The sequence below is a fragment of the Streptomyces sp. NPDC020731 genome (assembly GCF_044334705.1).
Taxonomy (GTDB): domain Bacteria; phylum Actinomycetota; class Actinomycetes; order Streptomycetales; family Streptomycetaceae; genus Streptomyces.
In genome coordinates this window covers 112693-225515 of sequence record NZ_JBIRTN010000002.1, presented here as the reverse complement: position 1 = coordinate 225515, position 112823 = coordinate 112693, and the positions used below count along the sequence as shown (strand labels likewise).

The window sequence follows — 112823 nt, the reverse complement described above, 5'->3', positions numbered from 1 at the left end:
ACGGTCGCCATCGTCCTGTGGGTGGTGTGGAACGTGTCCGCACCGAAGGAGCTGCGCTTCGACGAGTACCCGTTCATCTTCCTGACGCTGATGCTGTCCCTGCAGGCCTCCTACGCGGCTCCGCTGATCCTGCTCGCGCAGAACAGGCAGGACGACCGGGACCGGGTCAATCTGGAGCAGGACCGCAAGCAGAACGAGCGGTCCATCGCGGACACCGAGTATCTGACCCGGGAGATCGCCGCCCTGCGGATCGGGCTCGGGGAGGTGGCCACGCGGGACTGGATCCGTTCGGAGCTCCAGGACATGGCCAAGGAGCTGGAGGGACGACAGAACGGACACAAGGACCATCAGGGATCATTCCCGATGATGCGGGCGGAACACCCGCCGGGACGTGACGCAGACGACCGCTGACGTACTTACCGCCGGGTGCACCCGGCGCCGTACCATCGTGCCTATGGCTACGGAAGACGCGGTGCGCGAGGCACTGGCGACAGTGAACGACCCCGAGATCAACCGGCCCATCACCGAGCTCGGCATGGTCAAATCGGTGGAGATCGGGGCGGACGGGGCGGTCGCGGTCACCGTGTACCTGACGGTTTCCGGCTGTCCCATGCGGGACACGATCACGCAGCGCGTGACGGACGCGGTCTCCCGGATCGAGGGCGTCACCCGGGTCGACGTGACGCTGGACGTCATGAGCGACGAGCAGCGCAAGGAGCTGGCGACCGCCCTGCGCGGCGGCCAGACCGAGCGCGAGGTGCCCTTCGCCAAGCCGGGCAGCCTGACCCGGGTCTACGCGGTCGCGTCCGGCAAGGGCGGCGTCGGCAAGTCCTCGGTGACGGTGAACCTGGCGGCGGCGATGGCGGCCGACGGGCTGAAGGTCGGCGTCGTGGACGCCGACATCTACGGCCACTCGGTGCCGCGCATGCTGGGCGCGGACGGGCGTCCCACCCAGGTCGAGAACATGATCATGCCGCCGTCGGCGAACGGCGTGAAGGTCATCTCCATCGGCATGTTCACCCCGGGCAACGCCCCGGTGGTGTGGCGCGGCCCGATGCTGCACCGCGCGCTGCAGCAGTTCCTGGCGGACGTGTACTGGGGCGACCTGGACGTGCTGCTGCTCGACCTGCCGCCCGGCACGGGCGACATCGCGATCTCCGTCGCCCAGCTGGTGCCGAACGCCGAGATCCTCGTCGTCACCACGCCCCAGCAGGCGGCGGCCGAGGTGGCCGAGCGCGCCGGGTCGATCGCCGTGCAGACGCACCAGAAGATCGTCGGTGTGGTCGAGAACATGTCCGGCCTGCCCTGCCCGCACTGCGGCGAGATGGTCGACGTGTTCGGCACGGGCGGCGGCCAGTCGGTCGCCGACGGCCTGACCCGCACGACCGGTACGAACGTGCCGGTGCTCGGCTCCATCCCGATCGACGTCCGGCTGCGCGAGGGCGGCGACGAGGGCAAGCCCGTGGTGCTGTCCGACCCCGACTCCCCGGCGGGCTCGGCGCTCCGCTCGATCGCCGGCAAGCTGGGCGGCCGGCAGCGGGGCCTGTCGGGCATGTCCCTGGGAATCACCCCGCGCAACAAGTTCTGAGGGTCCGTACGCGGAAGGGCGCCGTCCGGTGTGGACGGCGCCCTTCCGCGTGCCCGCTCGGGCGCCTTCGCGTACCCGCTCAGGCGTCGTACGCGGTGATGTCCTTCACCACGGCGAAACCGAGGCCGTACGCGCTCATGCCCCTGCCGTACGCGCCCACGTGCACGCCCGCCTGCGTGGAGCCCGCGAGCACCCAGCCGAACTCGGACTCCCGGTAGTGGAACGGCGTCGGCACCCCGTCCACGGGCAGGGACAGCGTCGACCAGTCCGGTCCCTCCAGATCGTCCGCGAGGACCCAGGCGGTCTCCGTCTGCTGGTCCAGCCAGTCGTCGCGCAGGGAGTGGTCCATCTGGCCGGGCCAGGTGAAGGACAGCAGCCCCACCCCGGCGAGCCAGGCGGCGGAGGAGACCGAGGTGGCCTCCAGCAGACCGGTGCCGTCGGCGCTGCGGCGCACCGGGTTGGCGGCCACGGTCACCACGACCGCGAACCTCTCCTTGGTCTCCTGGTCGGTCCCGGCCGTGTACTCGCTGCGCACCGAGGGCTCGTCGCCGTGCCCGACCGATCCGTGCTCGACGGCCCCCTCGGCCGCCAGTCCGACCTGCATCAGCCAACGCGGTCCCGTGAAGGCCTCGTCGAGGCCGTACCAGGGGAAGGGCGCACGCAGGTAGCCGTCGACCGTACGCCGGGCGGAGCGGACGTGTCGTCCTTCCTCCGCGGCCGGCGCCTGCGCGACTGCCCGACTCGTCGTCTCCATGCCCGGACGCCTCCTCAGCTCTCGTCGGACCGGGCGGCCCGCCCCCCTTCGGGCGTACTCGTCCGTTCCGCACAACAACTCGGCAGCATAGCCACCTTGCCGCCACGGGCCGGGAAACCGCCCGGCGCGTGGGCCGCGCGGACGCCCTGATCAGGCCGTGCGCAGACCGGGTGGAGTATGAAACGCGTCACGTACGCGAGGGCGTGCGCTCCGGCACGTCCGGCTCAGGTGGCGTCCGCGTCGAAGGGCGGGCGGCCGTCGGCCGCCGGCGCCTCGGGCTTCTTGGTCATGTCCACGCGGCCACCGGTGGAGCCGGAGGAGGAGGACGAGGAGTCGGCGTCGCGGCCGTGGACGGCGTCCGTGACCTCGGCCATCTCCTTCTTCAGGTCGAAGCCGTTACGGATCTCCTTGAGCCCCAGGTCGTCGTTGTCCAGCTGCTTGCGGATGAACGCCTTGGGGTTGAGGTCCTCGAACTCGAAGTCCTTGAACTCCGGGCCGAGCTCCTGCCGGATGTCCTGCTTGGCGCTCTCCGAGAAGTCCCGGATCTTCCGGATCGTGCGCGTCACGTCCTGGATGACCTTGGGGAGCTTGTCCGGACCGAAGACGAGCACGGCGAGGACGATGAGCGTCACCAGCTCGAGCGGTCCTATGTCATTGAACACCTGAAGCTCCTCGCGATGCCTTCGGTCCTCGGTCCTCGGGGCGGCCTGCGGTCTTCCGTGGTCCGGGCCGGGTCCACGGTACCCGGCCACCCCGTGCGACCGGTACCGCCCCGAGGGCCCATCTGCCTCAATCGCCCTCCGAGGAACCGAGCGTCAGGATGACCGTCCGCTCGTCGCCGTCCCGCTCCAGGGTGAGTTCGAGGTGGTCGCCGGGGCGGTGGGCGCGGGTCTTGACGATGAGTTCCTGACCGGAGTGGACACGCCGGCCGTCGACCTCCGTGATGACGTCACCGGCCTTGATCCCGGCCCGGGCGCCGGGGCCGCCGGTGCTGACCGAGGGCCCGCCGTCACCGCCCTTGGCTGCGACACGGGCACCGTCGCCGCCGTACTCCATGTCGAGGGTGATGCCGATCACCGGGTGGGCGGCCTTCCCGGTGTTGATCAGCTCCTCGGCGACGCGCTTGCCCTGGTTGATGGGGATGGCGAAGCCGAGTCCTATGGAACCGGCCCGACCGGCGTCCGGGTCGGCGCCGCTGTCGGCGGAGCGAATGGCCGAGTTGATGCCGATCACGCGGGCCTTGGCGTCGAGCAGGGGGCCACCGGAGTTGCCGGGGTTGATCGGCGCATCGGTCTGCAGGGCGTCGACGTACGACACGTCGCTGCCGTCGCCCTTCTCGCCGCCGGCGGTGATGGGCCGCTCCCTGGCGCTGATGATGCCGGAGGTGACGGTGCCGGCCAGGTCGAAGGGGGCACCGATGGCGACGACGGGGTCACCGACCCGCACGTTGTCGGAGTTGCCGAGCGGCAGGGGGGTGAGTCCGCTGACGCCCTTCACCTTCACGACGGCGAGGTCGTAGCCGCTGTCCCGGCCCACGACGGTGGCTTCGGCGGTGTCGCCGCTGTTGAAGGTGACGGTGATCTCGCCGTCGTCCCCGGCGGGTTCGACGACGTGGTTGTTGGTGAGGATGTGGCCACGCCCGTCGAGCACGAAGCCGGTGCCGGTGCCGGCCTCGCCGGCGCCGCTGACGTGCAGCGTGACGACGCTGGGCAGTGCCTGTGCGGCGATTCCGGCGACGCTGCCGGGGTCGCGTCCCGACGCCTCCTTGCCGGCCTGCGGCAGCTCCACGGTGCCCATGCCGCCGTTGCGCTCCAGATACGTGCCGACGATTCCGCCGATACCACCGGACACGAGCGCGAGCACCAGCGCGGCCCCGACGAGCGCCCGGCCGCGCCGCCGCTTCCCGTCGACCACGACATGCCCGGCCTGCTGCAACGGCGCGGCCGCGGCAGCCGCCGCCCAGGGGTCGTAACGCCCCCAGGGATCGGCGGCCGGGGTGTCCTGGGCGTCCGGGCGCGACTGCGCGGGGACGGCGGGCGCCATGGGAGCCCCGTGCAACCCCACGTCCGCCACGGTGGGCGCACCTGACACGGACGTGCCGTGCGGTACGGGCGTGGTCTGCGCCGCTGTGCCCGGGCCCGAGGGAGGCGCCGGGGGTGTGTACTGCGGCGCGGGCGCCGCGTCCGGGGCCGAGGGAGACGCCGGGGGCGCACCATGCGGTACGGGCGTGCCGTGCGGCACCGTGTCCAGGCCCGAGGGAGGCGCCGGGGGTGTGTACTGCGGCGCGGGTGCGGAGTGGGGCGCCGCGTCCGGGGCCGTGGGAGGGGCCGGGAGCGTCATGCCGTGCGCGGGTGTCGTCGCCGGGTGCTGTACGGGCGGGGCGGGTGCCCAGGGGCCCGGTTCGCCGTACGGCGGGGTGCTGTAGGGGTCGGGGTCGTGCAGGGGTCTCCGCTGCTCGGGGGCGGGGGGCTCGAAAGCCACCTGCGACGGGACCGGGACGGCCGGGGACGCGGACCCGACGGAGGCGTCGGCAGGGGCACCGGATGCCACGGGCTCCGGGGCTCCGGGGGCGGGCTCGAGGGGCTGGTCCTCGGGGCCCTCGGGCCGCAGGGGGCGGTCCAGTTCGTAGTCGCCCCGGTGGTCGTCGGCGGCGGCGGCCGGCTCGCGGTCCGGACGGGCCAGTTCGAAGTCGCCGTCATGTCCCTCGGGACGCGTGGTCGGCTCCTCCCCCGGTGGGCCCGGCTTCCCCTCGTTCATGCTCTCCCCACGGCTGGACACGGCACCGCGTGACGGCGGTGGCCGCGAAACTACTGGCTCGGCACCCGGCTGGGCCTGGGCGCGCCCCCTGGATTCAATCAGGTTCGCGCGCCCCTGCGCACTGGACGGTTCAGCGGGATGTCGGCGTGGGGACCGGCGTCGTGCCGGCGGTGACGAGGCCGGGGTCCTTGAGCCCGGCGGAGACGGCCCACGTGGTCAGGGTGAGCGGCGGGGTCGAGGTGAGCGGTCGTATCAGCGGGGACATGGCCGTCGCACCGCCCGTCACCGGCGTGCCCGGTGTGGGGTGGCGCTCCGTCGGCGCCGGGATCCCGGGCAGCAGCGGCGCGGAGACCGCGGTCGGGGCGACCGGGGTGTCCGCGGGCGCGCTCCGGCCGGTCGCCTCGCCCAGCGGCGGTCCCACGCCGCGGCGCCGCTGGGACTCGGGCATCACCGCGCCCGCGCCCGTGCCCTGCGTACGCGTCGGCGTGACATTGCTGCCCTTGCCCGCACCACGCGCCTCCGTGTCGGCGGGCATGCCCGTGGTGACCCCGCCGAGCGCGATCGCGGCCAGCGACACCGCCCCGGCGGCGACGAACGCGAACCGCAGCCCGCGGGAGGACGGCCGGTCGGTCTCATGGCGGCCGACGTCATGGATGGCGAAGCCCCGGCCGACCGCCGCGGCCGCCGGCAGCGCGGGCTCGTGCCGCCGGACGGGCTCGTACGCGAACTCGAAGCGCTCACTCCGCCTGGCCCCGAAGACCCCGGATCCCCCGCCGAACCGCCCCGACGTACCACCGGACAGCCCTCCGCCACCCAGCGGCGGGCCGCCGTCGCCGAGGTCGCCCCCGGCCGGCAGCCCCTGGAGGCGGGCCAGGAAGCTCTCGGAGGGCGGCGGCGGAGCCGCCGCCGCGAAGACGTTCTTCAGACGGCGCTGCGCGTCCACCTCCACCTTGCACTTCGCGCAGGTGGCGACATGCGCCAGTACGCGCTCACGCGCGTCATGACCGAGCTCCCCGTCCACCAGGGCGGAGAGTCGGTCTCCCAGGTGCTGCTCTGCGAGGTGTCCCTCGGAGGACTTCGGCTGTGAACCGCTCACGCGCTCGCGCCCCCTCCTCCCAGTGCGGGAACACGCGGCACGAAGGAGCGGCGCTCCGCGCGCGCCTTGGGCGAGCGGTGCGCGAGGGCCTTGCGCAGCTGGGAACGGCCGCGGTGGATCCGGGACCGGACGGTGCCGAGCTTGACGCCCAGGGTCGCCGCGATCTCCTCGTACGACAGCCCCTCGATGTCGCACAGGACGACGGCGGCGCGGAACTCGGGGGCGAGGGTGTCGAGGGCCTGCTGGACGTCCGCGTCGAAGTGGGCGTCGTTGAAGACCTGCTGGGGCGTGGGCTCCTTGCTGGGCAGCCGCTCGGCCGCGTCGTCGCCGAGCGCGTCGAAACGGATCCGCTGCTTGCGGCGGACCATGTCCAGGAAGAGGTTGGTGGTGATGCGGTGCAGCCAGCCCTCGAAGGTGCCCGGCGTGTACGTCGACAGGGAGCGGAAGACGCGGACGAAGACCTCCTGGGTGAGGTCCTCGGCGTCGTGCTGGTTGCCGGTGAGGCGGTAGGCGAGCCGGTAGACCCGGCCGCTGTGCATGCTGACGATCTCCTCCCAGGTGGGCGGAGTCCACGCCTGCCCGTCCGCGTCGGTCGAGAAAGTCGCGGTCTGGGCCGGGTCGCCGGCGTGGTCGTGGTCAGCAGCGGTGTTGTTCACGGATTTCGGCCTGCCCGCCGATCCGAGGAAACGCCGCAGCACTCCTACGCGATCCACAGGCGCAGCCGCACCTCCCCTATCAGCTCTGGTGGTGTCCAGTGGAGCCCCTACCATAGCCACCTCGCCCGTTAACTCCGGATAAGCGGTTTTACGAGAATTTGATCTGGGCTGCCACGGCTCGTACGGCTGCGTCAGCACTTGCTCGGCGCCCTCGTCCACTACCTGTCCCCCGTCACGGCACACGCCACTTGCACATCCCTTTAAACGACCGGTCCCATCTGCGGGTTCCCGACGCCAACGGATACAGTCACGCCGAGGCTTCCACGGGGACAGGAGAGGGTCATTACCGCCAACCGGCAGACGAGCTGGGCGTTCTCCGACGCCTATGTCGCCGAGGACGAAGCGCTGCACCGGGCCCGTGACCGGGCCCGTGACGCAGGGCTGCGCTCGGTGTCGCCCGGCACGGGCGCGGCGCTGCGGTTGCTCGCCGCCAGCGTGGACGCCAAGGCGGTCGCGGAGATCGGCACCGGCTGCGGGGTCTCCGGGATCCACCTGCTGCACGGGATGCGGCCGGACGGGGTGCTGACCACGGTCGATCAGGAGCCGGAGCACCAGCAGTCCGCCCGCCAGGCCTTCCGCGACGCCGGTTTCGCCGGGAACCGGGCCCGCTTCATCCCGGGCCGCGCGCTGGACGTCCTGCCCCGTCTCGCGGACGCCGGCTACGACCTGGTCTTCTGTGACGGCGACCGGCAGGAGTACCAGGACTATCTCGCCGAATCGTTGCGTCTGCTGCGCCCGGGAGGTCTGGTCGCCTTCGAAGGGGTCTTCGCGAACGGACGCACGGTGGACTCCGGACCGCAGCCCACGGAGGTGCTGCGGCTGCGGGAGCTGGTGCGCGCCGTGCGCGAGAGCACGGAACTGGTGTCGTCGCTGCTGCCGGTGGGAGACGGGCTTCTCTGCGTCGTCAAGCGGTGACCGACGGACCCGGTCCACGCCCCCTGCCGGTACGCGAAACAGCCGCCCCGGCACCGCGTGCGGCGCCGGGGCGGCTGAAAGGGTATGGTCGCTTGCGCGTCAGCCGACGACCTTCTTGAGGGCGTCGCCGAGCGCGCCGGCCTCATCCGGGGTCAGCTCGACGACGAGCCGACCGCCGCCTTCGAGCGGAACTCGCATGACGATGCCCCGCCCCTCCTTGGTCACCTCGAGCGGGCCATCACCCGTCCGCGGCTTCATGGCCGCCATGCTCGTTCCCCTTCCTGAAACCCAGCTAAACCGTCTGAGCCGACGGCCCACTGAAGGGCACCTGCGGTCCTTGAAGCAGGACACACGCCACCGGCATCGAACACATTGCTTCCAGGCCATTATCCCGCATGGCAGGACCCGATGACCAACATCAGTCGGCATCGCTTGGGCAACGCGCGCGAGCAAAACCACTCAATTCGGCGATGTGACTGCGATACTGCGCCGCCTCGCACACTCCCGGCGACCGGAAACGGCCAGGAATCGTTTGACGCAGGTCACACGTCGGCCGTCCGCCACGATCGGTGATCTCCGTCATGCTGTCTGGCAGACGGGACGTACCGGCCGGTAGGTCCCGAGCCGTCACACGGAGGGATACGCCATGGCCGACACCGTGCTCTACGAGGTGAGCGACGGACTCGCGACGATCACGCTCAACCGCCCGGAGGCGATGAACGCGCTGAACGTCGCGGCGAAGGCCGCCCTCCGGGACGCGGTCCGGTCCGCCGCGGACGACGACGCCGTACGGGCCGTGCTGCTGACCGCGGCCGGGGACAGGGCGTTCTGCGTCGGACAGGACCTCAAGGAGCACATCGGGCTGCTGATCGAGGACCGGGAGACCGGTTCGGGGCAGACGATGAGCACGGTGCGCGAGCACTACAACCCGATCGTGAAGGCGCTCGCCGGGGCCGCGAAGCCGGTGGTCGCGGCGGTGAACGGGGTCGCGGCGGGCGCCGGCTTCGGCTTCGCGCTGGCCGCGGACTACCGGATCGTCGCGGACACGGCGGCGTTCAACACCTCGTTCGCCGGGGTCGCGCTGACCGCGGACTCCGGGATCTCCTGGACGCTGCCGCGCGTGATCGGCCCCGGGCGCGCCACCGACCTGCTGCTCTTCCCGCGCAGCATCTCCGCGCAGGAGGCGTACGAACTGGGCATCGCCAACCGGCTGGTCCCGGCGGCGGAGCTGCGCGCGGAGGCGGAGAAGGTGGCGCGGGCGCTGGCCGAGGGGCCGACGGTGGCGTACGCGGCGCTGAAGGAGTCCGTGGCGTACGGGCTGAGCCACTCGCTGGAGGAGGCCCTGGAGAAGGAGGACGAGCTCCAGACCCGGGCGGGCTCCTCGGAGGACCACGCGATCGCGGTGCGGGCGTTCGTGAACAAGGAGAAGCCGAAGTATTCGGGTCGTTGACCCCTCGTACCCGGTGCCGGGGCGGGCCGGTCCAGGGGCTCCGCCCCCCCGGACCCCCGTATCGGATGCTGTGGGCGGATCCCGTCACCGTTCGGTGAGGGGAGCGGTTCTCCCGGAGTGACGCCGTCCACGCGGTGTTCCGCTGGGAGAAACGCTCCCATCGTGTTGCGGGGGCGGGTGCCCGGCGGCCGTCCGACGAATCCGCCGACGGCACCCCCCGTATCGGCCCGGGGGCCCCGTCCTCAAACGCCGGGCAGGCCGTTTCGTGCCACGCACACTTCCAGGTGATCGTTCACCAGTCCGCAGGCCTGCATCAGGGCGTACGCCGTGGTCGGGCCGACGAAGCGCAGGCCGCGCTTCTTCAGGGCCTTGGACAGGGCCGTGGACTCCGACGTCACCGCGGGGACGTCGGCGAGGGTCTTCGGCGCCGGCCGGCCGGCCGGGTCGGGGGCGTGGGACCAGATCAGGGCGTCCAGGTCGCCGGGCGCCCACCCGGCCAGCTCGCGCGCGTTGGCGAGGGTCGCGTCGATCTTGGCGCGGTTGCGGATGATGCCCGCGTCGGCCAGCAGGCGCTCACGGTCGGTGTCGGTGAACTCCGCGACCGCGGCGATCTTGAAATCGGCGAAGGCGGTGCGGAAGCCGGGGCGGCGCCGCAGGATGGTGATCCAGGACAGACCCGACTGGAACGCCTCCAGGCTGAGGCGCTCGAAGAGGGCGTCGTCGCCGTGGACCGGGCGGCCCCACTCCTCGTCGTGGTACGTCACATAGTCCGCGGTGGACAGCGCCCAGGGGCAGCGCGGGAGGCCGTCCGGGCCGGTGGGGACGGCTGCTTCCCCGCTCACGGCTGCTCGTCCTCGCGGTGCGGGGCGGGCTTGTCCATGGAGAGGTGGGCCGCGACGGCGCGGGCGCCGGCCAGCGCGGACTCCAGGTCGGCGATCCGGGCGTCGCGCTCGGAGAGCTCCGCGCCGAGGCGGCCGAGGGCGTCGTCCACGTCGGCCATGCGGTAGCCGCGGGCGGCGAGCGGGAAGCGCAGGCCGTCCACGTCCGCGCGGTTGACCGGCCGGTCGGGCGGCAGGGCGTCCCGCAGGCGCTCGGGGGCCGCCTCGGGCAGCGGGCCGTTGTCTCCGCCGCCCACCACGGCGAGGGTCACCGCGGCGACCACGACGGCGAGCGCGACGACCAGGAACAGGAACATAACCATCGCCGGGGCCCCCACGGTCGGATGAGTCGGATGAGTCGAAGTCGGATGTGTGGCTCCGATCGTGTCATGCGAGTCTGACAGTCGGGGCCGCCGGGCGTTCGCAAGGCGGCCCAGGACGGGATCGTACGAGGAAGAGGTCACAGGGGATGCTCAGGCTGGGCAGGCGGGAATTCGCACCGCACGAGCGGGTGATCATGGCGATCGTGAACCGGACCCCGGACTCCTTCTACGACCGGGGCGCCACGTTCCGCGACGAGCCGGCGCTGATGCGGGTGGAGCAGGCGGTGGCGGAGGGCGCCGCGATCATCGACATCGGCGGGGTGAAGGCCGGGCCGGGCGAGGAGGTCACGGCCGAGGAGGAGGCGCGGCGGACGGTCGGCTTCGTCGCCGAGGTGCGGCGGCGCTTCCCGGACGTCGTGATCAGCGTGGACACCTGGCGGCACGAGGTCGGCGAGGCCGTGTGCGAGGCGGGCGCGGACGTGCTGAACGACGCGTGGGGCGGGGTCGACCCGCGGCTCGCGGAGGTCGCCGCGCGGTACGGCGCGGGGCTGGTGTGCACCCACGCGGGCGGTGCCCGGCCGCGGACGCGGCCGCACCGGGTGACGTACGACGACGTCATGGCGGACATTCTCGATGTGACCGTGGGACTGGCGGAGCGGGCGGTGGCGCTGGGGGTGCCCCGGGAGTCGGTGATGATCGATCCCGGGCACGACTTCGGGAAGAACACGCGGCACGGTCTCGAGGCGACCCGTCGGTTGGGGGAGATGGTCTCCACCGGGTGGCCGGTGCTTGTTTCCTTGTCCAACAAGGACTTCGTGGGGGAGACGCTGGACCGGCCGGTGAAGGAGCGGGTGGTGGGGACGCTGGCGACGACGGCGGTGTCGGCGTGGTTGGGGGCGCAGGTGTACCGGGTGCACGAGGTCGCCGAGACCCGGCAGGTGTTGGACATGGTGTCCGCCATTGCGGGGGAGCGGGAGCCTGCTGTTGCTCGGAGGGGGCTGGCGTAGGGGGTTCTCGCCCCCGCCGCCCCTTCCCGTCCCGTCCCCGGGGGGCTCCGCCCCCCGGACCCACCTGCCTTTGCCCACCCACCGCCCGACTCGGGAGTTGGGAAGGCGCCCTCGAAGCCCCCTCGTAGCGCCCTTCCGCAGGCCTCTAGCGGCCCGCCTCCTTCGACACCAGGGCCACCGCCTCGTCCACGTCGTCCGTGACGTGGAACAACAGCAGGTCCTTCTCCGCCGCCTTGCCCTGGGCGATGACCGTGTGGCGGAGCCAGTCGACCAGGCCGCCCCAGTAGTCCGTGCCGAACAGGACGATGGGGAAGCGGGTGACCTTCTGGGTCTGGACGAGGGTCAGGGCCTCGAAGAGTTCGTCCAGGGTGCCCAGGCCGCCGGGCAGGACCACGAAGCCCTGGGCGTACTTCACGAACATCATCTTGCGGACGAAGAAGTACCGGAAGTTCAGGCCGATGTCGACGTAGGGGTTCAGCCCCTGCTCGAAGGGCAGTTCGATGCCCAGGCCGACCGAGACGCCCTGCGCGTCGCACGCTCCCTTGTTGGCCGCCTCCATGGCCCCCGGACCGCCACCGGTGATCACCGCGAAGCCCGCGTCGACCAGGCCCCGGCCCAGCCGGACACCCGCCTCGTACTCCGCCGAGTCCACCGGTGTGCGTGCCGAGCCGAAGACGCTGATCGCGGGCGGGAGTTCGGCGAGCGTGCCGAAGCCCTCGATGAACTCGGACTGGATGCGCAGCACCCGCCAGGGGTCGGTGTGGACCCAGTCCGTGGGCGCGCGCTCGTCCAGCAGCCGCTGGTCGGTGGTGCTCGCCTGCACCTGGCCCCGCCGGCGGAGGACCGGCCCCAGACGCTTCTCCTCCGGCGGCTGCTGCTTCCCCTCGGGGTTGCCGGTAGCCATGTGCGCTCCCTCCGTTTGCTGGTCGTACCACCTCAGCGTAGATCCACCCGGGTTACGTACGAGGGACCTCAGCATGTCCGGAACACAGCGGCGCAAACCCGCTTCACGTCACGCCGTCAGCCAGGACCGCAGCCGCTCCTCCCCGGCGAGGATCTTCGCGGTGTCCACGCGCTCGTCCCGCTTGTGCGCCAAGTGGGGGTTGCCGGGACCGTAGTTGACCGCCGGGATGCCCAGCGACGAGAAGCGGGAGACGTCCGTCCAGCCGTACTTGGGCTGCGGGGTGCCGCCCACCGCCTCGATGAAGGCCGCCGCGGCCGGGTGGGACAGGCCGGGCAGCGCCGCGCCGCTGTGGTCGTCGACGACGAACTCGCTCACCCCGCAGTCCGCGAAGACCTCGCGGACATGGGCGAGGGCCTCCTCCTCGCTGCGGTCGGGGGCGTAGCGGAAGTTCACACTCACGACGCATTCGTCGGGGATGACGTTGCCGGCCACTCCCCCGGAGATGCCGACGGCGTTCAGGCCCTCGCGGTACTCCAGTCCGTCGATCACCGGGTAGCGCGGTTCGTAGCCGGCCAGGCGGGCGAGGATCGGGGCGGCGGCGTGGATCGCGTTGGAGCCCATCCAGCCGCGCGCGGAGTGGGCGCGCTCGCCCGCGGTCTTCAGCAGGACCCGCAGCGTGCCCTGGCAGCCGCCCTCCACCTGCCCGTCGGAGGGTTCGAGGAGCACCGCGAAGTCGCCCTCCAGCCACTCGGGGTGCGCCTCGGCCACGTGCTTCAGGCCGTTGAGGTCGGCGTCGACCTCCTCGTTGTCGTAGAAGACGAAGGTCAGGTCGCGGTTGGGCGCGGGGACCGTGGCCGCGAGGCGCAGCTGGACGGCCACACCGGACTTCATGTCGCAGGTGCCGCAGCCCCAGAGCACGCCGTCGGCGTCGAGCCGGGAGGGGACGTTGTCCGCGATCGGGACCGTGTCGATGTGGCCGGCGAGGATCACCCGCTCCGGGCGCCCCAGCCGCGTACGGGCCACGACGTTGTTGCCGTACCGGTCGACCGTGAGGTGGGGCAAAGCGCGCAGCGCGCCTTCGATCGCGTCCGCGAGCGGCTTCTCGGTACCGCTCTCGGAGGGGAAGTCGACGAGCTGCGCGGTCAGGCGCGCGGCGTCCAGCGTGAGGTCAAGCGGGGTGTCGGCCATGCCGTCGACCCTAACCCGCGGGGCCGCGGCCCAGTGTTCGCACTCGACTCACATGGAACCGTACTCTCCAGTACCTTGTACGCGTGTCAGAGCCGTCCCTTCCTTCCAAGCGCACGCGTCGCGGCCGTCTCGCCCGCTGGAGTGCGGCCCTCGTGGTGCTGTCCGCGGTCGCCGGATATGTCGTGGTGCAGTACGACACCGGGGGCACGGGCGGTCCGGGCTGTGAGGTCGTGTCGGGCAAGGGCGACGGGGCGACGTACGAGTTCACACCCGAGCAGGCGGTGAACGCGGCGACGATCACCGCCGTGGGCACCGCTCGCGAGCTGCCCGAGCGGGCGGTGACGATCGCGCTGGCGACCGCGCTGCAGGAGTCGGCGCTGCGCAACATCGGGCACGGCGACCGTGATTCGCTGGGCCTGTTCCAGCAGCGTCCCTCGCAGGGCTGGGGCACGCCGAAGGAGATCATGGACCCGACGTACGCGGCGGGGAAGTTCTACGAGCACCTGGAGGAGGTGCCGGGCTACACCCGGCTGCCGCTCACCGTCGCCGCGCAGCGGGTGCAGCGCAGCGGCTTCCCGCAGGCGTACGCCAAGCACGAGCCGGACGCCGCGCTGCTGGCCGCCGCGCTCACGGGACGCTCGGCGGCGACGCTGACCTGCGAGGGCCGTCCGGCGGCGACGCGGGCGGCGGGTGCGGACGCGGTGCGTACCGCGCTGGCCCGGGACTTCGGGCGGGACGCGCTGGAGCCGGCCGGTGCGGAGGTGGGGGCGACGCCCTCGCCCCCGGTGGACGCTTCGGCGGCCCCCGGCGACTCCGACGGGGGGACCGTGCGGCTTCCGGTCACCGCCGGGGAGGACGCCGGGGCACGCGGCTGGCAGCTGGCCCACTGGGCCGTGGCCAACGCCTCCGAGCTGCACATAAGGCGGGTGTCCTACGCGGGGCGGGAGTGGACGGCCGGGAACACCGACAGCCAGTGGCGGCCGACGGACGGCAAGAACGCGGCGGGCTCGGGTGACGGCACGGGGGTCGTGACCATCACGACCACGCCGTAGCCCGACCGCGCAGGCGTGCGGATGGTCACCCGCAGGCGTCGTGTACGGCCGATAATGCGACGCATTACCAACTCTTTGCGTTGCCCCGCCGCAACCTTCCCGGCGGTCGAGCGGTAGTCACGGCGTCACCGTTCTCTCCCGTCGAAGGAGCACCATGTCCCTCCCCCTGACCCGTCGGATCGCCCGTGCCGCGCTGCTCGTCGCTGCGGGAGCGGCCGCCGGGGTCGGCGCGGCCGGTTCCGCCAGTGCGGCTCCGGAGCTGCCGGCCGCCCCGGACCTCGGCGGGCTGACCGCTGTGGACGGGGCCGCCGGCGACACCGTGGACAACGTGACGAAGGACGTCACCAGGACCGCGGGTGATGCCGACAAGGTGGCGCCGACTGCCGGTAAGACCGTGAAGAAGGCTGCCGGGTCCCTCACCAAGGGTGCGCCCGTGAAGGGGCTGCCGGTCGGCTGAGGGCCGGCCTGCGGCCGGCCTTTGTTACGGCGACGGGGTCCGGGGTGCTCCCCGGGCCCCGTCGTCCTGCGTGTGCCTCGCCTCGGTGAACCGGGCGTTCGTGGGCCGGTCGCCCGGCGTTGGTGGCTGTGCCCACCCTCCCCCATGGCCCGAAGGGCATGGGAGGTGCCCCCGTCGCCCCGCGGAACGACTGCCCGCAGCCGGGTACCGGAGCGACTGCCCGCAGCCGGACCGGGTCAGGGGGCCAGTCTGGCTACTGCCGCCTGTACGCGTTCGTCCGTCGCGGTCAGCGCCACGCGGACGAAGTTCTCGCCCGCCGGGCCGTAGAAGTCGCCGGGGGCGACCAGGACGCCTCGGTCGGCGAGGTGGGCGACCGTGGTCCAGCAGGACTCGTCCCTGGTGGCCCACAGGTAGAGGCTGGCCTCGCTGTGTTCGATGCGGAAGCCGTGGGCGAGCAGGGCCTCGCGCAGGGCGGTGCGGCGGGCCGCGTAGCGCTCCCGCTGGACGTGGACGTGCTCGTCGTCGCCCAGGGCCGCGACCACGGCCGCCTGGGTCGGCGCGGAGGTCATCATCCCGCCGTGCTTGCGGATCTGCAGCAGCGGACCGAGGACCGCCGGGTCACCGGCGAGGAACGCGGCGCGGTAACCGGCGAGGTTGGACCGCTTGGACAGGGAGTGGACCGAGACGATGCCGTCGTACGACCCGCCGTTGACGTCGGGGTGCAGCACCGAGACCGGGTCGGCCTCCCAGCCCAGCTCGATGTAGCACTCGTCGGAGAAGACGAGGACGCCGTGCTCGCGGGCCCAGGCGACGGTCCGGGTCAGCTCCTCCTTGGACAGCACCCGGCCCGTCGGGTTGGACGGGGAGTTCAGCCAGAGCAGCTTCAGACCCGTCGGGTCCAGCTCGGTCGGATCGTCGTAGGAGACGTGGTCGGCGCGGGCGAGGCGGGCGCCGACCTCGTACGTCGGGTAGGCCAGGCGCGGGAAGGCGACCTTGTCGCCGGGGCCGAGTCCGAGCTGGGTGGGGAGCCAGGCGACCAGTTCCTTGGAGCCGACGATCGGCAGGACGTGGTGGTGGGTGATCCCGCGGGCGCCCAGTCGGCGCTCCACCCAGCGGGTGAGCGCGTCGCGCAGTTCCGGAGTGCCCCAGACCGTGGGATAGCCCGGGGAGTCCGCCGCGGCGATCAGGGCCTTCTGGATCGGCTCGGGCACCGGGTCGACGGGCGTGCCGACCGAGAGGTCGACGATGCCGTCGGGGTGCGCGGCGGCCGTCTTCTTGTAGGGCTCCAGCTTGTCCCAGGGGAAGGTGGGCAACCGGTCGGAGACTGCGGACACGGGTACGGGCTCACTTTCTGGTCCGGCAAACACCTCGGTCCCGTACGGCGATCGGGAGGATCGGGCCGTACGGGACCAGGGCGGCACGTCGGTGCGGGGCCGCCTGCGGGACGGCTACGCCTGCGGCGGCAGCGCGGCGATGAACGGGTGGTCCCGCTCGATCAGACCCAGCTTGCTGGCGCCGCCGGGCGAGCCGAGCTCGTCGAAGAACTCGACGTTCGCCTTGTAGTAGTCCTTCCACTCCTCGGGAGTGTCGTCCTCGTAGAAGATCGCCTCGACCGGGCAGACCGGCTCACAGGCACCACAGTCGACGCATTCGTCCGGGTGGATGTACAAGGACCGCTGGCCCTCGTAGATGCAGTCGACCGGGCACTCCTCGATGCACGCCTTGTCCTTCACGTCGACACAAGGCTGCGCGATGACGTAGGTCACGCTGTCGTTCCTCCTCGATAGGGCGCTGGCGGGCCTCCTCAGGCTCCGCCGCCTGGCGCGCGGGAGCGCGGCGTCGTCGATGCCCGCCCCTAGTATCTCCGTTCCTGGGCATGATCCGAACAGGAGGGGTGAACTGACCTGTGGAAATCTCTGCCGCCGGGCGCCTCGAGGTCCGCATCACCACTGCTGACGTGGGAAAACGGGTCTCGGTACGGAGCTTGATCGAACATGGCCCCTCGGGTGAGAAGTTCACCGACACGGTCGGTGTTCTCACATCATGGGACAACGGTGTGCTGCGGATCACAAGGAAGAGCGGCGAAAGCGTCCGCATCGCGGAGTCCGCGCTGGTAGCGGGCAAGGTGGTGCCGTCCGCCCCGGCGCGTCGGCGCGGTCCGGCGGCCTCGTACGAGGAGCTGGCGCGGGTCTCCGCGCGGGCGTGGCGGCCGGTGGAGAGCGAGCGGCTCGGTGAGTGGGAGCTGCGGGCAGCGGACGGGTTCACGCGGCGGGCCAATTCGGTGCTGCCGCTCGGTGACCCGGGCGTGCCGCTCGACGACGCGCTGACGGCCGTACGCCGCTGGTACGCCGCGCGGGGGCTGCCCGCGTACGTGCAGACCGCGACCGGCGCCGAGGGGGCGCAGGAGCTGCTGTGCGCGGAGCTGGAGCGGCGAGGCTGGGTGCGGGAGGTGACCGCCGAGCTGTGGGTGGGTCCGCTGGCACCGCTCGCCGATGTGGGGGATGAGCCGTCGAGGGTCGCGCTGTCGCGGCGGGCGGACGCGGCGTGGCTGGCCCGGTATCAGCGCAAGGGGGTGAGCGAGGTGGCTCTGCGGGTGCTGGGAGGAGGGCCGTCGGTGTGGTTCGCCACGGTGCCGGGCGACACGGACGCGCCGGCCGCCATCGGGCGGTGTGTCGTGGACGGGCGGTGGGCCGGCTTCGCGGCGGTCGAGGTGGACCCGGCGCAGCGGCGGCGGGGGCTGGCGACCGTCGTGATGGCCGCGCTGGCCCGGCGGGCGCTGGACGAGGGCGCCTCGGCGGCCTGGCTCCAGGTCGAGGAGGACAACGCGGGGGCGCGGGCGCTGTACGACCGTATGGGCTTCGCCGCGCACCACGCGTACCACCACTACCGCGCGCCGCAGTCGTCGGCTCCGGCAGGTGACGGAGCGCCGTGAGCGGGCACGAACCGGGTATGCGCTCTCCGCACCCCCCATCGCCCGGGCGCTCCGCGGAACTGCGTCGGCGGTTCGCCGAGGAGGCCCGTTGCGAGCGGCCGGATCTGTCCACGCTGTGCCTGCTGGTCGGCGCGGAGGCGGACGGCGCGCTGGACGAGGCGGGCATGGACGCCGTGGAGGTGGAGCTGGACCGGCTGGCCGGTGAGCTGCCCTACCGGCCCGGTTCGCCGCGTGCGTGGGCGTCGGCGCTGCGGGAGCTGCTGGGCGAGCGGTACGGCTTCCACGGCGTTCCGGACGACTACCGGCGGCTGGAGTCGTCGCTGCTGCACGAGGTGCTGCGGCGGCGGCGCGGGCTGCCGATCCTGTTGTCGGTGGTGTGGATGGAGGTGGCCCGGCGGGCGGGGGCGCCGGTGTACGGCGTCGCGCTGCCGGGGCACTTCGTGGTCGGGTTCGGGGAGCCGGGCACGGGGGCGGGGCAGGTGCTGGCCGATCCGTTCGACGGGGGGCGGGTGCTGAGCGGGGCCGACGCGGAGCTGTTGGTGGCGGGGGCGACGGGGGCGGCGCTGGATGCGTCGATGCTGACGCCGGCCGGAACGCTGGACGTCCTCCTGCGGGTGCTCAACAACGTGCGGGCGTGGGCGGCGGCGCGCCCCGAGCACTCCGGCGTGGGGCTGTGGGCGGTGGACCTGTCCCTGCTCCTCCCCTCGCACCCGGCGCGGCTGCGCTACGAGCGGGCGCAGCTGCTGGTGCAGCGCGGTGACTTCCGGGACGGCGCGCGGGAGCTGGAGGCGTACGCGGAGGTGGTGGCGCCGGTGGACGAACCGGCGGCGGAACGGATCCGGGGCCAGGCGCAGGCGGCGCGGGCGCTGCTCAACTAGGAAGGGGCGCCCGGTGATCCACCGGGCGCCCCTTTCCGTACGTCGCGTCAGCTGGGGTCCGTCTCGATGACCGCGACCCGGTCGGTCTTGCTCACCAGCGCCAGGCGGAGGGCGCCGTAGACGTCCTGGGGGGTGACGGCCGTCTTCTTGCCGTTGCCCCGGGCGATGAGGACACCGTCGAACGTCTGGCCGTACAGCTCCTCCAGGGCCTTCAGGTCGGGCTTCTCGGCCAGCTTGCCGTTGACGGCCTGGACCCCGAGGAACTTCCAGAGCGATTTCTCGGGGCTCATCTCGATCGTGTGCGCCGCGTCGGTCCGCACGGTCACGTTGGCCGACATCGCCGGCTCGGCGAACTCCTTCATCATCCGGTCGACCTCGGCCTTGGTGACCTTCGGCTGCTGGGCGGTCGTCGGGACGTTCACCGCGGCGGCCTTGCCGGTCTCCACCTGGGTGCGGTACGCCTCCGTCACCGCGTCGGTCGCCTTGGCGACGTCGATGCCCTGGCCGCCCTTGGGGTACACCGGGACGGCCTTGCCGGACTCGAACGTGATCGAGCCCTCGGTCACCGAGCCGGAGCCGCCGGCGGCGTCCTCCAGGGCGGCCTGCAGCTTCTCCTCGTCGACGGGCATGACCGGCTCGACGACGCGCTGGTTGCCGATGAGGGAGCCGATGACGTTGACCGGGTTGTAGTCGCTGCCGGTGGCCTCGCCGACGGTGGCGTCGGTGTCGAACTGCAGGCCCGCGTTGTCCGGCTCCAGTTCGACGGTCTTGCCGTCGACCGACAGCTTCAGCGGCTGGTCCAGCCGGTCGTCGAGGGCGGCGTCGAGCTTCTTGACGGCCTCGTCGCGGGTGCCGCCGCCGATGTCGACGCCGAGCACGGTGGTGCCCTTCGGGACGTCGGAGCGGTTCATCAGCAGTCCGGCGCCGTAGGCGACACCGGCGAGGAAGACCACGCAGCCGCAGAGCAGGACGAGCTTGTTGCGCCCCTTCTTCTTCGCCGGTTTCGAGGAGCTCGCCGGGGGCGGGGAGACCGGGTCGGGCAGCTTCGGGGGCGTGTGCGTCCGCGGGCCGTCGGCGGGGCCACCGCCCGCGGTGAAGTCCGCGCCCGGCGGGATGACCGGGATGCCGCTGGTGACGGTGTGCCCGGAGACGTTGTCGTGGCGGGGGCCGCCGTAGCCCGGGGTGCCGGGCTGGGCGGACCACTGCGGGGTGAGGATCGCGGTGTCGTCGCTCAGACCGCCGCCGGGGGCGCCGGGGGCGCCCGGGCCGCTGTCCTGGTCGGCGAAGCCGGCGGGGGCACCCTGCGCCGCCTGGACGCCGGGACGCGCGGGGGCACCCTGCGCCGCCTGGCCGCCGGGACGCGTGGGAGCACCCTGCGCCGCCTGGCCGCCGGGACGGACCGGGAGGGCGGGCACACCCGGGCCACCGGGACCACCGGGGGCACCGGGGCCACCAGGACCACCGAGAGCACCAGGACCACCAGAACCACCGGGGCCACCAGGACCACCGAGAGCACCAGGACCACCGGGGCCACCGGGGCGCCGGCCCGCCGGACCGGCGATCGGGCTCGAGCCGGTCGCCGGTCCGGTGGTCGGACCTGCGGGAGCCTGCGGGCCGCGCTGACCGGGCTGGGGGGCCTGACCCGGCCGTCCGTCGCGGCCGCCCGGAGCCTCGTCCGTGAAGAACGGCAGGTCGTCGCGGCGCGGCTCGTCACCGTGCCCCGCGCCCGGGCGGGTGCCGGCGCCCGCCGGCCCGGCGGCCAGCGCCTCGGTCACGTCGAAGGAGCCGGTGCCACCACCGTGCCCGGGGGCCACGGGCCCGCCGGTCGCGCCGGTGGGTCCGGAACCCTGCGTGCCGCCGGGACGGGAAGCGCCCGGCCCGCTCATGGAACCGACGACGCCACCGGGACGTCCGGCGCCCGGCCGCGCGCCACCGGACGCACCGGCGGGAGCGGACGGTGTCTGCGGGGCGCCGCCCTCGGCGGGACCCGAACCGTTCGGCGCACCCGCCCCGTTGGCGGAACCGGCACCCGGACCGCCCTTGCCCGCGCCCGACTTGCGCGGCGCGAACCAGTCGCTGGCCGGCTTCCCCTCGGCCGCCGGCCGGTCGGGCCGGGCGGAGGGCTCGACCGCGTCGTCGGCGGACGGGGCCAGGGACGGCGCCGACGCCTTGGCGTCGGTGGTGCCCTTGCTCTCCGCGTCCGTGACGGGCTTGCGCACGACGACCGGCGGAATGGGCCGCGATCCGGGGATGTTGATGCGGATCCGCGTCGTCAGCGTGGTCTCGGTCTTGCGTTCCTCCGGCCGCACGGCCGAACGGCCCGCGTCCGTACCCTCGTCCGGAATCGCCGGGATCCCGTAGGGCGGCGTGCCCGACGGGTAGGCGGCTCCGCCGTGCCCGTTGGGCCCGGAGGACGGAGTGTCAGTTTCACGACTCAAGGCAGGTTCTCCCGGTTGGCTCCGCCGCCCGTCACGACCTCACGGTGGGAGTCCTCCCAGCTCGGGCGAAGCCGAGGGTTCGAGGGAGGCTCGGCGGCGCGCACCACCTTACTGGCCATGTCCGACCCGTATCCCAGTACCGTCGGGGAAACCCACACCGGACCCGCACGCCCGTGACACGGCGAAGTGGTACGTCACTTGCCAAGTCGGGCGGGACGGCCGTCCGGTTGCCGCCCGGGGGCAAGGGTGGCGCAGATCACAGCCAAAGCGATGCCGCCGAGGAGGAAGAGATAGGAGCCGCCGCCCGCGGCGAACAGGAAGTCGCCTTCCGGGCGGCTGGTGGTGAGCAGGACGACGACGAGCATCCAGCCACCGGCGGCCCAGGCGCCCCCGGCCCGGCTGCGGAGCGCTCGGGTGGCCCCCAGGACCAGCCCGGCCTCACCGGCGAGGGCGAGCAGCAGACCGCCGGGGAACCACGCGGGCTGCACCAGCGCCCCGGCCGCGCCGACCACGGCGCCGAGCAGGAACAGTCCCAGACAGGCGGCGGCCCGTCCGGCGGAGGGCGGCCGCAGCGGCTGGGCGAGCGCGGAGGGCGACCGGTCGCTCACGGCGTCTCCCCGATCCCGGCGAACAGGTCGCTCTCCTGCTTTTCCGGACGTTCTCCGCGTACCAACTCGTAGTACTCGGTGGTGAGGAGCGGCTGGGCGAGCTCGTTGGAGAGCACGAAGTACGGTTCGGCCACCGTGATCTGGGTGGCGTGGGCGCGCATCGCGGCGGCCTTGGCGGCGGTGTACGCGGTGCCGTCGATCGCGGTGGTGACCTGCCCGTCGTCGACGACACCCGGTACGTCACCGATGACGGCCGCCTTCTCGAAGGGCAGGCCGGGCAGGTCGCGGTCGAGGCGGGCGAAGGACTCCTCGGCGACGGACCGGGGCACGCGGTTCCAGTAGACCTTGGGAATGTCCCAGCCCTGTCCGGCGGCGAGCTCGACGGCGCGCGTGGCGACGCGGTGGGCCTGGATGTGGTCGGGGTGGCCGTAGCCGCCGTCGTCGTCGTAGGTGACGAGGACCTGGGGGCGGATCTCGAGGATCACCTCGGCGAGCAGCCCGGCGGCCTGGTCGACGTCGGCCTGCCAGAAGCAGCCGGGGTCGTCGTTGTCGGGCAGCCCCATCATCCCGGAGTCGCAGTACCGCCCGGCCCCGCCGAGCAGCCGGAAGTCCGTGACCCCGAGCGCGCGCATCGCCTCCTTCAGCTCTCCGAGCCGGTGCCCGCCGAGAGCGGCCCCGCTCAGGTGCCCCAGCTCGGGCGGGATGACCTCGCCCCGCTCACCGAGCGTGCAGGTGACCAGCGTCACATGGGCACCCTCGGCGGCATACCGGGCCATGGTCGCGCCGTTGTTGATCGACTCGTCGTCCGGGTGGGCGTGCACCAGCAGCAGGCGCCGAGCGGAGCGAGAGAGGGGTCCCCCCGGCCGAAGGCTGGGGGAGGGGAGTTCCGTCATGGGGCCACTTTATGAGGTCCCCGACCGCCGCTCACCGCACACCGGACCGCCACCCCTCGCCGTCGAGCACACGGGCAGGAGCGAGGACGATCCACTTGATCCGGCGTTCGGCAGGACGCACACCTTGACCGCGCCCCGGAATCAACGCGCCCGGAACAGCCGCACACTATTTGACTCGATAACACAATCACGGTGTCATCACTCCATGATGTACGCGACTCCCCGCCTGGACGCCGACGACCAGCGGGCTCTCGACGAGATCGAGGCCATGCGCCGCGCCCTGCGCCACATGCTCCGGGCCACTCCTCGCTGGACCCGCCAGTTGCGCCGCAACCTGACCGCTCGCGCGATCGCCGGATCGAACACCATCGAGGGATACGCCGCGACAGTCGATGACGTGGAAGCCCTGATGTCCGGCGAGGAACCCCTGGAGACCGGGCAGAAGACACGTGCCGAGCTGGAGGGCTACCAGCGCGGCATGACCTACATCCAGGCCCTCGCCGACGCCGGTGACGACTTCCGTTACGACGCCGGTCTGCTCAACGGCCTGCATTTCATGCTGCAGGGCCACCACCTCGACAAGCGCCCCGGCCGCTGGCGCGACGGGCCCGTGTACGTCACCAGCCCCGACGATCCCCTGATTCCCGCCTACACCGCACCGGACCAGGCGGAGGTCCCCGCTCTGATGTCGGAGTTCATCGACTGGCTCAACGAGGGCGACCTCGACGCCCCCGTCCACGTCCGCGCCTCCATGGCCCACCTCAACCTTGTCAAGATCCACCCGTGGAAGGACGGCAACGGACGCATGTCCCGTGCCCTGTCCACTCTCGTGTTCTCCCGCGAGGCCCTGATGCCACCCGAGTTCTCGTCCATCGAGGAGTGGCTCGGCCGGGGGCAGAACACCTACGCCTACTACCAGATCCTGGAGGACGTGGGCGGCCCGCGTTGGAGCCCGGAGCGGGACACCCGGCCCTGGATCCGATTCTGCCTGACCGCCCACCACCGCCAGGCCCAGCAGGCCCAGCGACGCTTCGACGTGATGTCCCGGGCCTGGACCCGCCTGGTCGAAAGCGCCGAGGCGGCCGGCCTGGACGAGCGGGTCGTCTACGCCCTGCTGCCCGCCTTCTCGGACGCGAAGGTCCGCCGCACCGTCTACCAGCAGGACGCCGACCTCAGCGACCAGCAGGCCATCCGCGACATCCGGGAGCTCGTCGCCCGCGGCTGGCTCGTCCCCCACGGCAAGGCCAGAGCCCGCTACTACGCCCCCGGCCCCCTCATGGCCCCGATCCGGGAAGAGGTCCGCCAGTCCATGGAGCCGTACACGGATCCCTACCGGCGCCGGCACTGACCTGCCCGCCATGGCCGACATCCTCGCCGAGCCCACCCTCCTGTTCTCCGACGGCGAGAAGCAGGAGGACGTTTCCCCGGCGGTCCGAAGCCACTGATCAAGGAAGTGGACAGACCTCGCTCACGGACCCTCGTCGTCGAGCACGTGGGCGATGGTCATGGCGCTCGCTCCTCGTCGTCTGTGCCCAGGGGCAAGGATCGTCACGTTCATGCTAGGCGGCCTCCTTGAGGTCGGAGCGGCGGTCGCGGCAGTCGCGGCAGAGGCCGGGGGCGGGGGCGTGGAAGCCGCGGTCGCAGCCGTCGCAGTTCTGCATGGGATTCCGTGGCCGTGCGGGCGGTGGAGTGGCGGCCGGCTCGCGGTACGGGGCCGGGGGCGGGAGCTGGGCGGCGAGGCGGTGCGCCAGGAAGGCGGCGGGGCGTCGTACGCCCTCGGGCGGCAGGTCGGCGGTCAGGGCACGGCGTACGGCCGCGGGGGTGACGTCACGCTCCAGCCAGGCGGCGACACCGGGGGTCAGGTGGGCCGTGTCGGAGGCGGAGAGGAGCATCTGGGAGTTGTGGCGGCGGAGGTCCGCGAGGAGGTCGGCGGCGGCCCGGAACAGCGCGGGGACGTGGCACTCGGGGCGCGGTACGGCGGGGAGGGGTTTGCGGGCGGCCGGTTGCTCGCAGGTGCCCTGGGGCGCGGGCTCGTCGCGGGGCTCGTGGGGGCGCGGTCGGGGCCGGGGTTCCGGACGGTCGGCGGGCCGGGAAGGGGGCTCGGGGTGGGTGCGGGCCGCCGCCGGCTGGTTGCAGGAGACCGTGCGGCTGACGATGCGGCCGGTGGGCGTGCGGTGGCGTTCGCGGCGAAGGTAGCCGTGGCACTCCAGCTCGCGCAGGGCGGCGGCGATACGGGTCGCCCCCTCGGGGAACCGGGCGGTGAGGCTCTTGATGTCGGCCGGGGCGCCCTTGGGCAGCGACTGGAGGTGCGTGCCGAGCCCGATGGCGAGCAGCGAGAGCTGCTGGTGCTGGGCGAGGTGGTTGCCGATCACCGTGAAGCGGGTGGTGTGGCGGGAGTTGTCGTGCTGGAGCCCGCCGGTGGTGCGGTGGGCTCGTTTCGGGTGGCTGTTGCCCGCATCGCGGGCCTGGGCGCGCGGGGGCGCGCTAGGGTTCTGGGTACCCATCTGGAAGCTTTTACCTTCCTCGGTGGTCAGGCCCTCGCCTTGGGATTGCGCTCCCGGCGGGGGCCGTCTCATGTCTGCTGTCGTGTGGTGGTGCGTTGCGCTGAGCGTCGGGCCCCGGAGGTCCGGAAATCCAGCCGAACCGGAGATGTTCACCCGCCCGAGTGAGTACGGCCACGGGCGGGAGGGTCGGGTTTGGTGGGGGTGTTTTCCCCCGGAGTTCTTTGTCTTTCAGTCGTCGACGGCACCGGAGCGCGAGGGTGCGGGTTCCGGTGGTGAAAAGCCCAGTTCGGCCCAGACGGTCTTGCGCGGGAACCGCTCCTCGGTCACCCCCCAGCGGTCGGCCAGCGTCTCGACGAGCAGCAGGCCCCGGCCCGACTCGGCGGTTGTGTCCGGCACTTGCGGTACGGGCATCCGGTCACCGCGCGTGTCGCTGACCTCGATGCGGAGCGTGGCGCCGACCACGTAGAGCGTGAGCCGGAAGCTGCGGCCGGGGAGACGGCCGTGGGTGGCGGCGTTGGCGGCCAGTTCCGCGATGACGTGGCTCGCCCGCTCGTGCGGAAGCCCCCAGCTCCGGAGCGTGTCCACCGCGAGCAGGCGGGCGAGCCGGGCACCGCGCGGGGTGGACGACAGCAGCATGCTGAAGTTTCGGATGCCGGTGTCGAGTTCGGGTCCTGACCCGTGCTCGGCGATTCCCTGAGTTTGCTGATTCACATCACCGAGCGTGGTCGACCGGACATACTGAGATGTGTAACTGAGCTGTTACGTAGAGCTACCGTCCAGGATTCAACGGCCGCCCGGTCTCGGACATCCGGCAGCTCCGCATCGCCGAACTACGATATGGCACCATCCGCGCACAGGCTCTCCCACCTCGGGAGTCGCTGGCATTCATCGAGGAACTGCTGGGGGAAACATGATCCGCAAGGTCTCCGACCACCACACCTCGGGCCTCGCGTGGTTCAAGAGCAGCTACAGCGACGGCAATGAAGGCGACTCGTGCGTCGAAGTGGCAGGAGCCTGGTTCAAGAGCAGCTACAGCAGCGGTAGCGAGGGCGACTCCTGCGTCGAGATCGCCACCACCCCCGCCACCGTGCACATCCGCGACTCGAAGAACCTCGACGGCCCCCGGCTCGCCTTCGCCCCCGCCGCGTGGGCAGGTTTCCTGCCGTACGCGGTCGAGGGCTGACCCGAACAGACCCCCGTCAGGCGTCCCAAAGCCGCCGGAACGGCCGGTCCGCCTCCAGCTCGAACGCCAGTTCCAGGAGCGTGCGTTCCGCGCCCGGGCGGCCGGAGAACATGACGCCGATCGGCAGCCCGTCCGCCGTCGCGCTCGCGGCCGGGACGGAGATCGACGGGGTGCCCACGACGTTGTTGACCGGGGTGAACGCCACGTAGGCGAGGAGCCGTTCGATCAGCGTGACGTACGGGACGGTCGGGCTGAGGTGGCCGAGCCTCGGCGTGGTGTGGGCCAGGACCGGGGAGAGGATCACGTCGAGGCCCCGGAAGCCCGCCGCGTACGCCTCTCGCGTGCGCTTCAGCCTGCGCAGCACGCCCGGCGTTTGCGTCCAGTTCCGCACGTACGTCTCGCGCAGGCCCCGGCTCAGCCCGTCCATGCGGCTCCGGTCGAAGTCCGTGCCCAGCGTCCTGCCGGTGACGCCGATCAGGAAGGACAGCAGGCCCCAGTAGGTGAGGAAGTCGTCCGTGAAGTGCGGGTCGATGGAGAGTTCCACCGGTTCCACGGTGTGGCCGAGCCGCTCCAGGCGCTGCGCCGTCTCCGTCACCGCCGCGCGGGTGTCGGCGTCGGAGGCGACGCCGTTCGGGGAGTCCACCAGGAGGCCGATGCGCAGCCGCCGCTCCGAGGGGCCCTCGACGAGGCCGACGGGCGGCAGCTTCGGGTTGCGCCAGTGCCGCTCCGCCGCCGCGAGGAACGCCGCGCTGTCGCGCACCGAGCGGCTCACGACGCCGTCGGTGACGAGGTCGATGGGGAGTTGGCGGCCCTGCGCGTTGGCCACCATCCGGCCGCGGGTCGGCTTGAGGCCGACGAGTCCGCAGCAGGCGGCGGGGATGCGGATCGAACCGCCGCCGTCGTTGGCGTGCGCGATCGGCACCGCGCCGGCGGCGACCAGGGCCGCGCTGCCGCCGGACGAGCCGCCCGCCGAGTGGTCCGTGTGCCACGGGTTGCGGACGGGCTCGGCCCCCTCGTACTCCGTGGTGGGGCTGAACCCGAACTCGGGCAGCCGGGTCTTGCCGAGGACCGTGACGCCGGTGCTCAGGAACTGGCGGGTGAACGGGGCGTGCCGCCGGGCCGCGCGGGGCGCGAAGGCGGCGCTGCCGTGGCCGGTGGGCAGGCCCTGGTAGTCGGTGTTGTCCTTGACGAAGGTCGGCACCCCGGCGAAGGCGCCGGCGGGCGCGGAGCCGTGGGCCGGAAGGTCGAGGTGCGCCTGGACCGCGTTGAGCCGTGACTCGACGGCCCTGACCCGGGCCGCCGCGTCGCGGGCGGCCTCGGCGGCGCCGACCTCGCCCCGGCGGATCGCCCGGGCGAGACCGACCGCGTCGTGGTCGCCGAGGGCGTCGTCCCGGAAGACGTGCACCCTGGTCTGTTCCTCGGAAGTCGTCACCGTCGGCTCCGCCCCTGAACGCGTGGATGATCGCCCGCCATCATTCCCTACCGGCGGGTAACACGCGAGGGGGCGGCGCTCAGAAGTTGATGCTGCCGATCATCCCCGCGATGTTGGTCGTCAGCTCGCTGATCGTGGGCGCCATCGTCGACGAGGCGAGGTAGAAGCCGAGCAGCATGCACACCACGGCGTGCCCTGCTTTCAGACCTGACTTCTTGACCAGCAGGAAGACGATGATCGCCAGCAGCACCACCGCCGAAATCGAGAGTGCCACGGCGGTTCACCTCCAAAGGTCCCAGGGCGCGGGGGTAGGGGACGTAGGAACATGGGGGCAGGTAAAGCGACACAGCAGCCAGCAGGTTCATACCCACTATGCGCTAACGATCATAACTATCCGTACGTGCGCATCGATCGGCGCACGGCCGCACAAGGGGGCGCATGGCCAATATGGTCAGGGCATGACGACCGAGACCGACTCATTCCCCCGACGGCACGCCCATACCCTGCGCTTCACGCTCGGCGCGCCGCGTTCGTTCAGCGTGGCTCCCGACGGCTCGCGTGTCGTGTTCCTGCGCTCCGGTTCCGGTACGGACCGGGCCAATTCGCTGTGGGTCCTCGATACGGAAGGGGGCGGGGAGCGCGTGGCGGCCGACCCGCGCGCCCTCCTGGGCGGGGCCTCGGAGAACCTCTCCGCCGAGGAGCGGGCGCGGCGCGAACGGAGCCGCGAGGGCGGCGCCGGCATCGTCGGCTATGCCACCGACGCGGCCGTGGAGCTGGCGTCTTTCGCCTTGTCAGGGCGGCTTTTCGCGGCCGAACTGCGGGCCGGGACGGCACGTGAACTGCCCGTGCGGGGGCCGGTGATCGACCCGCGCCCGTCGCCGGACGGGCGGTACGTCGCCTACGTCTCCCGGGGTGCGCTGCGCGTCGTGGGAGCCGAGGGAACGGACGAACGGGCACTGGCGACCCCGGAGTCGGAGGGCGTCACCTACGGTCTGGCCGAGTTCGTCGCGGCCGAGGAGATGGGCCGCTCGCGGGGCTTCTGGTGGGCTCCGGAGTCGGACCGGCTGCTGGTGGCGCGCGCGGACGACACGCCGGTACGGCGCTGGTGGATCTCCGATCCGGCGCATCCGGAGCGGGAGCCGCAGCGGGTGGCGTACCCGGCGGCGGGAACCCCGAACGCGGACGTCCGGCTGTTCGTGGTCGGCCTCGACGGAACGCGCACCGAGGTCTCCTGGGACCGTGCGCGCTACCCGTATCTGGCACGTGTGCACTGGTCAGCGGCGGGTGCCCCACTGCTGCTCGTACAGGCGCGCGACCAGCGCGGCCAGCTGATCCTGGCCGTGGACCCGGACTCCGGGGCGACCCGGATGGTGCACGCCGACGAAGATCCGATTTGGCTGGAACTTTTCCCCGGGGTGCCGTGCTGGAGCCCCTCCGGGCAGCTGGTGCGGATCGCGGACGAGGGGGGTGCGCGACGACTCGCCGTCGGTGAACGACCGCTCACCGGAGCGCAGTTGCACATCCGCGCCGTACTGGACGTCTCCGCCGACGACGTGCTGGTCTCGGCGTCGGCGGGCGCGGAGGCGGCCGGTCCGGAGATCGGCGAGGTGCACGTCTACCGGGTGAACGAACTCGGCGTGGAGCGCGTCTCGCAGGAGCCCGGTGTGCACTCGGCGGTACGCGCCGGGGGCGTGACCGTACTCGTCTCCGTGACCCCGGATCGGCCAGGTTCACGGGTCCAGGTCCTGCGTGACGGGAAACCGACGGCGACTGTCCCCTCGTACGCCGAAGACCCCGGTATGTCCCCCCGCGTGACCCTGACCCAGGGGGGCGCACGTCGAATTCCGTGCGCCGTGCTTATGCCCCGGGACTACGCCGGGGACACCCCGCTGCCGGTGCTCATGGACCCCTACGGCGGTCCGCACGGGCAGCGGGTGCTCGCCGCCCACAACCCGCATCTGACCTCGCAGTGGTTCGCCGACCAGGGGTTCGCGGTGATCGTCGCGGACGGGCGCGGCACGCCGGGCCGCTCGCCCGCCTGGGAGAAGTCCGTCCGGGACGACATCGCCGACATCGTCGTCCAGGACCAGGTGGACGCGCTCCAGGCGCTCGCCGCCGACTTCCCGCTCGACCTGGACCGGGTCGCCGTCCGGGGCTGGTCCTTCGGCGGTTACCTGGCGGCCCTCGCGGTGCTGCGCCGCCCCGACGTCTTCCACGCGGCCGTGGTGGGCGCCCCGGTCACCGACCTGCGCCTGTACGACACCCACTACCAGGAGCGCTACGTCGGCCACCCGGACGAGCAGCCGGAGGTCTACCGCCGCAACTCGGTGATCGACGACGCGGGCCTGGTCGACGCCGCCGAACCGCACCGCCCGATGATGATCATCCACGGCCTCGCGGACGACAACGTGGTGGTCGCCCACTCACTGCGGCTCTCCTCCGCGCTGCTGGCGGCCGGCCGGCCGCACGAGGTGCTGCCCCTGTCCGGCGTCACCCACATGACGCCGCAGGAGGAGGTCGCCGAGAACCTGCTCCGACTCCAGCTCGGCTTCCTCAAGCGGTCGCTGGGACTCACAAACGGGGACGAACCGCGTTAACACGCAGGCAACTTCACGGAAGCGGTACCGATATACGGACACGGCACGCTGATCGGCGTACGGCCGTGCGGGTGCCGTAAGCGGGCCGGGGTGCCATGTCATCCCGGCCCGTTGCCGTGCTTCTCCGGCGGCACCACCTGCTTCTCGGCCGCGAAGTGACAGGCCGAGTCGTGGGCCGCCGGGCCCCCTTCCGCTTCGAACCAGGCGGGCACCGCGAGCGCCGGAACCTCCAGCGCGCAGCGCTCCCGCGCCTTCCAGCAGCGGGTGCGGAAGCGGCAGCCGGACGGGATGTTCGTCGGCGACGGGACGTCACCGCTGAGGATGATCCGCTCGCGGCGCTCCCGGGCCTTTGGATCCGGTACGGGCACGGCGGAGAGCAGGGCCTGGGTGTACGGGTGCGTGGGGTGCTCGTAGATCTCGGTGTCCGTGCCGGTCTCCACGATCCGCCCCAGATACATCACCCCGACCCGGTCGGAGATGTGCCGGACGATCGACAGGTCGTGCGCGATGAAGATGTAGGCGAGGTCGAACTCGCTCTGCAGCCGGTCCATCAGGTTGATGACCTGGGCCTGCACCGACACGTCCAGCGCGGAGACCGGTTCGTCGGCGACGATCACCTCGGGGCGCAGCGCCAGGCCCCGTGCGATGCCGATGCGCTGGCGCTGGCCGCCGGAGAACTGGTGCGGATAGCGGTTGATGTACTCCGGGTTCAGGCCGACCACGTCCAGCAGGTCCCGCACCTTCCGGCGCCGGTCGCCCTTGGGCGCCACCTCGGGATGGATGTCGTACGGCTCCCCGATGATGTCGCCCACCGTCATGCGGGGGTTGAGGGAGGTGTACGGGTCCTGGAACACCATCTGGATGTTGCGGCGTACGGCCTTGAGCGCCCGGCCCGACAGCCCGGTGATGTCCTCGCCCTTGTAGCGGATCGAACCGGCCGTCGGACGTTCGAGGTTGACCAGCATCTTCGCGACCGTGGACTTGCCGCAGCCGGACTCGCCGACGATGCCCAGCGTCTCGCCCCGGCCGAGCGCGAAGTCCACGCCGTCGACGGCCCGTACGGCGCCGATCTGCTTGCGGAAGAGGATGCCCTGGGTCAGCGGGTAGTGCTTGACGAGGTCACGGACCTCCAGGATCGGCTCAGTCATCCAGGCACTCCCTCCAGAAGTGGCAGGCGCTCCCCCGCGTCGCCGAGACCTCGTACAGCGGCGGCTCGTCGGTGCGGCAGACGTCGCGGGCCAGCGGGCAGCGGGGGTGGAAGGCGCAGCCGGGCGGGATGTGCGTGAGGCTGGGCGGCAGGCCCCTGATGGCGTAGAGCTCCCGGCCCTTGAGGTCCAGGCGCGGGATCGACTCCAGCAGGCCGCGGGTGTACGGGTGAGCGGGGCTCTTGTAGATGTCGTGCACGGGGGCGGACTCGACGATCCGGCCCGCGTACATCACGGCGATGCGGTCGGCGACGTCGGCGACCACGCCCAGGTCGTGGGTGATGAGGATCAGGCCCATGTCCAGCTCGCGCCGGAGTTCCGCGAGCAGCTCCATGACCTGGGCCTGGACGGTGACGTCGAGGGCGGTGGTCGGTTCGTCGGCGATGATCAGGGCGGGCTCCAGGGCCAGCGCCATGGCGATCATGATGCGCTGGCGCATGCCGCCGGAGAACTGGTGCGGGTACTGTCCGACCCGCTCCCGGGCGGCGGGGATGCGCACCCGGTCCATCAGCTCGATCGCCTTGGCCCGGGCGTCCTTGCGGGACATGCCCCGGTGCACGGTGAACATCTCGGCGAGCTGGTCGCCGACGGAGAGCACGGGGTTCAGCGACGACAGCGCGTCCTGGAAGACCATCGCCATCTCGGCGCCCCGGACCTTGCGGCGTTCGTCCTCCCTGAGCTTCAGCAGGTCCCGCCCCTGGAAGACGACCTCACCGCCGGTGATCCGGCCGGGCGGCATGTCGAGGATGCCCATGACCGCCTGCGCGGTCACGGACTTGCCGGAGCCGGACTCGCCGAGCACGGCCAGGGTCTCGCCCGCGTCCACGCCGTAGCTGACCCCGTTGACGGCCTTCGCGACCCCGTCCCGGGTGTGGAACTCCACGTGCAGGTCCCGCACTTCGAGCAGCACGACGGCTCACCTCAGCTTCGGGTCGAGGGCGTCGCGCACCGCGTCGCCGAGCATGATGAACGCCAGGACGGTGATCGCGAGGGCCCCGGAGGGCCACAGCAGCGCGTGCGGGGCGTTGCGGATGTACGGGGAGGCGGCGGAGATGTCGATGCCCCAGGAGACGCTGGGCGGCTTCAGACCGACACCGAGGTAGGACAGGGTGGCCTCCAGCGCGATGTACGTGCCGAGCGCGATGGTCGCGACGACGATGACCGGGGCGACGGCGTTCGGCGCGATGTGCCTCAGCACCAGGCGGGAGTTGGACGCGCCGAGCGCCCGCGCGGCCTGGACGTAGTCGTTCTGCTTGGCGGTGATGACGGAGCCGCGGGCGATGCGGGAGATCTGCGGCCAGCCGAGCAGCACGATGAAGCCGATGACCGGCCAGACGGTGTTGCTGGTGATGACGGAGAGCAGCACCAGCCCGCCGAGGACGACCGGGATGGCGAAGAAGACGTCGGTGATCCGGGACAGGACCGAGTCCCAGACGCCCCCGAAGAAGCCTGCCAGGGCGCCCAGGACGCTGCCGAGGACCGCCACGCCGAGGGTGGCGAGGACGCCGACCGCCACGGACGTACGGGCGCCGTAGACGGTACGGGTGTAGACGTCGCAGCCCTGCCCGTCGAAGCCGAAGGGGTGGCCGGCCCGGGAGCCCTCCTGGGCCTTGGACAGGTCGCACTTGAGAGGGCTGCCGGAGGCGATCGCCGAGGGCCACAGGGAGATGAAGAGCAGGAAGAGGATGACCAGGGCGGAGACGATGAAGACGGGGTTGCGGCGCAGGTCGCGCCAGGCGTCGGACCACAGGGAGCGCGGCCTGCCCCCGGGTCCGGAGCCGTCCGGGCCCTCCGGGCGCTTCTCCAGGGTCTCGGCCTCGTCGACGCCCAGGTCCATGGTGCCGCCCATCCCGGTCCCCGCGATGGCCTGCTCGTGTTCGTGACGCCCGTCAGGCATAGCGGATCCTCGGGTCGAGTACGGCGTAGAGGAGGTCGACGACGAGGTTGGCGACCAGGAAGACCAGCACGAGCACGGTGACGAAGCCGACGACGGTCTGGGTGTTCTGCCGCAGGATGCCCTGGTAGAGCTGGTAGCCGACGCCGTGGATGTTGAAGATCCGCTCGGTGACGATCGCGCCGCCCATGAGGAAGCCGATGTCGGCGCCGATGAAGGTGACCACGGGGATGAGCGAGTTGCGCAGCAGGTGCCGGACGACCACCCGGCGGTGGGGCAGGCCCTTGGCGATGGCGGTGCGGACGTAGTCGGAGCGCCGGTTCTCGGCGATGGAGGTGCGGGTCAGCCGGGTGACGTAGGCGAGGGAGACGGAGGCCAGGACGAGTCCGGGCAGGATCAGTTCACCGAAGGGTGCCTCGGAGGAGACCGAGGGCCGGATCCACCCCCATTCCACGCCGAGCAGCAGCTGGAGCAGCAGGCCGGTGACGAAGGTGGGCACGGAGATGACGACGAGGGTGAGCAGCAGGACGCCGGTGTCGACGGGTCGGCCCCGGCGCAGTCCGGTGACCACGCCGAGGGTGATGCCGACGACGATCTCGAAGAGGATCGCGATCAGGGTGAGCCGGATGGTGACGGGGAACGCCGTCGCCATCAGCTCGGTGACCTCCTGGCCGTTGAAGGCCGTGCCGAAGTCGCCGGTGAAGACGTTCCCCATGTACGTCAGGTACTGCTGCCAGACGGGCTTGTCGAGGCCGAACTCCTTCTCCAGCTGGGCGGCGGTCGCCGGGTCGCACCGGCGCTCGCCGCACAGCCCCGCGATGGGGTCGCCCATCACGTTGACCATGAGGAAGATCAGCAGCGTGGCCCCGACGAACACCGGGATCATCTGGAGCAGCCGCCGGACGACATAGCGTCCCATGGCGGTTCAGCTCACCTTGATCTGGTCGTACACGGGGACGCTGAAGGGGTTGAGCTTGACGTCGGACAGCCGTTCGGACCAGCCGGCGCTGCCGTTCTGGTACCAGAGCGGGATGGCCGCCATGTTGTCCCGGACGACCTCCTCGGCCTGCTGGAAGAGGCCGATGGCCTTGGCGTTGTCGGTCTCCCGGTTGGCGCGGTCGACGAGGTCGTCGAACTGCTCGTCGGACCACTTGCCGTCGTTGGAGGAGGCGTCGGTGTAGTAGAGCGGCTGGAGGAAGTTCTGGATGAGCGGGTAGTCCATCTGCCAGCCTGCGCGGAACGGGCCGCTCATCTTGCGGTCGGTGATCTGGTTGCGGAAGTCGGCGAAGGTGCCGACGGGGTTGGCGGTGCAGGCGCGCTCGTCGTCCAGCGCGTTGTTGATGGAGTTGCAGACGGCGTCGACCCATTGGCGGTGGGAGCCGGTGTCCGCGTTGTAGGTGATGGTCACCTTGCCGCCGGGCAGTCCGCCGCCCTCCTCGATGAGCTTCTTGGCCTCGTCGGGCTTGTACTCGCAGGCCTCCCCGCACAGGCCGGCCCGGAAGCCGCCGTCCTCGCCGAGGACCGGGGAGGTCCAGTCGGTGGCGGGGGTGCGGGTCTTCTGGAAGATCGTGTCGGTGATCTGCCCCCGGTCGATCGCCATGGACAGGCCCTTGCGGACCTTCTCGGAGCCGGACTTGTTCCAGGCGTCGTCGTAGTAGGGGAAGGCGAGGGTCTGGATGATGCCGGCGGGGGTGTTGAGGTAGCGGTCGCCGAGGTCGTTCTTCACGTTCTTCAGCTGGGCTGCGGGGACGTCGTCGACCAGGTCGAGGTTGCCGGCCATCAGGTCGGTGTAGGCGGTGTTGTTGTCGGTGTAGACCTTGAGGTCGACGCCGCCGTTCCGTGCCTTGTCGGGGCCGGGGTAGTCGTCCCACGTGCGCAGGGCCATCTGCGAGCCCCGGGTGTACGAGTCGACCAGGTAGGGGCCGTTGCCGATCGGCTTCTTCACCCAGGCGTCGTGGTCGTCGAAGAAGGCGCGGGGCAGCGGGGCGAAGGCGTTGTAGCCGAGGGTGTCGGGGAAGGTGGAGAACTTCTGGGTGAGCTTGACGGTGAAGGTGCGGTCGCCGGTGACCTTCAGGCCGGAGAGGGTGTCGGCGGTCTGTTTGCCGCCGTCCTCGGGGTGGACCTCGTCGTAGCCCTCGATGTAGCCGAAGAAGTACGAGTTGCGCTGGTTGTTCTTCAGGTTCGCGCCGTAGTTCCAGGCGTCGACGAAGGACCGGGCGGTGACCTTCTCGCCGTTGCTGAAGGTCCAGCCGTCCTTGACCGTGACCGTGAAGTTCTGCGAGTCGGAGGTCTCGATCCTCTCGGCGAGCATGTTCTTGGCCTCGCCGGTGACCGGGTCGTACCGCTTCAGCCCCCGGAAGACCATGTCGAGGACCTTGCCGCCCTGGACCTCGTTGGTGTTGGCCGGCTCCAGCGGGTTCTGCGGGTCGCCCCAGGAGGCGCTCAGCACGGCACCGGCGTCACCGCTGCCGCTGTCCCCGCCTCCGCAGGCGGTCGCGGCGAGGGCGACCGCCACCGCACAGACGGCCCCTCGGGCGTGCGTGGCTCCGCGCATGGGTGCCTCCTCGTACGTGTGCCGATCCTTCACGCCAATATCGACGCAAAGGGTGCATCACGCACATGTACGGCGCCTGTACGAGGGTGACTCCAGCCGTATGTACGTATGGGACACCCGAACAGGGCAGCCAAAAGGGCACGGGTGCGGGAGTCCTGCGCTCCCGCACCCGTGCCCGGGTCCCTTCAGGGGCCCCGACGTCAGGCCTTGGCCACGTCGCCCTGCTCCAGAGCCCTCAGCCCCGGATCCATCACCACGTCCTCGGCGCGGGCCTCGGTCGTGGGCTCCTCCGGGAAGTGGCAGGCCGTCAGGTGTCCCGGCTTGCTGCCCTCGATCCGGACCAGCGGCGGCTCCTGCGTCGCGCACTTGTCCTGCGCCTTCCAGCAGCGGGTACGGAACCGGCAGCCGGACGGCGGGGAGATCGGCGAGGGCACGTCGCCCTCGAGACGGATGCGCTCCCGCTTCTCCGCGTCGATGTCGGCGTCCGGAACCGCCGACAGCAGCGCGTGCGTGTACGGGTGGCGGGGCCCGTTGTAGATCGAGTCGCGGTCCGCGATCTCCACGATCTTGCCGAGGTACATCACCGCGACGCGCTGCGAGAAGTGCCGCACGATCGCCAGGTCGTGGGCGATGAAGACGAAGGCGATCCCCATCTCCCGCTGCACCTCCTGCAGCAGGTTCACCACCTGGGCCTGGATCGACACGTCGAGGGCCGAGACCGGCTCGTCGGCGACGATCAGCTTCGGCTCCAGCGCGATGGCACGCGCGACACCGATGCGCTGGCGCTGGCCGCCGGAGAACTCGTGCGGGAAGCGGTTGTAGTGCTCCGGGTTGAGACCGACGATCTCCAGGAGCTCCCGGACGCGCTTCTCACGGCCGCCCGGCGGGTTGATCCCGTTGATCTCCATCGGGCCCGCGATGATCGTGCCCACGGTCTGCCGCGGGTTCAGCGAGGCGTACGGGTCCTGGAAGATCATCTGGATCTCGGACCTGATCGGCGCAAGCTCCCTGCGGCCGGCCCGGCTGATGTCCTTCCCCTTGTACTCGATGTTGCCCGTGGTCGGCTCGTACAGCCGGGTCAGCAGCCGGCCGGTCGTCGACTTGCCGCAGCCGGACTCGCCGACGAGGCCGAGGCTCTCCCCCGGGAAGACCTCGAAGTCGACGCCGTCGACGGCCTTGACCGCGCCGACGGTGCGCCGGATCGGGAAGCCGCCCTTGATCGGGAAGTGCTTCGTCAGACCACTGACCTTCAGCAGCGGTGCGCTGTCACCGTCCCGCTGCTGCGGGACGGTGTCGGCGACCGCCGTGGTCGTCTTGCTGTTGTCGCTCATGGTGATGCCCCAGTCGCTGGTTTCCGCTCAGCCCAGCCGGGGCTGAATCGTCTCGATGAACACCTGCTGCCGCTGTTCCGCCGTCAGGTGACAGGCGGCGGCGCGCCCTTCGGCGAGTTCCGGGCGCTCACCCGAACAACGGCTCCCGGAGACCTTGTCGGTGAAGCCGCACCGCGGGTGGAACGGGCAGCCCGAGGGCGGGTTGAGCAGGGAGGGCGGTGATCCCGGGATCGGCATCAGCGGCTCGTCCACGTCGGCGGAGAGCCTCGGCATCGATCCCAGCAGGCCCCACGTGTACGGGTGCTGAGGCGACTTGAGCACCTCACGCACCGAGCCGCGCTCCACGGCCCGGCCGGCGTACATCACCAGGATGTCGTCGGCCATGTTGGCGACCACACCGAGATCGTGGGTGATCATGATGATCGCGGAGCCGAACTCCTGCTGCAGGTCCTTGAGCAGGTCGAGGATCTGCGCCTGCACCGTCACGTCGAGTGCCGTGGTCGGCTCGTCGGCGATGAGCAGGTCCGGGTCGCAGGAGAGCGCCATGGCGATCATGGCCCGCTGACGCATGCCGCCGGAGAACTGGTGCGGGTAGTCGTCGACCCGCTGCTGCGGGTGCGGGATGCCGACCTTCTGGAGCAGGTCGATGGCGCGCACCCGGGCGTCCCTCTTGGAGGCGCCGGTGTGCTTCATGAACGGCTCACCGATCTGACGGCCGACCGTGTAGTACGGCGACAGCGCGGTCAGCGCGTCCTGGAAGATCATCGCCATCTTCTTGCCGCGCAGCGTCTCCAGCTGCTTCTCGGCGGCGGTGGTCAGCTCCTGGCCGTCCAGTGTGATCGACCCGTCGATGGCGGTCTTCTTGGGGTTGTGCAGGCCGAGAACGGCCAGGTTGGTCACCGACTTGCCGGAGCCGGACTCGCCCACGATGCCGAGGGTCTTGCCGCGCTCCAGGTCGAAGGAGAGCCCGTCCACCGCCTTGACGATGCCGTCGTCGGTGGAGAAGTGGACCTTGAGGTCGCGCACCGAGAGGAAGGCTTCCCCCGCGGCGGCGGCCGCGGCCTCTTCGGGCTTGGTCTGAGTGGTCACGGTGATTCTCCTAGGACAGACGCACGCGCGGGTCGATGACGGCGTACAGGGCGTCCACGATCAGGTTGAAGAAGATGATGAGCGCGGCGCTGACCAGCATGACGCCCATCAGCATCGGCAGGTCCTTGTCGATGACGGACGACAGCGCGAGCCGGCCAAGACCGGCCAGACCGAACGTCAGCTCCGTCACCATGCCGCCCGACAGCAGCGAGGACAGGTCGATGCCGAGGATGGTGATGATGGGGATGAGGGAGCCGCGCCAGGCGTAACGGAAGAAGACGAAGTTGCCCGACATGCCCTTGGCGCGGGCCGCCTTGACGTGCTCCTCCTGGAGTTGCTCGATCATCGAGGACCGGCTCATACGAGTGTAGTTGGCGGTGAAGATGGTCGCCATGACGACCCAGGGGATCAGCAGGCCCATGAACCAGCCGCCGAGGTCCTCGGAGAAGGGCACGTACTTCGGCTTGTCGAGCCAGCCGGTGCTGTAGACCAGGCCGAGCAGCACCAGCGGGCCGAGGAAGTAGATCTGCATCGAGCTGATGACCAGCGAACCGGAGCTGAAGCTCTTGTCCACCCAGGTGCCGCGGTACTTCGCGGCGAGCATGCCGGCGCCGAGGCCGACGATGAGGAAGACCAGGAGGCTGCCGACGGTCAGCGAGAGCGTCAGCGGGAAGCGGTCGAGGATGGTGTCCCAGACGTTCTGGTTGTTGGCGAAGGAGACACCGAAGCAGGGGGCGTCGCAGTGACCGACGGCGAAGTCACGGCCGGCGAAGATGCCGATCAGGAAGTTCCAGTACTGGACGGTGACCGGCTGGTCGAGGCCGAGGTTCTTGTGGATGATCTCCAGCGCGTCCGGAGTGCAGTTCTTGCCACAGGCCAGCAGCGCCGGGTCCTGCGGGATCGCGAAGAACATGAAGAAGGTGAACGCACTGATCAACACCAGGATCAGCGCCGCGCCGAATGTCCGGCGAATGAGGAATGGAAGCATGGCAGGAAGCTGCTCTCAAGACGGCGGCGATTCGGAGGGGAAGTCTGGAGACGTCCGGGACCCGGTGGGGGGCGCTCCGCCGCGCGCCCACCACCGGGATCCCGGGCCGGCGATTACTTCTTGAGGAAGACCCGGGTGACGTCCACGTAGCTCGAGTCGGAGCTGTAGCGGATGCCGCCGATGTTCGAACCGAAGATCTGGAAGACCTTGGTGTAGTAGATCGGGGCGGCCGGGTTGACTTCCTTGGCGATGTACTCGCTCAGCTCGGTCCACGCCTTGGTGGCCTCGGCCGTGTCGGTGATCTTCAGGATGCGCTGGATCTCCGAGTTGACGTGGTCGTCGTTGATGTGCGAGTAGTTCGACGAACCGTCCTGGATCTGCGTGCCGTCGTAGAGCGGCGGGACGACCGTGGAGGCGGACGGCCAGTCCTGGCCCCAGCCGGTCATGTACAGGTCGTAGCTGTTCTTGACCTTGCCGACCTGCTCGTACCAGGTGGCGCTGTCGATCTCCTTCTTCTGGATGTCGAGACCGATCTTCTCCAGGGCGTCGGTGATCAGGACGGCCTGCTGCTGACGGACCGGCGTGTTGGCGTAGGCGTAGACGAGGCTCTTGCCCTCGAAGCCGCCTTCCTTGATCAGCTTCTTGGCGGCCTCGATGTCACCGTTGGGCTTCTTCGAGCGGTTGAACGGGTCGAAGGCCTCGTTGTAACCCGGAGTCGTGGGCGACGTCAGCGAGTTGGCGACCTCACCGCCGTAGGCACCGCCGTCGGCCTTGAAGACCGAGGTGGAGGGCATCGCGAGGGCGATGGCGTCACGGAGCTTCTTGTCCTTGACGCGGTCCATGTTGAAGTTCAGCTGCCACACGTAGGGCGCGTAGCCCTGGATCGTGCGCTTCATGGCCTCCTTGTTGCTCACCACCTTCTGGAGCTGGGTGGTGGCGACCTGGCCCGTGAACATCATCGCGTTCTTGGCCTCGCCCTGGTCGGCCAGGAGCGTCTTGGTCTGGTCCTCGTCGTCGTGGTTCATCGAGATGTCGAAGCCGTCGACGTACTGGTGGCGCACGGAGTCGGACTTCGCGTCCCACTCGGTGTTCTTGACCAGCTTCATGGACTTGCCGGGCTTGAAGTCGGCGATCTTGTACGGACCCGTGGCGACCGGGTCGGTGTCGTACTTCTCCTTGGTGTCCGTCTCCTCCGGGACGACGCTGTAACCGGGCATGGTCAGCATCTGCGCGAGGTCGGGCTGCGCGTCCTTGAAGTGGAAGATGACCGTCTTGTCGTCCGGCGTCTCCAGGACGTCGTCCGGCAGGTGCTTCTTCTTGAACGGACCCTCGTACGCGTCGCGGTAGGTGGTGCCGGCGCCGGACAGCCACTGCTGCAGGTAGGTCGGACCGTCGGTGATGAACGAGGAGTACAGGCGCTCGATCGTGTGGCGGATGTCCGCCGAGTTGATCGGGTTGCCGTTCTCGTCCTTCAGGTCGTCCTTCAGGGTGTAGGTCCAGGTCTTGCCGCCGTCCGAGACCTTGCCCGCGTCGGTGGCGAGGTCGCCCACGACGGTCAGGTTGCCCTGGTCGTCCTCGGAGTACTGGGTCAGACCGCGGTAGATGAGGCGGCTGAGCAGCTTGCCGTCCGAGACGTAGATCTGGCCCGGGTCCAGGTGGGAGAAGTCGTCCTCCTGGTAGACGGCCATGGTGCCGCCCGGCTTGGCGCCCGGAATCTCGGGGGCCGGACCGGTCGACGCCTTGACGTCACCGATCTGCACCGGCTTCGACTGCGACTTGGCGTCCTCTTTTTTCTTGCTGTTGTCCTTGGCCGAGGAGTCGCTGTCGCCGCCACCGCAAGCGGTGAGGGTCAGGGCGCCGGCTGCGACCGCGACAATCGCGGCCGTGGCGGCACGGTTACGGAAGATGCTCATGGGGACGGATCCACCTGCCTGTAGTAGTGAGCACTGCTGGTACGTGGCCGGAGCCGGGCCGTGGGGCGCCGGGGACCGGCCGGGCGAGACTGTGGGGGGATTTCCCCTGTGACTCAGCGCCCCGTCTTGGGATCGAAGGCGTCCCGCACCGAGTCACCGAGGAGGTTGAAGGCCACGACGAAGATCACCATGGCCACTCCGGGGAAGAGCATGTAGTACGGGTCCTGCTCCACGGTGTTGGCACCGATGGCGAACATCCGCCCCCAGTCCGGCGTGGGCTCGACGTACCCCACGCCGACGAAGGAGAGGAACGCGATGCTGAGGATGGTGGCGGGCAGCATGAGCGTCGCCTGCACCAGCGTCGGCGTGACGATGTTGGGCAGCAGCTCCTTGCGGATGATGCGCCAGGGCGAGGCCCCGGAGATCCGCGCCGCTTCGATGAACTCCCGGTCGCGCAGGGAGAGCGCGGCACCTCGGACGATCCGCGCCATGCTCATCCAGCCCAGGAAGGACAGGACGATGATGATCGCGGAGGTGCGCACGTAGGTGGGCGTCTCCTTGTCCGGGGCGACGAACACCGTGGTGATGACCGGCATCGCGGCGACGAAGAACAGCTGGCTGGGCAGGGCCATGAAGAAGTCGGTCATCCGGCCGAGCCAGTAGTCGATCTTCCCGCCGAAGTAGCCGCCGGCGAGGCCGATCAGTACGCCGATCACCGTCATCAGGAGCGTCGCGACCAGCGCCGTGGCGAGCGAGGTCCGGATGCCGTACAGCAGCTGCGTGAACACGTCACGGCCCAGGCCGGGCTCGACGCCGAACCAGTACTCCCCGTCGATGCCGCCGAAGGCCTTCGCCGGCATGGTGAACATGTCGAGAAGTTCCGGATTGTCCTGCCCGTAGAGGGTGTACGGGTCCTTGCCGTACACCTTCGAGATCAGCGGGGCGCACGCGGCGACCACGAAGAAGAAAATCACCACGCACGCGGAGACGACTCCGGTACGGTCGCGCTTGAAGCGCTGCCACATCAACTGGCCGGGGGAACGACCCTCGGGCTGCTTTTCACCCTTGGCGACCGTTTTTTCGGTGGTCGCCGCGAGCTCAGGGTCCAAGACAGCCGCGGACCCGGAGTCCTCGGCCTTGATTGGACTGGTCATCGTGTTCGTCCCCCGGGGGGTTGGAGAGTTGAGCGCAGCACAGATACCGGCAGGTTCTGTGGTTTGGGGGAACTTTCGCCAAGACAGTCAACGCGCGTCAAGGGCGGAAGGCATAGGGATCTCCCTACCGTTCATATTTTGAGCGAAAATTGCAAAGATTGACACCTACACGCGCTTGACACCTCTGAAGAGAAACCGGCAATTCGGACAATTAGGTGCACCTTTTTCTTTACATGTCCGAAACGCGTTCGCGCGCATACCGATATGCGAACAGATCTTCGCGGTCCTCACAAGTCCCAGGGGCCCCACGGGCTCGCGAGGGCGGACCTCGCTGCGGCCCCGTACCATGGGGGGAGGCCGAGGCATGTTCAGCCCGGCAGGGCCCGCACACCACAGACGCTCGTGCGGGGCATTCCTCAGCACTCCGGGAGTACGCCTTATATGGCCACGCGCCACGACATCCGCAACGTCGCCATCGTCGCCCACGTCGACCACGGCAAGACCACCATCGTCGACGGCATGCTCAAGCAGGCCGGCGCCTTCGCCGCGCACCAGCTCGACCAGGTCGACGACCGCATGATGGACTCGAACGACCTGGAGCGTGAGAAGGGCATCACGATCCTCGCCAAGAACACGGCGGTGAAGTACCACCCCAAGGACGGCGGGGAGCCCATCACGATCAACATCATCGACACCCCCGGCCACGCCGACTTCGGCGGCGAGGTCGAGCGCGGACTGTCGATGGTCGACGGTGTGGTGCTGCTGGTGGACGCCTCCGAGGGCCCGCTGCCGCAGACCCGCTTCGTGCTGCGCAAGGCGCTCCAGCAGCGGCTGCCGATCATCCTCTGCATCAACAAGACGGACCGTCCGGACGCCCGGATCGACGAGGTCGTCAACGAGACCTACGACCTCTTCCTCGACCTGGACGCCGACGAGGAGCAGATCGAGTTCCCGATCGTCTACGCCTGCGGCCGGGACGGCGTGGCCTCCCTGACCAAGCCGGAGGACGGCACGGTCCCGGGCGACTCCACCAGCCTGGAGCCGTTCTTCTCGACGATCCTGGACTACATCCCGGCGCCCACCTACGACGAGGACGCCCCGCTCCAGGCCCACGTCACCAACCTCGACGCCGACAACTTCCTCGGCCGCATCGCCCTGCTCCGCGTCCACCAGGGCGAGCTGAAGAAGGGCCAGACGGTCGCCTGGATGAAGCGCGACGGCACCGTCTCCAACGTGCGCATCTCCGAGCTGATGATGACCGAGGCGCTCACCCGCAAGCCCGCCGAGAAGGCCGGCCCCGGTGACATCTGCGCCGTCGCCGGCATCCCGGAGATCATGATCGGCGAGACCCTCGCGGACACCGAGAACCCCGTCCCGCTGCCGCTGATCACGGTGGACGAGCCGGCGATCTCCATGACCATCGGCACCAACACCTCCCCGCTGGTCGGCCGCGGCGCCACCGGCAAGGGCGCGGACAACAAGGCGGTCGTCAAGGACCGCAAGGTCACCGCCCGCCAGGTCAAGGACCGCCTGGACCGCGAGCTGATCGGCAACGTCTCGCTCCGTGTCCTGGACACCGAGCGTCCGGACGCCTGGGAGGTGCAGGGCCGCGGTGAGCTGGCGCTGGCCATCCTGGTCGAGCAGATGCGCCGTGAGGGCTTCGAGCTGACCATCGGCAAGCCGCAGGTCGTCACCAAGGAGGTCGACGGCAAGACGTACGAGCCCGTCGAGCGCATGACGATCGACGTGCCCGAGGAGCACATGGGCGCGGTCACGCAGCTGATGGGTGTGCGGAAGGGCCGGATGGACAACATGTCCAACCACGGCTCGGGCTGGGTCCGCATGGAGTTCGTGGTTCCGTCCCGCGGTCTGATCGGTTTCCGGACGGAGTTCCTGACCCAGACCCGCGGCACCGGTATCGCCCACTCCATCCACGAGGGCCACGAGCCCTGGTTCGGCACCCTGACGACCCGCAACAACGGCTCGCTGGTCGCCGACCGCTCCGGTGCCGTCACCGCGTTCGCGATGACCAACCTCCAGGAGCGCGGCGTGCTCTTCACGGACCCGGGCACCGAGGTGTACGAGGGCATGATCGTCGGCGAGAACTCCCGCGCCGACGACATGGACGTCAACATCACCAAGGAGAAGAAGCTCACCAACATGCGGTCGTCCTCGGCCGACTCGTTCGAGGCGATCGTCCCGCCGCGCAAGCTGTCGCTGGAGCAGTCCCTGGAGTTCTGCCGCGACGACGAGTGCGTGGAGGTCACCCCGGAGGCGGTCCGCATCCGCAAGGTGAACCTGGACGCCCGCGAGCGCGCCCGCGCCGCGAGCCGCGCCAAGCACGGCTGACACACACGTGAGCGGCACGTCCCCGGCGGGGGGCGTGCCGCTCACGCGTGTGCGCGTCAGTCCCGGGGCGACGCCCCGGCGCTCTTCGCGCCCGGGGTGCCCGTCGCCCCCTGCGCGGACTTCTTCAGGAAGCCCATGTCCTCGTACACCGGCGTCCGGAAACCGAACGCGCCGGCGTTGGCCAGGTCCTTGCGGGCGGCGGTGAGCTGGGGGCGCTGGTAGAGGGGGATGGAGCCGGCCGCCGCCCAGATGCGGGAGTCGGCCTTGCGGAGCAGGGCGCGGCGCTCGGAGTCGTCGAGGGTGGTGACGGCCTGGTCGAAGAGCTGGTCGACCTGGTCGGTGCCGACGCGGGTGTAGTTCTGCTCCACGTTCAGGGAGCCGTCGGCGGCCGGGACCGGTTTGGCGTAGACGGGGCGGGCGTCGGTGGCGGGGTAGGCGGTCGCGGGCCAGGAGTACAGGGCGAGGTCGTACTCGCCGGACGCGATGTGGTCCTTGAAGTAGCTCTCGTCGTCGACCCTGGAGATCTTCGTGCCGATGCCGATCCGCTCCAGCATCTTCGAGATCCGGCCGGCCACGGTGCGCAGCGTGTCCGAGCCCGGTCCCGAGGGCAGGACGAAGCGGAGGGTGAGCGCCTTGCCGTCCTTGGCGACGCGGGCGCTTTGGGCGCGGGCCGGAGCCGCGGTGCCCCTGGGCGCGTAGGCGCCGGGGGCGCCGCCCTGCTTCAGGTGCCTGGTGCCGGTGCCGGAGTCCCGCGGGGCCTTGTCGTCGTCCCCGCTGTTCCCGCCGTCTCCGTTGTCCCCGCTCTCCCTGCTCTTCCCGTCGTCTCCGCTCTTCCCGTCGTCTCCGCTCTCCCCGCTCTTCCCGTCGTCCCCGTCGCTTCCGTCGTCCTCGCCGACGATGTACGTGCCGTCGTCGCCGCCCTCGGACTCGCTGCCTGCGTCCCCCTCCGGGCCGGCCGCCTTCTCCTCCTCGTCCTTCTCCTTCTTCACCGGCCCGCCCGGCACCCAGCCGGCGTCCGCGAGCAGCGCCCGTGCCTCCTTGGCGTCCTGCTCGCCGAGGGCTCCGCTGTTGTCGGCGTAGGCGGCCTGGCCGGACAGCGCGAGGTGGCTGCCGAGGGGCTCGGCGGGCAGGCCGAGCGGTTTCAGGACCGTCTCGGCGAGGGCCTCGCGGTCCAGCGCCCGGGCCACGGCACGGCGGACCCGCTCGTCGGCGAGGGGGCCGTCGGCGCCGTTGAGGGCGAGCTGGGTGTAGGCGGGCTCCAGTGACGCGCGCACCTCGAAGCCGCCGAGGGCCTTCTGCCGGCGGGCGTACTTCGCCGCCTTCTCGCGCAGCTTCTCGCGGGCGGAGATCTCCTCGTCGGCGGCCTCCTCGTCGGAGCCGTTGGCGATGGCCCAGGAGCGCAGCGCGTCCGCGGCGGACCGGTTCGCGCCGGGGCCCGCCAGAGGGCTGCTCCCGCTCCGCGGAAGCGCGGCGGCGGTGATGCGGCGGACGGCGGCCGGGTCGATCTCGGCCAGGTCGACGGTGCCGGCGCCGAGCGCGGAGATCCGCTTGTCGTGGGGCACGGCCCGCAGCACGATCCTGGAGAGCCTCGCCGGGTCACCCCACCAGCGCGCGTTGCGGGTGAGGGTGACCTCGTCCGCCCCGGTGTCGACCTTCCGCACCGTGAAGGGCCCGGCGGTGACCTTCAGCTTCTTGCGGGCCCCGTCGTTGAAGGCGTCCGGGGTGCCCATGACCTCCTTCGGGTACAGCGGCGTGAACAGGGACTTCCAGTCGGCGTAGGGACGGCTGAAGGTGACCTTGACCTCGAGGTCGTTCCTCCCCCGCTCGACCTTCTCGATGCGGTCGTAGCCGGCGTTGCGGGCGGTCCAGTAGGCGGTGTCCTTGCCGGACAGGGCGCGCCACTGGGCGGCGAAGTCGGCGGCGCCGATCTCGCGGCCGTCGCTCCAGACGGCCTGCTGGCCGAGCCGGTAGAGGACCACCTGTTTGGGCTCGGTGTCGACGACCTCGGCGGACTCCAGGTAGTCGGGGTTGCGCACCGGCCGGCCCCGGCCGTCCATCCGGTACATCGACGGCAGGACGGCCTGGGCGATCCGGGTGGTGGTGGCGTCGGCGTCCGACTGGAACGTGTTCAGGGTGTCCGGGACGGTGTCCACGGCCCAGCGCAGGGTGCCCCCGTCGGCGATCCGGGACCGGTCGGCGCGTGCGATGTCCGCTCCCGCGAGAGGCTTGCCCGCCGGGTCGTCCGAGCCGCATCCGGCCAGCGCGGGTACCGCGAGCATGCCGGCGGTGAGGAAGGCGACCGGGCGCAGAGCCGCGCGCGGGCCGACGCCGTCGTGGGACATCTCTGGGTACCTCCGGGAAGCCGCGGGCGTTACGATCACTTTTGGTGGTATTTGGAGCTCATCCGATGTATGCGGCCCACTGAAGAGGAAAGGGTTCGGCAACTCGGGGCGACACGGCGACCACGGGCGGCAAGCCCACCCGTGCGGCGCAAAGCACCGTCCGGTGCACCCGTGCGCCTCGGCCAATCGATGCACATCCCTTCACAGCGCAAGGTGTGACGCGCAACACTCGCAGGCGCATGAACGTTGCCGCCTTGGGCCAGAGGGACCCGTGGAAGTGAGGGCAAGTCATGTCCGTGCACGACGAACTGACATCGGTCCAGCGCTGTCTCGACGACCTGATCCGGTCGGTGGGGCGCCTGGAGAAGCAGCTGGGCGGCGGCGGCCTGGAGATGCGCCGCGTCCGCGCCGACACCAATCACCTGCGCGAGAGCGTCGCGCTGCTGCGGGAGACGGCCGTCGCCGCGGCCCCGCAGAGACGGCCCGATCTCGTGACCATCTCCGACACGCCGTACGACCCCTCGCTGTGGGTGGACACGGACGACGAGGGTCTCGGCGCCCGCGACCGTCGTGCCCCCTGACCCCCCGCCGATCGCGGAGCCCCCCGACCCCTACCGGAGTGGACAAGTGGCCACTGGCACGGAACCTCCTGCCACAGAACCCCATCCCCGAAGCGGCGGCGTGAGAACCGCTGCGCGCGCCGCGATCGCCGCCCCGCACCTGCGGACCGACCGCTGGTGGCTGGCCCCGGCCGCCACCGCGGCCGGACTGCTCGCCTTCATCGTCTACTCGACGTGGCGGGCCTTCTCGAACGCCGACTACTACGCGGCGCCGTACGTCTCGCCGTTCTACTCCCCGTGCCTCGCGGAGAACTGCGAGCCGATGCGGTCCGGGCCGAACTGGGAGCTGTTCGGCAGTTGGTGGGGCATCTCGCCGGCGATCATCATCCTGATCTTCCCGCTCGGCTTCCGGCTGACCTGCTACTACTACCGCAAGGCCTACTACCGGGGCTTCTGGGCGTCCCCGCCGGCCTGCGCGGTGGCCGAGCCGCACGGGAAGTACACCGGCGAGACCCGCTTCCCGCTGATCCTGCAGAACATCCACCGGTACTTCTTCTACGCGGCGATCCCGGTCGCCGGCATCCTGACCTACGACACCGTGCTCGCCTTCCGCGACGAGCACTACGCGTGGGGTCACATGGGTCTGGGCACCCTGGTGTTCCTGGTCAACATCGCGCTGATCTGGGCGTACACCATCTCCTGCCACTCCTGCCGGCACATCGTCGGCGGGAAGCTGAAGCACTTCTCCAGGCATCCGGTGCGCTACCGGATGTGGCAGTGGGTGGGCCGGCTGAACGCCCGGCACATGCAGCTCGCCTGGGCGTCGCTGCTGAGCGTGGCGCTCGCCGACCTCTACGTGTACCTCGTCGCGTCCGGTGTCTTCGACGATCCGCGCTTCTTCTAGCTGGGGGCCTTACCTATGTCCGTGGTCGACCGACAGGAGTGGGACGTCGTCGTGGTCGGGGCCGGTGGCGCGGGCCTGCGCGCCGCCGTCGAGGCGCGCGAGCGGGGCGCCCGTACGGCCGTGATCTGCAAGTCGCTGTTCGGCAAGGCGCACACCGTGATGGCCGAGGGCGGCATCGCGGCGGCGATGGGCAACGCCAACGCCGGGGACAACTGGAAGGTCCACTTCCGCGACACCATGCGCGGCGGGAAGTTCCTCAACCAGTGGCGGATGGCCGAGCTGCACGCCCAGGAGGCGCCGCAGCGGGTGTGGGAGCTGGAGACCTGGGGCGCGCTGTTCGACCGGACGAAGGACGGCCGGATCTCGCAGCGCAACTTCGGCGGCCACGAGTACCCGCGCCTGGCCCACGTCGGCGACCGTACGGGCCTCGAGCTGATCCGCACCCTCCAGCAGAAGATCGTCGCGCTCCAGCAGGAGGACTTCCGGGAGAGTGGGGACCACGAGTCCCGGCTGAAGGTCTTCCAGGAGTGCACGGTCACGCGCGTGCTCAAGGACGGGAAGCAGGTCAGCGGGGTCTTCGGCTACGAACGGGAGTCCGGGCGCTTCTTCGTCCTGGAGGCGCCCGCCGTGGTGATCGCGACCGGCGGGATCGGCAAGTCGTTCAAGGTGACGTCGAACTCGTGGGAGTACACGGGTGACGGGCACGCGCTGGCGCTGCTGGCCGGGGCGCCGCTGCTGAACATGGAGTTCGTGCAGTTCCACCCGACCGGGATGGTCTGGCCGCCGTCGGTGAAGGGCATCCTCGTCACCGAGTCGGTGCGCGGGGACGGCGGGGTGCTGCGCAACTCCGAGGGCAAGCGGTTCATGTTCGACTACATCCCGGACGTCTTCAAGGAGAAGTACGCCGAGTCCGAGGACGAGGGCGACCGCTGGTACGACGACCCGGACCACAACCGGCGCCCGCCCGAACTGCTCCCCCGCGACGAGGTGGCCCGCGCGATCAACGCCGAGGTGAAGGCGGGCCGCGGCTCCCCGCACGGCGGCGTCTTCCTGGACGTGTCCACGCGGATGCCGGCCGACGTCATCAAGCGGCGGCTGCCGTCGATGTACCACCAGTTCAAGGAGCTGGCGGACGTCGACATCACGGCGGAGGCCATGGAGGTCGGGCCGACCTGTCACTACGTGATGGGCGGCATCGCCGTCGACTCCGACTCGGCGGCGGCGCGCGGGGTGCCGGGGCTGTTCGCGGCCGGTGAGGTGGCCGGCGGGATGCACGGCTCCAACCGGCTCGGCGGGAACTCCCTGTCCGACCTGCTGGTGTTCGGACGCCGGGCGGGCCGGCACGCGGCCGAGTACGCGAGCGGAGCGGGGACCGCACGGCCCCGGGTGGACGACGTACAGGTCGGCGCGGCCGCCGCGGAGGCCCTGCGCCCGTTCTCGGCGGAGGGCGGGGAGCCGTCCGAGGGGCCGCCGGAGAACCCGTACACCCTGCACCAGGAGCTCCAGCAGACCATGAACGACCTGGTCGGCATCATCCGCCGCGAGCACGAGATGGAGCGGGCCCTGGAGAAACTCGCCGAGCTGCGGGTACGGGCCCGCCGGGCCGGGGTCGAGGGGCACCGGCAGTTCAACCCCGGCTGGCACCTCGCCCTCGACCTGAGGAACATGCTGCTGGTCAGCGAGTGCGTGGCCCGGGCGGCGCTGGAGCGCACCGAGTCGCGCGGCGGCCACACCCGGGAGGACCACTCCGGGATGGAGCGCGCCTGGCGCAACGTGAATCTGCTGTGCGCGCTCACCGATCCGACGGGCGGTCTCGCGGGCACCGACACGGTGCGCGGCCAGATCGCCCTCACCCGTGAGACCACCGAACCCATCCGCCCCGACCTGCTCGCCCTCTTCGAGAAGGAGGAGCTGGTCAAGTACCTCGCCGAAGAGGAGCTGTACGAGTGAGCAGCTACGAGGCCCGCTTCAAGGTGTGGCGGGGGGACGTGCAGGGCGGCGGCCTGGAGGACTTCACGGTCGAGGTGAACGACGGCGAGGTGGTCCTCGACATCGTCCACCGGCTCCAGGCCACCCAGGCCCCCGATCTCGCCGTGCGCTGGAACTGCAAGGCCGGCAAGTGCGGTTCGTGCTCGGCGGAGATCAACGGGCGCCCCCGGCTGCTGTGCATGACCCGCATGTCGGTGTTCGAGCGGGACGAGACGGTCACCGTGACCCCGCTGCGGGCCTTCCCGGTCATCCGCGACCTGGTGACGGACGTCGGCTTCAACTACACCAAGGCCAGGGAGGTCCCGGCCTTCGTACCGCCGGAGGGGGTCGGTCCGGGCGAGTACCGGATGATGCAGGAGGACGTGGACCGGTCGCAGGAGTTCCGCAAGTGCATCGAGTGCTTCCTGTGCCAGGACACCTGTCATGTGGTCCGCGACCACGAGGAGAACAAGCCGGCGTTCGCCGGGCCGCGCTTCCTGATGCGGATCGCGGAGCTCGACATGCACCCGCTGGACGCGGCCGAGGAGACCGGCCTGGACCGTAAGCGCACGGCCCAGGACGAACACGGCCTCGGCTACTGCAACATCACCAAGTGCTGTACGGAGGTCTGCCCCGAGGGGATCAGGATCACGGACAACGCGCTGATCCCGCTGAAGGAACGGGCGGTGGACCGCAAGTACGACCCGCTGGTGTGGCTGGGGTCGAAGATCAGGAGGCGTTAGGCCCTGTCGTCAGGGGTTCAGCCAGCCCTCCCGGTACTCGTTCCAGTTCGTCTCCGTCGCCGCGAAGTCGATGTACGGGGCGACACCGAAGAGCTCCCGGTCGGCGTCCGTCCGGGAGAGACCGAGGCGGACGCCCCGGACGGCGGCGGCGACGGTCTCGGCGTGGCCCCAGTGGTCGAAGTTGCTCTCGTGGTAGAAGGGCAGGCCCATCAGCAGATGGGTGGTGGGCGGGGTGACCTCCAGGGCGAGGGAGGTCTGCTGGGCCACGTAGCCGCCGTAGGTGCCCTCCAGCGGCTGCGCGGTGTCGTACGACATCACGGCGATCTGGTCGACGCGTCGGGCGACCTGGCCGAAGAACTCCTGCGACCACCACTTGGGATGGTCGGCGAAGAGGCCGGCGACGGAGTGGAGGGCCGGGAGCGGGTCGATCTGGTGGGCGGCCACGGACAGTTGCGCGTCCTCGGCACGGGTGACGGCACGCAGGTCGTCCAGGAGGGAGAGGTAGTCCCGGTCGCCGGAGTGCAGCGGCTCCAGATCGAGGTGGACGCCTTCGTAGCCGACGTCGAGGACCTGACCCGCGCTGCGGACGACGGCGGCGCGGGTGGCGGCGCGTTCCAGGCGCATGCCGTCGGGACCCTCGGTGGCGAGGACGTCACCGAGGAAGGCCTGGACACGGACGCCGGGCAGCTCGCGGTGCACGGCGTCGATCAGCCAGCGGGCCTTGGGGTACAGGGACTCGGGCAGGGTGCCGTCGTGCTCCATCGGTCCGGTGTGGACGTACAGGTCGCGGATGCCGGTGCCGTCGAGCCGGCGGGCCAGCGCGGTGACGTCGGCGTCCTTCTTGCGCCCGTCGACCCAGGCGTGCCCGAGCCAGATGGCGTCCCGGTCGCGGGTGTACGTCCCGTCCGCCGGGTCGCCCATGTAGTTGACGCGCAGGGCGGTTTCGGCGGCGAGGAGGGGGACGACCAGCAGGAGGGCGACCGCGAGGGCGACGCGCCGGGCCCGGCGGACCCAGGGGCTGCGGCGTTTGCCGGACCGCCCGTCGGGGACTGCGGAAGGGTCACCGTCGGCACCCTCGACCGACTCCGACCGGGGAGCCCCACCGCTCGCGTCGCCCGGGGCACTCGCTCCGGCCGGCTCCGGCGGGGAGGCCCCGCCGTCCTTGGCCGCCGGTTCCGCGCGCTCGGGCGCGTCGACGGCCTCCGGCGTCGCTTCCGGGGACGGATCGTCCGCCGCGGCCGCCGGTTCCTGCGGCTCCGTGCGTTCCATGCCGACTTCCCTTCGCCCATCGGCTCCCGCAGGCAACCGCGTCGTTGATGTTGAGAGGGAGGACGAGGGGAACGGATGTTCCGGTTGCGATCATGCGGCGCGGGGCGCCCGCCGTATGTGCCGGTGGCCGTCGAGGGGGAAGGCCGGCGGGGCGGCGGGGAGCACACCGGACAGCACGAAGCCGCTCTTCCCCGCGACGCGGCAGGAGGCCGTGTTGTCGACCTGGTGCAGCAGCTCCAGGCGGGTCAGGCCCTCGTGGGCGAAGGCGGCGAAGGCCCAGTCGGCCAGGGCCGTCAGGGCTCGCGGCGCCACTCCCCGCCCCCGCGCGTGGGCCGCCGTCCAGTAGCCGACCTCGGCCGGGTCGGCAGCCACGGCCGGCCGTTTGAGCACGACATGGCCCACCGGCCGGGCGTCGGACGTCCGCGTCTCCTGCACGGCGAACGCGAGACGTTCGCCGGTCTCCCAGCCGCGCCGCTGCTCGGCCACCCAGCACGCCGCGCTCACCGCGTCGTGCACGGGCGCGCTCGCCCAGCGGCGCATCGCCTCGTCCTCGTAGAGCTCGGCCAGGACGGCCGCGTCCTCCGGCGCCCAGGGGCGCAGGGTGAGCGTGCCTGCCGTCAGGCGTACCGGGGCGGTCGGGTCGGTGTGCATGACGCGAGCGTACGCGGCACGCCGACGGGCCCTCAGAACAGGCTCAGCAGCGCCTCCGCCGGGTCGGTGAGGACGGTGTCCGTGCCGGGGAGGGGGAGCTCGAACCAGACCGTCTTGCCCCGGGGGGTGCGGCGGGAGCCCCAGGCCGCGCTGAGCAGGCCGACCAGCTGGAGGCCGCGGCCGCCCTCGTCGGTGTCGCGGGCGCGGCGGCGGCGGGGCTGGACGAGACCGGAGTCCCAGACCTCGCAGACCAGGGTGCGGTCGAGGAGGAGACGGAGTCTGATCTCCCCCTCGCCGTACCGCAGGGCGTTGGTGACCAGCTCGCTGACCAGGAGCTCCGTGGTGTCGACCAGGGGCTCCATGTCCCAGCTCAGCAGCTGGGCGCGGGCGTACTCGCGGGCGCGGCCCACGCTGCGGGGCTCACGGGGCAGGGTCCAGTCGCCGACGGACCCGGCGGGCAGTCCCTGGACGCGGGCCATCAGCAGGGCGATGTCGTCCTCGCCGTGGTGGGTGTCGAGGGTGCTGAGGACGTGGTCGCAGACGTCCTCCAGGTTCGGGTAGGAGTCGGCGTGCCGTGACGTCGTCGAGGGGTGGGACGGGTCCGTGAGCGCCCCCACGAAGGCCTGGAGGCCCTCGTCGAGGGGGTGGTCGCGGCTTTCGACCAGTCCGTCCGTGTAGAGCGCGAGCAGGGCTCCTTCGGGCAGTTCGACCTCCACCTCCTCGAAGGGTTCGCCGCCTACGCCGAGCGGCATTCCGGGCGGTACGTCCAGCATCAGCGCGGGCTCGCCGGGTTCGACCAGGACGGGCGGCAGGTGGCCCGCGTTGGCGAAGGTGCAGCGCCTGGTCACCGAGTCGTAGACGGCGTAGACGCAGGTCGCCAGGTAGACCTCGGAGAGGTCGGCCTCGCGGGGGCGGCGGGCGGCCCGGGTGGCCTGCTGAACGCCTCCGGGGGCGCCGAGGCCCCGGGCGATCTCGTCCAACTGGGAGAGGACCTCGGCGGGTTCCAGATCGAGCTGGGCCAGGGTCCGTACGGCGGTGCGCAGTTCGCCCATCGCCACGGCCGCGCGCAGACCGCGCCCCATGACGTCGCCGACGACCAGCGCGGTGCGGTGGCCGGGCAGTTCGATGACGTCGAACCAGTCGCCGCCGACCTCGCTGGGCCGGCCCGTCGCCACGTGGCCGGGCAGATAGCGGCAGGCGATGTCGAGACCGGAGGCCTCCGGGTCGCCCGGCGGGAGCAGGGAGCGTTGCAGTATCAACGCGCGTTCGTGCTCACGCCGGTAGAGGCGGGCGTTGTCGATGCAGACGGCGGCGCGCGCGGCCAGTTCGACCGCGAGTTCGCGGTCGCGGTCGCCGAACGGCTCGCTGCCCTTGGTGCGGGCGAACTGGGCGAGTCCCACCACGGTGTCGTGGGCGACCATCGGCACGGCGAGCGTGGACTGCACCAGGCCGCCGTCCTCGCCGGGGACCTTCTGCGGGCGGGCGGTGCGCAGCGCGTCCGCGCAGGGCGAGTTGAACGGGTAGTGGTGGACGGCGCCCAGCTTCACCGGCTCCCCGGTGACGCTGAACGGCGCGTCGGAGACGGCGCTGGCGAAGGCGACGCGACGCACCTCCGCGCTGCCGTCGGCGAGCCCCGGCGGGGTCTCGTCACCGGCCAGCAGCCCCTGGTACAGGTCGACGGTGGCCAGGTCGCAGAAGCCGGGGACGACGACGTCGAGGAGTTCGCGGGCGGTCGTCTCCAGGTCCAGGGAGTTGCCGATCCGGGCGCCCGCCTCGTTGAGGAGGGCGAGATTGCGCCGTGCGGCGGCGGCCTCGCGGGCGGCGGCGCGGCGGGCGGTGATGTCCGTTCCGAGCCAGGAGATGCCGATGGGCCGGCCGCTGCCGCTGTGCACGCGGTAGAGGTTGACGGACCAGTGGCGACGCTCGTCGGAGCCCGGTACGAAGCCCGTGACGTGCATGTCCGTGATGGAGTCACCGGTCTCCAGCACCCGGCGCAGGGTCGCGGCGACCCGGTCGGCCTCGCCGCGCGGCAGATAGTCGTGCACACCCTTGCCGCGGTGGTCGTCGGGGGTGCCGCCGAAGATGGACGCGAACCGCTGGTTGGCGCGGCGTACCCGCAGGTCGGGGTCGATCAGCAGGAAGCCGAACGGAGATTGGCCGAATATGGCCTGCGAGGCGGCGAGATCGGTCTCGATACGGCGCAGGGTGCGGACGTCGACGACGATGCAGACGGCGGCCTTCTCCCCCTCCTCGGTCCGCGTCGGCATGACGTAGACCTCGGCGAGGCCCTCCCGGTCGCGCTCGTCCGCCGCCAGCGAGTCCGGCAGCCGGAAGGGCACCACTCCGGTCCACTCGCGGCCGTCGAGGATCTCGGCCATCTTGCGCTGGCCGCGCTCCCGCCGGACGGGCTCGATGAACGCCTCGATGGGGTCCATGCCGACGGCACGCTCGGCGGGGATGCCGAAGATCTGCTCGGCGCGCAAGCTCCACTGGTCGACCAGCCCGTCCGGGCCGATGGAGAAGGAGGCGACCTTGATGTAGTCGTACATGGAGCCGGGCGGACTGCTCTGCCACATCGCGTCGGCGGACGGAGCGTCGCCGGAGACGAGGCCGTCGCCGGCCCCGCTCCTCGCGCCGCCCGACGAGTCCTCGGACTCCGTGGCCTTCGCTGGTATCTCGCTCACGCGAACCGTCCCCTCCAGCTCACCGCGTCCGGCACCGGTCGCCGGAAGCGGCTGCCCGCAGTATCCAGCACTACGGTGCCGCACAACACGGTGTTCACGATCACAGCACGGTCCCGATGCTTTTCGGTCCGCGCCGTGAGAACACTTCCAGTCTTCTAACCAGCGGACACGTCGTCGAACCCCCCTCTTCGACAACCGCCGCGGTCCTGAACCGGTCACTCGACGGAAGTGGCGGGCGCGTACACCCTGAACGGGCGTGCGATGCCTCATCCCGGTACCGCGAGTTCGAACCACACGGTCTTGCCGGGGGCAGCCGGCCGGGTGCCCCAGCGGCGGGATGCGGAGGCCAGCAACTGCAGCCCGCGTCCCCCCTCGTCCTCGGGCCGGGCGGCGCGTTCGCGCGGGGGCTCGGGGAGCGGGTCGGAGACCTCCACCAGGAGGACACCGCCGAGGTCCGTGGGGCGTGTCAGGCGTACGCCTATGGGGCCGGTGGCGTACCGCAGGGCGTTGGTGACCAGTTCACTGACCAGCAGGGCCGCGAGGTCGCCGACGCTGTCGAGGTCCCAGAGGCGCAGTTGGTCACGGACCGCGGAACGGGCGGCACGCACCGTTCCCGGGTACGCGGAGAAGGTCCAGGCGGCGTGGTCACCGTCGGTGTCGATCACACGGATCACTTCCCCGCCGAGGGAGTCCACCCATGTCCGGTTTCATGGGGTTAATGGGCACATACCCGATATCCCGGACGGAGTACCGCGCTCGACGGCGCATCGTGGCACGAGCGGCGTGGGAAGGCGCCCACGCACCGTCACCCCTGCCTCCACACGCCGGACTCACGCTTCACACGCCCTCCCGGAGACCCAGGGGTGCCGTTCGGATCTCGCCGGGGCCACGGGGTCCGACACCGCCCGGCCGGCTGCGGGGCACCGCTCACCGGAGCCGGCCCGATCCGGACGACACCCCCTGGTGGGTGAGGGTGTCGCGGACCGCGGGCACGTCGTGGTCGAGCCAGTCGACGTCCCAGATCCGGTCGGGGGTGAGCCAGCGCAGCTCGTCGTGGTCCTCGAGGGGCCGGGGGTCGGCGGATCCGGGGCGCAGCCGGGCGGTCCACACCTGCATCACGTACGGCGTCCGCAACGGCCACTCCCCCGGGACGCGCTCTCCGGCCTCGGCGTCGACGCCGAGTTCCTCGCGCAACTCCCGTACGACGGCCGCGTCCGGGGCCTCCCCCGGCTCGACCTTGCCGCCCGGGAGCTCCCAGCGCCCGGCCAGTTCGGCGGGTGCGCTCCGGCGGGCGGCGAGCAGCCGCCCCTCGTGCCACAGGGCCGCACCGACCACCACGATCCGCTCACTCATGCGCCGGAGCCTACGGGAGGGGCGGACAGGGGCCCGCCGACGGTGCGGGTCAGTCGGCGGACGTTCCGCTCCGACTGATCCGCTCGACCCAGTAGAGCTGCTTGTGTCCGCGCCCGTCGAGGCTGCCCGCGATCCTCTCGGCCTCGGCGCGGGTCGCGTACCTGCCCACTCGGTAGCGATTGCCGTTGTCGTCCTGACGCACGACGAGCCAGGGAAGAGTCACCGTGCCGTCGTTCATCGCTCCCCTCCACTTCCCGTCCGCGGCCGGCGCCGCGCCCCGCCCGATAAGGAAACCCCAGTCCGCATATGCCCGAGCCTACGCCTTACCTTCACTGAGCGAATACGCCTTTTCACAAAGAGGCACGCAACCAGCCAGAACGCAGGGGGCGCACGGTGACGGATGCGCCGCGCGGGAAGGCCGATGCGTCCGGTCAGCGGCATGGCCCCCGGCACGCCGCGCCCCGGGGCGACCTGGGAGAACGGCCAGATTGCTACGGCACGGGAGCGGCGGCGCCACGGGCGGCGCGCCGGAGCGAAGGCCGGCCGGGGGCGCGGAAGGGCGCACGGCGGGTCGATCGAGGAGCGTGACGATCCACCGCCGGGGAGCGGGCGGGGAGCCGCGACGAGCCCGAACCGGGCCACGCGGGAAGCACCGGCGGGAAGCTGCGGGAAGCGCCGGCGGGAGGCCGCGAGGGTGCCGGCGGGAAGCCGCGAGGAGCCCCGAACCGAGCCACGCGGGGAACCGCGAGGGCACCGGCGGGAAGCCGCGACAGGCGCGGCGGAGCCGCGAGGGTGTCGGCGGGAAGCCACGAACCGAGCCACGCGGGAAACCGCGAGGGCACCGGCGGGAAGCCGCGAGGGGCGCGGTGGGAGCGTGACGGCCGGCCTCCCGGGAGAGCGCCGGTGAACGCGGGGACGAGCCACCGGACGCGACGGGGCGGGAGACCCGTCCCGCCCCGCGGGTCCGCTACTTCACCGGGAGGTGGTAGGCGGCTCGGTAGCGGTCGGCGGGGATGACCACGTCGGCGGTCTCGACCGGCCGCCCCGAGGCGAAGTAGGTGCGCTGGATGACCAGGACGACATGCCCGGGGACACCGCCCAGCAGCACCAGTTCCTCGGCGAGGCCGGGGCGGGCGCCGACCTCCTCGGTGACGTTGTCCACGATCACGTCGATGGCGCGCATGCGCTCGACGACACCCATGCCACCGAGCGGCCCCTCCTCGGGCAGCATCACGGGGGTCCGGCCGGTGAGCGCGAGCGGCTCCCAGGAGAGGGAGAGCATCATCGGCTCGCCCGCCTCCCGGAAGAGGTACCTGGTGCGCATCACGCGGTCGCCGGGCTCGATGCCGAGCCGCTCGGCGACGGCGCCGGGTGCCTCGGCCTGCTCGCTGCTGGACTCCCAGGTGCCCCTCACTCCCGCGTCGGCCTGCTCCTGGCGGAACGGCGTGGCCCCGCGCTCCGGACGGAACCCGGAGCGGGCGACCCGCCGGGGCACCGGCCGCTCGCGCACATACGTCCCCGAGCCGGAGCGGCCCTCGACGAGTCCCTCCGCCATGAGCACCTTGCGCGCCTCCAGCGCGACCGTGTCCGAGACGCCGTACTCCTCGCGGATCCTCGCCTGGGAGGGGAGCCGTGTGTGCGGCGGCAGTCGGCCGTCGGTGATCTTCTTGCGGAGATCACCCGCGACACGCAGGTACGCCGGCTGCTCACCGAATGTCACGGGCCGCTCCCATCAGGTTGTACAGACAGCAACAGCGTGGCAACCGTAGGTTGTCCCAGGCAAGCAAAGGCCAGAGAATCACTCGATGTGATGACATCTGTCGGGTGAGAGCTTTACGCAGGCACTTTCTCCCCGCTATGGCAGCCGTCACACCTTCAACTCACCGCTGCCGGTGTCGCGCTCGCCCTCCTCCTCGTCCTCGGGCGGTGTGGTGGCCAGCCCCAGAGCCTCGCGTGCGGTGACCGACCGATGGGGGTCGATCAGCTCCCAGCCCTTCTCCTCGTGCTCGTGGTAGGCGCCCGCGTCGGCGGCGTCGGCCGCCTTCCCCCATTCCTGGCGGGCCTTCCCCAGGTCGGCGACCAGGTCCGCCACCGACCGCTCCGCACCGGCCGGCCACTCGTGTGCGCGCAGCAGTCCCGTCTGCTCGGCGAGGGCCTCCTCGACCCGGCCGGCCCACTCCTTGTCGTCCGTCAGGTCCTCGTCGGGGTACTCCGCCCCGGGAGCGTCGTCCAGCGCGGCGTCGAGCACCCCCGTGGCCTTCAGATAGGCCAACTGGTGCGCGTCGAGGGTGGTCTCGTCCCGGCGCAGCGACCCGGTGAGGGTTTTCCTCGCGTCCCGGTCGCCGAAGACGCAGGTGATCTCGCGGTCGCCGAAACGCCAGCTCTCCCCGGACGGGATGAGGTAGTACACGTCCACGTGGCCGGGCAGCGCCCAGCCGTCCATGACGTAGGCGTCCTGAAGGTCGTAGCACCGCTCGTCGGCGGTGTCGGTGAGGCTGTCGTCGCCCGGGTAGCGGTCGCCGGGGAGCGTGACGACGGCGAAGACCTCACCGTCGTGTTCCCGCGCGCAGGGCACCCGGTCCGCGTCGGTGGTCCAGCCCTCCAGCCCGCCCGGCGAGTTGAAGCACTCACCCTTGGCCAGGGCGAGGACGCTGTTGCCGCGCGCTCCGTCCTCGATGCCCTCCCAGACGTCGGTCAGGACACCGGAGGCGAGGACCGCCCCCCACAGCGCGAGCCCGAGCGACGACAGCACGGTCCCGGCGATCGCCATCCCCCGCCCCTTCTCCCCACGCCGCTTGATCTGCCGCAGGGCGACCAGCCCCAGCACCAGCCCGACGGCCGGCACCAGGCACAGCACACCGAACACCAGGGCGGCGACGGCGACACCGTTGACGACGGCCGGTGGCCGGGGGCCGTACGGCCCGTAGAGCCCGTACGGCGCGAAACCGGGTCGGCCGCCGTAGGTGAACCGCGGTGGTGGATACGGGACCTGGCCCTGGGGGGCGGGGTGCTGCCCCTGGGGGCCCTGAGGTTCCTGCGGGGGCCCGTAGGGCGGAGGTATGGACACGAGCCGCATCGTAGGCGCGGGGCGACGGCCCTCGTCCCCGGGGCGCCTTCCCGAGGACGGGGACCCCGTGCGGTGAGCGGTGTCCTCGGGGGGCGGCCCCGACGCCGTGGGGTCGGCGTCGGGGCCGGAACCGCGGCGCCCAGCCGTCCGGCCGCCCGGTGTCCCACCACGCGTCGTCGCTGACGCGCGGCTTCCAGGCGCCGTCGGCCGTCCCGCCGGAGGCTGCCGGAAGGGACCCCCACGAACGTACGGGCCAGGCGCGGCAGCGGGTGCCGTCAGTCGTCGAAGGCCGTGGCGCGGGTGCGCTTCTCCCAGGCCAGGACGTCCTCGCGGACCTGGTCGAGGTGGCCGAGGACCGCGCCGACGCCGTCGTCGCCCAGCGGCAGCCGCAAGGGGGCGTCCTCCGCCTCAAGGGCGGCCAGGATCAGGGCCGCCGCCTTCGCCGGGTCGCCGGGCTGGGAGCCGCCACCGCCGGCCACGGCGGAACGGGTCTCGCCGACCTTGGCGTACAGACCGCTGTCCGGGCTGACTCCGGCCCGGTCCGTCTCGAACAGGCCGGTCCGGAACGACCCCGGCTCGACGATCAGCACCTTGACGCCGAACTCCCGCACCTCGTCCGCGAGCGCCTCCGACATGCCCTCCAGCGCGAACTTGGTGCCGCTGTACGCCGCGAAGCCGGCGAACGACATCTGCCCGCCCATGCTGCTCATCTGCACGACCGCCCCCGAGCGCCGCTCCCGCATGCCCGGCAGCACGGCCCGCACCAGCGCGGCGGGGCCGAGGACGTGCACGTCGAACAGCTCGCGCAGCTCGTCGTCCGAGGTCTCCTCGAAGGCCCCGACATGGGTGCGCCCCGCGTTGTTGACCAGGACGTCGATCCGCCCGTGCCGCGCCACCACGTCCCGCACCACGGCCTCGGCGCCCTCGATGTCGGCGACGTCCAGGCGCAGCGCCTCCACCTGGTCGGGGTGGGCGGCGACCAGATCCTCCAGCGCCTCGGGCCGGCGGGCCGCGCCGATCACCACATCACCGTCGGCGAGGGCGGCCTCGGCGATCGCCCGGCCGAATCCGCTGCTCGCACCCGTGATCAGCCACACCTTGTTCATCTCGGCTCCTCGTGCCTCGGTTGCTCTCCGGTTACGTCAACCAGCCTGCTGCCGGGACCCGTTGCCCGTCCAAGACCCGGGCTGATAACCAATGGACATGAAGACGGACGTTCACCTGCGGGACCTGCGCTACTTCCTGGCCGTGGCGGAGGAACTGCACTTCACCCGTGCCGCCGAGCGCCTTTATGTGTCACAGCCCGCGCTGAGCAAGCAGATACGGGCGCTGGAACGGCAGCTGGGCGTCGAGCTGTTCCGGCGCGACCGGCGGGACGTGGCGCTCACCGCCGCCGGTACGGCACTGCTGCCGCACGCCCGGCGGGTACTGGCGGCGTGGGGGGAGGGAGCCGCGGCGGTGGAGCGGGTGCGGGCGGCTCAGCGCAGCACGCTGGTCGTGGGCATGAGCACCAGCCCCGGCCGCGGCGGCCTGCTCCCGGCGATCCGCTCCCGTTTCACCGCCGCGCACCCGGACGCCGCGGTCCGGCTGCGGCAGGTCGGCTGGGAGGACCCGACGGCGGGGCTCGCGGGCGGTGAGGCGGATGTGGCGTTCGCCTGGCTGCCGCTGCCCGACGCCGGCCGCTACGCGTGGACGGTGGTCGCCGAGGAGCCGCGCCTGGTCGCCCTCCCCGAGACCCATCCCCTGGCCGCCCGCACGGACCTCACCCTCGCGGACCTCGCCGACGAACCGTTCCTGGCGCTGCCCCCGAGCGCGGGCGTCCTGCGCGACCACTGGCTCGCCCTCGACGAACGCCCCGGCGGCCCGCCCCGCATCGGCGCGGAGATCGCCGGCACGGAGGAGACCTACGAGGCCCTGGTCGCCGGCCTCGGCCTCTGCCTGGTGGCCGCGGGCAACGCCCCTCTGATCACCCTCGGCGGCGTCACGACCCGCCCGGTCCACGGCCTCTCCCCGAGCCGGTACGTCCTGGCCTGGCGAGTGGAGGACGGCTCCCGCCCCCTGGTCCGGGGGTACGCGGAGGCGTGCCGCCGGGCGACGGGGCAGCCGTGGCCCGAGCGGGGGCGGCCCTGACTCACATCGAACCCACAGGGTGCCGTTAGCATGTGCGGACCCATAACGATCTCCTGATCACCCGATCTTCACACATAGACCAGGCCGTTGAAAACAAACCCAAGCCGGATATCGGCGCGCACACGTCAGCCGCAGGCGATGCTGTGGGCGGCGGCGGGTGTCGCGACCCTCGGATTCCTCATGGCGCTGGAATTCGCCGCGCGCCGCTACGGCCTGCCGGGACCGATCACCAACCAGGCACGCGAGGTGGTCCTCGCCCCTGAATCGGGACCGCTGCTGTACGCCGGTCTCGCGCTGTCCATGGTGGTGCTCACCTGGCGGCAACGGCTCGTCGCGATGGGCGCCGCGGTCGGCGTCGACGTCGTCTTCCTGCTGGTGCGGTGGGTGGTCGACGCCGAGATGAACTTCGGCAACGGCGCACTGTGGGTGGTCCTGGCCATCGCGGTCGTCGCCGTCACGCGCCGCACCGGGCCGGAACGCCTGCTGCTGCTGAAGGGCACCGGACTGGGCCTGCTCCTGGTGGCCGGCCACAAGACGGGCGACACCTGGCTGCTCATCACGTCGAAGACCCGCCCGACGGTGCTCGACCCGTACGTGGCGACCGCCGATCACGCGCTGGGCGACCCCTCGTGGCTGGCCGGCCGGATCGTCGAGGCGACGGAACCGATCGGCCCCCATGTCCTCCACCTGGTCTACGGCCAACTCCCGCTGGCGGCGGCGCTCGTCGGGCTGTACCAGCTGCGCCGCGTGGCGGTGGAGCGCCGGTTCCCGGCCCACCACCTGGTGCGCACGTTCCTGGTCATCGGCCTGCTCGGGCCGGCCGTCTACATGATCTTCCCGGTCGTCGGACCGGTCTACGCCTACGGCGCCGAGGGCGGACAGTGGGCGGCGGGCCATCTGTGGCCGGACACCGTGCCGTCCATCGGCACCCCGCACCCGATCCCGTTCGACGGGATCACGCCGCGCAACTGCATGCCCAGCCTGCACACGGCGTGGGCCACCACACTCTTCGTCCATTCCCGCAAGGGCTCGCGGGCGATGCGCTGCGCGGGCACGTTCTGGCTGGTCGCCACCCTCTCGGCGACGCTGGGCTTCGGCTACCACTACGGCGTGGACCTCATCGCCGGCGTGGTGTTCGCGCTCACCGTCGAGGCGGCGATGCGTTCGCTCGCACGCGGCTGGGACCGGTCGGGCACCTGGCTGACCGCCTACGGCACGGCGGTCTTCACCGTGCTCCTGGTGTCGTACCGCTTTCTGCCGACGGAGCTGGCCGCGCACCCGTGGGCGTACGGCCCGCTCCTCGTCCTGGCGATGGTCTCGGTGATCTACGGTTATGTGCGGACCACCGCGCTGTGGGAGACGACGGCCGCACCGGAGCGGCAGCGCGAACCGCAGCCCCGGGAACCGCGGCCCGAACTCGTCTGATCCGCGCCGCGTCGGGCCCCGGCCGCCATGGACGACTCCGGGCCGATGAGTGAACGCCGGCGCGCATGACGGACCGCTGCCCCACGGTCCCGGAGGTCACCGAGCCGGCGCCCGCCGCCGGCCGCTCCGCGCGGCAGACCTGCTCCCACGGCTGCTGGAGGCGTCGGACGACCCCGCCGCACCACGAGCTCGACGACCTCTTCACCACCTGGTGCACGGATTTCGAGAAGTCCCCGCGCCCGCGCCGGGTCCCGGTGCGTCACCAGGTGGAACACCGGTCGCGCACGGCCGTGGCGGCGGCCGGGAGCCCCCTGAAGGCCCTCGGCCGAACGCGAGGGCGGATCTTCAGTGGTACACGTGGGCCTGGAGGGTGAAGACCTCCCGGTACGTGCCACCGGCGGCCATGAGCTCGTCGTGGCTGCCGGCCTCGCGGATCCGGCCGCCGTCGAGGACCACGATGAGGTCGGCCATCCGGACCGTGGAGAAGCGGTGCGAGATGAAGACGGTGACGGCCCCCAGGCTCCGGCGGCTGCGGCGGGCGTCGCTGCCGAACCGTTCGAAGACGGCGTGTTCGGCGGCGGCGTCGAGGGCCGAGGCGGGCTCGTCCAGGATCTGCAGCAGCGGGCGCTCGCGCATCAGCGTGCGGGCCAGCCCGAGGGTCTGCCACTGGCCGCCGGACAGTTCCGCCCCGTCACCGTAGGTGCGGCCCAGCAGGCCGTTCAGTCCGCCGGGGACGCGGGCGAGTACCTTCTCCGCGCGGGCGCGGGCCATCGCACCGAGGACCGCCTCGTCGTCGTCGACGGAACCGACGGCGCCGATGCCCACGTTCTCCCGCAGCAGCAGCTCCAGCCGGGCGAAATCCTGGAAGAGGGGGGCGACGCGTGCCATCCAGGCTCCCGGCTCGAAGTCCCGCAGATCCGTGCCGTCGACCAGGATCCGCCCCTCGGTGGGCCGGTACATGCCGCACAGCAGTTTCACCAGGGTGCTCTTGCCCGCGCCGTTCTCACCGACGAGCGCGACGGTGGAACCGGCGGGCAGGGTGAGGTCGAGGCCCCGGAGGATGTACCGGTCGCCCCCCGGGTAGCGGAAGCCGACGTTCTCCAGCCGGATCTCCCCGCTCATCCGCTGCGGAACGGGGGCGGTACCGCCCCCGTGACGGTGCTCCGCCGCCTTCTCCTTGAGTTCCTCCAGCCGTTCGAAGGTGCGCCCGCCTTCCTGCACCATGACGAACAGGCCCAGTGCCGTGGCCACTTGCGTGCTCACCTGTACGGCGAGGGTGATGAGGAGAACGAGGTCGCCGACGGTGGAGCGGCCCGCGAGAGCCTGGTCCACCACGAGGAGGATGGCGGCGCCGTACGCGAGGGCGAACAGCAGCTGGCCCCCGGCGCGCAGGAGTGCCGCGCGGGCGTGGGCGTGTACGAGAACGTCGGTGGCGGCGTCCCAGTCCCGCTGATGGCGGCGGAGCAGAGGGCGTTCGGCGCGGTACAGCCGCAGCTCCTTCACCGAGTCCGCCGCCGTGGCCAGGTCCAGCAGGTGCCGGCTGCGGCGGACGGGCGTCGCCGACGCCTCCTTGCCCCGGTCCACGAGGGCCTGGGCGCGGCGGCCGATGAGGATGGGCGGGACGGCCGCGACGGGCAGCAGGATCAGCCAGGGATCGAGCAGCCCCAGGATGACGGCTGTCACCACGGACTGCACGACCAGGCCGCCGAGTTGCAGCACGGCCTCCAGCAGTTGCCGGGTGCGGTGCAGGTCCTGGCGGACGAGGGCGAGGAGGTCGGCGAACCGCGGGCTGTCGAGGTGTTCCAGGCCCGGGGTGCCGTTGGCGACGTGCAGGGTCTCCTCCTGGAGCGCCGCCTCGCCCATCTCGCCCAGTTCGAAGTAGAGGAGGTGCGCGAAGTGGCCCAGCATCAGCTCGAGGACGAGAGCCGTCGCGGTGGCGAGCGCGAGCCAGACCACGGTGCCGGTGGCCCCGGACAGGGCCGCGTCGGTGACGCCCTTGAGGAGCAGGGCGACGGCCGGGGTGGCGAGGTACCCGAGCAGCAGCAGCGTCACCGCGCCGGCGAACTTCGCCGGGCCGGTCCGGAACGCCGACACGATCAGAGGCCGTACGGCCGTCCACACGGTGTTCACTGTCCGGCCTCCCGGGGCCCGTCGGTTCCGGGGCCGTCGAAGCGCTGGGCCTGGAGCCGGAAGAGTTCGGCGTACCGCCCGCCGCCGGCGATCAGTTCGTCGTGGGTGCCGCGCTCGACGACCCGGCCGTGTTCGAGGACGACGATGTGGTCGGCACGGCGCACCGTGGAGAAGCGGTGCGAAATGATGACGCTCGTCAGGCCCTCGGTCATCTGAAGGAACCGGTCGAAGAACCGCACCTCCGCCCGCACGTCGAGCTGCGCCGTCGGCTCGTCCAGGACGAGGATCTCCGCGCCCGTCTCGGCGGCGAAGAACGCGCGGGCCAGGGCGACGCGCTGCCACTGTCCGCCGGAGAGGTCCTGGCCGCCCTCGTACCGGCCGGACAGGACGGTACGGACGCCCGAGGGGAGCGCGGCCACGACCTCGGCCGCGTCCGCGCGTTCGATCGCCCGGTCGAGCGCGGCCCGTGTGGCGGGGGTGTCGGGCGCGTCCGGGGCACCCATGCGGATGTTGTCCTCCAGGGACATCTCGTACCGGATGTAGTCCTGGAAGATCACGGCGAAGCGGCGCTGCCATGCCTCCGGGTCCATGGCGGTGACGTCCTGGCCGTCGGCGGTCACGGTTCCGCCGCCGGGGTCGTGGAGCCGGGTGAGGAGCTTGACCAGGGTGGTCTTGCCCGCGCCGTTGAGCCCGACGATCGCGGTGGCCCTGCCCGCCTCGATCTCCAGGTCCAGGTGGTCGAGCACGGCGGGTGCGTCCGGGGCGTAGGCGAAGGTGACGTCCTCGAAGCGGACGCCCTTCTTCAGCCTGCCCTGCCCGCCGGGCGCCGGCACGGGGGACGGGCCCGCCGTACGTGCGTCCGCTGCCGGGCCGGCGGCGAGGCTCTCCAGTTCCAGGAGCGCGTCGAACGACTGCATACCGTACTGGGTGGCGACGTCGCTCTCGGGGAAATAGACGCCGAAGCGGAGCGGTATGAGCACGCCCTGCACGGCGACGGCCAGCTCCAGCAGCGACAGCTCGCCGCCGCCGGCGGCGCGGCCCAGCTCCAGCAGGGCCAGGGAACCGCCGATCAGCCCGACCAGGGCGAGCCGGACGAACGGCGCGAACAGCAACCGCCGGCGACCCGCCCACAGCGGCGTCAGCAGGGCGTCGGTCTCCTGGCGGTGCCGGCCGCGGTACCAGTCGATCAGCCCCAGCACCCGCATCTCCTTGGCGATGCCCGTGCCCGTCCCGGTCCTGCGGATGTACATGAGCCGACGGCGCTCCGCCGTCAGCCCGCCCCACAGGGCGGCGAACCGGCCCAGGGAACTGCGCTGCCCGAAGCGGACGACGAGCGCGGTGACGGTGACCAGCAGCCCGGCCCAGGGGGTGAGCACGACACCCACGAGCACGCAGGCACCGGCGAGCTGGGTGTAACGGGAAACCAGCGCCAGCAGCCCGGCGGCGGCCTGGCCGGGGGTGGACATCTGGCCCTCGAAGGGGGCCCGGGCGTCGCTGAGCAGGTCCAGGGTCCGCCGGCGCTCCAGCACGTCGATGGGGGTGTCCGTGAGCGAGGCACGCATCAGGCGCCGCACGCAGTACCCGTCCACCCTGCGGGTGACGATCTCCCCGGTGAACACCCGGAACGGCGCGACGAGCTGCTGCACGACGAACGAGACGACGGAAACCAGCAGCGCGAGGGTCAGCACGCCCCAGCCACCGCCGTCCACGGCCTGCGGCAACCGGTGGAGCAGCGTACTCATCGCGACGATGAAGCCGAGCGGCAACAGCCCCAGGAGGACGTTCACCAGGGCCGACGCCACCAGGGGCCCGGTGCCCGCGTGCGGCAGCAGCCGGAGGATCCCGAGCCAGCGCTCCACGCGTGCGCGCAGGGAGCTTCCGGGGGCGATGCGTGTCGGAACGGTCATGTTTCCCCCGGCTCTGTTCCGGACCGATGGAACGAGATCCCCACGAGCCCCGAAAAGACACGGCAGGACGATTTCGACGCGCATGACCATACCCGCACGGTGACCCGTTCACCGTGTTCAACCCTCCTGAACTCTTCTTTCTGGACACGGTTTTGGAGCATTGTTATGTTCGGGCTTCCCCGCCAAGGCCCAGCCACGCGATGTTTCGACGTCCTCCGTGAACTCCTCGCGCACGCCGCCGCGGACGAGCACGGATTTCCGGCGCAGCGCGTCATTTCCATCGACCGAGCAGCAACAGAGCGGGGAAACGGTGAATCACCCCTTCGATGTCTATGCGACGGCGACAACCGCGCGCCCCGGCGAGGCGCACAATGCCACCACGCTCGGAGAAGTGGCCAAGAACGCGGAGAAATGCGGTTTCACCGGGCTGCTGTCCTTCTACAACAACCGGGACCTCAACCCCTGGCAGGTCGCCTCGGCCGTGCTGGAGCGCACCGGCCGGCTGGTGCCGCTGGTCGCCGTGCAGCCGTACGCGGCGCCCCCGTTCACGGTCGCGCAGATGATCCATTCCCTGACGTCGCTGTACGGCCGCCGGGTCGACCTGAACCTGATCACCGGCGCCTCCGCGGCCGAGCTGGCCCAGGCCGGCGACCCCCTGGGGCACGACGAACGGTACGAGCGCGCGGAGGAGTTCATCACCGTGGTCCGGGCGCTGCTGGGCTCGGCGGAGCCGCTGCGCCACGAGGGCAGGCACTACCGGTACGCGGGCCTGCGCACCCACGCCCCGCTCGACGCGTCACTGATGCCGCGCGTCTTCGTCGCCGGCTCGTCGGAACAGGCACTGACCACCGCCCGCGCCGTCGCGGACGTCGCCGTCACCCACCCGGAGCCCGTGGAGCGGTTCGCCCGGGACTACGCCGCCGCGCTCGCGGGCGGCCCCCGTCTCGCCGTCCGGGTCGAGCTGATCACCCGCCCGACCGCGGACGAGGCGTGGGCGGCGGCCCGCAAGCGGTACGTCACCGACCGGGCGGCGCACATGAGGACCGCGATGCGCCGCGGTTCCGAGTCCGACTGGAGCCGCAGACTGGCCCATCTGGCCACCGACGGGGACGTGTACGACGGCGTGTACTGGACCGGCGGTTATCACAGCGGCAAGGGCTACGCGCCTCAACTGGTCGGGGACTACACGTCCGTGGCCCGCTATCTGTCCCGTTATCTCGACGCCGGAGCAAGCACGGTACTCCTCGGGAATCTCATGGAGGACGAGGAATTCGCTCATGCCGAGGCCACGTTCGCGGCTCTTTCCACGATGCTCCCCGCCGATCCACCGGGAGCCGCCCGGTGAATCACCGATGGCATCCCGGCGGAATGCCGGCACGCACGGTGTTCAACGGCCCGTTCCGAGCAGTTGAACGCCCTTTCCCGACGGAAGGTCGAACAAGGAGCGTCTTGCTGTCTTCCACCGAGTCTTTCGCGGACGTTGCCGCGCGATCCCTGAATTTCACCTGTGGGAGGTGACATGTCCTACGCCCCCGAGCCGTCCCCGGCGGCCGGCCCCGCGTTCCTCCATGACCTGCTGGACGCGGCCGCGCACCGGTGGCCCCGTGCGAACGCCCTCGCGGACACCGCCGGCCGGTGGACCTACGCGCAGCTGCGCGAGGCCGGCCTGCGGGCCGCCGCCTGGCTGCGCGACCGGGGAATCCGCCGTGGTGACCGCGTCCTCACCCAGCTGCCCAACTGCAGGGAGCTGGCGGCGCTGCTGTACGGCACGTCACGGCTCGGCGCCGTGCTCGTGCCGGTCAACCCGCAGATGAAGCCGTTCCACCTCACCACCGTCCTGCGGGACGCCGACCCGGCGCTGGTGATCGGCGACGCGCGCACGGCCGGAGCGCTGCGGGAGGTGACACCCGCACCGGTCGTCGAGCTGGACGAGGCACGGCAGGAGATCCGGGCGGCCGCACCGGTCGTCGGCCGGGCCGCCTCCGTCACCGGTCACGACGCGGCCCTGCTCATCTACACCTCGGGCAGCACCTCGGCGCCCAAGGCCGTCGTCTGCCCGCATCGCCAGATCCTCTTCGCCGTACGGGCGATCGACCAGGTGCTGCGGTACCGCCCGGACGACGTGGTGTTCCTGCGTCTGCCGATGTCCTTCGACTACGGCCTCCACCAGCTCTTTCTCGCCGCGCTCAACGGCGCTGCGGTACATCTGGCGGAGGAGGGCCACGATCTGACCCTGCTGCGACGGATCCGGGCGACGGGCGCCACCGTCGTGCCGCTGGTGCCGTCGCTGGCACAGCTGCTCACCCACCTCGCCGGGCGGGACCCGGCCGCCACCCGGGTCCGGCTGTTCACCAACACCGGCGCGGCCCTGACCGAGGCCCTCTGCCGGGACCTGCGCGCGGGTTTTCCCGGCGCCCGGATCGCGCTCATGTTCGGCACCACCGAGTGCAAGAGGGTGTCCGTCCTGGAACCCGACGGCGATCTGGCGAAGCCGGGCTCGGTCGGGCCCCCGATCCCCGGCACCGCCGTCGAGGTGACCGGGGAGGACGGCACGCCGCTCCCGCCGGGCGCGCACGGCGAGTTCGTCGTACGCGGCCCCCATGTCATGAGCGGCTACTGGGGCGCGCCGGAGCTGACCGCACACCGCTTCCGCAGGGACGAACGGACCGGCGAAGTGGTCCTGCACACCGGCGACTTCGGGCACATGGACGAGGACGGCCACCTGTACTTCTCCGGTCGTCGGGACGACATCGTCAAGCACCGGGGCACCCGGGTCAGCCTGCTGGAGATCGAGGCGGCGGCCCTGGACGTCCCGGGCGTACGGGCGGCGGCGGCCGTGTCCCTGCACGACCCGGCGGCGCTGGTCCTGTGCGCCGTCGCCGACCTGCCCTCGACGGAGCCGCTGGTCCAGGGGCTCGTGGAGCGGCTGGAGGCGGCGAAGCTGCCCGACCGCTGCGTGCTGCTGGAGCGGCTGCCGCTCACCCCCAACCAGAAGACCGACCGGAGAGGACTGGCGGAGATCGTGAGGAAGCAGCAGTGATGACCCCCAGCACACTGGTCGAGCGGTACGGCAGCCCTCTGTACGTCTACGACCTGGACGAGGCCGACAGGGCCGCCACCGCACTGCGCGCCCAGCTCCCGTCCGGCGCGACCCTGTTCTACTCGCTGAAGGCCAACCCGCACCCGGAGGTCGTACGGGCCCTGCGGATCGCGGGCTGCCGGGCCGAGATCAGCTCGGCGGGTGAACTGGGGGCCGCCCTGCTCGCCGGGCACGAGCCCGCGACGTGCCTCTACACGGGGCCGGGCAAGACGGACGCGGAGCTGGCCCACGCCCTGGAGCGCGGCGTCACCTTCTTCTCGGCGGAGTCGGTGACCGACCTGCGGCGCATCGCACGGGCCGCCCAGCGGCAGGCGGTGACCGCGCGCTGTCTGCTGCGCGTCAACGGCGGCGCCGGCACGGGCACGGCCGGGCTGCGGATGACCGGCACCGCCTCCCAGTTCGGGCTGGACCTGGACGCGGTGGACGAGTGGGCCCCGGCGGTCGCCGGGCTCCTGGCCGAGGGCCATGTGGAGCCCGTCGGTCTCCACATGTTCGCCATGACCAACGCCCGCGACGAGGACAGCCTGATCCAGGAGCTCCTCACCAACATCCGCACGGCCGCCCTGCTGCGCGACAAGCACGGCCTGCCCGTACGCGTCCTCGATCTGGGCGGCGGCTTCGCCCACCCGTACGCCGTCCCGGGCGACAGACCCCGCTACCCGAGACTGCGGGACGCGCTGGAGGGCGGGCTGGACGAACACTTCGCGGGCCGGCGGGACGGCGACATGGAGGTCGCGTTCGAGTCGGGCCGCCATCTCAGCGGCGCCTGCGGCCAGCTGCTGACCACGGTGACCGATGTGAAGGAGAGCAAGGGCCGCACCTTCGTCGTACTGGACGCCGGGGTGAACACGCTCGGCGGGCTGGCCGGGCTGCGCAGGCTGCCGCCCGTACGGGCCCAGGCGGTGCCCGCCGGTTCCGGGCAGCCCGGGAACGGCCGGGAGGAGCGGCGGGTCGCGCTCGTCGGACCGCTGTGCACGCCCAGCGACACCCTGGCGCACGACACCGCGCTGCCCCTCCCCTCACCCGACGATCTCCTCGCCATCCCCAACACCGGTGCGTACGGGCTGAGCGCCGGCCTCATCGGCTTCCTGTCCCGGCCCGCCCCCGGCGAGGTCGCCCTGCGCGGCGGTGACGTCGTGTCCGCGACCCGCCTCGACCTGCGGCGCGGGCCGGTCGAGGTGCCACGGGCACGGCCGGTGGACGCGGCGGAGCGGGCTCGCGCGGTGCTGCCCGTACTGGCCGAGCACGCCCGCCGGGTGGACGCCGAGGCCCGCTTCCCCTCCGAATCGCTGGCGGCGCTGCGCGGCAGCGGACTGATGGGCCTGCTGGTCCCGGCCCGTTACGGCGGCCTCGGCGGCGGACTGGCCGAGCTGGCCGAGGTCGCGCAGATCCTTGCCTCGGGCTGTCTGTCCAGCGCGATGATCTGGGCGATGCACTGCCAGCAGACCGACGCGGTGGTGCGGTTCGGCACGGAGGAGCTGCGGGCGGAGCTGCTGCCCCGGATCGCCGCCGGGACGGTGTACCTCGGCTCCATCACGTCCGAGAAGCAGACCGGCGGCCATCTGCTGACCAGCGCGGCGCCGCTGCGGGAGGACGGGGACGGCCTGCTGGTGGAGCGGGACGCGCCCATCGTCACGGGCGGCGCCGTGGCCGACGGCTTCCTGATGACCATGCGCGACGCGCCCGACGCCCCGGCGCGCGCGGTCACTCTCGTCTATGCGGACCGCGACCGGCTGGACGTGGAGGTCAGCGGCGACTGGAACCCGCTGGGCATGCGCGGCACGCACAGTGTCGCCCTGCGGCTGAAGGGCACGGTGCCCGCCCACAGCGTCGTCGGCGAGCGGGGCGCCTTCTCCCGCGTCGCCGTCGGTGCCTTCATCCCGCTCGGGCACATCGGCTGGGCGGCCTGCTGGCTGGGCGCGGCCCGGCAGGCGCTGTCCGAACTGCTCACGGTGTTCCGCTCGCCCGGGCGCCCCTCGTCCACCGACCTCACGTCGGACCTGGTGGCCGAGCGGCTCGCCCGGATCCGTATCGACCTGGAGACCGTCAGCGCCTATCTGCGCCAGTGCGTGGAGGAGGTCTCGCGCCGCCGTGCCGAGGGCGACGGCCTGACGGGCACGTCGGTGCAGATCCACCTCAACACACTGAAGGTGCTGGCGTCGGAGCTGACGTACCGGGCGGCCGACCAGTGCGTGGCCCTGGCCGGGCTCGGTCTCGGCTACCGGACCGACTCCCCCGTGCCGCTGGAGCGTCATCTGCGCGACCTGCGTTCGGCGGCCCTGAACTACTCCAACGACCGGCTGCTGACCGCCACGGGCACCCTCTGTCTCGTGGACCGCGCGGTCGGCCTCATCGGCAGCGCGCCGCGTCCCGCGCCGGCGCCACACTCCTGACAAGCAGAGCGGAGACACATCGTGCGAACCGAGTGGGACTCGCAGTTCGAGAAGGTGCTGAGGGAGCACCTGCCGTTGCTGGACGCCGACCACACGCTGAGCCCCGACGCGGCGCTGTCCGGGCTCGGCCTGGACTCGCTGGCGTCGGTGCAGCTCCTGGTGAGCCTGGAGGAGGCGTTCGAGGTGGCCATCCCCGACGAGATGCTGACACCCGAGAACTTCGCGACCCCCGGCTCCCTGTGGACGGCTGTGGAGTCGCTGCGGGAGCGGCGGTGACGGGCGCGCCCGCGGTCCTGGTGCGGGAGGTGCGGGTGCCCGTCGCCGGGCGGCGCGCCGGCCGTGCGCCGCTGACGTGGGCGCAGCGCGTGCAGTGGAACGACACGAAGTGGATGGAGCCGTACGACCACTACTTCAACGCGGCCCGGAGGCTGGCCGTCCCGCCCGGCCGGGAGCTGTCCGACGTCACCGGCCTGCTCGCCGCCGTGGCGGCCCGGCACGAGAGCCTGCGCACCCGCTACCCGACCGACGGCGACGGCAGCCCGTACCAGGAGGTCTCCACGGCCGACGAGCTCGTGCTGGAGGTCTGCCGGACGGACGGCGCCGGAGTGGACGAGGCCGCCGACTGGCTGCAGGCGCGTCTGCGGGCCCGTCGGTTCGAGCTGTCCGAGGAGCCGCCGCTGCGGGCGGCGGTCCTGGAGCACGAGGGCACGCCCCGGTATCTGCTGGTCGTCGTCTCCCACGTCACGATGGACTTCTCCGGACTGGAACTGCTCACCGGCGAGCTGAGGGAACTGCTGAGCGGCCGCACCACCCCGTCCGCGCTCCCGCCGGTCGAGCGGCAGATGCTCGACCAGGCCGAGGCCGAGGCGGCGCCGGCCGGCCGACGCCGCTCGGAGGCCGCGCTCGGCCACTGGGAGCGGGTGCTGCGGGACGCCCCGGTCACCGTGTTCGACCCGCCGGGCCCGACGCCCCCGCCGCTGGACGGACCGGAGCGGTTCGGCCAGCTCGGCCTGGTCTCCCCCGCGCTCACCCTGGCGACGCGCGCCCTGGCGCAGCGGCTCGGGGTGAGCGGCACCACCGTGGTGATGGCCGCGGTCAACGTCGTGCTGTGCCGTCTCACCGGGCGCGCCCGGGTGCCCCTGAAGCTCATCGCGTCCAACCGGGGCCTGACCGAACTGAAGGACCTCGTGGGCATCGCGCTCGGCAGCTGTGTGACGCTGGTGCACACCGAGGAGCGGACGTTCCCCGAGGTCGTACGGGACACCGGCCGGGCGGCGCTCCAGGCGTACCGGAGGTCCCAGTGCGACCCGGTGGCGCTGGACGAGCTGCGGTCGAAGGTGAGCGCCGAGCGGGGCGTGGACCGTGTCGGGCTGCCCTGCGGTTTCAACGACCTGCGCCCCGCCCGGCCCGCGCCCGGGGACGGTGGGGCGACGGCCGACGCGGTCCGCGCCCTGCTGCCCCGCACGGAGGTGACGTGGGACGGGAACCGGCCCCGGCAGGAAGTCACGCTCTGGTACTGGGTGGAGGACGTGGACGGCGTCGACGTGCACCACGCCCTGGTCGACCTGTGGTACCTGCCGCGGGCACGGACGGAGGAGCTGCTGCGGGGAGTCGAGGACGTGATCGTCTCGGCGGCCGTGGCGGGGCCCTCCGCGGGCTGACGCGCGCGGAGGACGGGAACCGTCGGACAGGCCCTACGGCAGGCGCACGCCGGGGAAGGCGCCCGGCAGTACGCCGTGGACCTCGTCCAGCCTCTCCAGGACCACATGCGCGTCGCCGAGTTCGGCGGCCGTGTGCGTGGTGGTGACGGCGACCACGAACATGCCCGCGCCGCGGCCCGCCGCCACACCCGCCGGGGCGTCCTCCACGACGACGCAGCGCGCCGGGTCGGCGCGGAGGGCGGAGGCCGCCGCGAGATAGCCCTCCGGGTGCGGCTTGCCCTGTTCGACGTGGTCGGCGGCGACCAGCACCTTCGGCACGGGCAGCCCCGCGTCGCGCAGCCGCCCGGCCATCAGGGCGCTCGGGCCGGACGTCACCGCCGCCCACCGGTCGTCGGCGAGACCGCCGAGCAGGGCGGGCGCGCCGGGCACGGGACGGACCAGGCCGCCCCGTTCCTCCTCCAGGCGCGGGATGCGCGCGAGCACGGCAGGCACGTCCTCGGGGCGGAAGAACATCGGCACGACGTCGGCGTCCCGCCTCCCGTGGCAGACGGCGAGGATCGCCTCGGGGTCGGCGCCGAACTCGTCCGCCACCTGCCGCCACACGTCGGTGATGAGCTCCCGGGAGTCGACCAGGGTGCCGTCGATGTCGAAGAGGAAACTCAGCCCGGCCGGGCGCCGGGCACCGGCGGCCATCAGGCCCCCGAGGCGGCCGCGCACAGCGACCGGTACGTCGGCTCCACCCCGGCGGGGTCCTTGAACAGCGCGGACGCCACGATCAGCCGGTCGGCCCCGGCGTCCCGCAGCAGCGCCACCCGCTCCGCCGTCACCCCGCCGTCCGCCGCGATCCGGATGTGCCCCAGACCCCGGGCGTCGAGGTCCGCGCGCAGCCGCCGGATCTTCCCCACCGTGTAGTCCAGGAAGTCGCTGGTGCCGGGGTTCACCGCCATCACCACGACCTGCTCCACGAGGTGGGCGACCTCCTCGACGGCCGACACCGGTGTGCCGGGGTTCAGCACGACCCCGGCGGCGACACCACTGCTCTCCAGGTCCCGCAGCAGCCGCGCGATGTGCGGGGTGCTCTCGGCGTGCACCGACACGAGGTCGACGCCCGCCCGTGTCAGCCCGTCCAGGTGCTCCTGCGGCCGTTCCACCTGGAGGTGCACGTCCAGTCTGCGCCCGAACGCCTTGCGGACGGACTGCACCGCCTTCAGCCCGAAGCTGATGTCCGGCACGAAGCACCCGTCCATGACGTCGAGATGCATCAGCTCCGCGTCCGTACGGGCGACGTCGGCCACGGCCCGCCCGTACTCCAGGGGGTCGGCGCCGAACAGGCCCGGCACGATGGCGGCGCGTCGCCCGGCCGTCGATCCGCTGTCCATGGTGGTCTCCTCGTCTCGTCTTCTCGTCTTCTCGGTCAGCCGGTGATCGACCGCAGCGTCCCGGCCACGAGGTCGACGTCGTCGTGGTCCATGTCGGGCCGCAGCGGCAGGCACAGCGCGTTGCGGGCGAGGAAGTCCGCGTGCGGGAAGGCGTCCGCGGCGAAGGCGTACGGCGCGAACGCGGGCTGCCCCGGGATCGGCACCGGATAGCGCACCACCGCGTCGACGCCTGCCTCCCGCAGTGCCGCCAGGGTCCTGTCCCGTTCCGGCACGACCGTCTGGAACATGTGGAAGACGTGCGCGGTGCTGGCCGCGGGGACGGTGACGGCGCTCCCCTCGAGGGCCGCGGTGTACCGCTCGGCGAGCGCCCGGCGGGACCGGTTCCACGCGTCGAGCCGGGGCAACTTGTGGCTGAGGACCAGCGCCTGCACGGAGTCCATCCGGCTGCTGTAGCCCAGCTCCACGTGATCGTTCTGGCCCTGCTGGCCGAGGCCGCGCAGCCGCCGCAGCCGCTCCGCCAGTGCCGCGTCCCCGGTCACGGCGGCGCCGCAGTCGCCGGCGGCGGCGAGGTTCTTCGACGGGTGGAAGCTGAAGCAGCCGATGTCGCCGAAGGTGCCGACGGGCCTGCCGCGCCGGCGCGCGCCGACGGCCTGCGCGCAGTCCTCCACGAGTGCGAGGCCGTGCTTCCCGGTGAACGCCGTGATCCGGTCCATGTCGAGGACCTCGCCGAACATGTGCACCGCGACGACCGCCCTGGTGCGGGGTGTGACCGCCGCCTCCAGGAGGTCCAGGTCCATCATGTAGTCGGTGTCCGTGCAGTCCACCAGGACGGGCGTCGCGCCGACCCGGGCGATGGCGAGCACCGTCGAGTGGAAGGTGTTGGCGACCGTGACGACCTCGTCGCCGGGGCCGATGCCCAGCGCGTGCAGGGCCAGGATCAGCGCGTCCGTACCGGAGTTGAGGCCGACGGCGTGCCGGGCCTCGCAGTAGTCGGCGAAGGCGCGCTCGAACTGCTCGACCGGCTTGCCGAGGATGTAGTCACCGGACAGCATCAGGTCGGTGATGCTCCGGGTGAGGCCGTCGACGTCGTCGAACTGCGCCGGGTATCCGTAGCGCGGGACCAGCATGATTGCACCTCTCGGGCTTCCAGGGGGGACAGGCTCAGCAGCCCGGGGGCAGGGCGGCGACGGTCGTGGTGAGATCCGCCTCCCGGCTGCCGCCCGGCGGCAGCGCCGGGTCGATCAGCACCTTCAGGTGCTCGCCGGGCAGCCGGGCCCCGGGCCGGTCGGCCGCCATGGAGCGCAGGACCGGGCCGGCGTCGGCGAGTGCGATCACATGGCTGAGCACCGGTCCGAAGCGCCGCGGGTGGGTGGTCAGCAGCTCCTGGGCGCGCAGCAGATGCCGGGCGGAGGTGCCGCGGTGGCCCGTGAGCCGCACCCGCTTGCCGGACGGCAGCACCACCGGCACCACCGTCCCGGGATCGGGCGTGCCGCACACGTTGGCCCGGCGCACCGAGTTGAGCTCCAGCTCCCCGGTCAGCTCGTGCACCGTCCCGGAGCCGAAGCCGCCGAACAGGTCGATCACCGCGTTCTCGCGCACGGTGTGCAGGGCCTCGCCCAGGGCGCGTCCGGCGGCCTCCCTCGGCAGGCACACGAACGCGGCCCCCGCGCCGGGGGCGGGCGGCCCGGTGCCGAGGACGGCCGTGTCCAGTACCTCGCGGCCGCGCAGGTAGGCCAGCCGCTCGGCGCGCGGGTGCACCAGCGTGACCGGTGTGCCGCGCAACTCCGCGACCAGCGCGGTCAGTACGGCCGTGGTGCCGCTGCCCCAGACGACGGCGGACCCGGGCGGGCCGCCGGAGTCCGCCACCAGGTCCCAGCCGTACAGGACGGCGCCCAGGGGCTCCGTGAGGGCGGACAGGTCGGCGGGCAGGTCGGGGCGGGCCGGCACCAGGTTCCGCCGCACCGTCTCGGCGGGACCACCGGCCGGGTACCACCGGCGCAGCAGGCCGTCGTAGGAGTGGCCGAGGATGCTGTCCTGGTCGTGCGGGTCCACCGGGTTGGGGATGCCGCGCACGAGTCCGCCGCTCCCGGCGCGGTACTCGACGAGGCCCTCGTGTCCGAGGACCGCCGCCGCGTCGGGGCGTACGCCGCGCTGGATCTGGAGGTCAGTGCCGCAGATCCCGGCCCGCAGGACGCGCAGGGCGCCGTCGGCGGTGGGCAGTTCGTCGTGCTCCAGGTGCGGGCCGCGTCCGTCGGTGGTGCGCCGCCAGGTCGGGTTGCGGACCGCGCCCGCGGGGACCGTCATACCGCCGCCTCCGGCTCGTCCAGCAGCCGGAGCAGCAGTTCCGTGGAACGCGTCAGCTCGGGCAGGGTCAGATCACCGGCGAACACGCACTTGCCGAGGCCGTTGGGCAGCGGGATGTTCTGCTCCCCGCCCCGGTGGCGGGTGGACTCGGCCAGCGCGTTCCAGAGGAGGCCGGGCTCGCACACCCGGTGCCGTACCGGCAGCCCGGCCGCGCGCAGCAGCGCCAGGGTGCGCAGCGCGTCGGCGGGCGTCAGCAGGCCCCGGTCCACGGCCAGCGCGCAGGACAACGCGATGTCGACGGACACCGCCTCGCCGTGCAGGAGTTCCGGCTGGGCGACCATCTCGACGGCCGGGCTGAAGGTGTGCCCGAAGTCGACGGCCCGGCACAGCTCGTGCTCCCACAGGTTGGGCTCCAGCTCCTCCAGCATGCCGTCGATGGCACGGTGCATCACCCGCCGCCCCCGCTCACCGGCAAGCCGGGTCCGTACGAGGTCGGCCGTGTGCCCTTCGAGCAGGTCGAAGAGGGTGGCGTCCTTGATCACCGCCATCTTGACGATCTCGGCCATGCCGTTGCCGATGTGGCGCTCGTCCAGGGTGCGCAGGAGGCCGCGGTCCAGGAGCGTGTCCGTGGCCGGGTGGTAGGTGCCGAGCCGGTTCTTGTGGCCCTGGAAGTTGACGGCGGTCTTGGCGCCCACGGCCGCGTCGACCAGGCCGATGAGCGTGGTCGGCACCCGCACGTACGGGGTGCCGCGCCGGTAGAGGCTGGCGGCGAGGCCCACCATGTCCGTCAGCACGCCCCCGCCGACGGCCACGATCGGGTCCCGGCGTGCCAGCCGGGCGGCGTCGGCCGCCCGTGCGATCTTCTCGACGGCCGCGAGCGTCTTGCGGCTCTCCCCGCCGGTCAGGCGCAGGACGTGGGGGGTGACACGGTGGCCGAGGAAGTAGGCGAGGACCGCGTGCCCGTGGTGGGTGAAGACGTTCTCGTCCATGACGACGAGCCGGCTCGCCCCGGGCTCCAGCCGTGCGGCCCGCGCCAGGGCCCCGTTGCCGGGTGCGAGCACGTCCGGCACGTCGGTCACCCGGTACACGAGGTCCTGCCGGGCCCGTACCGTCCAATCCCCGTGACTCATGCCGGCCGCACCCTCCCGTCGGAAATTCCCCTCGCGTGGAATCCGGCTCCACGCAGCGCGTTCAGGCCGTCGGAGCGGCCCCGCACGATCCGTCCGGCGAAGTACGCCGGGTCCCGGTCCGACATCCCGTACAGTCCGAGCCGGTCCAAGTGGCCCAGGAGGCTCGCCAGATAGGCGTCGCCGAGGCTGTCGACCACCCCGCCGGTGAGCACGGTGCGCTCGACCTCGGGGTTCAGGCACGCCTGCGTCAGCAGGACGCGGGCCAGCGGTTCCGTCACGGCGTCCAGCACCCGCAGCGCCCCGGGGTGCCCGGACGCGACCGCGCCGGAGAACGCCGCGAGCACACCCGTGCGTTCCGCCACTTCCGTACCGCCCCACGCGTCGGCGGGCAGCCGGTGCAGCAGCTGCTCGATGCCTCGGCCCGAGGAGTACGAGCTGACGTGGTCGTCCGCCCCGCAGTCGCAGGGCAGCGTCAGTGCCCGTCCCTCCCAGGCCAGTTGTGCGGGCAGATGCCCGATCTCCCCCTGGAGTCCGTACGTCCGGTCCACCGGGACGCGGCCCGTGGCGAGGTCGACGGTCCGGTAGGCGATGCCGGTGCTGACCGTCACCGCCGCCGCGCTGCCGCGCCGGCCCAGGCTGTCGTCCGCCAGCAGCGCGTACGCGAGGGCGGACACGTCGTTGATCACGGTCCAGCGCACGTCGGGCCGCCGGGCCGCCAGCTCGTCCGCGGGCCGCCACGAGGTCCGTACCGGCCCGAACAGCGGTGCCGCGCCGAAGACTTCACCGGTGCGGTGGTTCATGGCCGCGCCCAGCGAGACCGCGCAGGTGTCGACCGGCTCGGGCCGGGCGTCCCGGATCTCGTCCGCGGTGCGCACCAGCCAGTCGACGATGCGGCGCTGGAGGTCGGCGGCGGTCCCGGGGCCGGTACGGCTGCCGGTCGCCGGGGCACGGCGCAGCCCGGTCACGGTGCCGTCGCCGGTGAGCACCCCGGCGCGGAACCAGGTGCCGCCGAGGTCGAACACCGCGACGGGTCGCTCGTCGGCGCGGGCCGCAGGGGCGGAGAAGCCGCTCACGCGTGGGCGCCGGCTGCCCGGACATCCAGCAGCAGCATGCCGTCGGAGCCGAGGAAGGACCGGGTCGCGAAGGTGTCGTCGGTCCCGGCTGCCAGCTTGGCCACGGCCTCCGTCTTGCCGGCGCCGGTGGCCAGGACGATGCGGGTGGCCGCGCCGCACAGGGCCGGCAGCGTCTGCGTCATCCGCAGCGCGCCGTCCGCGGTGGTGGTCAGTGTGACGCCGGAGGTGTCCCCCGGCTCGTAGCGGTCCGCGAACAGCGAGGCGAGATGTCCGTCCGGGCCCAACTGGAGCAGCACCAGGTCGGCGTGGCCCGAGGGCGTCAGCGACCGCAGCAGCCGCGCGTGGTCCCGGGCGGCGGAGGCCGGGTCGGGGGCACCGACGGGCATCGGGTGCCGCAGCTCCTCGGGGACCGACGCCGGGTCGAGCAGCGTTTCGCGGATCATCCGCCAGTTGGAGCCGGTCTCCGCCTCGGGCAGCACCCGGTCGTCGGTCTGCACCACATGCACGGAGTGCCACGGAACGTCCTGTGCCGAGAGCAGTTCGTAGGTGCGGACCGGGGTGTTTCCTCCGGTCAGGGCGATGACGCACACGCCGCGTGCCAGAACGGCTTCTCTCATGTTCCGCGCGATGGTTCGGGCCGCGTGCTCGGCGACCGATTCCGGGGTCGGGAACGTTTGTGACGGAAGAGAACTCAAGGGTGAACTCCCGGCGGGCTTCGTAACCGTCTCTCTGAATCGACCGAGACACTACTGACGGCGGCGCCGCTCGGCCACGGGCAGCATTTGAACACCGGGCGCCACTACAGTTCCGCCCGTGCCGACATCCCGCATCAGTCATGTCAATGCGTACCTTGACCGGCTCGGTATGCCGGAGAAGGTGCCCCCCACCTACGGAAATCTGCGGTTGCTGCACCGCGCGCACGTGGAGCGGATTCCTTACGAGACGCTGGACTTCCAGCTCGGAAGGGCCCCCGGCATCGTCCCGGTGGAGGCGTTCGAGCGCATCGCGCGGCAGGGCCGGGGAGGTTACTGCTTCCATCTGAACGGCGCCTTCTCGCTCCTGCTCGCGGAACTCGGCTATGAGGTCGCCATGCACCGCGTGGGCGTGCAGAAGGTGGACGAGGACACTCCGCCGGGAATCAACGCGAACCACATGGCGCTGACCGTGAGCGGACTGCCCGCGCCGGACTCACCGGACGGGAAATGGCTGGTGGACGTGGGCCTGGGTTTCGCCCTCCACGAACCCGTCCCGCTGCGAAAGGGATGGACACGGCAAGGCCCGTTCGGATACGAGCTGGGCCCTTCCGGATTCGAGCCGGACGCATGGCGGCTGGACCACCGGCCGGTACGCGGTTTCGCCGGCGCCGACATTTCCGCCCGGCCCGCCGGGATCGAGGACTTCGCCGGACAGCACGCTTTTCTCTCCACCGACCCGCACTCGGATTTCGTCCGGCTGGCGCGGGTGCAGCGCAGGGACGCGCACGGCACCGATCTGCTCCTCGGCTGCGTACTGACCCGGATCACCGAGAACGGCGACGAGCGCCACGAAGTGACGGACCGCGACGAGTGGTTCGGCGTACTGCGCGGCCTCTTCGGCCTCGCCCTGGACGACCTGGGCGAGGCGGACCGCACCCGGCTGTGGACCGTGGTGCGGTCGGGCCACGAGGCGTGGCGACGCACCGCCACCGGGGAGTGAGCCGGCCCGGGGGTTCGTGACCGACGGCGGACACGGCGGCGGCAGTCCGGCGGCGGCGGACACGGCGGTTGCGGTCCGGCGATGGCGGTCCGGCGGCGGCGGGGCCGCCCGGGCGGACACCCGTCGGAGCGCGGGACCCGTGCCGCGGGACTCATGACCGCCGGGCGCTCACCACCAGTCGCGGGGCGCGGCCCCTGCCCGGCGGCCGCCGAGCAGTTCGGCCGCCGCGACCGCGTTGACCAGTCCGGCCCCGTACGTCTTCACCACGGTCCTCCCGGCCGGCACGGGTGTGTCGCCGAAGCCCATGTCCACGACGACCGCCCCCGGCCGGTCGGCCACCAGGGCGGCGACCGTCTCCGTCTGCCACGGGTCCGCCGACTCGGCCCGCACCACGACGACGAGCGGCACCTCCCCGCCGGGCAGGACCTGCTCCCCGGCCGCCGTGCCGGGGGCGATCTCGCAGAAGCCGAGCAACCGGTCGAGGCGCCGCAGCGCACCGGTCAGCCCCCAGGGCACGGTGCCGCAGGAGATGCTGGGCTCGGGGCGCAGCTCGACCACGTACCAGGCGGCCGGCTCGGGCGGTTCGCCGCGCACCTCGACGGCGCGGCGGGCGGCGGCCGGCCCGATGCCGCTCAGGTCCTGCTCCGGCCTGCGGGGTGCGCCGGTCCACTCGCGCAGCCGGACCACCCGCTGTGCGGCCTCCTCCAGCCGGGACAGGGTGAGCGTGCCGTCCTTCAGCGCCCGGCGCGCGGCGTCGTGGATCTCCCGGCAGACGTCCTCTCCGTCCATGGGCCCGAGGATCATCAGGTCCACGCCCGCCTGCCAGGCCCGTACGGCGGCGCCGCCGAAGCCCAGCCCGGCCTGCGCGGCCTTCATGTCGAGGGCGTCGCTGACCACGACGCCGTCGAAGCCGAGTTCCTCGCGGAGGATGCCGGTGACGAACGTGCGGCTGAAGGTGGCCGCGACGTCGTCCACGCCTGCGACGAGGACGTGTCCGGTCATGACGGCCTGGACGCCCGCCTCGACGCAAGCCGCGAACGGGGGCAGGTCGCGGGCGCGGAACAGCTCCTCGGAGGCGTCCACCGACGGCAGTTCGTAGTGCGAGTCGACCCGGGTGGCCCCGATGCCGGGGAAGTGCTTGGCGGTCGCGGCGACCCCGTGGCGCTGGAGCCCGGTCACGAAGGCGCGGGAGTGGGCGGCGACGCGGGCCGGGTCGGAGTGGAAGGAGCGGGTGCCGAGCACCGGCATGTCGAAGCCGGGGCAGACGTCGACGCAGGGCGCGAGGTTCACCGTGACACCCAGGTCGATCAGGTCGGCGGCGATCGCCTGCGCGACCTGCCCGGTCAGCTCGACGTCGTCCACGACGCCGAGGGCCAGGTTGCCCGGGTAGTTGCTGCCCCGGTGGTACTCGGCGCGGGTGATGTCACCGCCCTCCTCGTCCAGGGCGACGACCATGTCCGGGTGCCGGGCCCGCAGGGGCTCGGTGACGATCTCCCGTATCCGGCCGTCGAGCAGACCGAGGTTCGCGCCGTACAGGACGATGCCGGCGAGGCCGTCGTCCAGCTCCCGCAGGAGCCAGTCGGGTGGCCGTTTCCCGCCGTAGGCGGGCAGCAGACACGAATTGACCAGGGTCGACACGGTGTCCATGGAACTCCCCCTCAGCTGTGGTCGGCCTGGGTCCGGGCAACGGACGCGTGCCGGTGCGGCGCTTCGCCGCGCTGTTCCAGTTGTCGGGCGAACTCGCTCCAGGACTCGCTGCACGCCCGCGCGAGTCCGGCCACCGTCTCCGTGCAGTGGCTGGGCACCTCGCCGACGAAGGGCTGCCACTCCTTGGAGTCGATCATCTTGCCGCTGAGCCAGCGCAGCATCGTCCGCCCGTGACCGGTCAGGCGCAGCGACGGGTCGGAGACCAGGTTTCGCATCACCTTGGTCACGTCCCGCTGGGAGAGCCGCGGTTCGGGGGGCCGTACGGCGCCCGCGCCCGCGGCCGTGCCACTGTCCGTGCCGGTACCGGTGCCGGGCTCGGGCCGCATCGTGGAGGTGACGACCGTGACCTTGCCGGTCGCCTCGGCCGCGAGGGCTCCGCGCCGGCGCTGCTGCGGCGGCACCGGGTCCTCTCCACGCAGGATGCGGGCCCGTACGTCGAAGGCGGTGCCCAGGGAGATACCGGCCTGCTTGGCGATGTGACGCAACGGTGTCTTCGGGTCCTGCCTGATGAGTTCGCCCGCCGACCGGCGTCCCTCCGCGCTGCTGAAGGGGCGGCGCTTGCCGTCCCGGCCGATCCTGACCGGCTCCGGCACCGCGGCGGGAGCGCCCTTGCGCAGGTCGCTGACGGTCGCGGCGGACAGGCCGGTCGCGGCGGCGACGGCCCGGTCGGACCACTGCGGGTGGGAGACGAGGATCCGCTCCGCCGCCGAGCGGCGCTCGGTCAGCGACAGGGGCAGACCGTGCGCGATGTTCAGCCGGACGGCCAGCAGGAACATGTCCTCCTCGTGGCCTTCGACGAACCGCGCCTCGATCTCCTCGTCACCGCGCAGCAGGGCGGCGCCGACGCGCTGGGTACCGTCGACCACCCGCATCGTGGCGCGGTGGACGACGATCGGCGGCAGCGAGGCGGCGTCGAGCTGGGCGAGGGCCTGTACGTGTTCCGGGTCCTGCGAGCGGATGCGGGGGGAGTCCGCGGAGCGCAGCGCGGCGAGGCTCACGGTCTCCACGGGCGGCCCCTCGGACCCGAGGGAGAGGACCGGCTCCGTCGCCACCGGCGACGCGCCGGTCGGTCCGCCGGCTCCCGACGGGCCATCGGCGTCCGGCAGTGCGCCGGGACATCGGCCGTGGCCGTCCGGTCCTCGCGGATGATCCGGTTCGGCGGGCCCGCGGAAACTGCCCTTGTCCATCTTCCGTGCAGGCATGCAGACCTCTCTCCACGGTTCTCCCGGTGGTGGTGCCCGCGCGGCACGTGCCCCGGCGCGACACCGCCGGGCCCGGCGGATCTTCGCGCTCCGTTCACACGTGCGGTGGCACCTGACACCGAGGCCATGGGATCGACTGGGATGTGGGCTGGACCGACCGCGTGGTGCGGAAGACGGGCGCTGCGGGGCGGCGCCGGGGAGGTCGGCGGTCGGAGGGTCGGGAGGATCGGACGGCATTGGTATAGACCAAATCCCACCCCAGATCAACTACCACTGTCAAGAGGTGACTTGATCGAGTTGAACAGCGCGTTCCTTCGCGACGACGACGTCCGTGCCGACGGTCTCAGGGCCGGAACGGCGCGAGGCAGCCCCGCGTCGCCGGGGCGTTCACCAGTCGGGCCACCAGTGCGGCGGCGTCCGCGGCCTGCCGGGCGGTCACCCCGGAGAACGCCAGCCGCACCGCGGGACCGGGTGCCCCGAAGGCACTGCCCGGCGAGACCCGCACGCCGTGCTCCGCGAACAGCGCGAGAGCCGCGTCCTCGTCGAGCCCGCGCAACCCCAGCAGCACCGCGACACCGCCCACGTCGTCCTGCTCGTACCAGCCCAGCGCGGAACGCACCGAGGCGACGAACACCTGCCGGGCCTCGACCGTCGGCTCGGCGCACTCCCGGACCAGCGCGTCCAGGTTGCGCGGTGTCAGGAACTCCGCCCAGGCCCGCTGCCACACCGTGGCCGGGCCCGTCAGCCGGACCCCCGGCGGATGCGCGGCCCCCTCGGGACCGACCACCCAGCCCAGCCGGGCACCGCCGCCGGCCAGCTTGCTCAGCGAGTGCACCGACCAGCCGCCCGGCACATCGGGTCCCGGCCCCGAGAACCACCGGTACACCCGGTTCACCATGACGTGGTGGCCCCGCCCGGCGAACCGGGACAGCTCATCCGCGTCCGCCGGCGCCAGGGTGCGCCCGTCCGGGTTGCGGCCCGGACTCGTCACCCACAGCGTCACCGGCTCCTCCAGCCCCCGCGCCTCCTCCGCCAGCTCGTGCCACGGCAACTGCCTCACCCGTGTCCCGGCCACGCCGAGGAGTCCGGGCAGCGGGGCGAAACCGGGGCGCTCGACCAGCACCCCTCGCGTCTCCCCGGCCCATCCGCCGGCGAAGGCCCGCACCCCGGCGGTGACCGAGGTCCGGTCCTCCGGTGCGCCGAGGTCACCGCACAGCCGGTCCAGGAGCCGCCGGTCACCGCCCGGCGCGGGCGGACCCCATGCGCCCCTGCTGTGCACGGCCGCCTCCTGCGCGGCGGCGAACCGGCCCACCAGCCGCTGCGGCCAGGGGCGCTGGGGCCCGGTCAGATCAGTCGCCGCGCCGGCCATCGCGCGTCCCGCCGAGCATGGCGCCCGGTATCCGGTACGACACGGTCGCCACGAACGGCTCACCGTCCATGTCGATGAACGTGCCCGCCTCCGTGTCGCGGCGGACCACGCCCCGGTCGGTCCGCAGCGCCGTGCGTCGCAGGACGTGCGGTCCTGGACGGGCGTCCAGGTGCCGGCCGCCCGGCAGTTCGCGGGCCAGGCCGAGCGGCACCAGCCGTACGCACGTCGTCATGTCGAACCGCTCCAGCGGCTCGGCCGCCCCGGGGTCCGTGTCCACGGCGAGCCGCAGTGGCTCCCGGTAGTAGCGGTAGGCGTCCACCGCGGTGCGCACCGCCGGGCCCAGCCCGCGCGGGCGGGCGGCCGCGAAGGCGTGCACGGTGGTGGCCCAGCAGCGGCGCCCCCAGTCCGGGCGGTCCAGCCGGGGCGCCGGCTCCAGGCCGGACGCCGGCACCCCGACGGCGGCCAGGGCCTCCTCCTGCCGAGGCGTCAGGATCGAGCAGGCGCGCAGCTTCTCGACCACGAAGCCGAAGAAATGCGTCAGTCCGGCTCCCTCCAGCAGGCCGCGGAAGACGGCCCGGTCGAACCGCTCCAGGGACAGCGCGCACAGCAGGTCGTTGGTGTCCTTGACGGTCACGAAGTGGTCGCCGGCGGCGTTGTTCACGCCACTGGCGAGGGTGTGCTCGATGTCCATCGTGTGCAGCCCCGCGCTGTCCGGGAAGGACAGCGAGCGGTCCAGGCCCAGCCGGGAGCTGTGCCGCACCGAGTAGTCACCGAAGTGCACGTCCACGTTGATGAGGTCGTCCGCGGCGGGCGCGAGCAGGTTGATCTGCCCGTACAGGAGCCGGGCCCGGGCGTCGTACTTCAGCCACGGCACCTCGCCCGGGTTGACCGTGTAACCGTCCTCCTCGCGCAGCGCCCCGGCGAGCAGCGCCGCCTGGGCCCGGTCGGCCACATACAGGTCGAGGTCGCCGAAGTCCCGGAACTGCGGCTCGGCGTAGACCTTGCGCGCGCCGAGCCCCTTGAAGGCGAGCACGGTCACGCCGTGCTTCGCGGCAAGGGCGTCGACGCGCGCCAGGTTGTCCTCCAGCACCGCGTGCATGTGCCGGATCCGGGCCGCCCGGGGTTCGAGCAGCGAGAGGACCCGTTCCACGGCGGCGTGGTTGCGGTACGGCGTGAGCCGGGACACCACCAGGCTGCGGCAGCGCTGGCGCCCCAGGATGTCAGCGGCCTCGTCCGCCCCGAGGAGCTGGACGGCCGCGATGCTCTGCTCCACGGTGTGGCGCGGCTGAAGACTGCACAGGCTGAGCAGCTCTCTCACACGGTCCCCCGCCAGGGGACGGGCACGCAGTACGTTCACGGGAACCTCTCCGGTCGGCGCTGTCTCGCCTACAAGTGGCCTGGTACGGCTGTCAGTCGGCGCGGAGCAGTGCGCCGGCCGGTCCCTCGGCGGGGTCCAGCACGGCGGCGGCGATCCGCAGTTTCGGGTTCAGGGCGGCCCAGATCTCGTCGAGCAGGCCGTCGGGGTGCTCCGCGGTGACCCCGCACTCCACGTACGGGGCGGCCGTCGCGACGCTGTCGCCGTCGGAGTCGTACGTGGTCAGCAGCACCGCGTCGCCGGGCGCGAGGTCGCGCACGGTCAGCGTCATCACGTCCGCCGCGTCCCGGCCGCCGCCCCGGCTGCGGCGGGCCGCGCCCAGCACGCCCACGCGCCCGCCGTCCCGGCTCACCAGGGCGGTGATCCGGGAGGTGAGGATCGGCGGGTCCGGCTCGTACTCCAGGTCGCCGAGGGCGAGTTGGGCCGGCGCTCCGGCCCGTACCCGGTCGGCGACCTGGGTGACCTGCTCGCCGTTGCCGACGACGAGCCAGTCGCCGGCGTTCTCGGCGGCCGTGTAGTGCCGCAGCGGGTCGTGGCCGGCCGCGGCGGACGGGGCGACGACGAGGTCGTCACCGGTGATGTGCAGGGTGCGCTCACGCGAGGCGGGGCTGCGCCCGGTGAGGAAGTACGCGACGACGTGGGCGCCGGAGCGGACACGGGCGTACAGGACCCCCCGGCCGGGATAGCGGTTGCCGGAGAGGTGCGTCGACAGTTCGTTCATGGAAGGGGCGTCCTCGCTGTGCTGAAGTCGTTCAGGGTGAACAGGGCGGAGAGCCGCACGCCGAGCCCTTCGAGGCGTGCGGCCGCGCCGTCCTGTCGGTCGACGATCACCCAAGCGCCCACGATCTCGTGCCGCAACTCGCGCAGTCGGCGGACGCTGCGTTCCAGGCAGGCCCCGGTACCCGCGACGTCGTCGACCAGCGCGAAGCGGCTGCCCTCCGGGACGTGGGCGCTCAGGACGCCCGGCACGCCACGGGACTTCGGTTCGCGGCGCAGAGCGCGCACGGGCACGCTCCTGCCCCCGCGGTGCAGCGCGAGGGAGACGGCGGTGGCCAGCGAACTGCCCGCGACGGCCTCCCCCGCCACGCAGTCCACGTCCAGGCCCGCGATCCGCTCGGCCAGGGCGTCGGCCAGCGCGGACAGCACCGCCGGGTCGCCCAGCACCCGATGCCCGTCGAAGTAGTCGGCCAGCAGTTCCCCGTTCTCGCGCCGGCCGTCCACGAAGGGGCGCAGCGCCGTGACGGCCGCCGCCAGTCCCTCGGGCACCGCGGTGCTCACGGGGCGGTCCGCTCGCCGACCCACCGCAGCACGGTGTCCGCCGTCTCCTCGATGCCGGTGCGCGAGGTGTCGATGCCGCGCAGGTACCCGTCGGTCTCCAGGCTGCGGAACGCCTCGTACACCTTCTTCATGTGGACGGTGTCGATGGGCCGTTCGGCTTCCTCGGGACGCGTGCGGATACGGGCGACGGCGTGCTCCACCGGGCAGTGCACGAGCACGCTGAGGTCGGGGCGCGGCAGATGCCCGGCCGCCTCGGTGAACCACCCCTCGAACTCCTGACCGCGGGCGATGATGTTGGCCATCGTCGTGTACACGTACCGGTCGCAGACCACCGTGCCGCCCTGGCGCAGATGCGGCAGCATCACCGCCTGGACGTGGTGCAACCGGTCGCCGAGAGTCAGCAGGTACAGGGCGCGGTAGTGGTCGTCGAGGTCGCCGCCGGTCTCCGACAGCCCCGTGAACGCGTCGTGCGCGCGGACCGCCGGGGTCGGCTGGAACGTCGTCAGGACGTCGCGCCCGGCCGTCCGCAGGCGCTCGGACACCTGCGCGAGCAGGGTGCTCTTGCCGGCGCCGTCGGTGCCCTCGATGACCAGCAGGAACCCAGGACCCGGCAGCTCGCGCAGGGTCGGGAGACCCGGCACCCGGCGCCGGTGCTGCTCAGCACTCATGATCAACCGATCCCTTCCAGGACGCGTACGCCGTCGGCGTCGACCTCGATGGACAGCAGCGAACAGACGGGCACCCCGAGGCCGCCCTCCAGCCGGGCGCGCCCGCCGTTGCCGGGCTTCTCCACGACGACGGCGACCTGCGTCACCTTCGCGCCCCGCTCCCGCACCGCGTTGACCAGCGCCTCGACCGTGCCGCCGGTGGACAGTGTGTCGTCCACGATGCACACGTGGTCGCCGGGCTCGATCCCGTTGACGTAGAGGGCGCCGCGCTCGTACTCGCTGGCGAAGGCGTAGGGCGTGCCCGGGAAGTCGTACGGGTAGCGGCGGGCCATCGCGAGGGGGATGCCCGTCGTCAGGGAGACGGCCGTGGCGATGGGGGCGCCCTTCTCCTCCTCCACCAGGATCTTGTCGACGGAGCCCAGGTCCAGCTTGGTGCGCAGGTGCGACGCCACGTACCACAGCAGCTCGGGCCGCAGCGCGGGCAGCTGGTCGCACAGCTCGTTCACGGTCGTGAGATACCGGCCGGTGTCCACGACACCGGCGTTGCGGTAGACGTCCTGAAGCATCGGGGAGGTCAGCACCCTTCGTCGATGGTTGTCCGGATCTTCCGTACGTTCGGCTTGCCCGAGGCGGTACGCGGCAGCCGGGGCAGTACGCGCCACAGGCGGGGCACCAGGGACGCGCTCACCCGTTGCCGCATGTGGGCGCCCAGGCTCGCCGGGGTGACCTCTGCCGGGTCGGCCTCGACCACGGCCGCGACCCGCTCCCCGTGCTCGTCGTCGGGGACACCGACGACCACCACGTCGTGGACGCCGGGGTGTTCCATGAGCGCGCTCTCCACGCTGCGCGGCGACACCTTGGTGCCGGCCACGTTGATCAGGGACTTCACCCGCCCGGTGAGGTGCAGCAGCCCGTCCTCGTCGAGACGGCCGAGGTCGCCGGTGTCGACGGTGCCCCCTCCGCCGGGCACCCGTCCGCCGATCGGCACCAGGTCCCCGTCCGGGGTGAGGTAACGGCCGGGGCAGCCCTTGCGCCTGACGCACACGTGCCCCTCGGTGCCCGCCGGTACGGGCGTCCCGTCGTCGCGCACCACGACGACCTCGACACCGGGCAGCGGGCGGCCCACCGCGGTGGGCCGCTCGGCGGCGTGCGACAGGTTGACCGTGGCGATGCCGCCCTCCGACAGCCCGTACTCCTGCACCAGCGGCACGCCCGTCACGGCCCGCCAGGCGTCGGCGAGTTCGGCGTGCAGGGGCGCGCCGCCGGCCAGCGGGACCCGGATGTCCGACAGGGTGTCCTGCCGGGACCGCGCCGTGCGCAGCAGCGCGCGGAAGACGTACGGCGTGCCGCACAGCACGTGCGGTCGGTGCCGTGTCGCCAGCTCCGCCGCCTCCGCGACGTCGAACGCGGGCAGCACGAGCGTGGGCGCGCCGGTCACCAGCGCGGACAGGAAGAGCCCGCCCGCGAAGCTGTGCGCTGTCGGCGTCCCGCACAGCAGGGGTGTGCCGGGGGTCAGTCCGAGCCCTTCGGCCACCGACTCCGCCTCGTGCAGCAGGTTCTCCTCGCCCCGGGGCACACCGGAGGCCGTGCCCGTCGTACCGGACGTCAGATGGACGAGCGACGTCCGCCGCCACCAGGGCTCGCCGCGCATCTCGCGCGGGTGCACGGCGCAGCCGTCGTCGGTGACGAGCACCGTCGCCGCGTAACCGGCGGCCTGCCGTTCGACGGACGCGGCGGGGATGGCGCCGGGGAAGCACACGACGGTGAGCCCGTTGTGCCGCAGCGCCAGGAAGTCGACGAGCCACCGCACGTCGCCGCGCCGGTGCAGCACCGCCACCGGCACCGTGACGTCCCGGGCTCCGGGGAGGGCGGCGGCGCGGTCGCGTACGGCCGCGGCCAGCTCGCGCCAGGTGAGGGCCCGGCCCGGGTCGGCGACGGCGAGTGCGCCACCCCGCGCTCCCGCGTGTCCCAGCAGGTGCTCCACGAAGATGTCAGTCACGGCCACCCCACTCGTACCGGACCGCCACACCGGGGGCGTGGGCGGCGGTGGACAGGACGGTCAGGCCGCGCGGCCCGCCGTCGGCCAGCCGGGTGAGGGCCGCGACATGGGTGTCCAGGACGGCGGCGGCGCCCGCGTCGGCGTTCACCAGCCGGTACGGGCGGTCGCGCAGCGCCTCGCGGACGGCGGCCCGCTCCGGGGCGGGCAGGCCCGCGAGGTCGGCCCACACCTCCTCGGCCGGCTCGTCCCCGTCGAGTTCCGCGACCGCGCGCAGCACGGCCGGCGCGGTCAGGGCGCGGGACGTCGGCGCGAGCCGTCGGTGGCCGGTCACCCGCACGGCTCCGGGGCCGTCCCCGGCCGCCTCCACCAGCAGGACGGTGGCACGGGCGGGGACCGGCGCGTCGCCCTCCACGTGCCACAGCCGGTTCTCCGGCGCGTCGTACCCGGCGACCAGCAGCGCCGGACGGCGCCCGCTCGCGACCAGGCCGACGGCGGAGACCAGCGCCTCCGCACCGGCCGTGGGGCCCACATGGGTCTCGGTGCGGCCCCGCACCCGGTGCGCGGCCGCGCACTCGGCGACGGGGACGTTGAACGTGGAGCGCGCGAAGTCCAGCGGGTCCACGAAACGACCGCCCCGGCCGCGGATCGCCTCGTGCATCCGGGCGTGGTGCTCCTGGACACCGAAGGCCGTGCCGGTCAGCAGCCCGCCCTCGCGCACGACGGCCGAACGCCGCGGGCCCGCCGCGTCCAGGGCCACGCCGACCGCCCGGCTCAGCAGCCGCGAGACCCGGCCGGAGCGGGCGGCCCCCGGCGCGACGTCCGCTCCGGCCTCCGCTTCGCCGCCGGACCGGTCGAACGGGATCAGCCGTACGCCGTCACCGGCGTCGGCCCGTACGGCGAGCCGGACGGTCACCGGGCGCGCGTGCCTGGGCCCTGCGGGGGCCGCCGTGTCCGGTGCGTCGAGGAGCACGGTGCAGTTGGCGCCGCCGAAGCCGGAGGCGTGCACCAGGGCGGGCGAAGCCGGGACGTCCTCTGCCGGGGCCGTGTGCAACGGCAGCCCCGGAGTGGCCGGTCGGGCCTCGTCCACGCCCAGGACGGGCGGGAGGCGGCGCAGCCCGATCGCGGCGACGGCGGCGACGGCCGTGAACAGGCCGGCCGCGCCCTCGGTGTGACCGACGGCGCTCTTGGTCGCCGTGACCCGCAAGGTCTCCTCCCCGGCAGCCAGCACCTCGCTGACGGCCTCCGCCTCGGCGGTGTCGCTCGCGGCGGACGCGGTGCCGTGCGCGTGGTAGACCCGCACCTCGGCGGGTCTGCGGCCGCTGTCCGCGAGCGCGTCCCGCAGCGAGCGGGCGATGCCCTCGCCGGTCGGTGTGGTGATGTGCGCGGCGTCGCTGCTGCCGCCCCAGCCGGCCACCGAGGCCAGCGGGCGGGCGCCCCGCCGCCGCGCGTGCTCCGCCTCCTCCAGGACCAGGAAGGCCGCACCCTCGGCGAGGACGAACCCGGAGCGGCCCGCGGTGAACGGCCGCGTCTCCCCGGAGGTGAGCAGACGCATCGAGTGGAAGCCGGCGAAGACGACCTCCGTGAGGACGTCGACGGCACCCACCGCCATCATCGGCGCCTGACCGTCGCGGATGCGCTCGGTCGCCCAGGCGAGGGCGCCGGTGGAGGAGGCGCAGGCCGAGGAGACGGCGCAGTGCGGGCCGTCGAGCCCCCAGCGCTCGGCGAGCGCGAGACCGGGGCCCTCCTTCAGCAGCGCCGTCACGTCCACGTCCCGCCGCAGCGGGGGACGTGCCGGGTCCAGCGTCTCGTCGGGCAGGTGCCAGCCGGCGCTGGTCGAGGCAAGGGCCAGCCCGCAGCTCCGCTCCCCACCCCGCGCCACGCCCGCCTGGCGGAACGCCTCCGACAGGGCGGACTCCGCCAGTTCCAAAGGGAGTTCACGGCTGTCGGGGTCGGTGGCACGAGCGTGGTAGACACCCTTGATCCGGTAGCCGGCCACGTCGAAGCCCCGGGGTGGCTCGGCAGCCCGGCCGGTCCGCAGGCCCGCGACGAAGGCGTCGACCCCGTCGCCGAACGGCGAGACGCAGCCCATGCCCGTGACCACAACGTGCGCCATGCCGCTACCGCCTCACTTCGTGCTCTGGAGGCGGACGAGACCGGCCAGCTCCCCGACGGTGTGCACATCGCTCAGATCCGCGTCGTCGATCATCAGACCGAAGCGGTTCTCGATGTCCACCACGAGGGACAGCCGTTCCAGGGAGTCGATCCCCAGGTCGGCGATCTTCTCGTCCGGCTCCAGTTGGCGCCCGGCCAGCTCGGCGCTGTGCTTGTGGATCAGCTCGCACACGGCGGGGAAGACAGAATCGGTCATCACACCAATGACTCCAGAGGATCCAGAAGACGGCAGGGACGTTCCCACGCGTGCGCGGTCAGTGGAAGTCGGGGTCGACGCGCCCGATGTGGCGCAGCCCGAGCTTGGTCTGCCGGTCGGGCCCGAAGGTGTCGTAGAACATGCCGCTCTCGGGCTCGTAGATCCGGGCGTGCGGCTGACGTGAGGGGCCCCGGACGAACAGGGTGATGCACGCCTCGTCGTCGCTGGGGTTGATGACCTGGTGCGCCCGGCCCATGGGCAGCGAGTTCATCTGGCCCGCCTCCAGGGTGTGTTCCAGCAGCGGAACGACACGGCAGGTCCGCCGCTCCTCGTCCACGTCGGTGATCTCGAACTGGCGCTCCGTGTACGCGCCGCTCATGAGGACGGTGCTGCAGTCCCACTTGTGGGAGTGCACCTTCTCCAGGGCGCCACCGTTCTGGTTCTTCGACTTGAAGCGGTGCATCCGCACCCGGAATCGGTCCGCTTCGTCGATGTGCAGGAGGAATTTGTCCATGAGGATACGCGGATAGTTCATGTGCGGCGCGAGCGAACGGAAAAGATCCTCGTTCGCGATGATCTCCTCGGTCCGTTCCTCAAGGATGTGCCGGTGGTCGGACGCGGTTTTGAGAATCTCCTCCACGATCGGCGCCTGCGACTCCGCATACCGCTTGGAGTTCCAGTCGACCTCATTCTCCATGGATCGCACAAAGTCTCGCCACTGAATAACAATCCACCGCCTCTCGACATCTCGACTCTTGAGCGAACGCACAAACACCTGCACGCAGATGAGTGCGCTCCCGTTTACCGACCCGCAGAATCGCCAGACAGAAGATCACAGGGCCGGGGCACCCGCAAGGGCGTTCAACCCGGTGTTCAACTCCCCACCGGACGGTGACTTCACATTTCCCCGACGGCTTGACCACTCCCCCTTTCCGCAGCCTTCCTGAATAATTCCCGATCCGCCCACCGCCCCCGTGACACTCATCACAATCGGGCAACGGCCGGTGCGCTATCATCCGGCGGACTTCAACCCATCCCCCGGCGGGGGCCGGCGGCTCGGACGAGAATTCGGAGCAATAAGGGCGATGCAAGGGTTCGAAAAGTCCGGGGCGGCGCCGTGGAGCGTCCGAATCGGCGAGGCTCTCGGAACGGTGGGCCTTTCGCCGGGAGCGGTCGCGGAACTGGTCGCCCCGGAACTGGGCGGCGGACGGGCCTATCTGGTCGGCTCGCTGGCCGGCGGGCTGGGCAACCGGTCCAGCGACGTGGACATCCACGTCGTGGGCGAGACCGTCGAGCAGCACAGAGGACCCAAGCTGAACCGTCTCGACGGGGTACCGGTCGACATCGAGCACTTCCCGGCGAGCGCCCCGGCCGAACTGGCGCAGGGGCCCGGTGACGTCCCCGTGCTCCGCTTCGCCGCCGGGGACGTGGCGCTGCGCCTGCCGCTCGGCCGCAGCGAGCAGCGCCGGGCCGCCCGCTGGTTCCACGCCACGGGGCTGGACCCGGCGACCCCGCCGTTGTACGACGCGGCGCAGTCCGCGCGGGTGCAGGCGATGCTGGCCCGCGTCACCTTCGGCCGCCTGGCCGGACTGGCGTGCATGGCGAGCCTCGCGGAACAGGCCGGTCTCCCCGAGGGCACGCACCGTCATCTGTGGCGGCAGGCGGGCCGACAGCTCCTCGAACTGCGGTGCAGACTGGCGGGGGACGTGACGACCGGCGACAAGTGGCTGCCCGTACGGGCCCGGCGGCTGGGCCTGCCGGCCGCCCCGGTCGACGGCGAGGCGCAGCTCCACGCGGACCTGGCGAAGGCCGGTCTGCCGGGGTTCGACCCGCTCACCCTGGCCGCCGTACGGCCCGCGCGGGGCAGCGGGACGGTGTCCCTCGCCGGCCGGTCCTGGCTGGTGAACCGGCACGACCGGCTGCTCTCCGACGCGGTGAGCACCGAAGCTCCCGTCGCGGAGGCGGCCGGTGAACTGGGCGCGGCACGGCTGCTCGACGCCGTGGGGCGCGCCGAACTCGACCTGGTTGTAGAGGACGACGCCCTGCGGAAGGTGTTCGGAGCATGGATCACGGAGAAGTGACCCGGGACGGCCTGGACGTGACCTGGGTCACGTCGCACGGAGCCGCAGCGGCATGGCAGTACGCCCTGTCGGTGCAGGCCGCGCTGGACGACATGGAGGCGGCCTGCCTCGAGGAGGACTGGCAGGTGTGCGTCGAGTCCTGTGCGATGGCGCTGCGGGCGATCCTGCTCTGCCGCCGGCTGGCCCGCGGGCTCGACGGCCCGCTGGACGACATGGAGTTCCAGTACGTGCTGGCCACCGGCGCGGAGCCGGCGGCGGTGGCCTTGCGGGACCTGCCCTGGTCGGCGGACTCGGGCGAGCAGGAGGCCCGTACGGGCATGGCGGCGGTCGCGCGGCACGACGCCGCACTGCGCGCCGAGCTCCCCTTCGACGTCCCCGTGACCCGCACACCGGCCGGGGCCCGGCAGGCGATGCGCATCTCGGCGACCCTCGTCCAGTGGCGCCGCAGACGCTCCCTGCCGGAGGCCCGGTGGCGCCAGGACGGCCTCTGACACAGCGGGACCCGGGCCGGGCGCCGCTCGCCGGGCGCCCCGCTGGTCACTCCCGGGCGCGTACGAGGTCCTCCGGACCCCGGCGGGCCGCGAGCGGCGGGTCGCCGGCCGGGCCACTGCGCGCGCCCACCCCCGTGACCCCGCCGCTCACAGCGGCCAGGCGGTCAACGGATCGCCGGGGCCGTAGGCGGCGTCGAGCCCCGGGCAGTCGACTCCGCCGCGCGAGACCGCCACGACGGGAACGGGTTCGCCGGTGAGGGCGGCCCGGTGCCGGTGGAGGACCGCCAGGTCGTGCCGGTCGAAGGGCGACCGCTCCAGCCACTTGATGGAGCCGACGAGGAGCAGTTCCTTGGCGATGGGGGCGCGGTCCGCCCCGACGATGTCGATCTCGACGTCGTCGGTACGGGTCCAGCAGCCGCCCACCGCGGAGGCCGCGGGCAGCCCGTCATCGAAGCGGAACGTCCACCACAACGCTCCCACCTGCGGAGAGAGGCTCCTGAGAGATCCAGGCCCGCACAGAATCAGCACGGGCCGTGAAGGGTGCCGGCAACCTGGCCGACCGGCTGCTCGACGAGGTGCCGCACGAACTCGCCGACTTCCTGCTGCTGCCGCTGCTGGACGACGCCCGAGACCGGTTCACCACTACCGTCCGGCCGCGTGGCCGGGTACCGCCGGCCCGACTCACACAGGACCACGGTCCGCGCCTCGAACCCGGCGCGGCTCCAGAACCATCCGATTCCGCCATCACCAGGATGGAATCGGGCGCGATGTGGAGCGCGCGCTGCGACGGCGTGGTCACCCTCAGCCCCGCCGGGCGTCGTCGGCTGCGCATACTGCGCGAGGCCCGCAACCTCCTCGCCCACCGCGTCCCCCTCGACGACGACCGGCTCCGCCGCCTGGTCGAGGAACTGTGCCGGTGACGAAAGGCATCGCTCGGGAAAGTCCGGCCCAAGGCCGAAACGCCGCCCCTGGACGTCCCTTCCGATCACGGGGCAGCACCCCCGGCAGGCCCCACCGCCCGAGCGGTCAGTAGTGGTAACGAGCCGCGAGGATGACGATCTCTTTGTCCGTCACCAGGTAGACGAGGCGGTGCTCATCGTCGATCCGCCGCGACCAGGCCCCCGGCAAGTGATACTTCAGCGGCTCGGGCTTGCCGATCCCCGTGAAGGGGTCCCGCTTGACGTCCTCGACGAGCTTGTTGATCCGAGCAAGCATCTTGCGGTCGTTCTTGAGCCAGGACGTGTAGTCCTCCCAGCCCTGGTCCTCGAAGACGAGCCTCACGCAGCGCCCTCACGTGCCGCATCCGGCGAGTTGGGGTCAATCAGCTCCCGCTCGGACACGTCGATGTCGGCCAGGGCGTTCTCGTACGCCTTGAGCAGTCGGCGAGCGTTCGCCGGAGAGCGCAGGAGGTACGAGCCTTCGCGCAGCGCCGCATAATCCTCGGCCGAGACGAGCACTGCATTGCCGTGCTTGGAGACGATCTCGATGGCCTCGTGGTTGTCGTTGACCTTCTTGATCAGTGGAAAGAGAGCCTTGCGGGCTTCGCTCGCAGTTATGGACATGACCTGCCCCCTTTTCCGACGGTGGTACGGAATAACGTACCACTTTCACCGCTCACGGGCAGAGCAGACACCTGGCGAAGGATCAGATCCCAGCGCTGCCCCGGCACGGGAAACAGCAGGGGCCGGCCCCCCGGCGGGCCGGCCCCTGCCACCTCGGCACTTGACGAACCACCTAGCGGAAAGCGGCGGTCCGATCACACGTTGAAGCGGAACTCCACCACGTCCCCGTCCTGCATCACGTAGTCCTTGCCCTCCATGCGGGCCTTGCCCTTGGCGCGGGCCTCGGGGACCGAGCCGGTTTCGACCAGGTCGGCGAAGGAGACGACCTCGGCCTTGATGAAGCCCTTCTGGAAGTCGGTGTGGATGACACCGGCGGCCTCGGGGGCGGTGGCGCCCTTCTTGATGGTCCAGGCGCGGGATTCCTTCGGGCCGGCCGTCAGGTAGGTCTGCAGGCCGAGGGTGCGGAAGCCGACGTGGGCGAGGGTGGCGAGGCCGGGCTCGTCCTGGCCGACCGACTGGAGGAGCTCCAGCGCCTCGTCCTCGTCCAGCTCGGCGAGGTCCGCCTCCAGCTTGGCGTTGAGGAAGATCGCCTCGGCGGGGGCGACCAGGGCGCGCTGCTCGTTCTTGAAGTCCTCGTCGGTCAGCTCGTCCTCGTCGACGTTGAAGACGTAGAGGAAGGGCTTGGTGGTGAGGAGGTGCAGGTCGTGCAGGAGCTCGTTGCGCTCGGTGCCCTGGACGATGCCGTGCGCGAAGAGCGTGTCGCCCTTCTCCAGGATCTCCTTGGCCTCCTCGACCGCCTTGACCTTCGGCGCGATGTCCTTCTTGATCCGCGACTCCTTCTGCAGGCGCGGCAGGACCTTCTCGATGGTCTGGAGGTCGGCGAGGATCAGCTCGGTGTTGATCGTCTCGATGTCGTCCTTCGGCGAGACCTTGCCGTCGACGTGCACGACGTTCTCGTCCTTGAAGGCACGGATGACCTGGCAGATCGCGTCGGACTCGCGGATGTTCGCGAGGAACTTGTTGCCGAGGCCCTCGCCCTCCGACGCGCCGCGCACGATGCCCGCGATGTCGACGAAGTCGACCGTGGCCGGGAGGACGCGCTGGGAGCCGAAGATCTCGGCCAGCTTGGTCAGGCGGGGGTCGGGGACGCCGACGACGCCGACGTTCGGCTCGATCGTGGCGAACGGGTAGTTGGCCGCCAGCACGTCGTTCTTGGTCAGGGCGTTGAACAGGGTCGACTTGCCGACATTCGGCAGACCGACGATTCCGATCGTGAGCGACACGTTGCGACTTCCCGTACGTGAGGATGGGGACGAGGACCGGCCGACTGGGCTGCGTGGGCCGATCCACCAGTCTACGGCGTGCCCGCCCGCGGCCCGGCGACGTATCGAACGTCTGGCCAGGCTTCGATCCCCGGCGTGTCTGACGGGTTGTTCGGCACATAAAACGACCTACGTTGGTGCGGTGGAGCAACACAGGACACGACCCGCGCGGTACGGACGGTACGGACCACGACGTGACAGCCCGGCCGGGCCGCCGCTGCCTCCGCAGGCGGGGCGGGCGACGGGGGGCGGCGGGGGCGCCCGGCCCGCCCGTGTGCCGGAGGGCCGGCCCGCTTCTCCGCCCGCGGCCCGGCGGCTGCCCAACCCGCGGCTCACCGGGCTGGGCTCGGGCCTGTTCTGCGGGCTGGTGATGCTCGTACTCGGTCTGCTGACCGAGGCGCTGTTCGGGGCGTCGGGGACCGTGTACGGCGTGCTCTTCCTGCCGGTGTGCGTGCTGACCGCGCTGTGGATGCGCGAGGGGGACCTGTTCGTCGCGCCCGTCGTGGTGCCGATCGCCTTCGCCGTGGGGCTGGTTCCGCTCGCCGACGAAGGCGACGGCACCACCGACCGGCTGATGGGGATGGTGACGGGCCTCGCCACCCAGGCCGGGTGGCTCTACGGCGGGACGCTGGTCGCGGGTCTGATCGTGCTCGGCCGCAGGATGCGCCGGGTGCGCATGGTCAACCGGCGCACCGCGCGGAACCGTCCGCCCGGCCGTAGGTCCTAGGTACCCGTCGCCGCCCGCATCGCCGCGCCCACGATGCCCGCGTTGTTCTGCAGCTGGGCCGGGACGATCTTCGCCTTGATGCCCTGGATGTGGTCCAGGAACTTGTGGGACTTGCGGCTGACACCGCCGCCGATGACGAACAGCTCGGGCGAGAACAGCATCTCCACGTGGGCCAGGTACTTCTGCACCCGGTCCGCCCAGTCCTCCCAGGACAGGTCGTGGTCCTCCCTGGCCTTGCTGGAGGCCCGCTTCTCCGCCTCGTGGCCGTGCAGCTCCAGATGGCCCAGTTCGGTGTTGGGGACGAGGACGCCGTCCACGAAGAGGGCGCTGCCGATGCCGGTGCCGAAGGTCAGCAGGATCACCGTGCCCCGGTGGTGGCGTCCGGCGCCGAAGTGCATCTCGGCGACGCCGGCCGCGTCCGCGTCGTTCACCACCGTCACCGGCAGGCCGCCCAGACGGTCGCCGAGCAGCACGCGCGCGTCGGTGTCGATCCAGCTCTTGTCGACGTTGGCCGCCGTACGGATCGTGGTGCCGCCGGTGACGACGCCCGGGAAGGTGACCCCGACCGGTCCGGTCCAGCCGAAGTGGTCGACGACCTCCTTCACGCCGTCGGCCACCGCGTCCGGTGTGGCCGGGTGCGGGGTGAGGACCTTGCAGCGCTCCTGCGCCAGGTCCCCCTTGTCCAGGTCGACCGGGGCACCCTTGATCCCGGAACCGCCGATGTCCACACCGAAGATCTGCATGTCCCTACGTTACGACGTACGACGGACAGTCACGTGAGGCGCCCTCCGTGACCGTCACCGTCGCACCACCGTCACTTCGCGGAATCCGCACCGGTCCCCGTGCCCCCGCGCCCGGCCACCAGGGCGGCGGCCTCGTCGCGCAGATCGCGGCGGAGCTCCTTCGGCAGGGAGAAGATGATCGACTCCTCGGCCGCCTTGACGATCTCGACGTCCTCGAAGCCGCGTCCCGACAGCCACTCGAGCACCTGCTCGACGAGGATGTCCGGCACCGAGGCGCCCGAGGTGACGCCGACCGTGGTCACGCCCTCCAGCCAGGCCTCGTCGATCTCGTCGGCGAAGTCCACCAGGTACGCCGCGCGGGAGCCGGCCAGCTTGGCGACCTCCACCAGCCGCTTGGAGTTGGAGGAGTTGCGCGAGCCGACCACGATCACCAGCTCCGCCTCGGCGCCCATCTGCTTGACCGCGAGCTGGCGGTTCTGCGTGGCGTAGCAGATGTCGTCGCTGGGCGGGGAGATCAGCTGGGGGAACTTCTCCTTGAGGGCGTCGACGGTCTCCATGGTCTCGTCGACGGAGAGGGTGGTCTGGGAGAGCCAGACGACCTTGGACGGGTCGCGGACCTCGACCTTCTCCACGTCGCCCGGCCCGTCGACGAGCTGGATGTGGTCGGGGGCCTCGCCGGAGGTGCCGATGACCTCCTCGTGGCCCTCGTGGCCGATCAGGAGGATGTCGTAGTCGTCGTTCGCGAAGCGGACGGCTTCCTTGTGGACCTTGGTGACCAGCGGGCAGGTGGCGTCGATGGTGGCGAGCCGGCCGCGCTCGGCCTCCTCGTGGACGACGGGGGCGACGCCATGCGCGGAGAACATGACGATGTTGCCCGGCGGGACCTCCTCCGTCCGCTCGACGAAGATCGCGCCCTTCTTCTCCAGGGTCTGCACGACGTATTTGTTGTGCACGATCTCGTGCCGGACGTAGACGGGGGCCCCGTACTGCTCCAGGGCCTTCTCGACGGCGATCACGGCGCGGTCCACACCCGCGCAGTAGCCACGGGGGGCGGCGAGCAGGACACGGCGGCCAGGCGAAGCGGTCATGCGTCCCATCGTAAGGCCGCCCGCCGGGGCCCGGTCACGGTGCGTTGTCGGTGGGGCGCACTACTCTCGCGGGCATGGCTCTCAACACGTCTGCGGAAGCGCCGCTGCCCGTCGGTGAGGTGTCGCGGCTCATCGGGGGGTGGATCGACCGGCTCGGCGCGGTGTGGGTCGAGGGGCAGATCACCCAGCTGTCGCGGCGGCCGGGCGCCGGGGTGGTGTTCCTGACCCTGCGCGACCCGTCGCACGACATCTCGGTGGGCGTGACCTGCTACCGGCAGGTGTTCGACGCCGTCGCGGACGTGGTGAGCGAGGGCGCGCGGGTGGTGGTGCACTGCAAGCCGGAGTGGTACGCGCCGCGCGGGCAGCTGTCGCTGCGGGCCGCCGAGATCAAGCCGGTCGGGGTCGGGGAGCTGCTGGCGCGGCTCGAACAGCTGAAGAAGTCGCTCGCGCGGGAGGGGCTGTTCGCGCCGGAGCGGAAGAAGCCGCTGCCGTTCCTGCCGCGGCTGATCGGGCTGGTGTGCGGGCGCGCCTCGGCGGCCGAGCGGGACGTGCTGGAGAACGCGCGGCACCGGTGGCCCGCCGTCCGTTTCGAGGTGCGCAACGTGCCCGTGCAGGGGGTGCACGCGGTGCCGCAGGTCGTCCAGGCCGTGCGGGAGCTGGACGCGGTCGACGACGTGGACGTGATCATCGTGGCGCGGGGCGGCGGCAGCGTGGAGGACCTGCTGCCGTTCTCCGACGAGCAGCTGGTGCGGGCGGTGGCGGCGTGCCGTACGCCGGTCGTCTCCGCGATCGGGCACGAGCCGGACAACCCGCTCCTCGACCACGTGGCCGACCTGCGCGCCTCCACGCCGACCGACGCCGCCAAGAAGGTGGTGCCGGACGTGGGCGAGGAGCACGAGCGGGTACGGCTGCTGCGCGACCGCGCGCGGCGCTGTGTCCAGGCGCTGCTGGACCGGGAGGAGCGCGGGCTGGCGCACGCGCTGGCCCGGCCCTCGGTACAGGATCCGCACCGGATGGTCGACGCGCGCGCGGAGGAGGTCACGGCGCTGCTGGAGCGGGGCCGGCGCTCGCTGCGGTACCAGCTGGACCGGGCCGACTCCGAGCTGACGCACACGCACGCGCGCGTGGTGGCCCTGTCCCCCGCCGCGACGCTGAAGCGCGGGTACGCCGTGCTCCAGCGGGCGGACGGGCACGCGGTGCGGGATCCGGCCGAGGTGGAGGCCGGTGAGGCCCTGCGGGCGCGGGTGTCCGAGGGCGAGTTCACTGTCCGGGTCGACGCATAGGGTGGACGGATGACCGGCAAGACGGAGCAGACGGCGGCGGCGACGGCCGAGGCGCTCGGGTACGAGCAGGCGAGGGACGAGCTGATCGAGGTCGTACGACGACTGGAGACGGGCGGTACGACGCTGGAGGAGTCCCTCGCGCTCTGGGAGCGGGGCGAGGAGCTGGCCAAGGTGTGCCGGCGCCGGCTGGACGGGGCGCGGGCCCGGCTGGACGCGGCGCTCGCGGAGGAGGACGCCGGGGCGGAGAGCGCCGGGGCGGAGGAGGCCGGGGAGGCCTGAGCTGTGAAGTGGATCACCGGGCTCCGCATTTAGTTGAGCATTGAACTTCATGGGCGTACGGTCGGACCCGTCAACCGGTCCGTGGCTCCTGCACGGACAGACGGGCCGACGTACCCCCGAGAAGGTTCACGCATGTCACTCGCCCTTGACCCCGCCGCCCAGGATCTGCTGTTCCGCGAGGCGCGCACCGCCAACACGTTCACCGACGAACCGGTGACCGACGAGCAGGTGCGGGCGATCTACGACCTGGTCAAGTACGGCCCCACCGCCTTCAACCAGAGCCCCCTGCGCATCACCCTGGTCCGCTCCCCCGAGGCCCGCGAGCGTCTCGTCCGGCACATGGCGGAAGGCAACCGGGCCAAGACGGCCGCCGCCCCGCTGGTCGCCATCCTGTCCGCGGACAACGAGTTCCACGAGGAGCTCCCCGCCCTCCTCCCGCACTTCCCGCAGGCCAAGGACGCCTTCTTCAGCGAGCGTCCGGTGCGTGAAAGCGCCGCCGCGATGAACGCCGCCCTCCAGGCCGCCTACTTCATCGTCGGCGTGCGCGCCGCGGGCCTGGCCGCCGGCCCGATGACCGGCCTCGACTTCGAGGGCCTCCGCAAGGAGTTCCTGGACGACGACCACACCCCGCTGATGGTCGTCAACATCGGCCGCCCCGGGCCGGACGCGTGGTTCCCGCGCTCCCCGCGTCTGGAGTACGAACAGGTCATCACCACCGTCTGAGCCTCATCAGCACGGACCACGTGGGGGGGGGGGGGGGGGGGGGGGGCGCGGCGCCGCCGCCCCCGCCCCCCCCCCCCCCCCCCCCCCCCCCCCCCCCCACCCCCCCCCCCCCCCGGGGGGGCCCCCCCCCCCGCCCCCCCCCCCCCCCCCGGGCCCCCCGCCCCACGTGCGCCTCACTCACTCCGTGCGCAGCGCCTCGGCCATCTTCGCCAGTTGGCCGAACGACGCCGTGCCGGTCACCACCGTGGTCGAACCCTCGGTTTCCTCCAGCACCAGCGCGTCGTAGTGGTCGCCCTCGTAACGCGTCCAGGTCCTGCCGTCGATCCGCTGCGTGCTCTCCGTCTTCGCGGCACCCTGCGTCGCGTCCTCGATGAACGCCGACCGCTTGCCCGTGGACTGCTCCACCGCCACGTACTCACCGTCGGGCGCGCGGTAGCCGAGGTGCCAGGCCTCGGACTCGGCGCCCCGGTAGCGGACGGAGGTGGGCTTCCACGCCTCGGGCAGGCCCTCCGGCGCGGCCACGGGATAGGAGGCGGCCCGGCGGGCCGTGAGCAGGTCGATCCGGTAGTCGACCCGCTTGATGTCGGGTTCGCCGTCCTCGTGCGGGATGAACAGCCAGACCACTCCCGCGGCGAGCACGATGAGGACCAGGGAGAGGATCATGTCCCGGGCCGTTTTCTGCATGCTGCTCGTTCCTGCCACGCCCCCTATCGTCGCAGGTGCCCGGTGCGCTCATCCGTGGGGGGCCCTGCTCATTTTGTCGGACTGGCGATAGAGTCATGCCCCACAACACCCTCATCCGGCCGTCGCCGTACAGAAAGGTGCGCTCCGATGACCGAACACCATCACTTGCCGTCCGAGCTCGATGTCCCGTCCGAGGCCCCCGACCGCAACCTCGCCCTGGAGCTCGTACGGGTCACCGAGGCCGCGGCCATGGCAGCCGGCCGCTGGGTAGGGCGCGGCGACAAGAACGGCGCCGACGGTGCCGCGGTGCGTGCCATGCGCACCCTCGTCTCCACCGTCTCGATGAACGGCGTCGTCGTCATCGGCGAGGGCGAGAAGGACGAGGCCCCGATGCTCTTCAACGGGGAGCGGGTGGGCGACGGGACCGGTCCGGAGTGCGACATCGCCGTCGACCCGATCGACGGTACGACGCTGACCGCCAAGGGCATGACGAACGCCATCGCGGTGCTGGCCGCCGCCGAGCGCGGCTCGATGTTCGACCCGTCGGCCGTGTTCTACATGGACAAGCTGGTCACCGGGCCGGAGGCCGCCGACTTCGTCGACATCAACGCGCCGGTGAACGTGAACATCCGCCGGGTCGCCAAGGCCAAGCGGGTCACCCCCGAGGACGTCACCGTGGTGATCCTCGACCGGCCGCGGCACGAGGGCATCATCAAGGAGATCCGGGAGACCGGGGCGCGCATCAAGCTGATCTCCGACGGCGACGTGGCCGGTTCGATCCTCGCGCTGCGCGAGGGCACCGGCATCGACCTGCTGCTCGGCGTGGGCGGCACCCCCGAGGGCATCATCTCGGCGTGCGCCGTGAAGTGCCTGGGCGGCACGATCCAGGGCAAGCTGTGGCCCAAGGACGACGAGGAGCGGCAGCGGGCGGTCGACGCGGGGCACGATCTGGACCGGGTACTGACCACGGAGGATCTGGTCACCGGGGACAACGTGTTCTTCGTGGCGACGGGGATCACCGACGGTGAGCTGCTGCGCGGGGTGCGGTACCGGCCGGAGACGGCCACGACCGATTCCATCGTGATGCGGTCGAAGTCGGGGACGGTACGGAGGATCGACTCCGAGCACCGGCTGAGCAAGCTGCGGGCTTACAGCGCGGTCGACTTCGACCGGGCCAAGTGAAACGTCACTTCGGTGCGTGGGGGCCTGCGGCGCGGTGATGAGTGCGGGTGCGTCGTGGTTGATCGCGCAGTTCCCCGCGCCCCTGGGTGAGTGGTCCTGCCCGACGTGAGGAGGGGCGCTCCCCGTGCGGAGGGAGCGCCCACGCGGCGCAGCCGCACATGCCACAGCCCCGCGCCCCCGGGTGAGTGGTCCTGCCCGGCGTGAGAAGGCGCTCCCCGTGCGGAGGGAGCGCCCACGCGGCGCAGCCGCACATGCCACAGCCCCGCGCCCCCGGGTGAGTGGTCCTGCCCGGCGTGAGAAGGCGCTCCCCGTGCGGAGGGAGCGCCCACGCGGCGCAGCCGCACATGCCACAGCCCCGCGCCCCCGGGTGAGTGGTCCTGCCCGACGTGAGAAGGCGCTCCCCGTGCGGAGGGAGCGCCCACGCGGCGCAGCCGCACATGCCACAGCCCCGCACCCCTGCACGTGTGGTTCTGCCCGGCGTCCGAAGGGGCGCCCCCTGTGCGGAGGGGGCGCCGCTTCCACGTACGCGCTGCTAACCCGCTGCCGCGATGCGGCCCTGGCGGGGGGTCTTCTTCAGTTCCATCTCGCGGCGCCTGCGGCGGGCCAGGACCACGCGGCGTTCGGCGGCGGTGAGGCCGCCCCAGACGCCGTAGGGCTCGGGCTGGAGCAGGGCGTGCTCGCGACACTCGACCATCACCGGGCAGCGGGCGCAGACGCGCTTGGCCGCCTCCTCGCGGGAGAGCCGGGCGGCGGTGGGTTCTTTCGAGGGTGCGAAGAACAGCCCCGCCTCGTCACGCCGGCACACCGCCTCGGTGTGCCAGGGGGCGTCCTGGTCCCTGTCCCGCGCGGCCGCCCGCTGGGCCGGGACAGCGGCTATCTGCAGGGACGAATGCGGCGGTTGCAGCACGGTCTACTCCTGACGACGGCTTCGCAAGCGAGACACGATGCAGCAAGGCTTACCCGATGTACGCGCGCCTATGCACTGAGTCCCGAACCGTGCGTCAGTGGCCCAGGTGTCTGCGCATGCTCCTGTCGACCTTGCGCTGCACCCGGTCGAGGATGTCCGCCACGAGCCTGCCGCGCCTGGGCCGCGCCTCGACGCTGCCCAGCACCGCCCAGCCGTCGACGTAGACCACCGGAGCCTCGTCGTCGGTCGCGTCGAGCGCGTCCACCTCGAAGGCGCCGAGCACGCCGCCGCCCATGCCGCGCAGCGACACGTTCTCCGGGACGTATATCTCGACGCTGCCGAAGACGGCGAACGACTTGATCATGACCTGCTGGTGGTCGAACAGCGCCTCGCTGAGGTCGATCTCGACGCTGCCGAAGATCGCGTACGCGTGAATGCGGCGGCCGGTGCGCCAGCGGCCCTTGCGAGCGGCGGCGCTGAACACCGCGACCACGTTGTCATCGGGCTCCACCGGGATCGCGCCGGTGGTGGGGCGGCTGGGGACGGAGGCGTGTGCCGCGCGCCGCTGGTGGGCTGTCGGCAGGTCCTGGACGAACACCTCCAGCTCCCCGACCGTCTTGGCGGCCAGCACACCCTCGACGCGCTCCGCGTGCTCGTCGGAGGTGAGGCGGCCCTCGGCGAGAGCCTCGCGCAGGAGGTCGGCGGTACGGTCCCGGTCGGCGTCGGAGGCGCGCAGCTCGGCCGTCCGCGGTGCCGTGTCCGGCTGCTGGGCGTGCTTCTGAAGGTCCACGACAGCAGCGTACCGAAACGCGATAGATCGCGACTACCCCCCGGCGTGGACGACTGAGGACAACCTCACAGGTTCGCCGCCGACGGCAGGTCCTACGCTGGTGAGCGCCCGCCGATGGAGGCGGGCGGTCTTCCGTCGAGTGAGGAATGGGCGAGATGCCTGAGTTCGAGTACGCCGATCTGCTCCCCATGGGAGAGGACACCACCCCCTACCGGCTGGTGACCTCCGAAGGTGTCTCCACCTTCGAGGCCGACGGACGGACGTTCCTCAAGGTGGAGCCGGAGGCGCTGCGCAAGCTCGCCGAGGAGGCGATCCACGACATCCAGCACTACCTGCGCCCCGCCCACCTGGCGCAGCTGCGCCGCATCATCGACGACCCCGAGGCGTCGAACAACGACAAGTTCGTCGCCCTGGACCTGCTGAAGAACGCGAACATCGCGGCGGCGGGCGTGCTGCCGATGTGCCAGGACACCGGCACGGCGATCGTCATGGGCAAGCGCGGGCAGAACGTGCTGACGTCGGGACGGGACGAGGAGGCCCTGAGCAGGGGCATCTATGACGCCTACAAGAACCTGAACCTGCGCTACTCGCAGATGGCTCCGCTCACCATGTGGGAGGAGAAGAACACCGGTTCCAACCTCCCGGCGCAGATCGAGCTGTACGCGACGGACGGCGGCGCGTACAAGTTCCTGTTCATGGCCAAGGGCGGCGGCTCGGCCAACAAGTCGTTCCTCTACCAGGAGACCAAGGCCGTCCTGAACGAGGCCTCCATGATGAAGTTCCTGGAGGAGAAGATCCGCTCGCTCGGTACGGCCGCCTGCCCGCCGTACCACCTGGCGATCGTCGTCGGCGGCACGTCGGCCGAGTACGCGCTGAAGACCGCGAAGTACGCCTCCGCGCACTACCTGGACGAGATCCCCGCCGAGGGGTCGGCGCTCGGGCACGGCTTCCGGGACAAGGAGCTGGAGGAGAAGGTCTTCGAGCTGACGCAGCGGATCGGGATCGGGGCGCAGTTCGGGGGCAAGTACTTCTGCCACGACGTGCGCGTCGTGCGCCTGCCCCGGCACGGGGCGTCCTGCCCGGTCGCCATCGCGGTGTCCTGCTCCGCCGACCGGCAGGCGGTCGCGAAGATCACCGCCGAGGGTGTCTTCCTGGAGCAGCTGGAGACCGACCCGGCGCGGTTCCTGCCCGAGACGACGGACGAGCACCTCGACGAGGCGGGCGACGTCGTCAGGATCGACCTCAACCGGCCGATGGACGACATCCTCGCCGAGCTGACCAAGTACCCGGTCAAGACCCGGCTCTCCCTGACCGGGCCGCTGGTCGTGGCGCGGGACATCGCGCACGCCAAGATCAAGGAGCGGCTGGACGCGGGCGAGGGGATGCCGCAGTACCTGAAGGACCACCCGGTGTACTACGCCGGCCCGGCGAAGACGCCGGAGGGCTACGCGTCGGGGTCCTTCGGGCCGACCACGGCCGGGCGCATGGACTCGTACGTGGAGCAGTTCCAGGCGGCGGGCGGGTCCAGGGTGATGCTGGCGAAGGGGAACCGGAGCAAGCAGGTCACGGACGCGTGTGACGCGCACGGCGGCTTCTATCTCGGGTCGATCGGGGGGCCGGCGGCCCGGCTCGCGCAGGACTGCATCAAGAAGGTCGAGGTCGTCGAGTACGAGGAGCTCGGGATGGAGGCGGTCTGGAGGATCGAGGTCGAGGACTTCCCGGCGTTCATCGTCGTCGACGACAAGGGGAACGACTTCTTCCAGGATCCTTCGCCGCAGCAGCCGACGTTCACGTCGATCCCGGTGCGGGGGCCCGGGTTGGCATAGTTCCGCGGGGCGGGGCGGCGGGGTGAGGTTTTCACCCCGCCGCCCCTTCCCTCCCCATCTCCCGGCTTCGCTCGGGCGAGGGCCCCCACCGCCCCCGGGGTCTCCGCCCCCGGACTCCCGCTCCCCGGACTCCCCCGGAGGGATCGAGCACACCGCCGTCCGATTATCGGGCGGCGTGTTCTTTTTTTGGACAACCTGTCCGTCCGGGCGTCCGTTCCGTTGACTGGCTCAACCATCACTGTGAGTCTTCTCGCCACTCCGACATGCTCATGCCATGTCAATCCTGTGTGGCTCACCCCACAGCCACCTCCCGGAGGAGACAAGGTGAAACGAAGATTCGCCGTGGCGGGCTTCTCGCTCGCTGTCGTGCTCGGCTGCGGCACACTCCCCGCCGTGGCCGCCGGCTCCGCGCCCACCGCGGACACCGTCGCCGCACCCGATGTCGACGTGACCAAGGTGAAGGCGCATCTGAGCGAGCTCAGCGCCATCGCGGGCCGGAACGGCGGCAACCGCCGGTCCACCGGCCAGGGTTACCGCGACTCCGTCGCCTATGTGAAGGGCAAGCTGCAGGCCGCCGGATACACCGTCACCGAGCAGCCGTGCACCTCCGGCTGCACCAGCGGGGCCGGACCCAATCTGATCGCCGAGTGGCCGCAGGGCGACGCGGGCAGCGTGTACATGTTCGGCGCCCACCTGGACAGCGTCTCGGCGGGGCCCGGCATGAACGACAACGGCTCCGGTTCGGCCGCCCTGCTCGAGAACGCCCTGACGCTCGCCCAGCAGGACCCGGCCATGCGCAGCCGGGTCCGCTTCGCCTGGTGGACCGACGAGGAGCAGGGCCTCAACGGGTCCGACTTCTACGTGCGTTCGCTGCCGTCGACCGAGCGCGCGAAGATCAAGGCGTACTACAACTTCGACATGATCGCCTCCACCAACGGCGGCTACTTCATCAACCACATCACCTCCTCGGCCGCCGCGCCGATGAAGGCGTACTGGGACTCGCTGGGCCTCCAGCCCGAGGAGAACACCGAGGGCGCGGGACGCAGCGACGACTACTCCTTCGAGCAGTACTCCATCCCCACCTCCGGTTACGCGATGGGTGCCAGTGCCCGCAAGACCTCCGCGCAGGCCGCGAAGTGGGGCGGCACCTCCGGGTCCGGGTACGACCCCTGCTACCACCGCTCCTGCGACACCCTCACCAACATCAACACCACCGGCCTGGACCGCGCGTCCGACGGCATCGCCCACACGATCTGGCAGCGGGCCGTGGACACCGGCACCGGCGGCAGCTGTGACACCGCCGGAGTGGTCGCGAACGGCGGGTTCGAGAGCGGGACCTCGCCGTGGACCGGGACCACCGGGGCCATCGGCGCCCACTCGGGCCGGTCGGCCCACAGCGGGAGCCGATTCGCCTGGCTCGCGGGGAACGGGTCCACGGGCACCGAGTCGATCAGTCAGACGGTGACCGTGCCGACCGGGTGCTCGACGGTGGCGCTGGACTACTGGCTGCACATCGACACCGACGAGTCCGGCTCGACCGCGTACGACAGGTTCACCGTCAAGGCCGGCGGCACCACGCTCGCCACCCTGTCCAACGCCAACGCCGGCAGCGGTTACGTACAGCGGTCGGTCGACCTGTCGGCATATGCCGGGCAGACGGTGACCCTGACCTTCACCGCCAGTGAGGACTACAGCCTGCAGACCAGCTTCCTCCTGGACGACGTGACCCTGCGGAGCGACTGACCACCCCCCACGGGTACTTCCGCCCCGCCGCGCTCCTCTTGCGGCGGGGCGGAAGCCGTCCGGGAATACGCTCGTCGGACACCGCTGCTGTGAATCTTCGGAGGTACGACGATGACGACCACGGACGACGACCGGCACTACCGCATCGAGCACGACTCCATGGGGGAGGTGAAGGTACCGGCCGACGCCAAGTGGCGCGCGCAGACCCAGCGCGCCGTGGAGAACTTCCCGGTCTCCGGGCAGCGCCTGGAGCGCGCCCACATCGAGGCCCTCGCCCGGATCAAGGGCGCCGCGGCCGAGGTGAACGCCCGGCTCGGGGTGCTGGACAAGGACATCGCCGAGGCCATCCGGGAGGCGGCCGGCGAGGTCGCCGAGGGCCGGTGGGACGAGCACTTCCCCGTCGACGTGTTCCAGACCGGGTCCGGGACCTCGTCCAACATGAACACCAACGAGGTCGTCGCCACGCTCGCCACCGAGCGGCTGGGCCGGGACGTGCACCCCAACGACCACGTCAACGCCTCGCAGTCGTCC

General features: G+C 71.9%; 104 protein-coding genes and 2 pseudogenes (2 of these 106 only partly in view). 37 read left to right on the top strand and 69 right to left on the bottom strand.

The window, feature by feature from the left end; all coding sequences use genetic code 11:
- Together ACH4VX_RS03745 and ACH4VX_RS03740 are read left to right on the top strand one after the other, a co-directional pair.
- A protein-coding gene (locus ACH4VX_RS03745) for a DUF1003 domain-containing protein (RefSeq protein ID WP_398365703.1) crosses the window boundary here: on the top strand, positions 1-411 show its 3' portion. Its footprint begins 198 nt before the window's first position; 411 of the gene's 609 nt are visible here — the last part of the coding sequence; its start codon lies off the left edge, out of view; the stop codon is at positions 409-411.
- A gap of 43 nt (positions 412-454) precedes the next feature.
- Positions 455-1588, top strand: a complete 1134-nt coding sequence (locus ACH4VX_RS03740; protein ID WP_398365702.1) for an Mrp/NBP35 family ATP-binding protein — start codon at positions 455-457, stop codon at positions 1586-1588.
- Between the two features lie 79 nt (positions 1589-1667).
- Here ACH4VX_RS03740 and ACH4VX_RS03735 read toward each other — a convergent pair whose 3' ends face one another.
- The 5 genes from ACH4VX_RS03735 to sigE all read right to left on the bottom strand — a co-directional run bounded on the left by ACH4VX_RS03735 (position 1668) and on the right by sigE (position 6851).
- Positions 1668-2342 carry a hypothetical protein gene (locus tag ACH4VX_RS03735; RefSeq protein ID WP_398365701.1) on the bottom strand — a complete coding sequence of 225 codons (675 nt, stop codon included), beginning with the start codon at positions 2340-2342 and terminating at the stop codon, positions 1668-1670.
- 224 nt (positions 2343-2566) lie between these two features.
- The gene (locus tag ACH4VX_RS03730; RefSeq protein ID WP_398365700.1) at positions 2567-3004 is read right to left on the bottom strand and encodes a sec-independent translocase; all 438 of its coding nucleotides are present in this window, start codon (positions 3002-3004) and stop codon (positions 2567-2569) included.
- A 127-nt stretch (positions 3005-3131) separates the two neighbouring features.
- Positions 3132-5099, bottom strand: a complete 1968-nt coding sequence (locus tag ACH4VX_RS03725) for a trypsin-like peptidase domain-containing protein (protein ID WP_398365699.1) — start codon at positions 5097-5099, stop codon at positions 3132-3134.
- A gap of 130 nt (positions 5100-5229) precedes the next feature.
- Positions 5230-6195, bottom strand: coding sequence for a zf-HC2 domain-containing protein (locus ACH4VX_RS03720; protein ID WP_398365698.1), 966 nt, complete (start codon positions 6193-6195; stop codon positions 5230-5232).
- Positions 6192-6851: an RNA polymerase sigma factor SigE gene (gene sigE / locus ACH4VX_RS03715; RefSeq protein ID WP_398365697.1), complete on the bottom strand. Its 660-nt coding sequence runs from the start codon at positions 6849-6851 to the stop codon at positions 6192-6194. Before sigE ends, ACH4VX_RS03720 begins: the two co-directional genes overlap by 4 nt.
- Before the next feature lie 276 nt (positions 6852-7127).
- On the opposite strand from sigE, the gene ACH4VX_RS03710 reads away from it, so the two are divergent.
- A complete protein-coding gene (locus tag ACH4VX_RS03710; protein ID WP_398365933.1) occupies positions 7128-7826 on the top strand; it encodes an O-methyltransferase in 699 nt (232 codons plus the stop codon).
- Between the two features lie 99 nt (positions 7827-7925).
- Here ACH4VX_RS03710 and ACH4VX_RS03705 read toward each other — a convergent pair whose 3' ends face one another.
- Positions 7926-8093 (bottom strand): DUF3117 domain-containing protein, encoded by a 168-nt coding sequence (locus ACH4VX_RS03705; RefSeq protein ID WP_069086806.1) that lies wholly within the window; start codon positions 8091-8093, stop codon positions 7926-7928.
- Between the two features lie 379 nt (positions 8094-8472).
- On the opposite strand from ACH4VX_RS03705, the gene ACH4VX_RS03700 reads away from it, so the two are divergent.
- Positions 8473-9276: an enoyl-CoA hydratase/isomerase family protein gene (locus ACH4VX_RS03700; protein ID WP_398365696.1), complete on the top strand. Its 804-nt coding sequence runs from the start codon at positions 8473-8475 to the stop codon at positions 9274-9276.
- 242 nt (positions 9277-9518) lie between these two features.
- Here ACH4VX_RS03700 and ACH4VX_RS03695 read toward each other — a convergent pair whose 3' ends face one another.
- Both ACH4VX_RS03695 and ACH4VX_RS03690 read right to left on the bottom strand, forming a co-directional pair.
- Positions 9519-10118, bottom strand: a complete 600-nt coding sequence (locus ACH4VX_RS03695; protein WP_398365695.1) for a DNA-3-methyladenine glycosylase I — start codon at positions 10116-10118, stop codon at positions 9519-9521.
- Positions 10115-10471, bottom strand: coding sequence for a DivIVA domain-containing protein (locus tag ACH4VX_RS03690; protein ID WP_398365932.1), 357 nt, complete (start codon positions 10469-10471; stop codon positions 10115-10117). Before ACH4VX_RS03690 ends, ACH4VX_RS03695 begins: the two co-directional genes overlap by 4 nt.
- 152 nt (positions 10472-10623) lie before the next feature.
- Here ACH4VX_RS03690 and folP point away from each other — a divergent pair, with 152 nt between their 5' ends.
- Entirely contained in the window at positions 10624-11484 is an 861-nt protein-coding gene (folP, locus tag ACH4VX_RS03685) for a dihydropteroate synthase (RefSeq protein WP_398365694.1), read from the top strand.
- 145 nt (positions 11485-11629) lie between these two features.
- Here the strand turns inward: folP and ACH4VX_RS03680 are convergent, their stop codons facing one another.
- Entirely contained in the window at positions 11630-12388 is a 759-nt protein-coding gene (locus ACH4VX_RS03680; protein ID WP_398365693.1) for a TIGR00730 family Rossman fold protein, read from the bottom strand.
- A gap of 108 nt (positions 12389-12496) precedes the next feature.
- On the bottom strand, positions 12497-13576 hold the full coding sequence (gene dapE, locus ACH4VX_RS03675) for a succinyl-diaminopimelate desuccinylase (protein WP_398365692.1): 1080 nt from the start codon (positions 13574-13576) through the stop codon (positions 12497-12499).
- 83 nt (positions 13577-13659) lie between these two features.
- Between dapE and ACH4VX_RS03670 the strand changes: the two genes are divergently transcribed.
- Together ACH4VX_RS03670 and ACH4VX_RS03665 are read left to right on the top strand one after the other, a co-directional pair.
- Positions 13660-14628, top strand: a complete 969-nt coding sequence (locus ACH4VX_RS03670; protein WP_398365691.1) for a heavy metal transporter — start codon at positions 13660-13662, stop codon at positions 14626-14628.
- 154 nt (positions 14629-14782) lie between these two features.
- A complete protein-coding gene (locus tag ACH4VX_RS03665) occupies positions 14783-15085 on the top strand; it encodes an ATP-binding protein (RefSeq protein ID WP_398365690.1) in 303 nt (100 codons plus the stop codon).
- Between the two features lie 236 nt (positions 15086-15321).
- On the opposite strand, the gene ACH4VX_RS03660 is transcribed toward ACH4VX_RS03665, so the two are convergent.
- Together ACH4VX_RS03660 and fdxA are read right to left on the bottom strand one after the other, a co-directional pair.
- On the bottom strand, positions 15322-16419 hold the full coding sequence (locus tag ACH4VX_RS03660; protein ID WP_398365689.1) for a bifunctional succinyldiaminopimelate transaminase/glutamate-prephenate aminotransferase: 1098 nt from the start codon (positions 16417-16419) through the stop codon (positions 15322-15324).
- Positions 16420-16533: 114 nt separating this feature from the next.
- Positions 16534-16851, bottom strand: a complete 318-nt coding sequence (gene fdxA, locus ACH4VX_RS03655) for a ferredoxin (RefSeq protein WP_004926152.1) — start codon at positions 16849-16851, stop codon at positions 16534-16536.
- A 140-nt stretch (positions 16852-16991) separates the two neighbouring features.
- Between fdxA and ACH4VX_RS03650 the strand changes: the two genes are divergently transcribed.
- Positions 16992-18017: a GNAT family N-acetyltransferase gene (locus tag ACH4VX_RS03650; RefSeq protein ID WP_398365688.1), complete on the top strand. Its 1026-nt coding sequence runs from the start codon at positions 16992-16994 to the stop codon at positions 18015-18017.
- Between the two features lie 17 nt (positions 18018-18034).
- Positions 18035-18895: a tetratricopeptide repeat protein gene (locus tag ACH4VX_RS03645; protein WP_398365687.1), complete on the top strand. Its 861-nt coding sequence runs from the start codon at positions 18035-18037 to the stop codon at positions 18893-18895.
- Between the two features lie 47 nt (positions 18896-18942).
- On the opposite strand, the gene ACH4VX_RS03640 is transcribed toward ACH4VX_RS03645, so the two are convergent.
- The 3 genes from ACH4VX_RS03640 to mshB form a co-directional block, all read right to left on the bottom strand.
- Positions 18943-21333, bottom strand: a complete 2391-nt coding sequence (locus ACH4VX_RS03640; protein ID WP_398365686.1) for a hypothetical protein — start codon at positions 21331-21333, stop codon at positions 18943-18945.
- Positions 21334-21527: 194 nt separating this feature from the next.
- Positions 21528-21941: a DUF6113 family protein gene (locus tag ACH4VX_RS03635; protein ID WP_398365685.1), complete on the bottom strand. Its 414-nt coding sequence runs from the start codon at positions 21939-21941 to the stop codon at positions 21528-21530.
- Positions 21938-22834: an N-acetyl-1-D-myo-inositol-2-amino-2-deoxy-alpha-D-glucopyranoside deacetylase gene (mshB, locus tag ACH4VX_RS03630; RefSeq protein WP_398365684.1), complete on the bottom strand. Its 897-nt coding sequence runs from the start codon at positions 22832-22834 to the stop codon at positions 21938-21940. Before mshB ends, ACH4VX_RS03635 begins: the two co-directional genes overlap by 4 nt.
- 205 nt (positions 22835-23039) lie before the next feature.
- Here mshB and ACH4VX_RS03625 point away from each other — a divergent pair, with 205 nt between their 5' ends.
- Positions 23040-24182, top strand: a complete 1143-nt coding sequence (locus ACH4VX_RS03625) for a Fic family protein (RefSeq protein ID WP_398365683.1) — start codon at positions 23040-23042, stop codon at positions 24180-24182.
- A 211-nt stretch (positions 24183-24393) separates the two neighbouring features.
- On the opposite strand, the gene ACH4VX_RS03620 is transcribed toward ACH4VX_RS03625, so the two are convergent.
- Together ACH4VX_RS03620 and ACH4VX_RS03615 are read right to left on the bottom strand one after the other, a co-directional pair.
- The gene (locus tag ACH4VX_RS03620; RefSeq protein ID WP_398365682.1) at positions 24394-25338 is read right to left on the bottom strand and encodes a helix-turn-helix domain-containing protein; all 945 of its coding nucleotides are present in this window, start codon (positions 25336-25338) and stop codon (positions 24394-24396) included.
- 228 nt (positions 25339-25566) lie between these two features.
- A complete protein-coding gene (locus ACH4VX_RS03615; RefSeq protein WP_398365681.1) occupies positions 25567-26049 on the bottom strand; it encodes an ATP-binding protein in 483 nt (160 codons plus the stop codon).
- A gap of 71 nt (positions 26050-26120) precedes the next feature.
- Here ACH4VX_RS03615 and ACH4VX_RS03610 point away from each other — a divergent pair.
- Positions 26121-26252 (top strand): annotated as a pseudogene (locus ACH4VX_RS03610) (transcriptional regulator); the annotation flags it as partial.
- The gene (locus ACH4VX_RS03605) at positions 26249-26521 is read left to right on the top strand and encodes a DUF397 domain-containing protein (protein ID WP_398365680.1); all 273 of its coding nucleotides are present in this window, start codon (positions 26249-26251) and stop codon (positions 26519-26521) included. The pseudogene ACH4VX_RS03610 and the gene ACH4VX_RS03605, both read left to right, overlap by 4 nt.
- A 16-nt stretch (positions 26522-26537) precedes the next feature.
- Here ACH4VX_RS03605 and ACH4VX_RS03600 read toward each other — a convergent pair whose 3' ends face one another.
- Both ACH4VX_RS03600 and ACH4VX_RS03595 read right to left on the bottom strand, forming a co-directional pair.
- Positions 26538-27953, bottom strand: coding sequence for an amidase (locus ACH4VX_RS03600; protein WP_398365679.1), 1416 nt, complete (start codon positions 27951-27953; stop codon positions 26538-26540).
- A gap of 79 nt (positions 27954-28032) precedes the next feature.
- On the bottom strand, positions 28033-28227 hold the full coding sequence (locus ACH4VX_RS03595; RefSeq protein WP_398365678.1) for a hypothetical protein: 195 nt from the start codon (positions 28225-28227) through the stop codon (positions 28033-28035).
- A 184-nt stretch (positions 28228-28411) separates the two neighbouring features.
- Between ACH4VX_RS03595 and ACH4VX_RS03590 the strand changes: the two genes are divergently transcribed.
- A complete protein-coding gene (locus tag ACH4VX_RS03590; RefSeq protein ID WP_398365677.1) occupies positions 28412-30550 on the top strand; it encodes a prolyl oligopeptidase family serine peptidase in 2139 nt (712 codons plus the stop codon).
- Positions 30551-30648: 98 nt separating this feature from the next.
- Here the strand turns inward: ACH4VX_RS03590 and ACH4VX_RS03585 are convergent, their stop codons facing one another.
- From ACH4VX_RS03585 to ACH4VX_RS03540, 10 genes are all read right to left on the bottom strand, one after another.
- Positions 30649-31698, bottom strand: coding sequence for an ABC transporter ATP-binding protein (locus ACH4VX_RS03585; protein WP_398365676.1), 1050 nt, complete (start codon positions 31696-31698; stop codon positions 30649-30651).
- Positions 31691-32665 carry an ABC transporter ATP-binding protein gene (locus ACH4VX_RS03580; protein WP_398365675.1) on the bottom strand — a complete coding sequence of 325 codons (975 nt, stop codon included), beginning with the start codon at positions 32663-32665 and terminating at the stop codon, positions 31691-31693. Before ACH4VX_RS03580 ends, ACH4VX_RS03585 begins: the two co-directional genes overlap by 8 nt.
- 6 nt (positions 32666-32671) lie before the next feature.
- On the bottom strand, positions 32672-33652 hold the full coding sequence (locus ACH4VX_RS03575) for an ABC transporter permease (RefSeq protein ID WP_398365674.1): 981 nt from the start codon (positions 33650-33652) through the stop codon (positions 32672-32674).
- On the bottom strand, positions 33645-34568 hold the full coding sequence (locus ACH4VX_RS03570) for an ABC transporter permease (RefSeq protein ID WP_398365673.1): 924 nt from the start codon (positions 34566-34568) through the stop codon (positions 33645-33647). The genes ACH4VX_RS03575 and ACH4VX_RS03570 overlap by 8 nt, the downstream gene beginning before the upstream one ends.
- 6 nt (positions 34569-34574) lie before the next feature.
- Positions 34575-36203, bottom strand: coding sequence for an ABC transporter substrate-binding protein (locus ACH4VX_RS03565; protein WP_398365672.1), 1629 nt, complete (start codon positions 36201-36203; stop codon positions 34575-34577).
- Positions 36204-36403: 200 nt separating this feature from the next.
- Positions 36404-37534 (bottom strand): ABC transporter ATP-binding protein, encoded by a 1131-nt coding sequence (locus ACH4VX_RS03560; protein WP_398365671.1) that lies wholly within the window; start codon positions 37532-37534, stop codon positions 36404-36406.
- Positions 37535-37561: 27 nt separating this feature from the next.
- The gene (locus tag ACH4VX_RS03555; protein ID WP_398365670.1) at positions 37562-38623 is read right to left on the bottom strand and encodes an ABC transporter ATP-binding protein; all 1062 of its coding nucleotides are present in this window, start codon (positions 38621-38623) and stop codon (positions 37562-37564) included.
- A gap of 10 nt (positions 38624-38633) precedes the next feature.
- Positions 38634-39611, bottom strand: coding sequence for an ABC transporter permease (locus ACH4VX_RS03550; protein WP_398365669.1), 978 nt, complete (start codon positions 39609-39611; stop codon positions 38634-38636).
- Between the two features lie 113 nt (positions 39612-39724).
- On the bottom strand, positions 39725-41524 hold the full coding sequence (locus ACH4VX_RS03545; RefSeq protein WP_398365668.1) for an ABC transporter substrate-binding protein: 1800 nt from the start codon (positions 41522-41524) through the stop codon (positions 39725-39727).
- A gap of 113 nt (positions 41525-41637) precedes the next feature.
- A complete protein-coding gene (locus ACH4VX_RS03540) occupies positions 41638-42678 on the bottom strand; it encodes an ABC transporter permease (RefSeq protein WP_398365667.1) in 1041 nt (346 codons plus the stop codon).
- Between the two features lie 441 nt (positions 42679-43119).
- Between ACH4VX_RS03540 and typA the strand changes: the two genes are divergently transcribed.
- A complete protein-coding gene (gene typA / locus ACH4VX_RS03535; RefSeq protein ID WP_398365666.1) occupies positions 43120-45027 on the top strand; it encodes a translational GTPase TypA in 1908 nt (635 codons plus the stop codon).
- Between the two features lie 56 nt (positions 45028-45083).
- Here the strand turns inward: typA and ACH4VX_RS03530 are convergent, their stop codons facing one another.
- Positions 45084-47369: an ABC transporter family substrate-binding protein gene (locus ACH4VX_RS03530; protein WP_398365665.1), complete on the bottom strand. Its 2286-nt coding sequence runs from the start codon at positions 47367-47369 to the stop codon at positions 45084-45086.
- A gap of 290 nt (positions 47370-47659) precedes the next feature.
- Between ACH4VX_RS03530 and ACH4VX_RS03525 the strand changes: the two genes are divergently transcribed.
- From ACH4VX_RS03525 to ACH4VX_RS03510, 4 genes are read left to right on the top strand one after another with little or no spacing between them, the layout of a single operon-like run.
- The gene (locus ACH4VX_RS03525) at positions 47660-47950 is read left to right on the top strand and encodes a hypothetical protein (RefSeq protein ID WP_398365664.1); all 291 of its coding nucleotides are present in this window, start codon (positions 47660-47662) and stop codon (positions 47948-47950) included.
- Between the two features lie 46 nt (positions 47951-47996).
- On the top strand, positions 47997-48833 hold the full coding sequence (locus ACH4VX_RS03520) for a hypothetical protein (RefSeq protein ID WP_398365663.1): 837 nt from the start codon (positions 47997-47999) through the stop codon (positions 48831-48833).
- 15 nt (positions 48834-48848) lie between these two features.
- Complete coding sequence (locus tag ACH4VX_RS03515; protein WP_398365662.1) at positions 48849-50783, top strand: fumarate reductase/succinate dehydrogenase flavoprotein subunit; 1935 nt, start codon at positions 48849-48851, stop codon at positions 50781-50783.
- A complete protein-coding gene (locus ACH4VX_RS03510) occupies positions 50780-51544 on the top strand; it encodes a succinate dehydrogenase/fumarate reductase iron-sulfur subunit (RefSeq protein ID WP_398365661.1) in 765 nt (254 codons plus the stop codon). Before ACH4VX_RS03515 ends, ACH4VX_RS03510 begins: the two co-directional genes overlap by 4 nt.
- Before the next feature lie 9 nt (positions 51545-51553).
- Here the strand turns inward: ACH4VX_RS03510 and ACH4VX_RS03505 are convergent, their stop codons facing one another.
- The 9 genes from ACH4VX_RS03505 to ACH4VX_RS03465 all read right to left on the bottom strand — a co-directional run bounded on the left by ACH4VX_RS03505 (position 51554) and on the right by ACH4VX_RS03465 (position 61674).
- A complete protein-coding gene (locus ACH4VX_RS03505; protein WP_398365660.1) occupies positions 51554-52813 on the bottom strand; it encodes a hypothetical protein in 1260 nt (419 codons plus the stop codon).
- A 90-nt stretch (positions 52814-52903) separates the two neighbouring features.
- The gene (locus ACH4VX_RS03500; RefSeq protein ID WP_398365659.1) at positions 52904-53464 is read right to left on the bottom strand and encodes a GNAT family N-acetyltransferase; all 561 of its coding nucleotides are present in this window, start codon (positions 53462-53464) and stop codon (positions 52904-52906) included.
- Positions 53465-53496: 32 nt separating this feature from the next.
- Positions 53497-56148 carry a SpoIIE family protein phosphatase gene (locus ACH4VX_RS03495; protein ID WP_398365658.1) on the bottom strand — a complete coding sequence of 884 codons (2652 nt, stop codon included), beginning with the start codon at positions 56146-56148 and terminating at the stop codon, positions 53497-53499.
- Between the two features lie 266 nt (positions 56149-56414).
- Positions 56415-56843 (bottom strand): ATP-binding protein, encoded by a 429-nt coding sequence (locus ACH4VX_RS03490; protein WP_398365657.1) that lies wholly within the window; start codon positions 56841-56843, stop codon positions 56415-56417.
- A gap of 232 nt (positions 56844-57075) precedes the next feature.
- The gene (locus ACH4VX_RS03485) at positions 57076-57501 is read right to left on the bottom strand and encodes a (deoxy)nucleoside triphosphate pyrophosphohydrolase (RefSeq protein WP_398365656.1); all 426 of its coding nucleotides are present in this window, start codon (positions 57499-57501) and stop codon (positions 57076-57078) included.
- Positions 57502-57550: 49 nt separating this feature from the next.
- The gene (locus ACH4VX_RS03480; RefSeq protein ID WP_398365655.1) at positions 57551-57739 is read right to left on the bottom strand and encodes an SPOR domain-containing protein; all 189 of its coding nucleotides are present in this window, start codon (positions 57737-57739) and stop codon (positions 57551-57553) included.
- Between the two features lie 729 nt (positions 57740-58468).
- On the bottom strand, positions 58469-59221 hold the full coding sequence (locus tag ACH4VX_RS03475) for a GntR family transcriptional regulator (RefSeq protein ID WP_398365654.1): 753 nt from the start codon (positions 59219-59221) through the stop codon (positions 58469-58471).
- 147 nt (positions 59222-59368) lie between these two features.
- Positions 59369-60568 carry a DUF4190 domain-containing protein gene (locus ACH4VX_RS03470; protein WP_398365653.1) on the bottom strand — a complete coding sequence of 400 codons (1200 nt, stop codon included), beginning with the start codon at positions 60566-60568 and terminating at the stop codon, positions 59369-59371.
- Positions 60569-60843: 275 nt separating this feature from the next.
- Positions 60844-61674: an oxidoreductase gene (locus ACH4VX_RS03465; RefSeq protein ID WP_398365652.1), complete on the bottom strand. Its 831-nt coding sequence runs from the start codon at positions 61672-61674 to the stop codon at positions 60844-60846.
- 91 nt (positions 61675-61765) lie between these two features.
- Here ACH4VX_RS03465 and ACH4VX_RS03460 point away from each other — a divergent pair, with 91 nt between their 5' ends.
- Both ACH4VX_RS03460 and ACH4VX_RS03455 read left to right on the top strand, forming a co-directional pair.
- On the top strand, positions 61766-62698 hold the full coding sequence (locus tag ACH4VX_RS03460) for a LysR family transcriptional regulator (protein ID WP_398365651.1): 933 nt from the start codon (positions 61766-61768) through the stop codon (positions 62696-62698).
- A gap of 138 nt (positions 62699-62836) precedes the next feature.
- A complete protein-coding gene (locus ACH4VX_RS03455; protein ID WP_398365931.1) occupies positions 62837-64123 on the top strand; it encodes a phosphatase PAP2 family protein in 1287 nt (428 codons plus the stop codon).
- Between the two features lie 345 nt (positions 64124-64468).
- On the opposite strand, the gene ACH4VX_RS03450 is transcribed toward ACH4VX_RS03455, so the two are convergent.
- Positions 64469-66253 (bottom strand): ABC transporter ATP-binding protein, encoded by a 1785-nt coding sequence (locus tag ACH4VX_RS03450; RefSeq protein WP_398365650.1) that lies wholly within the window; start codon positions 66251-66253, stop codon positions 64469-64471.
- Positions 66250-68160: an ABC transporter ATP-binding protein gene (locus tag ACH4VX_RS03445; RefSeq protein WP_398365649.1), complete on the bottom strand. Its 1911-nt coding sequence runs from the start codon at positions 68158-68160 to the stop codon at positions 66250-66252. Before ACH4VX_RS03445 ends, ACH4VX_RS03450 begins: the two co-directional genes overlap by 4 nt.
- Before the next feature lie 217 nt (positions 68161-68377).
- Between ACH4VX_RS03445 and ACH4VX_RS03440 the strand changes: the two genes are divergently transcribed.
- From ACH4VX_RS03440 to ACH4VX_RS03420, 5 genes are all read left to right on the top strand, one after another.
- Positions 68378-69505 carry an LLM class flavin-dependent oxidoreductase gene (locus ACH4VX_RS03440; protein ID WP_398365648.1) on the top strand — a complete coding sequence of 376 codons (1128 nt, stop codon included), beginning with the start codon at positions 68378-68380 and terminating at the stop codon, positions 69503-69505.
- A gap of 174 nt (positions 69506-69679) precedes the next feature.
- The gene (locus ACH4VX_RS03435; RefSeq protein WP_398365647.1) at positions 69680-71200 is read left to right on the top strand and encodes a class I adenylate-forming enzyme family protein; all 1521 of its coding nucleotides are present in this window, start codon (positions 69680-69682) and stop codon (positions 71198-71200) included.
- Complete coding sequence (locus tag ACH4VX_RS03430) at positions 71200-73653, top strand: acyl-CoA dehydrogenase family protein (protein WP_398365646.1); 2454 nt, start codon at positions 71200-71202, stop codon at positions 73651-73653. The genes ACH4VX_RS03435 and ACH4VX_RS03430 overlap by 1 nt, the downstream gene beginning before the upstream one ends.
- Positions 73654-73674: 21 nt before the next feature.
- The gene (locus tag ACH4VX_RS03425) at positions 73675-73929 is read left to right on the top strand and encodes a phosphopantetheine-binding protein (RefSeq protein WP_398365645.1); all 255 of its coding nucleotides are present in this window, start codon (positions 73675-73677) and stop codon (positions 73927-73929) included.
- Entirely contained in the window at positions 73926-75314 is a 1389-nt protein-coding gene (locus ACH4VX_RS03420; protein WP_398365644.1) for a condensation domain-containing protein, read from the top strand. The genes ACH4VX_RS03425 and ACH4VX_RS03420 overlap by 4 nt, the downstream gene beginning before the upstream one ends.
- 33 nt (positions 75315-75347) lie before the next feature.
- Here ACH4VX_RS03420 and ACH4VX_RS03415 read toward each other — a convergent pair whose 3' ends face one another.
- Genes ACH4VX_RS03415 through pgl form a run of 7 tightly spaced genes read right to left on the bottom strand, consistent with a single transcriptional unit; the run spans position 75348 to position 81895 of the window.
- The gene (locus ACH4VX_RS03415) at positions 75348-76007 is read right to left on the bottom strand and encodes an HAD-IA family hydrolase (RefSeq protein ID WP_398365643.1); all 660 of its coding nucleotides are present in this window, start codon (positions 76005-76007) and stop codon (positions 75348-75350) included.
- On the bottom strand, positions 76007-76693 hold the full coding sequence (locus ACH4VX_RS03410; protein ID WP_398365642.1) for a ribulose-phosphate 3-epimerase: 687 nt from the start codon (positions 76691-76693) through the stop codon (positions 76007-76009). The genes ACH4VX_RS03415 and ACH4VX_RS03410 overlap by 1 nt, the downstream gene beginning before the upstream one ends.
- A gap of 35 nt (positions 76694-76728) precedes the next feature.
- Positions 76729-77820: a DegT/DnrJ/EryC1/StrS family aminotransferase gene (locus tag ACH4VX_RS03405; RefSeq protein ID WP_398365641.1), complete on the bottom strand. Its 1092-nt coding sequence runs from the start codon at positions 77818-77820 to the stop codon at positions 76729-76731.
- 34 nt (positions 77821-77854) lie between these two features.
- The gene (locus ACH4VX_RS03400) at positions 77855-78997 is read right to left on the bottom strand and encodes a dehydrogenase (RefSeq protein WP_398365640.1); all 1143 of its coding nucleotides are present in this window, start codon (positions 78995-78997) and stop codon (positions 77855-77857) included.
- Positions 78994-80127: a sedoheptulose 7-phosphate cyclase gene (locus tag ACH4VX_RS03395; protein WP_398365639.1), complete on the bottom strand. Its 1134-nt coding sequence runs from the start codon at positions 80125-80127 to the stop codon at positions 78994-78996. Before ACH4VX_RS03395 ends, ACH4VX_RS03400 begins: the two co-directional genes overlap by 4 nt.
- Positions 80124-81200 (bottom strand): ROK family protein, encoded by a 1077-nt coding sequence (locus ACH4VX_RS03390; protein WP_398365638.1) that lies wholly within the window; start codon positions 81198-81200, stop codon positions 80124-80126. Before ACH4VX_RS03390 ends, ACH4VX_RS03395 begins: the two co-directional genes overlap by 4 nt.
- Entirely contained in the window at positions 81197-81895 is a 699-nt protein-coding gene (gene pgl, locus ACH4VX_RS03385; protein WP_398365637.1) for a 6-phosphogluconolactonase, read from the bottom strand. Before pgl ends, ACH4VX_RS03390 begins: the two co-directional genes overlap by 4 nt.
- A gap of 118 nt (positions 81896-82013) precedes the next feature.
- Here pgl and ACH4VX_RS03380 point away from each other — a divergent pair, with 118 nt between their 5' ends.
- Positions 82014-82895, top strand: coding sequence for an arylamine N-acetyltransferase (locus ACH4VX_RS03380; protein WP_398365636.1), 882 nt, complete (start codon positions 82014-82016; stop codon positions 82893-82895).
- Between the two features lie 168 nt (positions 82896-83063).
- Here ACH4VX_RS03380 and ACH4VX_RS03375 read toward each other — a convergent pair whose 3' ends face one another.
- The 12 genes from ACH4VX_RS03375 to ACH4VX_RS03320 all read right to left on the bottom strand — a co-directional run bounded on the left by ACH4VX_RS03375 (position 83064) and on the right by ACH4VX_RS03320 (position 95558).
- Positions 83064-84542, bottom strand: coding sequence for a glycoside hydrolase family 3 protein (locus tag ACH4VX_RS03375; protein WP_398365635.1), 1479 nt, complete (start codon positions 84540-84542; stop codon positions 83064-83066).
- 11 nt (positions 84543-84553) lie between these two features.
- A complete protein-coding gene (locus tag ACH4VX_RS03370; protein WP_398365634.1) occupies positions 84554-85609 on the bottom strand; it encodes a hypothetical protein in 1056 nt (351 codons plus the stop codon).
- A 538-nt stretch (positions 85610-86147) separates the two neighbouring features.
- The gene (locus ACH4VX_RS03365) at positions 86148-87173 is read right to left on the bottom strand and encodes a pyridoxal phosphate-dependent aminotransferase (protein ID WP_398365633.1); all 1026 of its coding nucleotides are present in this window, start codon (positions 87171-87173) and stop codon (positions 86148-86150) included.
- On the bottom strand, positions 87154-88530 hold the full coding sequence (locus tag ACH4VX_RS03360; protein WP_398365632.1) for a nucleotidyltransferase family protein: 1377 nt from the start codon (positions 88528-88530) through the stop codon (positions 87154-87156). Before ACH4VX_RS03360 ends, ACH4VX_RS03365 begins: the two co-directional genes overlap by 20 nt.
- 52 nt (positions 88531-88582) lie before the next feature.
- Positions 88583-89269, bottom strand: a complete 687-nt coding sequence (locus tag ACH4VX_RS03355; protein WP_398365631.1) for an IMP cyclohydrolase — start codon at positions 89267-89269, stop codon at positions 88583-88585.
- The gene (locus tag ACH4VX_RS03350) at positions 89266-89826 is read right to left on the bottom strand and encodes an orotate phosphoribosyltransferase (RefSeq protein WP_398365630.1); all 561 of its coding nucleotides are present in this window, start codon (positions 89824-89826) and stop codon (positions 89266-89268) included. Before ACH4VX_RS03350 ends, ACH4VX_RS03355 begins: the two co-directional genes overlap by 4 nt.
- A complete protein-coding gene (locus tag ACH4VX_RS03345; RefSeq protein ID WP_398365629.1) occupies positions 89823-90494 on the bottom strand; it encodes a dTMP kinase in 672 nt (223 codons plus the stop codon). The genes ACH4VX_RS03350 and ACH4VX_RS03345 overlap by 4 nt, the downstream gene beginning before the upstream one ends.
- A gap of 2 nt (positions 90495-90496) precedes the next feature.
- Positions 90497-91075: a phosphoribosyltransferase family protein gene (locus ACH4VX_RS03340; protein ID WP_398365628.1), complete on the bottom strand. Its 579-nt coding sequence runs from the start codon at positions 91073-91075 to the stop codon at positions 90497-90499.
- On the bottom strand, positions 91069-92493 hold the full coding sequence (locus ACH4VX_RS03335) for a class I adenylate-forming enzyme family protein (protein ID WP_398365627.1): 1425 nt from the start codon (positions 92491-92493) through the stop codon (positions 91069-91071). The genes ACH4VX_RS03340 and ACH4VX_RS03335 overlap by 7 nt, the downstream gene beginning before the upstream one ends.
- Complete coding sequence (locus ACH4VX_RS03330) at positions 92486-94606, bottom strand: beta-ketoacyl synthase N-terminal-like domain-containing protein (protein WP_398365626.1); 2121 nt, start codon at positions 94604-94606, stop codon at positions 92486-92488. Before ACH4VX_RS03330 ends, ACH4VX_RS03335 begins: the two co-directional genes overlap by 8 nt.
- Positions 94607-94618: 12 nt before the next feature.
- Positions 94619-94861 carry an acyl carrier protein gene (locus ACH4VX_RS03325; protein ID WP_398365625.1) on the bottom strand — a complete coding sequence of 81 codons (243 nt, stop codon included), beginning with the start codon at positions 94859-94861 and terminating at the stop codon, positions 94619-94621.
- A 58-nt stretch (positions 94862-94919) separates the two neighbouring features.
- Positions 94920-95558 (bottom strand): hypothetical protein, encoded by a 639-nt coding sequence (locus tag ACH4VX_RS03320; protein WP_398365624.1) that lies wholly within the window; start codon positions 95556-95558, stop codon positions 94920-94922.
- Positions 95559-96012: 454 nt separating this feature from the next.
- Here ACH4VX_RS03320 and ACH4VX_RS03315 point away from each other — a divergent pair, with 454 nt between their 5' ends.
- Both ACH4VX_RS03315 and ACH4VX_RS03310 read left to right on the top strand, forming a co-directional pair.
- Positions 96013-96942 (top strand): nucleotidyltransferase domain-containing protein, encoded by a 930-nt coding sequence (locus tag ACH4VX_RS03315; RefSeq protein ID WP_398365623.1) that lies wholly within the window; start codon positions 96013-96015, stop codon positions 96940-96942.
- On the top strand, positions 96924-97433 hold the full coding sequence (locus ACH4VX_RS03310; RefSeq protein WP_398365621.1) for a hypothetical protein: 510 nt from the start codon (positions 96924-96926) through the stop codon (positions 97431-97433). The genes ACH4VX_RS03315 and ACH4VX_RS03310 overlap by 19 nt, the downstream gene beginning before the upstream one ends.
- A gap of 147 nt (positions 97434-97580) precedes the next feature.
- Here the strand turns inward: ACH4VX_RS03310 and ACH4VX_RS03305 are convergent.
- A pseudogene (locus ACH4VX_RS03305) lies at positions 97581-97883 on the bottom strand (ATP-binding protein); the annotation flags it as partial.
- Positions 97884-97966: 83 nt separating this feature from the next.
- Here ACH4VX_RS03305 and ACH4VX_RS03300 point away from each other — a divergent pair.
- Entirely contained in the window at positions 97967-98353 is a 387-nt protein-coding gene (locus ACH4VX_RS03300) for a hypothetical protein (RefSeq protein WP_398365619.1), read from the top strand.
- Between the two features lie 106 nt (positions 98354-98459).
- On the opposite strand, the gene ACH4VX_RS03295 is transcribed toward ACH4VX_RS03300, so the two are convergent.
- From ACH4VX_RS03295 to ychF, 3 genes are all read right to left on the bottom strand, one after another.
- Complete coding sequence (locus ACH4VX_RS03295; RefSeq protein WP_351729060.1) at positions 98460-98714, bottom strand: Txe/YoeB family addiction module toxin; 255 nt, start codon at positions 98712-98714, stop codon at positions 98460-98462.
- On the bottom strand, positions 98711-98995 hold the full coding sequence (locus ACH4VX_RS03290; RefSeq protein ID WP_398365617.1) for a type II toxin-antitoxin system Phd/YefM family antitoxin: 285 nt from the start codon (positions 98993-98995) through the stop codon (positions 98711-98713). Before ACH4VX_RS03290 ends, ACH4VX_RS03295 begins: the two co-directional genes overlap by 4 nt.
- A gap of 194 nt (positions 98996-99189) precedes the next feature.
- The gene (gene ychF, locus ACH4VX_RS03285) at positions 99190-100278 is read right to left on the bottom strand and encodes a redox-regulated ATPase YchF (RefSeq protein ID WP_398365615.1); all 1089 of its coding nucleotides are present in this window, start codon (positions 100276-100278) and stop codon (positions 99190-99192) included.
- A 181-nt stretch (positions 100279-100459) separates the two neighbouring features.
- Between ychF and ACH4VX_RS03280 the strand changes: the two genes are divergently transcribed.
- Entirely contained in the window at positions 100460-101044 is a 585-nt protein-coding gene (locus ACH4VX_RS03280; RefSeq protein ID WP_398365613.1) for a DUF6542 domain-containing protein, read from the top strand.
- Here the strand turns inward: ACH4VX_RS03280 and ppgK are convergent.
- On the bottom strand, positions 101041-101787 hold the full coding sequence (ppgK, locus tag ACH4VX_RS03275; protein WP_398365611.1) for a polyphosphate--glucose phosphotransferase: 747 nt from the start codon (positions 101785-101787) through the stop codon (positions 101041-101043). The two genes, ACH4VX_RS03280 and ppgK, sit on opposite strands and share 4 nt — an antisense overlap.
- 71 nt (positions 101788-101858) lie before the next feature.
- Positions 101859-102884 carry a 4-hydroxy-3-methylbut-2-enyl diphosphate reductase gene (locus ACH4VX_RS03270; protein ID WP_398365609.1) on the bottom strand — a complete coding sequence of 342 codons (1026 nt, stop codon included), beginning with the start codon at positions 102882-102884 and terminating at the stop codon, positions 101859-101861.
- A 65-nt stretch (positions 102885-102949) separates the two neighbouring features.
- Between ACH4VX_RS03270 and xseA the strand changes: the two genes are divergently transcribed.
- The 3 genes from xseA to ACH4VX_RS03255 all read left to right on the top strand — a co-directional run bounded on the left by xseA (position 102950) and on the right by ACH4VX_RS03255 (position 105160).
- Positions 102950-104158: an exodeoxyribonuclease VII large subunit gene (gene xseA, locus ACH4VX_RS03265; protein WP_398365608.1), complete on the top strand. Its 1209-nt coding sequence runs from the start codon at positions 102950-102952 to the stop codon at positions 104156-104158.
- Between the two features lie 9 nt (positions 104159-104167).
- Positions 104168-104437 (top strand): exodeoxyribonuclease VII small subunit, encoded by a 270-nt coding sequence (locus tag ACH4VX_RS03260; RefSeq protein WP_398365606.1) that lies wholly within the window; start codon positions 104168-104170, stop codon positions 104435-104437.
- Positions 104438-104569: 132 nt separating this feature from the next.
- Positions 104570-105160 (top strand): malonic semialdehyde reductase, encoded by a 591-nt coding sequence (locus ACH4VX_RS03255; protein ID WP_398365605.1) that lies wholly within the window; start codon positions 104570-104572, stop codon positions 105158-105160.
- Positions 105161-105337: 177 nt separating this feature from the next.
- Here ACH4VX_RS03255 and ACH4VX_RS03250 read toward each other — a convergent pair whose 3' ends face one another.
- Positions 105338-105844, bottom strand: a complete 507-nt coding sequence (locus ACH4VX_RS03250) for a DUF4245 domain-containing protein (RefSeq protein ID WP_398365930.1) — start codon at positions 105842-105844, stop codon at positions 105338-105340.
- A gap of 147 nt (positions 105845-105991) precedes the next feature.
- Between ACH4VX_RS03250 and glpX the strand changes: the two genes are divergently transcribed.
- The gene (gene glpX / locus ACH4VX_RS03245; protein WP_398365604.1) at positions 105992-107026 is read left to right on the top strand and encodes a class II fructose-bisphosphatase; all 1035 of its coding nucleotides are present in this window, start codon (positions 105992-105994) and stop codon (positions 107024-107026) included.
- Between the two features lie 532 nt (positions 107027-107558).
- On the opposite strand, the gene ACH4VX_RS03240 is transcribed toward glpX, so the two are convergent.
- Both ACH4VX_RS03240 and ACH4VX_RS03235 read right to left on the bottom strand, forming a co-directional pair.
- Positions 107559-107933 (bottom strand): WhiB family transcriptional regulator, encoded by a 375-nt coding sequence (locus tag ACH4VX_RS03240; RefSeq protein ID WP_398365603.1) that lies wholly within the window; start codon positions 107931-107933, stop codon positions 107559-107561.
- A gap of 94 nt (positions 107934-108027) precedes the next feature.
- The gene (locus tag ACH4VX_RS03235; RefSeq protein ID WP_398365602.1) at positions 108028-108723 is read right to left on the bottom strand and encodes a DUF1707 domain-containing protein; all 696 of its coding nucleotides are present in this window, start codon (positions 108721-108723) and stop codon (positions 108028-108030) included.
- A 146-nt stretch (positions 108724-108869) separates the two neighbouring features.
- On the opposite strand from ACH4VX_RS03235, the gene ACH4VX_RS03230 reads away from it, so the two are divergent.
- The 3 genes from ACH4VX_RS03230 to ACH4VX_RS03220 form a co-directional block, all read left to right on the top strand.
- Positions 108870-110549: a fumarate hydratase gene (locus ACH4VX_RS03230; RefSeq protein ID WP_398365600.1), complete on the top strand. Its 1680-nt coding sequence runs from the start codon at positions 108870-108872 to the stop codon at positions 110547-110549.
- Positions 110550-110873: 324 nt separating this feature from the next.
- Positions 110874-112292: a M28 family peptidase gene (locus ACH4VX_RS03225; protein ID WP_398365598.1), complete on the top strand. Its 1419-nt coding sequence runs from the start codon at positions 110874-110876 to the stop codon at positions 112290-112292.
- 111 nt (positions 112293-112403) lie between these two features.
- On the top strand, positions 112404-112823 hold the 5' end (the start) of the coding sequence (locus ACH4VX_RS03220; RefSeq protein WP_398365596.1) for a class II fumarate hydratase. The gene runs 984 nt beyond the window's last position; 420 of the gene's 1404 nt are visible here — the first part of the coding sequence; its start codon is at positions 112404-112406; its stop codon lies off the right edge, out of view.

What these genes read in the sequence shown, in the direction of transcription:
- ACH4VX_RS03740 (WP_398365702.1), top strand. Translation starts at nt 455, where the DNA reads ATGGCTACGGAAGACGCGGTGCGCGAGGCACTGGCGACAGTGAACGAC.
- ACH4VX_RS03735 (WP_398365701.1), bottom strand. Translation starts at nt 2,342, where the DNA reads ATGGAGACGACGAGTCGGGCAGTCGCGCAGGCGCCGGCCGCGGAGGAA.
- ACH4VX_RS03725 (WP_398365699.1), bottom strand. Translation starts at nt 5,099, where the DNA reads ATGAACGAGGGGAAGCCGGGCCCACCGGGGGAGGAGCCGACCACGCGT.
- ACH4VX_RS03705 (WP_069086806.1), bottom strand. Translation starts at nt 8,093, where the DNA reads ATGGCGGCCATGAAGCCGCGGACGGGTGATGGCCCGCTCGAGGTGACC.
- ACH4VX_RS03700 (WP_398365696.1), top strand. Translation starts at nt 8,473, where the DNA reads ATGGCCGACACCGTGCTCTACGAGGTGAGCGACGGACTCGCGACGATC.
- ACH4VX_RS03690 (WP_398365932.1), bottom strand. Translation starts at nt 10,471, where the DNA reads ATGTTCCTGTTCCTGGTCGTCGCGCTCGCCGTCGTGGTCGCCGCGGTG.
- folP (WP_398365694.1), top strand. Translation starts at nt 10,624, where the DNA reads ATGCTCAGGCTGGGCAGGCGGGAATTCGCACCGCACGAGCGGGTGATC.
- ACH4VX_RS03680 (WP_398365693.1), bottom strand. Translation starts at nt 12,388, where the DNA reads ATGGCTACCGGCAACCCCGAGGGGAAGCAGCAGCCGCCGGAGGAGAAG.
- dapE (WP_398365692.1), bottom strand. Translation starts at nt 13,576, where the DNA reads ATGGCCGACACCCCGCTTGACCTCACGCTGGACGCCGCGCGCCTGACC.
- ACH4VX_RS03665 (WP_398365690.1), top strand. Translation starts at nt 14,783, where the DNA reads ATGTCCCTCCCCCTGACCCGTCGGATCGCCCGTGCCGCGCTGCTCGTC.
- ACH4VX_RS03645 (WP_398365687.1), top strand. Translation starts at nt 18,035, where the DNA reads ATGCGCTCTCCGCACCCCCCATCGCCCGGGCGCTCCGCGGAACTGCGT.
- mshB (WP_398365684.1), bottom strand. Translation starts at nt 22,834, where the DNA reads ATGACGGAACTCCCCTCCCCCAGCCTTCGGCCGGGGGGACCCCTCTCT.
- ACH4VX_RS03625 (WP_398365683.1), top strand. Translation starts at nt 23,040, where the DNA reads ATGATGTACGCGACTCCCCGCCTGGACGCCGACGACCAGCGGGCTCTC.
- ACH4VX_RS03620 (WP_398365682.1), bottom strand. Translation starts at nt 25,338, where the DNA reads ATGGGTACCCAGAACCCTAGCGCGCCCCCGCGCGCCCAGGCCCGCGAT.
- ACH4VX_RS03605 (WP_398365680.1), top strand. Translation starts at nt 26,249, where the DNA reads ATGATCCGCAAGGTCTCCGACCACCACACCTCGGGCCTCGCGTGGTTC.
- ACH4VX_RS03590 (WP_398365677.1), top strand. Translation starts at nt 28,412, where the DNA reads ATGACGACCGAGACCGACTCATTCCCCCGACGGCACGCCCATACCCTG.
- ACH4VX_RS03585 (WP_398365676.1), bottom strand. Translation starts at nt 31,698, where the DNA reads ATGACTGAGCCGATCCTGGAGGTCCGTGACCTCGTCAAGCACTACCCG.
- ACH4VX_RS03575 (WP_398365674.1), bottom strand. Translation starts at nt 33,652, where the DNA reads ATGCCTGACGGGCGTCACGAACACGAGCAGGCCATCGCGGGGACCGGG.
- ACH4VX_RS03570 (WP_398365673.1), bottom strand. Translation starts at nt 34,568, where the DNA reads ATGGGACGCTATGTCGTCCGGCGGCTGCTCCAGATGATCCCGGTGTTC.
- ACH4VX_RS03565 (WP_398365672.1), bottom strand. Translation starts at nt 36,203, where the DNA reads ATGCGCGGAGCCACGCACGCCCGAGGGGCCGTCTGTGCGGTGGCGGTC.
- ACH4VX_RS03560 (WP_398365671.1), bottom strand. Translation starts at nt 37,534, where the DNA reads ATGAGCGACAACAGCAAGACGACCACGGCGGTCGCCGACACCGTCCCG.
- ACH4VX_RS03550 (WP_398365669.1), bottom strand. Translation starts at nt 39,611, where the DNA reads ATGCTTCCATTCCTCATTCGCCGGACATTCGGCGCGGCGCTGATCCTG.
- ACH4VX_RS03545 (WP_398365668.1), bottom strand. Translation starts at nt 41,524, where the DNA reads ATGAGCATCTTCCGTAACCGTGCCGCCACGGCCGCGATTGTCGCGGTC.
- ACH4VX_RS03540 (WP_398365667.1), bottom strand. Translation starts at nt 42,678, where the DNA reads ATGACCAGTCCAATCAAGGCCGAGGACTCCGGGTCCGCGGCTGTCTTG.
- typA (WP_398365666.1), top strand. Translation starts at nt 43,120, where the DNA reads ATGGCCACGCGCCACGACATCCGCAACGTCGCCATCGTCGCCCACGTC.
- ACH4VX_RS03530 (WP_398365665.1), bottom strand. Translation starts at nt 47,369, where the DNA reads ATGTCCCACGACGGCGTCGGCCCGCGCGCGGCTCTGCGCCCGGTCGCC.
- ACH4VX_RS03525 (WP_398365664.1), top strand. Translation starts at nt 47,660, where the DNA reads ATGTCCGTGCACGACGAACTGACATCGGTCCAGCGCTGTCTCGACGAC.
- ACH4VX_RS03515 (WP_398365662.1), top strand. Translation starts at nt 48,849, where the DNA reads ATGTCCGTGGTCGACCGACAGGAGTGGGACGTCGTCGTGGTCGGGGCC.
- ACH4VX_RS03505 (WP_398365660.1), bottom strand. Translation starts at nt 52,813, where the DNA reads ATGGAACGCACGGAGCCGCAGGAACCGGCGGCCGCGGCGGACGATCCG.
- ACH4VX_RS03500 (WP_398365659.1), bottom strand. Translation starts at nt 53,464, where the DNA reads ATGCACACCGACCCGACCGCCCCGGTACGCCTGACGGCAGGCACGCTC.
- ACH4VX_RS03485 (WP_398365656.1), bottom strand. Translation starts at nt 57,501, where the DNA reads ATGAGTGAGCGGATCGTGGTGGTCGGTGCGGCCCTGTGGCACGAGGGG.
- ACH4VX_RS03480 (WP_398365655.1), bottom strand. Translation starts at nt 57,739, where the DNA reads ATGAACGACGGCACGGTGACTCTTCCCTGGCTCGTCGTGCGTCAGGAC.
- ACH4VX_RS03465 (WP_398365652.1), bottom strand. Translation starts at nt 61,674, where the DNA reads ATGAACAAGGTGTGGCTGATCACGGGTGCGAGCAGCGGATTCGGCCGG.
- ACH4VX_RS03460 (WP_398365651.1), top strand. Translation starts at nt 61,766, where the DNA reads ATGGACATGAAGACGGACGTTCACCTGCGGGACCTGCGCTACTTCCTG.
- ACH4VX_RS03455 (WP_398365931.1), top strand. Translation starts at nt 62,837, where the DNA reads ATGCTGTGGGCGGCGGCGGGTGTCGCGACCCTCGGATTCCTCATGGCG.
- ACH4VX_RS03445 (WP_398365649.1), bottom strand. Translation starts at nt 68,160, where the DNA reads ATGACCGTTCCGACACGCATCGCCCCCGGAAGCTCCCTGCGCGCACGC.
- ACH4VX_RS03435 (WP_398365647.1), top strand. Translation starts at nt 69,680, where the DNA reads ATGTCCTACGCCCCCGAGCCGTCCCCGGCGGCCGGCCCCGCGTTCCTC.
- ACH4VX_RS03430 (WP_398365646.1), top strand. Translation starts at nt 71,200, where the DNA reads ATGACCCCCAGCACACTGGTCGAGCGGTACGGCAGCCCTCTGTACGTC.
- ACH4VX_RS03415 (WP_398365643.1), bottom strand. Translation starts at nt 76,007, where the DNA reads ATGGCCGCCGGTGCCCGGCGCCCGGCCGGGCTGAGTTTCCTCTTCGAC.
- ACH4VX_RS03410 (WP_398365642.1), bottom strand. Translation starts at nt 76,693, where the DNA reads ATGGACAGCGGATCGACGGCCGGGCGACGCGCCGCCATCGTGCCGGGC.
- ACH4VX_RS03405 (WP_398365641.1), bottom strand. Translation starts at nt 77,820, where the DNA reads ATGCTGGTCCCGCGCTACGGATACCCGGCGCAGTTCGACGACGTCGAC.
- ACH4VX_RS03400 (WP_398365640.1), bottom strand. Translation starts at nt 78,997, where the DNA reads ATGACGGTCCCCGCGGGCGCGGTCCGCAACCCGACCTGGCGGCGCACC.
- ACH4VX_RS03395 (WP_398365639.1), bottom strand. Translation starts at nt 80,127, where the DNA reads ATGAGTCACGGGGATTGGACGGTACGGGCCCGGCAGGACCTCGTGTAC.
- ACH4VX_RS03375 (WP_398365635.1), bottom strand. Translation starts at nt 84,542, where the DNA reads ATGGACACCGTGTCGACCCTGGTCAATTCGTGTCTGCTGCCCGCCTAC.
- ACH4VX_RS03365 (WP_398365633.1), bottom strand. Translation starts at nt 87,173, where the DNA reads ATGGCCGGCGCGGCGACTGATCTGACCGGGCCCCAGCGCCCCTGGCCG.
- ACH4VX_RS03355 (WP_398365631.1), bottom strand. Translation starts at nt 89,269, where the DNA reads ATGAACGAACTGTCGACGCACCTCTCCGGCAACCGCTATCCCGGCCGG.
- ACH4VX_RS03345 (WP_398365629.1), bottom strand. Translation starts at nt 90,494, where the DNA reads ATGAGTGCTGAGCAGCACCGGCGCCGGGTGCCGGGTCTCCCGACCCTG.
- ACH4VX_RS03330 (WP_398365626.1), bottom strand. Translation starts at nt 94,606, where the DNA reads ATGGCGCACGTTGTGGTCACGGGCATGGGCTGCGTCTCGCCGTTCGGC.
- ACH4VX_RS03325 (WP_398365625.1), bottom strand. Translation starts at nt 94,861, where the DNA reads ATGACCGATTCTGTCTTCCCCGCCGTGTGCGAGCTGATCCACAAGCAC.
- ACH4VX_RS03320 (WP_398365624.1), bottom strand. Translation starts at nt 95,558, where the DNA reads ATGGAGAATGAGGTCGACTGGAACTCCAAGCGGTATGCGGAGTCGCAG.
- ACH4VX_RS03310 (WP_398365621.1), top strand. Translation starts at nt 96,924, where the DNA reads ATGGATCACGGAGAAGTGACCCGGGACGGCCTGGACGTGACCTGGGTC.
- ACH4VX_RS03290 (WP_398365617.1), bottom strand. Translation starts at nt 98,995, where the DNA reads ATGTCCATAACTGCGAGCGAAGCCCGCAAGGCTCTCTTTCCACTGATC.
- ppgK (WP_398365611.1), bottom strand. Translation starts at nt 101,787, where the DNA reads ATGCAGATCTTCGGTGTGGACATCGGCGGTTCCGGGATCAAGGGTGCC.
- ACH4VX_RS03270 (WP_398365609.1), bottom strand. Translation starts at nt 102,884, where the DNA reads ATGGGACGCATGACCGCTTCGCCTGGCCGCCGTGTCCTGCTCGCCGCC.
- xseA (WP_398365608.1), top strand. Translation starts at nt 102,950, where the DNA reads ATGGCTCTCAACACGTCTGCGGAAGCGCCGCTGCCCGTCGGTGAGGTG.
- ACH4VX_RS03260 (WP_398365606.1), top strand. Translation starts at nt 104,168, where the DNA reads ATGACCGGCAAGACGGAGCAGACGGCGGCGGCGACGGCCGAGGCGCTC.
- ACH4VX_RS03255 (WP_398365605.1), top strand. Translation starts at nt 104,570, where the DNA reads ATGTCACTCGCCCTTGACCCCGCCGCCCAGGATCTGCTGTTCCGCGAG.
- ACH4VX_RS03250 (WP_398365930.1), bottom strand. Translation starts at nt 105,844, where the DNA reads ATGCAGAAAACGGCCCGGGACATGATCCTCTCCCTGGTCCTCATCGTG.
- glpX (WP_398365604.1), top strand. Translation starts at nt 105,992, where the DNA reads ATGACCGAACACCATCACTTGCCGTCCGAGCTCGATGTCCCGTCCGAG.
- ACH4VX_RS03230 (WP_398365600.1), top strand. Translation starts at nt 108,870, where the DNA reads ATGGGCGAGATGCCTGAGTTCGAGTACGCCGATCTGCTCCCCATGGGA.